The organism is Kitasatospora sp. NPDC058218 (assembly GCF_042882445.1).
Lineage (GTDB): Bacteria > Actinomycetota > Actinomycetes > Streptomycetales > Streptomycetaceae > Kitasatospora.
On sequence record NZ_JBHVWC010000013.1, the window covers coordinates 53612 to 168126 of the forward strand.

The following is a 114515-nucleotide window of genomic DNA, read 5'->3' on the forward strand; positions in this document are numbered from 1 at the left end:
CCCTGGTCGCGTCGCTGCCGGTGCCCATCGCCACGCCGATGTCGGCGTCCTTGAGTGCCAGCACGTCGTTGACGCCGTCGCCGGTCATCGCCACGGTGCGCCCGCGCGACTGCAGCGCCCCGACCAGCTCGCGCTTCTGCTGCGGGGTGACCCGGCCGAAGACGGTGGTCCGCTCGGCGGTGTCGGCGAACTCCTGCGGATCGGCGGGCAGGTGGCGGGCGTCCACCGGGTGGTCGGCACCGGGCAGGCCGAGGTGCGAGGCGACCGCGCCGACCGAGACGGCGGCGTCGCCGGAGATCACCTTGGCCTGGACGCGCTGCCCCTCGAAGTAGCGCAGGGTCTCGGCGGCGTCCCCGCGCAGCCGCTGCTGGAGCACCACCAGGGCGAGCGGCTGGAGGTCGGCGGCCGGATCGGGCGCGTCCAGCGGGACGGGGGTGCGCCCGAGCAGCAGCACCCGCAGACCCTTGGCGCCCAGCTCGTCCACCTCGGCGAGGGCCGGGTGGCCGGAGGGCAGCAGCACGTCCGGGGCGCCCAGCAGCCAGCTGGCCTCGCCGCCCTGCGGTTCGAGCAGCTGCACGCCGCTCCACTTGCGGGCGGAGGAGAACGGCATCGCCTCGATCACCCGCCAGCCGCCGGCGGGGCTCCCGGCGCCGGTGCCTGCTTCGTCCCTCCCGTACGCGTCGATGACGGCCTGCATGGAGGGGTTGGGGCGGGCGTCGGCGCCGGCCATCACCCCGAGCGCCTGCTTGACGACGTCCGGGTCGGCGAGGACGTGCCGGGCCAGGGGCGCGTCGGGCCGCAGGTGACCGTCGGCCTCCGGCACCTGCGGCAGGGTGCGCAGCTCGACGACGTCCATGCCGCCCTCGGTGAGGGTGCCGGTCTTGTCCAGGCAGACGGTGTCCACCCGGGCCAGCCCCTCGATCGCCGGCAGCTCCTGCACCAGGCACTGTTTGCGGCCCAGCCGGACGACACCGATCGCGAAGGCCACCGAGGTCAGCAGCACCAGCCCTTCCGGGACCATCGGCACGATGCCGGCGATCATCCGGCGGACGGCCTCCTTCCAGTCCCGGCCCTCCACGGCGAGCTGGCTGATGATCAACCCGATCGCGGTGGGGACGAGCAGCCAGGTGATGAACCGCAGGATGCTGTCGATGCCGGTGCGCAGCTCCGACTTCACCAGGGTGAACTTGCTGGCCTCCTCGGCCAGCTGCGCCGCGTACGCCTCGCGGCCGACCTTGGTGGCGGTGAACGCGCCCGCGCCGGCCACCACGAAGCTGCCGGACATCACCTGGTCGCCGGGCTGCTTGAGGACGGGGTCGGGCTCGCCGGTGAGCAGCGATTCGTCGATCTCCAGGCCGTCCGCCTCGGTGACCTCGCCGTCGACGATCACCTTGTCCCCGATGCCCAGCAGCACGGTGTCGTCCAGCACGATCTCGCCGGTGGCGATCTGCTGGACGGTGCCGTCCCGGCGGACCTCCGGTTTCGCCTCGCCGATCAGCGCGAGGCTGTCCAGGGTCTTCTTGGCGCGCATCTCCTGGATGATGCCGATCGCCGTGTTGGCGACGATGACCAGGCCGAACAGTCCGTCCTGGATGGGGCCGACGACCAGGATGATCCCGAACATCACGCCGATGATCGCGTTGAACCGGGTGAAGACGTTGGCCCGGACGATCTCCCGGGTGGAGCGGCTGGACCGCACCGGGACGTCGTTGACGTCGCCGCGGGAGACCCGCTCGGCCACCTCGGCGGCGGTCAGCCCGCCGCGCCTGCCGGGCAGCAGACCGAGCGGGTGGGCGCCGTCGTGCCGGTCGCCGGGCGTCTCTTCGCCGGGCTGCGCAGGGTGCGTCATGGCACCGACTCTACGGGCGCCTTATGTCCGATGCGTGCTACTAAAGGACTATTCAGTCCGACTGGGTGGCCGGGTCCGCGCCGTCACCGGCGGCGGCCTCCGACGCGGCCTCGGCGGCACGGTCGCGGGCGATGGCGTCCCGCCGGGCGCGGCAGTACCAGAGGCCGATCAGGCCGAGGCCCGCCCCGGACAGGCAGATCCACGGCCAGGTGCCGTGCCCGTGGTCGGAGAGGGTGCCCTGGAAGGGGAGCAGCACCAGGAAGGCGACGAACCACAGCACCGTGCCACCGCCGACGATGGCGACGTCGTTGGCCTCCAGCGGCGGGGGCGAGGGGTGCAGCGGGCTCTTCGGCATGACGCCTAGCGTACGGTGCGGGGTGCCGTTGTCCGCCACCGCGCGGGCCGGATCCGGGCGCCGTCGGCGGGCGGCCGCCGGTGGCGGCGGGGCGGTGCGGGACGGGCTCCGGCCGGCCGCGCGTTCTACGCGCGTTCTACGCGCGAAGATAGCGCGTGTGCGATCGGGGAACTCATACTTGTGATTCCGGTTGGCCGCGCCATGCCCAGGACGCCTGTGTTCGTGCCCGTCCCACCGGGCCCGCCCGGCCACCGTCGCTCCGGGCGTTCACCCTCTCCTCAGCCCCCACCAGAGGACGCACGCATGCCTGTGGCCCAGCCGACCACCGAGTCGCCCGAGCCCGCCTCCAGCGCACCGAAGCCCCCCGCCGGCGCACTGGACCGCTACTTCCGGATCTCCGAGCGCGGCTCCACCCTGTCGCGCGAGATCCGCGGTGGCACGGCCACCTTCTTCACCATGGCCTACATCCTGGTGCTCAACCCGATCATCCTGGCCAGCGCCACGGACATGACCGGCGCCCACCTGGACAGCGCCCAGCTGGTCACCGCGACCGCCCTCACCGCCGGCCTCACCACCCTGCTGATGGGCGTGATCGGCAACGTCCCGATCGGCCTCGCCGCCGGCCTCGGCGTCAACACCATCGTCGCGCTGCAGCTCGCACCCAAGATGACCTGGCCGGACGCCATGGGCATGGTGGTGCTGGCCGGCTTCGCGATCATGATCCTGGTCGCCACCGGCCTGCGCGAGCGCGTCATGAACGCCGTCCCGCTCGGCCTGCGCAAGGCGATCGCGATCGGCATCGGCCTCTTCATCGCCCTGGTCGGCCTGGTCGACTCCGGCTTCGTCAGCCGCATCCCGGACGCCGCCCACACCACCGTCCCGCTCCAGCTCGGCGGCAACGGGCACCTGCTCGGCTGGCCGGTGCTGGTCTTCGTGCTCGGCCTGCTGCTCACCCTGGTGCTGGTCGTCCGCAAGGTGCCCGGCGCGATCCTGGTCTCCATCGTCGTGATGACCGGCCTCGCCGTGGTGATCGACAAGATCGCCGACATCCCGGCGATGAACTGGGGCCTCACCGTCCCCAGCTGGCCCGGCAACCCGGTGGCCGCCCCCGACTTCGGCCTGGTCGGCAAGGTCAGCCTGTTCGGCGGCTTCGAGAAGGTCGGCGTCCTCACCGGCGTCCTCTTCGTCTTCACCGTCCTGATGTCCTGCTTCTTCGACGCGATGGGCACCATCCTCGGCGTCGCCGACGAGGCCCACCTGCTGGACGAGAAGGGCGACCTGCCCGGCATCAACAAGATCCTCATGGTGGACGGCATCGCCACCGCCGCCGGCGGCGCGACCTCCGCCTCCGCCAACACCTGCTTCGTGGAGTCCACGGCCGGCGTCGGCGAGGGCGCCCGCACCGGCTTCGCGTCGATCGTGACCGGCGCGTTCTTCGTGGTCGCCCTCTTCCTCACCCCGCTCGCCACCATGGTCCCCGCCCAGGCCGCCACCCCGGCCCTGGTCACCGTCGGCTTCCTGATCCTGGCCAACTCGATCAAGGACATCGACTGGGCCGACTACACGATCGCGATCCCGGCCTTCCTGACCATGGTGATGATGCCCTTCACCTACTCCATCACCAACGGCATCGGCTTCGGCTTCATCGCCTTCTGCGTCCTGCGCCTCGCCGCCGGCCGCGGCCGCGAGGTCCCGATAGCGATGTACGCGGTCTCGGCCGTCTTCGCCTTCTACTACCTGATGCCGGCCCTCGGTCTGCTCTGATCACTGCCCGGCACCGTCGAGCCCTCCCCGCCTCACGCGGGGAGGGCTCGATGCTTTCCCGGGCGCGGGAGGCTGCCGGCGGCTCCCGCGCCCGAAGGGTCGGCCGTTTCGGGAGACTCCGCCCCCGAATTCGGACGGGGCAATGCCGGGCTTCGCCTGCATGCCGAGTCCGGGCTGGGGCAGAATCGGCCACGCCGACGGTCGTCTCGCGGGTGACCGGCCGGGTCGGCGTCCGATCACGTGGGGGAGCAGTTGGTCGTCGGACCCATTCCGATTCCCGGGCATCTGAAGCTGCCGGCCGGGCGGCAGGGCGTTGCCAGGCGAATACGTCGGACCTGGCGCTCGCGGAAAGCCCTCACGGGCACCACGCAGTGGGTCATCGACTGGGGGATCCCGATGGCCACCGGCCTGGGCGTCCTCTACCTGTTCGCGGCGCGGGTCGGAGGCGCGAGCTCCGTCTACCGGACCTTCACCCTGATCGATCCGCCGAAGCACGTGCTCCTGTGGGTGGCGTCCCTGCTCGGCTGGCTCCTGGTGCCGGCCATCATCGGTGGTTTCGCCGGGCACATCATCGCCCAGCGCATCAGCAGCGTGAAGGCGATCTCGACCAACAGCATGTTCCGGCGCCGCCCGCTGAGCCGGCGGCTGAGGCCGCCGGGGCTGATCGACGACCTCGGGCCGTACTTCCACGGGACGTACGCGCGGCAGGAGTTCGTCGACTCCTGGGTCCGGGTGGTCCACCGCAACGACTGGACGATGGCCCAGGACCACTGGGAGGTCTACGTCCGGGACCTGATGTCGACCCAGCAGTACGCCCATCTCGACCGGCACGAGTGCCTGCGCCAGGCGCAGAACGCGGGCCGGATCGTCCTCAGGTTCACCGGCCGGACCGGGGACTGCATCGTGTGCGACAGGAGGCGGTGACCCGTGCGCTCCGAGGACGCGGTCGAGATCGTACGGGCCACCCTGGCCCTGGCCTTCCCGACCGCCAGTGCGGAAGGGCTGACCCGAGCGGCGGAGACGGTGATCCGGTGGGGGTCGGAGGAGGCCGCCCAGCAGCTCGACGAAGGGCTGACCACCCGCATGCTGCTCGACCTGCTGGGGGCGGCCGGGGTGTCGCCGGCCGACTTCCGACCCGCCGAACGCGACTGGCTGGCGCGGCGGTACGAAGAGGCCGCGCCGTACCGGACCTGGTCGCACTCCGAGGGAATGCCCCGATTGCCCTTCCTCCCCCGGCCACTGGACGAGCCGATCGAGCCGACCGATCCCGACAACCCGGACGATCCGAATGGTCGTGGCTTCGCGTCCGGGCGCTGATCGGCGGCGGGGCCACGGCGACACGGGGGAGGGCTCGTGGGACGTCGGACCCGCCGACTTCCCACTCCGGGGCGGCGGCCGGCTACTGGACGCAGAACTCGTTGCCCTCGGGGTCGGCCATCACGACGTGTTCGCCGCCGGGCTCCTTGACGTGGCGCAGGGCGGTGGCGCCGAGGGTCTCCAGCCGCTGCACGGTGGCGTCGCGGTCGGCGGGGCCGGGGTGGAGGTCGAGGTGGAGGCGGTTCTTGGTGGTCTTCTCCTCCGGGACCTGCTGGAAGAGCAGGCGGTGGCCGAGGCCGGTGTCGCTGACCGGGTCGAAGGGCTCGTCGGGGTGGCGGACGGCGGCGAGGGCGCGGAAGGCGTTGTGGCCGTCGACCTCGGTGAGGAGGTCGGGGGTGATCGCGCCGGCCGACAGCAGGCGCTCGATCAGGGCGCTGTGGTCCTCGATCCGGTACTCCAGGGCGGCGGCCCAGAAGGCGGCCTGGCGGTGCGGGTCGGTGCAGTCGATGACGAGCTTCCAGTGCAGAGGCATGTAACTGTTTGTAGCGGTTACCAGTGGCGCGATCAATCACCGACGTGAAGAATCTGTCAAAAATGGGTCTGTGTAGGGCAGTTGGTGGTGGGCATACTGCCTGGACGGGAGACGGGGAGGGGGCTCTACCGATGGTGCAACAGGATCCGCCCGGGGGAGACGAGGCGAAGCTGCTGCCGGAGCTGTTCCGGACGGCGGACCAGGCCTCGCTGGACGGTCAGCGCGAGACGCTGCGCTGGTACAGGGGGCTGATCGGCATGCTGGTGATCGCCGCGGTGGTCGGCTCGCTGCCGGGGCCGGAGCACCGGGGGGACAGCGACATCACACCGCTCTTCTCGGTGGTGGCGTTCCTGGTGGCCGGCTACTTCTGGTCACGGCTGCGCCGCAGCAACCCGCAGGGGCGGTGGTACGAGGCGCGGGCGGCAGCCGAGTCGGTCAAGACGCTCGCCTGGAAGTACTCGATGCGGGCCCGGCCGTTCGACGGCGAGGCGCAGTCGGCGGAGGTGGACCGCGGCTACCTGCTCCAACTGGAGGACGTGCTGCACGCCTTCGAGGACCCGGAGATCGTGCCGCCGGGCACCGTCCCGGAGATCACCCCGGAGATGCGCCGGGTGCGGGCCGAGAGCCTGGTCGCGCGCCGGACGCTCTACCTGCGCACCCGGGTGGAGGGGCAGCGCACCTGGTACCGCTCGCGGGCCGAATCATGCGAGTCGCAGGCGGTCTCCTGGGGGCTGGGGATCGCCGCGCTGATCATCATCGGTGCGGCGGCGGCGATCGCGCAGGCGGTCGGCGCGCTGCCGGTGCACGTCTTCGGCGCCAGTTCGGCGGCGGCCGCCGCGGTGATCGCCTGGACCCAGCTGAAGCAGCTGCGCCCGCTGGCCGCCGCGTACCAGCTGGCCGCGCGCGAGCTGGAGAACGTCGGCAACCAGCTCTCCGACCTCGACCTGAAGACCCCGGACGCCGAGGTGCGTTGGGCGCGGCTGGCGGCCGAGGCGGAGGACGCGGTCTCGCGCGAGCACACCACCTGGCGGGCCCGGCGGGCGTTCCCGAGGTGAGAACCGGCGAGGGTCGGTGAGCATCGGCCCGGGTGGTGAAACGCCGCGGCGCCCAGCGCCCGCCGCCCCGGCCGCGTCACGGGAGAAATCGGGAGGTCGTGGGGAGATCGGGCGAAGCCCGCGCACTGCTTGGCGCACAGGTGTGCAAGGTGGGTGAGGGTCGGCCGGGGAGGGCCCGTCCGTAATCGTTACGTGTCCATGCCCTGGTTTCATCGCCTCCGCGCACGACGTCAGTCACTGCCCGGAGGCCCCCCTTGCGCGTTCTTCTGATCGCCACCGCGTTCAACAGCCTGACCCAGCGCGTCCACACCGAACTCCGCGAGCGCGGCCACGAGGTGGCCGTGCAGCTCGCGCTCGGCGACGAGCCGGTCCGGGCCGCGGTGGCCCGCACCGACCCCGAGCTGATCATCTGCCCGATGCTGACCAAGGCGATCCCGGAGGACGTCTGGTCGACCAGGACGGTCCTGATCGTCCACCCCGGCCCCAAGGGCGACCGGGGCCCCTCCTCGCTCGACTGGGCGATCACCGAGGGCGCCGAGCGGTGGGGCGTGACCGTCCTGCAGGCGGTGGCGGAGATGGACGCCGGGGACATCTGGGCGTCCGTCGACTTCCCGGTGCGGGCCTGCGGCAAGAGCGAGCTCTACCGGGGCGAGGTCGCGGACGCCGCCGTGGAGGCGGTGCTGCTGGCGGTCAGCCGCTTCGAGGGCGGGCTGTTCACCCCCGAACCGCTCGACTACGACCGGCCGGACGTCCGCGGACAGCTGCGGCCCTTCCTCAAGCAGGAGGCCCGCCGGATCGACTGGTCCGCCGACGACACCGCCACCGTGCTGCGCAAGCTGCGCGCGGGCGACTCGCAGCCGGGCGTGCTCGACGAGCTGTACGGGCGCGAGTACTTCCTGCACGGCGGCCACCCCGAGGACGAACTGCGCGGCGCCCGGCCAGGTGCCGTGATCGCGACCCGGGACGGCGCCGTCTGCCGGGCCACCGTGGACGGCGCGGTCTGGATCCCGCAGCTGCGCCCGCGCCGGACCCCCGGCGGGCCGGCCACCTTCAAGCAGCCGGCCGCGACCGTGCTCGCCGACCACCTCCACCGGGTCCGCGAGGTGCCGGTCACCCCGGCCTCGGCGGCCGGGCGGGACACCTGGGCGGAGATCCGCTACCACGAGCGGGACGCCGTCGGCTTCCTCGAATTCGCCTTCGCCGGCGGGGCGATGAGCACCGAGCAGTGCCGCCGCCTGCTGGCCGCCTACCGCGAGGCGGCGGACCGGCCGACCTCGGTGCTGGTGCTGGGCGCGCCCCGGGACTTCTTCTCCAACGGCATCCACCTCAACGTGATCGAGGGGGCGTCGTTCCCGGCGCTGGAGTCCTGGGAGAACATCAACGCGATGGACGACCTGGTCGAGGCGATCCTGACCACCACCGACAAGCTCACCGTCTCGGCCCTGGCCGGGAACGCGGCGGCCGGCGGGCTGATGCTGGCGATCGCCGCCGACGAGGTCTGGTGCCGCGAGTCGGCGGTGCTCAACCCGCACTACCGGCTGATGGGCCTCTACGGCTCCGAGTACTGGACGTACACGCTGCCCCGGCGGGTCGGCGCCGAGCGGGCCGAGCTGCTGACCACGCAGACGCTGCCGGTGGGCTCGGCCCGGGCCGAGCGGCTGGGCCTGGTGGACCGGACGTCGGGCGGCAGCGCGGCCGAGTTCCGCCGCTGGGTGGAGCGGGAGGCGGACCGGCTGGCGGGCTCGCCGGAGCTGACCGGCCGGCTGGTGGAGAAGAAGCGCCGCCGGGCCGAGGACGAGGAGACCCGGCCGCTGGCCGACCACCGGGCGCAGGAGCTGCGGCGGATGCACCGCAACTTCTACCGGGACGGCGAGCCGTACCACGGGCTGCGGCGCGACTTCGTGCACAAGGTCTGCCCGGTGGCCACGCCGGAGCACCTGACGGGGCTGCTCGGCCGCTCGGAGTGAAGCGCGGTCCGGCGGGGGCGGCGCACCACGGGCGCCGCCCCCGCCGGCCGTGCGTTCGGCACCCGTCGGCAGGGGCGTTCGGCGCGGGGTGCGCGTTCGGCCCCCGCCGGGTGGGGCGTTCAGCGCCCGCGCGGGGCCAGCGGGGCGGCCCGGCCGACCAGGACCGGCTGCGCGTTGACGGTGCTGCGGCTCGGGGAGACCGCGAAGGCCAGCGAGCCGAAGAAGATGTAGCAGCCCAGCCCGACCACCAGCGGGAAGATGAACTGCAGCGCCATCACGCCGCCCTGGGTGCCCTGCGAGGCGTCGAGCCGGACGGAGACCGCCGCCATCCCGGTGTAGTGCATGGCGCACACCGCGACGCCCATCACCGGGGCCGCGGCCAGTACGGCGACGGTGCCCTTGATGTTCAGCGCGGCCCAGAGCGCGGCGGTCGCCGCGAAGATCGCGATGCCGACCGAGAGCGCCACCGTGGTGTGGTCGTAGCCGATGTGGCCGGGCAGGACCATCGCGGCCATGCCGAGGTAGTGCATCGCCGCCACCCCGAGCCCGGTGGTCAGCCCGCCCGCGAGCAGTGCGGTGCGGCGGTGCCGGCTGTAGCCGACGGTGAAGATACCGAGGCCGACCACCGCGATCGCGACGAGCAGGCTGAGTACGGTCAGCCCCGGGCGGTAGGTGATCTCGATCCCGGTGACGGAGAAGCCGAGCATCGCGATGAAGTGCATCGACCAGATGCCCGCGCCGAGCGACGTCGACGCGAACAGCAGCCAGTAGGTCCGGGTGCGGCCTGACGAGACCAGCGCCCAACGGGCGCTGCGCAGCGCCACGAAGGCGCCCAGACAGGCGACGAAGTACGAGACCGCCGGCGTCACCCAGCCGAGGTCGGCATGGTGGATCTCACCCACGAGGAACTCCCTGGACGGGTTGGGGGAGGACTGACGCCAGGACATCGGGCGGACTCGTCGGCCGGGAACGGCCGGTCATGGGTGGCGGCAGTGCCGGGACGCGGTGAGCGCGGCGTCGTGGTCCTGCCCGGGGGAGACCTGGCGTGTGGTGCCCCTGACAACGGGCGACAGTAACCACTACCGATGAGTCGCACAATGTTCGGTCATTTGGTGAAACCGCAGGTCAGAGGTGCTCTTCACGCCACCGGCAAGATCTCGCCACCAAGCCCTGACGCCGCCCGCGCATGAACACCCCGCCTGCGCATGTGCGGCCCGGGCCCGCCGTGACGTCGTGCCGCGACCGGCCGTGACGACGTGCCGTGACCCGCGCGGGGCCCGCCGCGACCGGGATCCGGCGCGGTCCGCCGTCACTCCAGGGGGGCTAGGCCGAACGGGTGGCCGGCCGGGTCGATCAGCACCTTGAGCGTGCGGCCGTGCTGGTACTGCGGCTCGGTGGCGCCGAGCGCGAGCGCCCTGGCTGTGGCCTCCTCCAGGTCGTCGACGTAGAAGTCCAGGTGGAAGTGCTTGCTGCCGTCGGGCTCGGTCCACGGCTCCGGCCGGTATCCCGTGACCCGCCCGAACCCGAGGGGGCTGCCGCCCTCGGGGTTGTCCAGGATGGCGAAGCGCTCGTCCACGTGCCTGGTCTCCCACCCGAGCAGCTCGCCGTAGAAGGCGGCCAGCGCGACCGGGTCGGCGCAGTCGATGGTGACCATGGCGAGGCGGGCGAAGCCGGTGTCGTTCTGCTCGGCGGCGACGTCGGTCATTTCTGGTCGGCCCTTTCACTGAGGGGTGGTGCTGGTCGGCCCTTTCGTCGGGGTGGCCTGGCGTCGGGGGCCCGTGCGGGTCAGGCCCCAGATCCAGCATCGCACCGAGAACCACGGAGAGCACGGCCAGTGGGCCGGGCCGGGCCGGGGCGGACCGGGCCGGGGCGGAGGCCGGGCTCGGCGACCGGGGGCGGTGCGACCGGTCGGCCGCGGCGGGGCGGAGTCATCCGGGTCGGTACGGATCAGTACAGAATCGGCACGTTTCGGGGATCTGTACCTGATGGTTCATTGGATAAAGTTTCGATCATATCAACGGATTGGTGTGTATAGGGGGATCTGGTGGCGATCGAGCTGCCCAGCGAGGTGGCGACGCTCCTCGACTTCATCGGCATTCACTGGCCCTCGGTCAACGAGGACAAGGTTCGCGAATTCGGGGAGCACGTCAAAGAGTTCGCGAAGGGGCTCGAAGACCTGCACGCGGACTCGACCGCGACGGTCCATCAGCTCGGCGGGGCGTACGAGGGCGAGTCGTACCAGGCGCTGATCGCCAAGTGGGCGCTGATGTCCGACAAGCACTTCAACGAGGTCGTCCAGGCGGCCCACGTGGTGGCGAAGGCACTGGACGTCGCCGCGGACGTGATCATCGCCATGAAGATGGAGGCGCTCGCCGAACTCATCGTGCTGGCCGCGTCCTTCGTCGCCGCGCAGGCCGCCGCCGTGGCGACCCTCGGCCTGGCGGAGGCCGCGGTGATCGCGATCCAGCAGGCCGGGCGCAAGCTGATGTCCTACCTGGCGCACCAGTTGGAGGACCACATCATCTCCGAGGTGATCGAGGCGGCGATCACCCCGCTGGTGGAGATCGTCTCGGGGGCGGTGGCCGGGTTGGTGTTCGAGGCGGCCGAGGCCGCGTTGAGCGGCGGCGGCGGTTCGGCGGGCACCCAGTTCAAGATCGACCCCGCGGTCGTGGAGACGCACGCCCGGGCCCTGCACGACCAGGCGGACAAGGTCGCCCAGCACGCGCAGCTCTTCGGTGCCCGGGTGTCGGGGTTGAGCTTCGAATGACCGATCCGATCGTCAAGGCACTGCAGAAGAGTGCCAAGCAGGTGGGCAAGGCCCTGGCCGACGACACCGGCAAGGCCGTCAAGAAGATGTACAAGCAGGCGGGCGACAACCTGGCCAAGACCGCCAAGCACCACAAGGAGAACGACTCCAGCACCGCCCACGGCTTCGACGAGAAGGGCAAGGAGAAGGCCGCGCCGCCGCCGAAGGCGGGCAGCGGCAGCGGGGGCGACGGCCCGAAGACGCCGCCCCGGAAGTACTTCATCCACGACGACGGCCGGGTCCAGGAGGTCAAGGACGGCAAGCTGGTCGACCTGGACGGGAGCGACAAGTCCCTCAAGACCCTGCTGGACGGGAACTCGGGCAAGGTCAAGGACGCGTCCCCGGACGACCTGAAGTCGACGTACAACGCGAAGAAGTACAAGAAGTCCGACAAGGACGACGACGGCAACCCCAAGCAGGACGAGAAGGTCGTCAGCCAGAAGATCGACAACCCGACGGAGCTGTCCCGGGCCGTGGAGGAGGCCCGGCGCGCCGAGGGCAACTACGGCGGCAAGAACTACGCCTCGCTCAGGTACCGGGACGAGCACGGCGAGTTCATCCTGGTCGGTCGGAGCGACTACGTCCGGAGCCACTCGGAACGGTCGATCGGCAAGCCGCTGCTGGGCGGCAAGGAAGGCAACGTCAGCGAGCTCTACACCGAACGGGCGCCCTGTCAGGCCGGCCCGAACTGCGAGCGCTGGCTGGCCCGGCACTTCGAGTCGGAGAATCCCGACCTGAAGGTCACCCACGGCGTCGACTACGACAACAAGGTCGCCACGAAGGACCGCGACTGGGGCCACAAGGCCTATCTGGACCAGCTCGAGGAGGACCACTCCACGGGCAAGCATGATGGCACGATGGGCACGAAGGACTTCGACGCGCAGGGGCAGCAGGACAAGGCGGCCTCCAGCGCGAAGCACCCCGCGAAGAAGCACAAGGGCCTGTGACGGGCGAGTACGAAGGATGGATGACAGGTGCTGGTACAGATTGACTGGCCCGTGGTCGTCGAACGGGCCGAACCCGGTGATCTGCTGAGGTTCCGGCCCGAGGCGGCGGCCCGGATCTGGCCGGACGGCGACGGTGCGCGCTTCGTGACGGAGGTCGGGATCCCGCACTCCAACGGGCTCTTCCGGATCCTGGAGGAGTTCGCCGACCGGGACCCGGCGAGCCCGGAGCGTGCCTTCGCGACCTGGCCGGGTTCCGAGCCGGTCGACACCCCGCACGGCAGGCTGCAGCCGCTGGGAATGCTCTACCAGGCGGTCGTCCTCGTGAACCTCGGCGACGGCACGATCTGGGCCTCCGACCCGGACGCCGAGATCGAGTACGAGCTGATCCACGGGGACGTCTCCTCGCTGGGCTACCTCGTCTACAAGTTCGAGGTGGAGCGGCCGGGGCCGGACGAGCGCCCGGACCCCAACGACTGGGCCGAGGTGGAGGAGCTCGTCCGCGAGGGGATGGAGCGGTGGGACTCGCTGCCGTTCAAGAGCGAGTTCTGGACGTCGTTCCTCGACTCCTACCCCATGCTGTGAGAGGGCGGGTCAGGACGTGAACGCGGACAGGGACGACGACGAGCTGACGGCGGCGCTGCTGGCGCACTTCGGGCCGCGGGGGCTGCGGGCGCTCCCGATCGCGCCCGCGGGGCCGTTGCGGCACCCGGGGCTGCCGCTCCAGGTGGGCCCGTACTTCCGGGCGGCCGAGGAGGCGGACCCGCTGTCGGTGGGTGAGTACGCGGCCGCGGCCGGGCTGGACGCGGGGCCGGTCGCGGGGCAGCTGCGGATCGGCACGGACGGCGGGGCCGAGCTGTACTTCGCGCCGGACCGGTCGGTGCGTGCGGTGCTGCTGGGCGAGGAGCCGGTCGACCTGCCGGTGGGCTCCGGCGTGGCGGCGTTCGTGGCCGGGCTGCTGCTGCTCGACCGACTGCTGCCGGCGGTCGCCGCGACGGACCGGCCGGAGGAGGCCTTCGCCGCCTACCGGGAGTTGCGCCAGGGGCTGCTGGCGGTCGACCCCGCCGCGTTCGAGGACCGCGAGGGCTGGTGGCCGCGGGTGCTGGACGACCTGCGGCGCCCCCTGAACGTCGACTCGTCGGCGGCCTTCGAGGTGGCCGACGAGCGGGGAGAGCGGCGGATCGTCACGCAGGTGGGCGGCCCCGGGCTGCTGCACCCCGAAGAGGTGCTGTGGCACCGCCTCCGGGCGGACGGCGTCGAGGCCGAGCAGGTGGTCCGGGTCCACTGCGAGCTGGAGCCCTGCATGATGCCCGGGCACTACTGCGCGCGCTGGATGGCGCGGGAGTTCCCGCAGGCGGAGTTCACGCACAGCTTCGAGTACGGGGAGACGGCCACGTCCCGCGAGACCGGGGTCAAGGCGCTGATGATCAGCCTGGCCGAGCGGCAGGGCTGAGCCCGAGCAGGGCCGAGCCCGAGCAGGGCCGAATCTGAACACAGGGCCGAATCTGAACAGGGCCGACCCCGGACGGGGCCGGTCCGAGCACGGTGGGAACTCGGGAGAGGGCAGCAGGGGAATGGTGCGGGACGGGCGACGGATGCCGCCGCTGGGGGCGGGGCGCAGGGCGGCCGGACTGGCACTGCTCGGTTGGCTGGACGACCTGCGGGCGCCGCGGCTGTGCCGGGTGGCGGGGCCGCCCGGGGCCGGCAAGTCGCACCTGTTGGCCTGGCTGGTCCGCGGCTGCACCGCGGACACGGTGCCGGGCGAGCGGCGGATCCACGCCGTGCTGCCCGCCGCGGGGGCCACCGTCCGGACGGCCGTCTGGTCGCTGGGGCGCCAGCTCGACCTGGTCGCGCACGCCCCGGGCCCGCTGATCGAGGCGATCGCGGCGGACGGCCGGCCGACCCTGATCTGTGTCCCCGAGCTGGACGCGGCCGAGGACCCGGCCGGCCTGGTGACCGGACTGCTCGACCCGCTGCTCCGACTGCCCGGCGTGCGACTGGTGATCGAGGCGAGCACCGGGGGCGCGGCGGCCGGGGCGCTCACCGCGGTGCCCGCGCCGGCGGTGCTGGACCTCGGCGATCCGCAGTGGACGGACCGGGCGCGGTTCGCGCGGTGGGCGGCGGCCCGGGGCGGCGACGCGGCCGCCTACCCGCTGCCCGGCCCGGCCCTCGGGACACCGGCCGCCCCGCCGGTGCCGTCGGCGCTCCCGTCCGGTGTCGACCTGCGGTCCGCCGGTGAGGAGGCGCTGTCCGCGCTCTGGACGGCCGCCGCGGCCGCCGGCGACCCCGGCCCGCTGGCCGCCGACCCGCTGCTCTACGCGCTGGCCCGCCCCGTCCCGGTGACGGCGGCCGTCGAGCGGCGGGACGACGCGGTCGGCCGGGCCTGGCGCGCCGCCGGCCCGGCCGTGATCGAGGAGCCCGACCCGGCCGTCCGGGTCGCCGTGCTCCGGACCAGGCTGCTGGGCGCGGACACCGCCGCCGCGGCCGTCCTCGCGCAGCTGCCCGCGCCCTGGTCCGGGCGCTGGGCGCGCTGGGAGGGCGCCGACCGGGACTGGCCGGGCCCGTCCGTCGCGATCACCGCAGGGACGGGGCCGTACCTGTCGCAGGTGCTGGTGGCCGATCCGACCGGCGTGGTGCGGACCTTCGACGCCGCCACCGGTCGCCGGGTCGGGGCCGTGGTGGTGCCGTCCCCGCGCCCGCTGCGGGGGCTGGCGGTGACGGCAGCCGGCACCGTGGTGCTGCTCGACGCCTGGGGCCGGGCGGAGCTGGTGGTCCCGGCCGAGCCGCGGCCCGGGTTGGACGCGTACGGGCTGGCGGCGGCGCTGGACGCGGTCCGCGCGGTGGCCGGCGGCCCGGGCGGCGCGCTGAGCGCGGTGGCGGCGATCGGCGGGCTGGCCGACTCCGCGCCGGCCTTCGGCGACGCGGCCGGATCCGTGCACTGGTACCAGGACGGCGGGGTGGTGACCGAGCGGCTGCACCACGGGCCGGTCACCGCGCTGGCCGGCGCCGCGCTGGGGGGCGGACCGCTGTCCGACCCGGAGATCCCGCTGCTGGTGAGCGGTGGTTTCGACGGCGCCGTCCGGCTCTGGGGTCCACGCTCGGCACCGATGCCCGAGCCGTCCGACCGGCGCGGCTGCCCCGTGACGGCGGTGGCCGCCGGGGCGACGGCGGCCGGTCCGGTGGTGGCCGCGGCCTGGTCCGACGGGCTGGTCCGGGTGCGCGACCTCGGCACCGGCGGGGTGCTGGACCTGCGGACGGGCTCGGAGGTCTGGTCGCTGGCCCTGGCCGGGACGCTCCTGGTGCTGGGGATGCCGGACGGCCTCGCCGCGGTGGACACCCGGCCCCGGACGCACGGGCTCGGGCATGGGCATGGGCACGGGCTCGGGGCGCCGGCCGTCGGGCTCCGGGCGGGCGCGGAAAGCAATTTTCCTTAGCGAGAGTAATGACATAGACTAAGGACATGCCCGAGATGTCCGAGCAGGACCTCGCAGCCGTCAACCAGCTGCGGTCGTCCACCATGCGCCTCTCCCGTCGCCTGCGTCACCAGCGGGTCGAGGAGTCGCTCAGCCCTACCGAGATGGGGGTGCTGGGCACCCTCGCACGCTGCGGGAAGGCCACGCCGGGTGAGCTCGCCCGCAAGGAGCACGTACAGCCGCCCTCGATGACCAGGATCGTCGCGATGCTGGAGGAGAAGGGCCTGGTGCGGCGGGAGCCGCACCCGGAGGACCGCCGGCAGGTGGTCGTCAGCAGTACCGAGCAGGCGGAGGTGATCCTCGCGGAGAGCCGCCGCCGGCGCAACGTCTGGCTCGCCGAACTCGCCGAGGGTCTCGACGAGGAGGAGTGGGCCGCCCTGCGGGCGGCCGCGCCGGTGCTCTACAAGCTCGCACACCTGTAAGACACGCTCTGGGCCCAGCCGTTCCGGTCAGCCGCCGGAGGACGAAGGAGAACCGCATCACCGCAGCACCGACCACCGACACCAGGAACGCGACGACCCCCCGACGGGTCGTCGCGTCGCGAGGGGAGAGCATCGTGACACCGCCGGCCGCAGCCAGCGCCGCCATCCGCACCGACGACCCGACCACCGAACCCGCCGCGGCCACCGCCGCGGCCGCCGACGCCCAGGCACCCGCCCCGACGGGGCTGCCGGGCAACGGCGACGACGACCCCGACGAACGCACCGCGGCGGTCACCCCCGCCGCTCAGGAATCCCCGACCGGAGCCCGCTTCACCCGGCCCGGAGGGATGTTCTCCTCGCTGCGCGTCCGCAACTACCGTTACTACTTCGCCGGCCAGGTGGTCTCCAACACCGGTACCTGGATGCAGCGGATCGCCCAGGACTGGCTGGTCCTCAGCCTCACCGGCAGCCCGCTCGCGGTCGGCATCACCACCGCCATGCAGTTCCTGCCGATGCTGCTGCTCGGCCTCTTCGGCGGCGTGCTCGCCGACCGGATGCCCAAGCGCCGGCTGCTGATCTACACCCAGGGCGCGATGGGCCTGCTCGCCGTGGGCCTGGCCGTGCTGACCATCGGCGGTGTGGTGACGCCGTACTACGTGTACGCGTTCGCGCTGCTGCTCGGCCTCGTCACGGTGGTGGACAACCCCACCCGGCAGGCCTTCGTCTCCGAGATGGTCGGTCCCAAGGACCTCGCCAACGCGGTCAGCCTGAACGCCGCCAACTTCCAGACCGCCCGGCTGGTCGGCCCCGCCGTCGCGGGTCTGCTGATCGCCGCGGTCGGCAGCGGCTGGGCCTTCGCGGTGAACGCGCTCTCCTTCGCCGCCGTGATCGGCGGGCTGCTCGCCATGCGGCCGGCCGAGCTGCGCCCGACCGCGCCGATCGCCCGTGAGAAGGGGCAGTTGAGGGAGGGGCTGCGGTACGTCAAGGAGCGCCCCGAGCTGCTCTGGCCGATGGTGCTGGCCGGCTTCATCGGCACCTTCGGGTTCAACTTCCCGACGCTGCTCTCCGGTTTCGCCCACGACACCTTCAAGGTGGGCGCCGGGCAGTACGGCCTGCTGAACACCGCGATGGCGGTCGGTTCGCTGGCCGGCGCGCTGCTCGCGGCACGTCGCGGCGCCCCCAGGCTGCGCCGACTGGTCGCCGCCGCGCTGGCGTTCGGCGCGCTGGAGGTGCTGGCCGCCTTCGCGCCCGACTACTGGTCCTTCGCGCTGCTGCTGACCCTGATCGGGGTGTTCGGGCTGAGCTTCAACACCTCGGTCAACTCGATGCTCCAGCTGGCCACCGACCCGGCGATGCGGGGCCGGGTGATGGGCCTGCTGGTGCTGGTGTTCACCGGCGGCACGCCGATCGGCGCACCGGTCGTGGGCTGGGTGACGGCCTCGTATGGGCCCCGACTCGGGCTGCTGGCCTGCGGGTTGGTCTCGGCGCTGGCGGCCGGCGTGGTCGGTCTGGTGCTGGCCCGCAGCGCGGACCTGCGGGTCCGGGTCGATCTGCACCCGGGTCGCGGCGGACGGGTGGTGGCCTTCGTGCCGCGCACCGCGACGCCCGCCAAGTCGGAGCTGGCCGCCGCCTGCTGACTGACCGTCGGCCCCGGGTGCGCCGCGCGGTGCACCCGGGGGGCGGGGTCAGAGCCGGATCTCCAGGATCTGGCCCCGCCAGGGCCTGCCCTTGTACTCGGACTCGAAGGACTCGGTCTCGGTGAAGCCGAGCGCGCGGTACTGGCCGACCAGGCGGCGGTCCTCGCTCGCGTAGCAGTCCACCCGGACCAGGCCGATGCCGCGCCGGCGGGCCTCGTCGAGGGCGTCGGCGACCAGTGCGGCGCCGATCCCGGAGCCCTTCAGCGAGCGGTCGGTGACCAGGTTGCGGATGTACAGCTCGCGCTCGTCGACGGGGGTGGCGTAGGCGTTGGCCTGCTCGGACACCACGCAGCAGCCGATGGTGCGGCCCTCGTCGTCCACCGCGAGCCGGATCAGGAACGGTTCGGCGGTGTACCCGTCGATCCGCTCGATCAGGGCCGGGATGCTGCTCCAGGGCTGGTCGCCCCACTGGTCGGCCCGGCCCAGGGCGGCGAGCCAGGCCACCGCGCCGTCGAGCAGCGAGAGGATGTCGGCGGCGTCGGTGGGTCCACCGGTACGGATCTTCATGGAAAAGGTTCTAGCCCAAACCGTGTGGCGGGGGAAGATGCTCCCATGAGGCTCTTTGTGGCGGTGTTGCCGCCGGTCGAGGCGTTGCAGGGGCTCGTCGACGCGGTGGCCCCGGTGCGCGCTCTGCCGGGGGCGGACCGGTTGCGCTGGACGTCCGTCGAGGGCTGGCACCTGACCCTGGCCTTCCTCGGCGAGGTGCCGGTGGAGCGGCTGCCGGAGCTGGAGGCCGCCCTGGCGGCGGTGGTCCAGGTGCACGCCGTGCACCGGCTGCGGCTCGCGGGTGCCGGGCGGTTCGGCGACCGGGTGCTCTGGGCCGGCGTGGAGGGCCAGGCGTGGGCGCTGCGGCGGCTCGCCGAGGCCGTGAACGAGGCCACCGCGGACGTGGTCGGCGAGGTGGACGCGTTCAGCTTCCACCCGCATCTGACCCTGGCCCGGGCCGGCTCCTCCCGGGGGCACCGGCGGGCGGTGCAGCGGGTGGCGGCGGCCGAACTGGACTCCCTGGCGCTGGCGCTCGGCGAGTACCGCGGGCCGGAGTGGGAGGCCGCCGAGCTGCACTTGATGAAGAGCGAGCTGGACGGCGGCTTCGCGCACTACGAGACGGTCCGTTCCTGGCCGCTGGCCCGCTGGAGCTGAGGCCCGTCGGCGCCCGCCCGCCCGGGCCGTATCGCGGCGGTGGCGGTGACGGTCGCGGTCAGGGCCAGACTCGCATGGCGTCGGCGGCCACCCGCTCCAGCTCGGCCCGCCCGGCGCCGTCGCGGGCCCGCTGGGACATCCCCTGCAGCACGGTGGCGGTGAACTGCGCCAGCGCCGCCGGGTCGGCCTCGGCCGGCTCGTGACCGGCGGCGACGTCCGCCCGGATCAGTGACTCCAGCGCACGGACGTTGGCGGTGCGGATCGCCCGGACCGCCTGTTCGACCTCGGGCGAGGTGCAGTTCACCGTCGAGCTGATCAGCAGGCAGCCCCAGGGGTGGTCCGGGTCGGTGGCCTGGGCGGCCGACTCGCGCAGCATCCGGGCGATGCCCGCCCGGGCGGTGGGCTCCTCGGCCAGCGCACGGGTCGCGTACGCGCCGTGGCTCTCCCGGTAGCGGGCGACGACCTCCTCGAAGAGCGCCCGCTTGTCGCCGAAGGCCGCGTACAGGCTCGGCGGGCGGATGCCCATGGCGGCGGTGAGGTCGGCGACGGAGGTCGCCTCCCAGCCGCGCTCCCAGAACAGCCGCAGGGCCTGCTCCAGGGCGGCCTCGCGGTCGAAGGAGCGGGGGCGTCCGCGCGGCGGGGTGCGGGTGCCCCCGCCGGCGAGGGGCGGCGTGCCGGCGGCTGGAGTGGTGGCCATGCCGGTCATTCTATATCGACCACTACAGAAGCTCTGGTACGGTTCCTTTCATTAGCGACCGCTACAGAAATGAGGGGGCGTGGCCATGGGCACGCTTGCGGGCAGGACGGCACTGGTGACGGGCGGCAGCCGGGGGATCGGGCGGGGCATCGCCGAGCGGCTGGGGCGGGACGGTGCGCTGGTCGCCGTCCACTACGGTCATGACGCGGCCGCGGCGGAGCAGGTCGTCAAGACGATCGGGGCGGCCGGCGGACGGGCCTTCGCGGTCGGCGCCGAGCTGGGGGTGCCCGGTGACGCCCGGGCGCTCTGGGCGGCCTTCGACGAGGGCCTGGCGGCACACGGCGGCGGCGAGGGCCTGGACATCCTGGTGAACAACGCCGGGATCGGCCAGTACGGGCGGATCCACGAGGTGGCCGAGGCGGACTTCGACCGGGTCTTCGCGGTGAACGCCAAGGCCCCGTTCTTCGTCGTCCAGCACGGCCTGGGCCGGCTGCGGGACGGCGGCCGGATCGTCAACGTCTCGTCCGGGGTCACCCGGGTCGCGTTCCCGACGGCCGTCTCCTACGCGATGACCAAGGGGGCGCTGAACACCCTCACGCTGACGCTCGCCCAGGAGCTCGGCCCGCGCGGGATCACCGTCAACGCGGTGCTGCCGGGCGTCGTCGACACCGACATCAACCCCTGGCTGGCCGACCAGCAGGCACGGGCCGCGGCGGCCGGCTACTCGGCCTTCGACCGGGTCGGGGAGGCGGCCGACGTGGCGGACATCGTGGCCTTCCTGGCCTCCGACGACGCCCGCTGGATCACGGGCCAGAACCTGGACGCCAGCGGCGGATCGAACCTCGGCGTCTGACCGGCGGCGGGCCGGAGGTACGCTCGATGACCGTGGATCCCAAGACTCGCATGCGTATCGTGACCGGCGCCCTGCTGCTGCTGCTGGTGGTCGTGCTGATCAGCTCGCTCGTCGACAAGTAGCGCGACAGGCAGAAGGGCCACCGCCCGCAGGCGGTGGCCCTCACGCGTGTGCCGGCCGCTCAGGGCCGCGCGGCCGCGGCGACGCTCAGAGCTGCTCGACCACGTAGTCGATGCAGGCGGTGAGCGCCTCGACGTCCGCCGGCTCGATGGCCGGGAACATCGCGACGCGCAGCTGGTTGCGGCCGAGCTTGCGGTACGGCTCGGTGTCGACGATGCCGTTGGCGCGCAGTGCCTTGGCGACGGCCGCGGCGTCCACCGCGTCGTCGAAGTCGATCGTGCCGACCACCTGCGAGCGCTCGGCCGGGTTCGCCACGAACGGGTTGGCGAACGACGACTTCTCGGCCCAGCCGTACAGCCGGGACGACGAGTCGGCCGTGCGGGCGACCGCCCAGTCCAGCCCGCCGTTGCCGTTCAGCCACTCCAGCTGGTCGGCCAGCAGGAACAGGGTGGCGATCGACGGGGTGTTGTACGTCTGGTCCTTCGACGAGTTGTCGATGGCCGTCGGCAGGTCGAAGAACGGCGGGATGTAGCGGCCGGAGCCGGCGATCTCGGCGGCGCGCTCCAGGGCGGCCGGGGAGAACGTCGCCAGCCAGAGGCCGCCCTCGGCGGCGAAGGACTTCTGCGGGGCGAAGTAGTAGACGTCGGTCTCGGTGATGTCGACCGGCAGGCCGCCGGCGCCCGAGGTGGCGTCCACCAGGACCAGCGAGCCCTGGTCGGCGCCGGCCGGGCGCCCGATCGGCATCGCGACGCCGGTGGAGGTCTCGTTGTGGGTGAGCGCGTAGACGTCCACGCCCGCCTCGGCGACCGGCAGCGGGTGGGTGCCCGGAGCGGTCTTGATCACGGTCGGCTCGCCCAGCCAGGGGGCCGCCTTGACCGAGGAGGCGAACTTGGAGGAGAACTCACCGAAGTCGAGGTGCTGGGACTTCTCCCGCACCAGGCCGAAGGCCGCGATGTCCCAGAAGGCGGTGGAGCCGCCGTTGCCGAGGACCACCTCGTATCCCTCGGGGAGGGAGAAGAGGCTGCTCACGCCCTCGCGCACGCGCTTGACCAGGTTCTTCACCGGGGCCTGGCGGTGCGAGGTGCCGAGCAGGGAGGTCTCGGTGGCGGCGAGGGCACTCAGGGCCTCGGGGCGCACCTTGGACGGGCCGCAGCCGAAACGGCCGTCTGCGGGCTTGATGTCAGCGGGGATCTGGATCTGAGCCACGGGCGGCAGCCTACCGGCCGCGATCGCCGCCGCGGTACGGCAGTCCGCCCGCTGAGATGCGATCTCCACCGCTGCGAGCTGCGGAAACAGCGGGTCCGACGGAGTGTCGGACCCGCTGCTCACCAGGGGTTTCTCAGTGCGCGATGGCCTCGTAGCCCTCGATGTCGCGCGGGCTGCGCGAGGCGGGGCCGATGTAGCGCGCGGCGGGGCGGACGAGCCGTCCCGTGCGCTTCTGCTCCAGGATGTGCGCCGACCAGCCGGCGGTGCGCGCACAGGTGAACATCGAGGTGAACATGTGCGCCGGGACCTCGGCGAAGTCCAGCATGATGGCCGCCCAGAACTCGACGTTGGTGGCCAGCACGCGGTCGGGGCGGCGGTTGTGCAGCTCCTCCAGCGCGGCCTTCTCCAGCGCCTCGGCGACCTCGAAGCGCGGCGCGCCGAGCTCCTTGGCGGTGCGGCGCAGCACGCGGGCGCGCGGGTCCTCGGCGCGGTAGACGCGGTGGCCGAAGCCCATCAGGCGCTCGCCCTTGTCCAGCGCGTTCTTCACCCAGGCCGTCGCGTCGCCGGTGCGCTCGATCTCCTCGATCATGCCGAGCACCCGGGACGGCGCACCGCCGTGCAGCGGGCCGGACATCGCGCCGACCGCGCCGGAGAGCGCGGCCGCGACGTCGGCGCCGGTGGAGGCGATGACGCGGGCGGTGAAGGTGGAGGCGTTCATCCCGTGCTCGGCGGCGGACGTCCAGTAGGCGTCGATGGCCTTGACGTGCTTCGGGTCCGGCTCGCCGCGCCAGCGGATCATGAAGCGCTCGACGACCGTCTCGGCCTTGTCGATCTCGCTCTGCGGGACCATCGGCAGGCCCTGGCCGCGGGCGGACTGCGCCACGTAGGAGAGGGCCATCACGGCCGCGCGGGCGAGGTCGTCACGGGCCTGCTCGGCGGAGATGTCGAGCAGCGGCTTCAGGCCCCAGACCGGGGCGAGCATGGCGAGGGCGGACTGCACGTCCACCCGGATGTCGCCGGAGTGGACCGGGATCGGGAAGGGCTCGGCGGCCGGCAGGCCCGGGTTGAACTTGCCGTCGACCAGCAGGCCCCAGACGTGGCCGAAGGAGACGTGGCCGACCAGGTCGTCGATGTCGACTCCGCGGTACCGCAGGGCGCCGCCTTCACGGTCGGGTTCGGCGATCTCGCTCTCGAAAGCGACGACTCCCTCAAGCCCGGGTACGAAGTCGGACATGCGACGGCTCCTTCAGCTCTGTGATCGGCGGTCCGCCGTGGTGGGGCGGTTCGCCAGTGACCGAATGGTGGTTGGCACTGGGTGCCAGCGTGACAGGCACGGGGTGCATTGCGCCATACACCACAGCGGTGATGTTTCCCGCAGGACCGCTCGACCTTCACCTGAAGGCCGGTCGCGCCCGGCAAATCTCCGGAATCAATCACAGGTTTCCGGACAATTGCCCGTAGCTCGGACGGTCGAGCGGTGGCGAGACACCTTATCTCCCACCGGGGTTTGTCCGGAGGTAGCGGTGCCGGTTGCTTGTCGTACGGGATGATGTTGGCGTGCAGACCCCGGAACGCGCCCAGTCGACGCCCCCGAGCCCCGCCACCCGGACCCTGGCCGAGGAGGCCCGGCCCGGGCCGGACCTCACCGTGATGCGCGAGCACTACGCCCACGAGGGCCTGGTCGAGGAGCGGCTCGCCGCCGACCCGATCGCCCAGTTCACCCGCTGGTTCCACGAGGCGGACGACGCCGGGGTGGTGGAGCCCAACGCGATGGTGCTCTCCACCGCCGACGCCGAGGGGCGGCCGAGCTCGCGGACGGTCCTGCTGAAGGGCTTCGACCGGCGCGGCTTCGTGTTCTTCACCAACTACGGCTCCCGCAAGGGCACCGAGCTGGCCGCCAACCCGCACGCGGCGCTGCTCTTCCCGTGGATCGCGCTGGCCCGCCAGGTGATCGTGCGGGGCCGGGTGGAGAAGGTCGGCCGGGACGAGACCGCCGCCTACTTCCGCACCCGCCCGCACGGCTCCCAGCTCGGCGCCTGGGCCAGCGAGCAGTCCAGCCCGGTCGGCAGCCGGGAGGTGCTGGAGCAGCGGTACGCGGAGCTGGAGCGCCGCTATCCGGAGGGCGAAGGGGTGCCGGTGCCGCCGTTCTGGGGCGGGTACCGGGTGGTCCCGGAGAGCGTCGAGTTCTGGCAGGGCCGCGCGAACCGGCTGCACGACCGGCTCTGCTTCCTCGCCGACCCGTCGGCGCCGACGGGCTGGCAGGTGGAGCGGCTCTGCCCGTGAGCGCGGTCGGCGCGGGTGCGGTGCCCCCGGGTGGTCCCGGCCCGGGCGCGGCCGTGCGCCCCGCCGTGCGCCCCCGCATGGAACCTCCGCCCTCCGAGGCGAGCTGACCCGGCGTCAACTGCTGCGCCGGCGTGGGGCGAAGGCCCCGGTCGCGGGCCGGGGTCGACACTCCTCCCCCGAGGATGAGGCGGCCGATGAGTGACACCGCCGCCCCCGCCGATCCGCCGCCCCCGCCGATCCGGCGCCCGGGCCGGCCGACGCCCCCGGGTCGGGTCGGGCGGCTGGCGGCGAGGGGCGAGGCCCGTTCGGCAGCGGCGGCGATCAGGGCCGGGCGGTGGCCGGAGAGCGACGTCGAGACGCGGTCGGTGCGGGTCCGCGGGCCGCCGCCGGGGGGCAGTGCGCCGTGCAGGTGCCGCTACGCGACCGCCGACTGGGTGAACTTTCGGCGAGACTTCGCTGGATGGCGGGGTAGAGGGCGCGGAGGGTTGCGCAGCAGTACGGTGTTGCCCCCGCGCTGCCACTACATTTGGTCGAAGAGGCCCGGGGATATACCCGGAGTCTGCTCTCTCTAACCCCCATCGTGGAAGAGAATCGAACATGACACCCGCACTGGACACCAAGCCCAACCAGGATCTGACGGTTCATCACCAGGCTTCCCGGCCGACCCTGGCCGATCTTGCGTCGCTCGGGGCCGACGAGCTGGCCGCGCAGCTCCGACGTGCCCTGCCCGGCTCCGATACCGGTCTGGTGCCGGTCGCGGCCTTCAACTCCTCCATCTGACCAGCCGATCGACCATCGGCTCCGGCTGAAAACGACTGACCATGACGCGATCCCTGCTTCCGATCACGCAGTTCGTTGTGAAGGTCCACAGCCGGTGCGATCTCGCCTGTGACCACTGCTACGTCTACGAGCACGCCGACACCAGTTGGCGCGCCCGGCCCAAGGTCATCGGCGACGAGGTCCTGGCCAGGGCCGCCGAGCGGATCGGCGAGCACGCCGCCGCCCACGGCCTGGCCGTCGTCCGGGTCGTCCTGCACGGGGGAGAGCCCCTGCTGGCCGGCCCGGAACGACTGCGCCGAGCGGCCGAGGAGTTCCGGGCGGCGCTCCCGCCCGGCTGCGCGCTCGACCTGCGGATCCACACCAACGGGGTGCTGCTCAGCCCCGCCTTCTGCGAGCTCTTCGACGAGGTGCAGATCAAGGTCGGCATCTCACTGGACGGCGACCGCGCGGCCAACGACCGGCACCGGCGGTTCGCCGACGGCCGCAGCAGCCACCCGCAGGTGCTGCGGGCGGTGGGCCTGCTCCGCCGGCCCGAGTACCGCCACCTCTACGCCGGCCTGCTCTGCACCGTCGACGTCGACAACGACCCGGTCGCTGTCCATGACGCGCTGGCCGAACTCGACCCCCCGGCCGTCGACTTCCTGCTCCCGCACGCCACCTGGGAGCAGCCGCCGAAACGTCCCGCCGAGCAGGGGGCGAACCCCTACGCCACCTGGCTGCTGGCCGTCTACGACCGCTGGGAGGCGGCCGGCCGGCCCTTCGCCGTCCGCACCTTCGACTCCGTGCACCGCACGCTGCACGGGCTCTCCAGCCTCACCGAGTCGCTCGGCCTGGAGCCGGCCGCCCTGGTGGTGCTGGAGACCGACGGCAGCTTCGAACAGGCCGACAGCCTGAAGACCGCGTACGACGGCGCGCCCGCCACCGGCCTCGACGTCTTCACGCACAGCCTGGACGAGGTCGCCCGGCACTCCGGCATCGCCGCCCGGCAGTCCGGTCTGGCAGGCCTGAGCGCCACCTGCCGCGCCTGTCCCGTCGTCCGCTCCTGCGGGGGCGGTCTGTACGCCCACCGCTACCGGGCCGATGGTGGTTTCGACAACCCCTCCGTCTACTGCGGGGATCTCATGACGCTCATCAACGGCATCGCCGACCGCGGCGGGCGGCCCCCCGGGCCCGGCGCGACCGCTCACGTCGTCCCCGCGCAGGCCGGTGAGCCGGCCGTGCCCGCCGGCCTCACCGACCCGCAGCTCGACGAGCTGGCCGGCGGCCACGGCGGCGCGGACACCGTCCGGGCCCTCGTCCGCTCCCAGCTCGCGCTCACCCGGGCCATGCTGGCCGCCGTCCGGGGCGCCTCCGGCCTGCGCACCTCGGCCGCCTGGGAGCTGCTCGCCGAGCTCGACTCCGCCGCGCCGTCCGCCCTGGACGCGGTGCTCGGCCACCCGTACGCCCGGGCCTGGGCGGCCCGGCGGCTCGGCGGCGACCCCGGTGCCGGCATCGGCCCGCTGGCCGAGCTGGCCGCCGCCGCGGCCGTCCGGGCCGGTCGGGGCGACACCGTGGCCGTGCCGGTCCGCGCCGGCGCCCTGCACCTGCCCACGCTCGGCCGGCTCGACGTCGCGGCACGGACCGGCGAGGTGCTGGTCACCGGTGCCCGCGAGGGCTTCACCGTGCGGACCGCCGACGGCGAGGCGGTGACCGTCGCCGCCGAGGGCCGGGCGGACCCGCGCTGGCAGCCCGTCCGGCGGATCCGGCTCGCCGGCGGCTGGACCGTCGCGCTGGAGGACACCGACCCGCAGCGCGACAGCCACCAGTGGCCGGTCGAGGACCGCCTCGGCGAGGCCGAACTGCAGGCCTGGACCGGGGCGTTGCGGGAGGCGACGGAGCTGCTCGACCGTGACCTGCCCGGCTACGCGCAGGGCCTGCGGGCGGGGCTGAGCACCGTCACCCCGCTGCGCCCGGGCCCGCCCGGACGTGACGTCAGCGCCGCCGCCCGGCAGGCGTTCGGGGCGGTCGGGATCGCCCGCCCGGCCACCGCGCCGACCCTCGCGCTGCTGCTGGCGCACGAGTTCCAGCACGTCAAGCTGGGTGCGGTGCTGGACCTGGTCGATCTCTACGACCCCGCCGACACCGCGCTCTACGACGCCCCCTGGCGGCCCGACCCGCGCCCGTTCGAAGGCCTGTTCCAGGGCACCTACGCCCATCTCGCGGTGACCGCCTTCTGGGGCGCCCGGGTCCGCGGCTACGACGGCCTGCCGGGGGAGGCCGCCGACCACGCCCGGGCGCAGTTCGCACTCTGGCGCGGGTACACCGCCGAGGCGGTCGAACGACTCGCCGGCTCGGGTTCGCTGACCGCCCTCGGATCGCGCTTCGCCGACGGCATGCGGGCGAACGTCCGCCCCTGGCTGGAGGTCCCGCTGCCGGGGGCGGCCGAGGACGGCGCCCGGCGGGCCCGCCGGGCCCGGCAGCCGACCGCGGGAACCACCGGGACCGGCTGACCGGCCGGCCCCCTCCGTCCGGCCGCCCGTACGGCCGACCGAACCGTTCGGCCGGTTGATCGAGTGCTGCTCCCGCCCGGACCGCCCGACCGCCCGTCACGGGGGCGGTCGGGAGCCGGTCACCCGCCCGGTCGTTTCCGCTGTACTCTCGCCCCCGCCCCGGCACCGCGGACCCCCTGCGGAGCCACACACCCCCCGGGAACCGCCATCCTCACCCACACGCGCACCGAGGGCGCCGCGACCGCCACCGAGCGTGCCGTGCCGCCCGGGCAGGACATAGCGCAAAATGTCATGACCAGGCGTCAGCTCACCGACCGGCTCGCGGAGTTCGGCGTGCGCCCGGGCGAGGTGCTGCTCGTGCAGGCCTCGCTGCGCGCCCTCGGTCCGGTGGCCGGCGGGGGCGACACGGTGGTCGCGGCGCTGCTGGAGGTGCTCGGCCCCCGGGGCACCCTGGTGGCCTACACCTCGACCCCGGAGAACTCCTCCACCTCCCGGCTGGTCACCACCATGATGCGGGGCTGGACACCCGAGCAGGTCAGCGCCTGGCGGGCGGCAATGCCTCCGTTCGACCCGGACGAGACGCCGGCCTCACCGACCGTGGGCCGGCTCTCCGAGCTGGTCCGCACCCACCCGGGCGCGCTGCGCAGCAGTCACCCGCAGTCCTCCTTCGCGGCGGTCGGCGCCCGTGCCAAGGAGATCACCGAGCTGCACGAACTGACCTGCCACCTCGGTGAGCGCTCCCCGCTCGGACGGCTGTACGAGATCGGCGCGCGCGTTCTGACCATCGGTGTGCCGATGGCCAAGTTCACCGCGTTCCACCTGGCCGACCTGCGGGTGCCGGACGGGCGCGTGCGCCACTACGGCTGTGTGGTCAGGGACGGCGAGGGCAGCCGCTGGATCCACTTCGACGGCCCGCACCTGGACGACCTGCACTTCCAGGAACTGGGCGACGAAGTCCTGCGGGTGGCCACCGGGGTGGTGGAGGCGCGCATCGGCGGCGCCGACTGCCGGCTGATCCCGATGCGCGAGGCGGTCGACCTCGCCGTCCCCGTCCTGCTGCGCCGCCGCGGCACGACCCCGCCGGAGTAGCGGGCCGGGTCGTGCGGGGGCGTTCGTTTCGGTCATGTCAATCCGTGCCACCCGTTGTGCTATTCCATTGGGGCGGCAGTCGTTCCTACACTGAAGCCCCGCGTACGGGGACTCGCGGTGAAGAGGTTGCCGGCGAGCCAGGGGGAGGCGCGTGTGAACGACCATGGCTGGGACGAGGACGCCGCCCGGCCGTACTTCTTCCTCAGCTACGCCCACACCCCGAGAGCGGGGGCGCGCGGCGCGGGTGACCCCAACCACTGGGTGCGGCAGCTGTACCGGGACCTCTGCGAGGCGGTGCTCCAACTCACCACCGTGCCCGCGGGAGTGCCGGTCGGGTTCATGGACGAGTCCATGCACCAGGGGGAGTTGTGGGCCGAGCGGCTCTCCGAGGAGCTGGCCACCTGCCGGGTCTTCGTGCCGCTGTACTCGCCGCGCTACTTCAACAGCGTGCCGTGCGGGCAGGAGTGGCACTCCTTCACCCGGCGCCCGGTCTACCCGGCGAACCTCGACTCGGAGCGGACCAGCGGGATCGTACCGGTGCTCTGGGCGCCGATGAGCCGCTACAAGCTGCCCCGGGTGGCGAGCGAACTCCAGTTCAACCACACCAGTTTCGGGCCGGACTACGCCACCGAGGGCCTGTACGCGCTGATGAAGCTCAGCTACTTCCGCGCCGCCTACGAACTCGCCGTGCACCGGCTGGCCCGGCGGATCGTCGAGGTCGCCGAGGAGACGGTGATCCCGGTCGGGCGCCGGCTGGACTTCAACGCCCAGCCCAGCGCCTTCGACGTCACCGCGCCCACCAAGCAGCTGCGGATCTCCGTCCTCGCCTACCACCAGGGCGAGCTGCCGGCGGACCGCAACCCCGACTACTACGGTGCCAAGCGCACCGACTGGCACCCCTACCGGCCCGCGGCCGCCCGCCCGCTGGCCGAGCACGCGGTGCGACTGGCCCGGCAGCTGGGGTTCCAGGCCACCGTGCACGAGTTCGACGACGAGGCCGAGGCGATCATCGCGGGCAGCGAACCCAGCGCGCCCGGCCTGCTGCTGCTGGACCGCTGGGCGCTCCAGGACGAGCGGCGGCGCGAGCTGGTCCGGCGCTTCGACCGCTCGGACTCCACCTGGGTGAGCGTCCTGGAGCCGTGGAACCTGGACGACCCGGACTGCGTCGAGCGGCACCGGGAGATGGGCGAACTCAGCGACCAGATCCTGAGGATCACCCACCGGTCGGCCCGGCCCAGCTTCCTCGGCGCCGCCGGCGGGACGCCCGGGCTGGGCAGTCTGGAGGAGTTCGACGACGCGCTGCCGCGGGCCGCGATGAAGGCCAAGTACGCGTTCGAGGGCCGGACCAGGACCGAGCCCGACGAACCGGCGCCACCGCGGCCCAATCTGCGCGACGCCTTCCGGCCGGGGCGCGGGCGGGACGGGCCGGGCTCCGCTCCCTTCGGCCACGACGACCACCCAGCCAGCGACTCAGGCGACCGCCCGGACGACGGGACGCCGCCCGGGGGAGGAACCGCATGAGCGAGCGAAGCGAGCGAATCATCGAGGGGCGCGTGTCTCGCGAAGCGACCGCCGAGTGCAGCGAGGTGGGCGCAATGAGTGAGCGAAGCGAGCGAATCATCCAGGGGTGCGCGTCTCGCGAAGCGACCGCCGAGTGCAGCGAGGTGGGCGCATGAGCGAGAACCGCACCAGGAACCTCCGCATCGGCGGGCTGACCGCGGCCGAACTCGCCGCCCAGCGCGAGGCGGAGCAGGACCGGCAGGGTCGGGTCATCACCTTCTACTCCTACAAGGGCGGCACCGGGCGCACCATGGCGCTGGCCAACACCGCCTGGATCCTGGCGGCCAACGGCTTCCGGGTGCTCACCGTGGACTGGGACCTGGAGGCGCCGGGCCTGGCCAAGTTCTTCCACCCGTTCCTCGACCCGGCGGTGCTGGCCGGCACCACCGGGATGATGGACCTGATCGCCGAGTACCGGGAGGAGGCGCTGCGGCCGGTCGAGCACGAGGAGGGCTGGCACCTCGACTTCGCCCGGGTGCACCCGCACGCGCTCTCGCTCTCCTGGCCGCTGTTCCCCGGCGGCGGGAGCCTGGACTTCCTCTCCGCCGGCCAGTTCAACCGGGACTACTCCGAGGCCGTCACCCACCTGGACTGGGACATCTTCTACGACCGCTTCGACGGCGGGCAGTTCTTCGACGCGCTCAAGGCCGACATGAGCAAGCGCTACGACTACGTGCTGATCGACTCCCGCACCGGCCTCTCCGACATCGCCGAGATCTGCACCGTCCAGATGCCCGACGACCTGGTGGTCTGCTTCACCCTGAGCGACCAGTCGATCGACGGCGCCTCCCGGATCGCCCAGCACATCCACGACCGCTACCGCGAGCGCGGCATCCGCATCCTGCCGGTGCCGATGCGCATCGACGAGGGCGAGAAGGAGAAGGCGGACGCCGGCCGGGCACTGGCCCGGATCCGCTTCGACGGCCTGCCGGCCGGCCTCTCGGGCGAGGAACTGGCCCACTACTGGGGCTCGGTGGAGATCCCGTACCGGCCGTTCTACGCCTACGAGGAGATCCTGGCGACCTTCGGCGACCAGGGGGGCGCCCAGACCTCGATGCTGGCCGCCTGCGAGCGGCTGACCGGTGTGATCACCAACGGCCGGGTCGCCTCGCTGCCGACGGTCGACGAGGAGGTGCGGCTGCGCTACGTCGACGCCTTCACCCGGCGCCGCCCGTCCGTCCCGGCCGACCTCTACCTCTCCTACGTCCCCGAGGACCGGATGTGGGCGGACTGGATCGAGTCGGTGCTGACCAGGGCCGGCTTCCGGGTGCTGCCCCGGGACCTCAGCGCCGGCTCCGACCCGCGCCACGAGACCGAACGCGGCATCGACGCCGCCTACCGGACGGTCGCCGTGCTCTCGCCCGCCTACCAGCGCTCGCCGCAGGCCCGTGCGCTCTGGGAGTCCGTGGTCAGCTCCGACCCGTCCGGCACCCGCCGCCAGCTGGTCCCGGTCCGGGTCGGCGACGTCCGGCTCACCGCGCCGTTCAGCAACCGCAACCCGGTCGACCTGGTCGGCCGGGACGAGACGGCGTCCGTGCAGACCCTGCTGCGCGCCCTCGGCCGGGCCGACGTGCCGCTCGCCGAGACCACCGGCACCGGCCCGCGCTTCCCCGGCAGCAAGCCGCAGGTCTGGGACGTGCCGCCGCGCAACCCCTCCTTCACCGGGCGGGCCGCCGTCCTGGAGCAGCTGCGCAACCAGCTGCGCGGCGGGATGGCCGCCGTCCTGCCCACCCCGCAGACGCTGTACGGGCTCGGCGGCGTCGGCAAGACCCAGGTGGCGCTGGAGTACGCGCACCGCTTCATGTCCGACTACGACCTGGTCTGGTGGATCGACGCGGAGCAGACCGAGCTGGTCGCCCCGGCGCTGGCCGACCTGGCCCGCCGGCTCGGCCTGCGGGTGGGCGACTCCGTCACCGAGGCGGCCGAGGCGGCCCGGGAGGCGCTGCGCCGCGGCGTGCCCACCGCCCGCTGGCTGCTCATCTTCGACAACGCCGACGAACCGGCCGAGATCCGCCGGTTCTTCCCCGGCGGCTCCGGCCACATCCTGGTCACCTCCCGCAACCAGGCCTGGTCCGGGCACGCGGAGGCGCTGGAGGTGGACGTCTTCACCCGCGGCGAGAGCGTCGAGCACCTGTGCCGCCGCGCCCGCGGGCTCTCCCGCTCCGACGCCGACCGGGTCGCCGAGGCGGTCGGCGACCTGCCGCTGGCCGTCGAGGTCGCCGCCGCCTGGCTGGACACCACCGGCACGCCGGTGGACACCTACGTCGCCCAGCTGCAGGCCGAGGCCGCCCGCGCGCTGGCCGGCGCCCGCCCGGCCGACTACCCGACGCCGGTCGGCGCGACCTGGAACGTCTCGATCGGCCGGCTGCGCACGCAGTCCCCGGCGGCGGTGCGGCTGCTCCAGCTCTGCGCCTTCTTCGCGCCGGAGCCGATCTCGATGAACCTGTTCTACAGCGACCAGATGATCCGCGCGCTGGTGCAGTACGACGCCGACCTCAGCGACAAGTTCATGCTGGGCAAGGTGATCCAGGCGATCGGCCGGTACGCGCTCGCCAAGGTCGACGCCGGCACCAACAGCTTCCAGGTGCACCGGCTGGTCCAGGCCGTGATCCGGGCCGAGATGACCGAGGACGAGCAGGAGATCGCCGTCCACGAGGTGCACCGCATCCTCACCGGCGCCCGGCCCGTCCTCGGCGACACCGACGACCCGGCCAACTGGCCCGCCTTCGACGAGATCTGGCCGCACCTGTCGCCCTCCAAGGCGCACAACTGCGACGAGGCGGACACCCGGCAGCTCCTCATCGACCGCGTCCGCTACCTGTGGAAGCGCGGTGAGCTGGACCGCGCCCGGGACCTCGGCCACGCGCTGGACGCGGAGTGGACCGGCAAGCTCGGCGAGGACGACCGGCAGACCCTGCTGCTGCGCTTCCAGCTCGCCAACGTGCTCCGCTCGCAGGGCAACTACGCCGAGGCGCTGGCCCTGGACGAGTCCACCCTGGAGCGCCAGCGGGCCCTGCTGGGCGAGCACCACCCGTACACCCTGATGACCGCGGGCTCGCTCGGCGCCGACCGCCGGGCCCTCGGCCGGTTCCAGGAGGCGCTCGACCTGGACCGCGAAATCCTGGACCAGTTCCGGGAGTTGTTCGGCGACGACAACCCGCGCACGCTCTCCATGGCGAACAACCTGGCCATCGACTACCGGCTGGTCGGCGACAGCGAGGCCGCCCGCGAACTCGACCAGGAGACCCTGGACCGGCGCACCGCGGTGCTCGGCCCGCGCCACCCGTACACCCTCTCCACCAAGTCCAACCTGGCCCGTGACCTGCGCGAACTCGGTGACTACCGGGGCTCGGTGGAGCTGCTGCAGGAGGTCACCAACGACCTCGGCGACGTGCTGGACCCGGACCTGCCGGAGAACCTGCGCAACGCCAAGTCGCTGGCCGTCTCGCTGCGCCGCACCGGCCAGCTGGCCGAGGCCCGCCGGATCACCAAGGAGACCTACGAGCGCTACCTGGAGCGGTACGGCGCCGACGCCCCCGACGCACTGGCCTGCGCGCTCAACCTGGCCGCCGACCACAGCGCCTCCGGCGACAAGGAGGCCGCCCGCGACCTCTGCACCACCGTGTACGAGGGCCACCGCCGGCTGTTCGGCGAGGAGCACCCCTTCACCCTGGCCTGCGCCAACAACCTCGGCATCTACCTGCGGGGCAGCGGCGACATCCCGGGGGCCATCGAGCGCGGCCGGGACACCGTGGACGGGCTCACCCGTTCGGTCGGCCCGGAGCACCCGTACACCCTCAACGCGATGATCAACCTGGCCAACGCCCACGGGGACGCCGGCCAGGTCGGCCTCGCCGAGGAGTTGGGCCGCCGCGCGTACTCGGGCCTGTGCGAGCGCTACACGCCCCGCCACCCGGACGCGGTGGCCTGCGAGGCCAACCTGGCCGTCACCCTGCGCGCCGCCGGGCGGCACAGCCAGGCCGCCGAGCTGCGCGCCCGGGCGATCGCCGAGCTGATCCGCCAGTTCGGCGAGGAGCACCCCAACACCGTGGCGGCCCGCGGCTGGAAGCGGATCAACCGCGACCTGGAGCCGCAGCCGGTGTGACGTCGGGGCGTCACCGGGAGGACAGGACGCGGACGGCCGCCCGCAGGGCCCGGAGCGTATGCTTCGGGCCCTATGAGCGAGCAGCCCCTGCCCCCGGTCCTGGTCACCCGCCGCCTCGCCCCCGGGGTGATCGAACGGCTCACCGCGCGGCACGCCGTGACGCAGCACGACTCGGACCTGCCGATGGCGCGCGGAGAACTGCTGGCGGCCGTCCGCGGCCGGTCGGCGGTGATCACCACCCTGGACGACGTGGTGGACGGCGCGTTCCTGGACGCGGCCGGCCCCGGCCTGCGCATCGTGGCCAACCACGCGGTCGGGCACCACAACGTCGACCTCGCGGCCTGCGCCGAGCGCGGCGTGCTGGTCAGCAACACCCCCGGGGTGCTCACCGCCGCCACCGCCGACATGGCCTGGGCACTGCTGCTGGCCGCCACCCGCCGGCTCGGCGAGGGCGAGCGGCTGCTGCGCTCCGGGCAGCCCTGGGCCTGGGCGCCGAACTTCCTGCTCGGCCTGGAGCTCACCGGCACCCCGCTGGGCGTCCTCGGCATGGGCCGGATCGGGCAGGCGGTGGCCCGCCGGGCCCGCGGCTTCGACATGCCGGTGAGCTACCACAACCGCCGCGAGCTGCCCCCGGAGCAGGCCGAGGGCGCCGAGTGGCTGCCGCTGGAGGAACTGCTCGCGCGGTCCACCGTGCTGGTGGTCACCTGCCCGCTCGGCCCCGGCACCCGGCACCTGCTGGACGCCCGCCGGCTGGCCCTGCTGCCGCCCGGCGCGGTCGTGGTGTCGATGACCGCCGGGGTGGTGGACGAGCAGGCGCTGGCCGCCGCGCTGGAGTCGGGCGCGCTGTTCGCCGCCGCGGTGGACAACTTCGAGCGCGAGCCGGCGGTGCCGTCCGCGCTGCTCGCCCAGGAGCGGGCGGTGCTGGCGCCGCATCTTGGCAGCGCCACCGTGCGGACCAGGCAGGCGATGGGCGGCCTGGCGGTGGAGAACGTCCTGGCGGTACTGGCGGGCGGCGCGCCGGTCACCCCGGTCGCCCCGGTCACGGCCTGAACGGCCCTGCGGGTAGGTCCTGCGGGTGAGTCCGGCCGGGCCCGTCACGGCCCGGCCGGTCGGGCCGGACGGCCCGAGCGGTCAGGCCGTCCGAGCCCGAGCGGGCACGCGGTCAGGGCCTGAGCGGGCCACCCGGCGGCAGGCCGGCCGAGGTGTGGCCGGCCGCCCAGGCCAGGGCGGTCGTCATCACCCGGAAGGCGCCGAAGTGCGCGGCGCCGGGCTCCAGGAAGAGCGCGGCCCCGGGGATGTGGTCGCCCAGCCAGCGCGAGTGCTCGACCGGGGAGAACTGGTCGTCCGCGCCGTGCCAGAGCCAGGTCGGCACGGTGATGTCGTGGACCTTGAAGCCCCAGTCGGCGGTGAACGCCAGCACGTCGTCGATCCAGCCGTCGGCGCCGTGCCGGAACGCCTCGCGGTAGTTGCTCTGCAGCATCCTGCGCAGCCCGGTGTCGGCGACCACCTCCCGGTCGGTGGGCGGCAATTCCGGCCGCAAGCCCTTCAGCAGCCGGCCCGGGTCGGCCCTGATCTGCTCGGACCGGAACCGCATCGAGTCGGCGATCCGGCCGTGCCCGCGCTCGGCCTCCCGGTACGCCCGGATGTTGGAGGGGGTCATCCCGCCGTACCAGTCCAGGCCGACCGCGTTCCGGGGCGCCAGGCCGACCAGGACGGCCACCCGACCGACCCGGTCGGGCAGCAGCGCCGCGCAGGCCAGCGCGTGCGGGCCGCCGCCGGAGCGGCCCAGCACCGCGAAGTCGGTGAGCCCGAGCTCGTCCGCGATGGTCCGCACGTCGGCGGCGGCCGCGCTCACCCGGCGGCCGGGCAGTCGGGTGGAGTCGCCGTAGCCCGGCCGGTCGAAGGAGATCAGCCGGACGCCCAGGCGGTAGAGCACGGTGCTGCGGGGGTGCGGGCCGACCCGGCTGCCGGGCGTGCCGTGCATCAGGAACACCGGCCGGCCGCGCGGGTCGCCCACGATCTCGACGGCGAGGGCGCGGCCGTCGGCCGTCTTGACCATCCGTAATGACACGCGCGGCCTCCTCAGGCTCCGGTCCGGTCTCCGGTCAGGCTCTGTCAGTGGTCCCGGTCGGTCGTGCCGCGGACCTCGCGGCGGGCCTGCCAGGTGGTGTGCTCCCGGGAGACCGCGTCCTCGGCGTCGCGGGCCAGCCGGGCCCAGATCTCCTCGGCGTCGGCCGACCCGACGTCCAGTCCGGTCAGCTGGCGGCGGATCAGCTCCAGCTCCTCGGCGGCCAGGGCGTAGGCGGCGGCCAGCGGCCGGTACTGGCGCAGCTGGGCCCAGGCGGTGACCGAGGCGGCCACCGCGGAGACCGTGCCGAGCGCGTCGTAGCGGAACCAGCCCATCGCCCGCAGGACCGCCAGCACCAGGCCGAGCAGCGGCAGCACCACGCCCAGCACGCCGGTCCAGAAGCCGGCCCGGGCGCAGTACCGGGCCTTGGCCCGGTACCAGCCGTGCTGCACCTGGATCCGCTCCCGCAGGTACACCTCGCGGCGCACCGCCAGCGGCTGGGCGCGCAGTCCGCGCATCGCCTCGGTGACCCCGGCGCCGGCGTCCGGGCCGCCGCTCCCGGGGTCCGCCGCGGTGCCGGTCGCCGCGTCCCCGGCGGCCGGGCCGAGCGCGCGGCTGCCCCGGAAGGCGTTCAGCACCCGGCCGAGCTGGAAGCGGTACAGGCCCTCGGCGTCCGGCAGGCTGCGCGGCGGCGGTTGGTACGCGTCGGCCCGGACGGCGAACTTCCAGGCCAGCGTCTTCACCGACTCGGCGGCCGCCCGGCCCTCGTACCAGAGGCCCTGCGGGTTCTGCCGGCTGATCACCAGGGCGAGGACGATCGCGCCGAGGTAGGCGACGGCGGCCGGCCAGGCCCAGGGCTCGCCGTCGGCGGAGCCGGCCGCGGCGGCGACCACGAGCAGCGCCAGCTCCCAGGCGGAGAGCAGCACGGACCGGCGCTGCCCCTGCAGCGAGGCGGAGTCGGCGACCCGGAACAGCTCGGGCAGCAGCTCCTGCTCGTGCACCCATCCCCTCGGACCCGCACCCGACGCCATCCTCGGCCCCCACCCGTCGCTCCGGTCGCACCGCTCTCCTGCCCCGGTCGCCCGGCCGGTACGCCCGGCCGGGGCCCGGCCCCGCCGCATTGGCCGGGATACCGCCGGAGGTTGTCCCATACCGTGACACTCCGGCGGGCCGCAGGGGCGGCTCAGTAGGTGTAGAAGATCCGCTCCGCGTTGTCGGCCATCTGCTTGGCGTTCCACTCGGTGCCGCCGGGCACGTTGCCGGAGCGGAACAGCGGCGGGGCGGTGCCGTTGCCGTCGGCCGCCGCGTCGGCCAGCCGGCCGACCGCCGAGGCGACCACGGCCTGCATCAGCGCGCTGGTGACGATGGTGGAGACCGGGCCGAAGGTGGTCTCGGCGGCCGGGTGGGTCAGCTCGCCGTCGCCGACCGCGATCTTGTTGTCCAGGACGACGTCGCAGTGGTCCTTCAGATAGGTGCCGGACGGGTGCGCCGAGGGGACCTCTGCCGGGTACGCCAGCGAGGTCACCCCCACCACCTTCAGGCCGCGGGCCCGGGCGTACTGGGCCAGCTCGACCGGCATGATCTGGCGGCCGGAGAGCGAGATGACGAAGAGCAGGTCCCCGGCGGTGGCCGGGGTGAGGTCGAGGGTGGTGGTGGCCAGGCCGGAGACCCGCTCCAGCGCGCTGGCGAGCGGGGCCGGCATCACCGTCACCCCGGCCATCCCGGGGACGTCCAGCAGGTTGACCGGGACGAGCCCGCCGGCCCGGTAGACCACGTCCTGGGCGGCGAGCGAGGAGTGGCCGGAGCCGAAGGTGAAGACCCGGCGCCCCTCGCTGATCGCCTCGGCCAGCAGTGCGGCGGCCGCCTCGATGCTCCCGGCCTCCTCGGCGTGGACCCGCCGCAGGTGCTCGATCGCGGCGTCGAAGTACCGGCCGACCAGGTCGCTCATCTGTTGCCTTCGCTCTCTGCCGGTGGGGGAGCCGGCCGGATGGGACGGTCCGGTGGTCCGGACCGCCGATGGAGAAAGCTACGGCGAGCACGGTGCTGCCTCACCGGTGTCGCTGTCAACAGGAACGAAAACCCGCCCCCGAAGCCCCTGCGCGGACCCGGTTGCCCGCCCGGTACGTCAGAATTGGCGTTGAGGACACCGAGGAACGGAGCCAGCGGCGATGTCTGGGCTGATCGACACCACTGAGATGTACCTTCGCACCATCCTGGAGCTGGAGGAGGAGGGCATCACCCCGATGCGCGCCCGGATCGCCGAGCGTCTGGAGCAGAGCGGCCCCACGGTCAGCCAGACGGTCGGGCGAATGGAGCGGGACGGGCTGCTGCAGGTCGCGGGCGACCGTCACCTCGAACTCACCGAGGAGGGCCGCCGGCTCGCGGTGCGGGTGATGCGCAAGCACCGCATCGCCGAGTGCCTGCTGGTCGACGTGATCGGGCTGGAGTGGGAGCAGGTGCACGAGGAGGCCTGCCGCTGGGAGCACGTGATGAGCGAGACGGTCGAGCGCAAGGTGCTCGCCATGCTCGGTCACCCCACCCAGTCCCCGTACGGGAACCCGATCCCCGGTCTGGACGAGCTGGGGGACGCCAAGGCGGAGGGCGAGGGCTTCGACGCCGCGCTCGTCCCGCTGGACACGGTGCGGCCGGGCGACGGCGGCGCCAACGTGGTGGTCCGCCGGATCGGCGAGCCGATCCAGACCGACGGCGAGCTGATGCGCACGCTGCGCCGGGCCGGGATCCGGCCGGGGTCGACGGTGCGGGTCTCCGCCGGGGTCGGCGGGGTGCTGGTGGGCACCGGCGACAACACGGCCGAGCTGGGCAAGGAGATCGCCGCGCACGTCTTCGTCGCGCAGGCCTGACCGGCGCGGGGGCGGCGCGCCCGCGGGCGCGGTGCCACCCGGTGGCCAGGGGCCGTGACGGCCCGGTGCCGTGACGACACGAGGCAATGAGCAGGGCCCGGTGCTCCCGCGCACCGGGCCCTGCTCGTCCTCCCCGTCCCTCCCGCTCCCGCAGCACCGGCCTCCCCGAACCCGGCCGGTGCCACGGCCCCCCGCGCTCCCCTCCTGTTCCCTCCCGTCCCCTCCGTTCCCCCCTGGTTCCCCTCCGGCCCCTCCCGCTCCCTCCCGTTTCCCCTCCGACCGCCTCACCCGGCTTCCCCGTCCGAGCGACCCTTCCGGCGTCCCCTCTCGGTGGAATTCCTCCCCTCGGCAGATCATGGCAATCCTTGAGCGTTGTCACTCGTACGAGGGGCTTGTGCCGTTGACCAGCGGGTACATCGAAGCCTTATCCGCACATGCGTCTGACGGGCCCCGTCTCCGGTGGGAGGCAAGGCCCGTCAGTCGCGCGCGGGGTGTCGCGCATCGCACGCCCTCACCCGATAGGCGTAGGGCGGCCGTTCACGGGGTGGTGAATCATTCGGCTGAACCCGGCCGGACCCTCGCTCCGGGGCGGCGCGGCCCCGGAGCGGCCGGCCTCAGCGCACCGCCGCCGGCTGGGCCGGCTGGGGGCGGGCCGAGGGCGCCTCGCGGCCGCACGCGTACGCCAGCGGGCTGATCAGCTCGGCGGCGTCGGGCAGCCAGCGGTTCAGCGCGGAGGGCGAGCGGGCCCACTGGGCGAAGCCGCTCGGGCCGACCCGGGAGGGCGGGGCCACCGTCCAGTCGCCCTCGCCGCGGGCCACCAGGTCCAGCCGGCCCGCCGGCCAGCCGAGCCTGCGCAGCATCTCCGGCAGCTTGGCCGCCACTCCGGGCAGGACCAGGAAGTGCAGCCGCCGCCCGGACCGCCCGGGCGCGGCCGGGACGGCGACCACCGGGCCGAGCTGGAGGTCCATCCGCTCCATCCGGGCCAGCGCCAGACAGCCGGCCACCTCCGGCACGTCCAGGACGTCGAAGGACCGGCCGGTGGGCAGCAGGATCGAGGCGTCGGGCCGCTCGGTCCACCAGCGCCGCACCGCTCCCGGACCGGCGCTCGCCTTGCGGGCCCAGTCCGCGTCGATCGGGTGCGCACCGGGCAGCGGGCAGCGCTCGTCGCCGCAGGAGCAGCGGGCCGGCCCGTCGCCGTCGATCAGCCAGGCGCCCGGGGCGACCTCCCAGTGGCGGTTCTCGGCATAGCTGACGGCTTCGATGAGCAGCGGGGGGAGTCCGGCGTTGCCGCCCTGGTCGGGGGAGTCTGGGATGTCTTCCACGCGCTGCTCAACTACCGTGCGTGAGGCTGGTTACGGCCCGGCGGGAGCGGGTCTGTCGCGCGGCACCAATTGTCACCCGAACCGGTGAGGCAACCGAGTTGGGTTGGGCAGAGGTGGGCGCAGTGGGGGCGCACGGGAGCATTAACCAGGGCGCGTGGGGGGTGGGGATCGTCACCGTGGGTATCCCGGTGGCGTTGCTGATCGCTAACCTGGTGTCAGATTCCTTGGACGGTCGGACAGTCGGCAACAGATCAGCAGAATCGTCGCCCGCCGGCCGGGACCGGAGGGTGTGGGGAGGCGAAGCCAATGGCCGCGAGACCACTTGTCGCACGACAGCCCAACGAGCGTCTGCAGCAGCTGATCCAGGAGGCCAGCTGCTCGAACGCCGGCCTGGCGCGGAGGGTCAACCTCTGCGGGGCCGAGCACGGCCTGGACCTGCGGTACGACAAGACCTCCGTCGCGCGCTGGCTCCGTGGCCAGCAGCCGCGCGGGCAGGCGCCGGCGGTCATCGCCGAGGCGCTCGGGCGCAAACTGGGGCGAGGTGTGTCGGTCGAGGAGATCGGCATGGCCGACGGCAAGAACCTCAGCTCCGGGATCGGGCTGCAGTTCGCGCCGACGCTGAACGCCGCGCTGGAGCAGGTCTGCGAGCTCTGGCGCAGCGACGTCGGCCGGCGGGACTTCCTGACCGGGGCGACGGTGGCGGCCTCCGCCCTGGTCGAGCCCAGCCGGGACTGGCTGATCACCCCGCCCGACCCGGTGGTGGCGCGCACCGGCGGACCGCGGGTCGGCCCGACGGACGTCGCGGCCATCAAGGCCACCACGGCGATGCTGGTCGACCTGGACCACCGCTTCGGCAGCGGGCACGTCCGCCCGGTGGTCGTCCACTACCTCAACAGCGTGGTCTCCGGGCTGCTCGGCGGCGCCTACCGGGAGGAGACCGGGCGGCAACTCTTCGCGGCGGTCGCCCGGTTGACCGAGCTGGCCGGCTACATGGCGGTGGACACCGGGCAGCCGGGGCTGGCCCAGCGCTACTACATCCAGGCGCTCCGGCTCGCCCAGGCGGCCGACGACCGCGGCTACGGCGGGTACGTGCTGGCGGCCTCGATGAGCCACCTGGCGGCGACGCTCGGCAACCCGCGCGAGATCGCCCAACTCGCCCGCGCCGCACAGGAGGGCGCCCGTTCGGTGGCCACCCCGACGGCGATGGCGATGTTCTACGCGGCCGAGGCGCGCGGTCACGCCCTGCTCGGCGACGCCCGCTCCTGCGAGGCGGTGGCCGCCAAGGCGCTGGAGGCCATGGAGAAGCGCCGCCCGGAGGACGACCCGGACTGGATCGTCCACTTCGACGACGCCTACCTGGCGGACGAGCTGGCCCACTGCCACCGGGACTTGGAGCAGGCCGGCCAGGCCGAGCACTACGCCCGGCGGGCGCTCGACCTGCACCCGCCGACCAGGGTCCGGCGCCGTGCGGTGGACTTGGTGCTGCTGGCGACGGCCCAACTCCAGCAACGGGACCTGGAGCGGGCCTGCGAGACGGGCGCGCAGGCGGTCCGGCTGCTGAGCGGGCTGCGGTCCAATCGGGGCGTCGAGTACCTGGACGAGTTCCGGCGCCGGCTGGAGCCGTTCCGGGAGCAGCGGGTGGTCCGCGAGTTCCAGGCCCGGGCCGAGGCGGAGGCCGCCTGACCGGGGGCGCCGCGCGGCGCGTGAGGGGCCGGTGAGGGATGGACCGCCCACGTGGTCACCCGGTTCGGTGAACCGGTAGCGTGGGCGCGACGTCCAAGGAACTGTGATGCCCCCAAGAACCGACGAGATGTGGTCCGCCGTCAGCGCGCGGTCGTGCACAGGTGAGGAATCGCGTTGAGCCAGCGCCGCTCGTACCCCAACTCGGGTGACTTCAACCTGGACGACCTGTTCCGCCCCGAGCCCGGTCAGCCACCGGGTCCGGGTGCCCAGGGCCAGCAGCCGCCCCAGCAGCCCGGCCAGCCCGGTGCGCAGCCGCCGGCCGGCCAGCCGCACTTCCCGCCGGCCGGGCAGCCCTCCGGGCAGCCCGAGTACCTCGGCGAGGGCGCGCACGCGCTGCCGACGCAGGCCCTCCCGGCCCAGGGCGCTCCCTGGGGCGGCGCACCGCAGCGCGGGTACGGCGCGCCGCAGCCCGGCCAGGCGCCGGAGACGCAGTACCTGCCGCCCTACCCCTCGGGGGACCCGCAGGCGGCCGGCTACCCGGCGCAGCCCGGCTACCAGCAGCCCGCCCCGGGCTATCCGCAGCAGCCGGACCACGGCTACCCGGCCTACCAGCAGACCCCGCAGGAGTACCCGGCCCCGCAGGAGTACGGCGGGCAGGACTACGCGACCGCCCAGGTCACGGTCCGCGGCGGCGGCAACGGCGGACGCTCCTCCGGCAAGCTGATCATCGGCGGTGTGGTGGCCGGTTGCGTGGCCGCCGGCATCCTGGTCGCCGTCCTGATGAGCGGCGGCGACGACGACAAGGCCGGCCAGGAGAAGAAGGCCGCCCCGGTGGTCACCGGCAGCAGCACGGCCGGCGGCTCGCCGGCCGCGAGCGCTTCGGCGGCGGGTGTCAGCCCGGAGGTCAAGGCCCAGGCCCAGGCCCTCTCCGACCTGCTGGGCACCGCCAACGACAGCCGCCAGGCGGTGATCGGTGCGGTCGCCTCGGTCCAGAAGTGCGACAAGCTGCCGGAGTCCCAGCAGGCGCTGACCGACGCCGCGGGCAAGCGCCGGGAGCTGCAGACCAAGCTCGCCGCCCTCAAGACGGACAAGCTGCCCAGCGGCCCGCAACTGGTCGAGCAGCTCAACGCGGCCTGGCAGGCCTCGGCGACCGCCGACGACGAGTACGCGGCCTGGGCCGCCGACGCGCAGAGCGCCTGCGATCCCAAGAAGATCGACAACCAGCACTACAAGAACGCGGTCCAGGCCAGCGGAACCGCCACCAACGCGAAGAAGCAGGCCTCCGGCCTCTGGAACGCCATCGCCGGCCAGACCGGCCTGCCGAACCGCGGCGACGGGGACCTGTAGCTCGCCCGCTCGCCTCCGGGGCGCTTGACCCGGTGCCGACGGTCGGCGCTCCGTCGCTCTCCCCCAGCCTCCGGCCGGGGATGCCCCCAACGTCGCTCCGTCCCTTGCCCTCCTTGCCCGGCATCGGGCAGGAGGGGCCCACCCTTTCGGCACCGGCGCGGCCCTTCGGCTCGGGGCGGGGACTCGCCCGCTCGCCGCCGGGCGGGCAGGGGCGGGCAGGGACGGGAAGGGGCCGTCGCCGGTCGCCCGGGACGGCCCCTCACACCGCCGGCAGCCGTCAGGCCGGCGGCCGGCCTCCGGTGAGCACCCAGCGGACGTCCACGAAGCCCGGCTGCTGCAGGGTCATCCGTCCGCCCTTGACCACCTGGTAGGTCACCCAGGTGTTGACCAGCCGCGGCGACTCGGTGCTGGGCAGCATGTTGGTGGTGCCCCAGTTCAGCGGCGGGGTGAGCCCGACGTCGATCTGCTCGCCGCCGTCCAGCAGCGAGGTCACCGTCTTGGTGGTGAGCGGCCGCCCGGCGGCGGTCAGCCGCTCGGACACCTGGCGGAAGACCTCGTAGGCGACCCAGGTGGTCTGCACCCCGGGGTCGGAGACGTCGACGTCCCGGCCGCCGGAGGAGTCACCGCGCACCACCGAACGCAGTGCGTCCCAGATCTTGGCGGACTCCGGCGGGTACCAGCTGGTGACGTAGGCGCCGGCCAGCGGGCCGCTGTCGCCGCCGGTGGAGTCGACCACCGACTGCTGGACGCTGCCGATCACCGAGGCGATCCGGGTGTTCTTCGGGCCCAGCCGGCGGTAGGAGTCCAGCAGGTTGCCGGTCGGCTCGGCGCCGAGGGCGGAGGTGATGCAGTTCGCCGGCTCGTCCTTGCCGATCGCCTTGCGGGCGACCGGCGTGTAGTCGCTGGACTGCTCCGGCGCCTTGACGTCCAGCAGCTTGATCCCGGCCGGCTTGAGCGCGTTGGCCAGGTAGCCGAGCAGGCTGTCGCCGGCCGGGGTGTCCGGCCGGACCAGTGCGACGGCCTTGCAGCCGGCCTCCACCAACTGCCGGCCGCTGCCGCCGATCAGGGCCGGCAGGCCACCGCCCACCGGGTACGACAGCGGGCTGCTGAACTCGGGCTGGGAGAGCCCGTACCCGCCGATCAGCGGAATGCCGGCGCGCTCCAGGACGGGCATGAAGTTGTCCCCGTACTGGCTGTAGGAGCCGAGCACGGCGACCGCCTTGGCGTCCACCGCCTGCTGGGCGCAGGCCGCGGCGCCGTCCGCGGTGTTGTGCTCGTTGCAGGTCAGGACCCGGATCGGGCGGCCGTTGAGACCGCCCTTGGCGTTGAGGTCCCGGCCGATGGCCTCGGCGAGGGTCGTCATGCCGGGCCGGTCGGCGGAGCCGGTGCCGGACGGGGCCCAGGTCATCACGGTCAGCTCGCCACTGCCGGTGGCGGCGTCGGCCGGTCCGCCGCACGCGGAGGCCGAGAAGAGGGTTGGGAGCAGCGCCGCGGTGATGGCGGCTGCGGCGATCGGGCGGCGGCTGCGCCGTGCCGCGATCGGCTTCTGAGCCTGGGACGAGGCCCTTCGGCTGGTCATCGGTCTTCCCTCCCGGGGCGCTCTACTGCGCACCGGCACCAGCCAAGCCCGGGCGTCGCAAGCCGAGAGGGCCGAAAAGGGAACGGACGGCAAACGACACCCGAACTCCGGGCGGGGACGCGTGTAGATCGGGAGGAGGAGCACGAACCGTCCGAGGAACGTACGATCGTTCTCCATGTCCGCCAGCACAGATTCTTCGTATCGGTCTTCCCGAAACCCTTCTCGTCCGGGCCACCGCTCCAGCACGATGGGCGGCATGCCGCTCAACGACCTGCCCTGGTGGCGCTGGCGAGCCCGACTGCGCTCGGCGTTGCACATGCTGTCCGACCCCGGGTTCCAGCAGGAGACCTGGCTCTCCGGCCGGGAGGGCTTCGGCGATGTGACCGACGCCGTCTACCGGCTGGTCGAGGACACCTGGCTGGACCGCTGGTCCGCCGAGAAGTACGTCGGCACGATCTTCCGGGACTCGGCCGAGGCCGCGGTGGTGGACGTCGCGGTGCTGCGGGTGGTCCGGATCCTGCACCAGGTCGGCGCGGACGCCCCGGCCTCCGCCTACCTGGGCCACCACGGCTGGCCGGAGGCGGTCCGGGCGGCCCGCGAGGCCCACGTCAAGCTGGCGGTCAACGACGGCGAGGACCCGGACGCCCCGCCGCGCTCGCTGGACGTGCTGCGCATCCTGACCTCCTCCTGACCTCCTCCCGACCCGCGCCGGGCCCGTCCCGGCGCCCTTCCGTGCTGCCCCGCTCCGGCTCCCGGCGCCCGCCGGCGGGCCGGGCCGTCCCGCAGTACGGGCATCGGAACGGCCGCTGTCCAGGATGTGACACGCTGGACCACTCACCAACAGCACGACCTCAGGACGGGATGTCCCCACCGTGGAACAGCAGACGGCCAGCGCCCAGTACGTCCTCACGCTGTCCTGCCCCGACAAGCAGGGCATCGTCCACGCGGTCTCCAGCTACCTCTTCATGACCGGCTGCAACATCATCGACAGCCAGCAGTTCGGGGACGGGGACAGCGGACTGTTCTTCATGCGGGTGCACTTCTCCGCCGCGGAGCCGGTGACCGTGGACAAGCTGCGGGCCAGCTTCGCCGCGATCGGTGCCTCCTTCGGGATGGAGTGGCAGATCCACCCGTCCGAGGAGCGGATGCGGATCGTCCTGATGGTCAGCAAGTTCGGACACTGCCTGAACGACCTGCTGTTCCGCACCCGGATCGGCGCGCTGCCGGTGGAGATCGCCGCGGTGGTCTCCAACCACACCGAGTTCCGCGACCTCACCGAGGGCTACGGCATCCCGTTCCACCACATCCCGGTCACCCGGGACAACAAGGCCGAGGCCGAGCAGCAGCTGCTGGACCTGGTGGCCAAGGAGAACGTCGAACTGGTCGTGCTGGCCCGCTACATGCAGGTGCTCTCGGACGGGCTCTGCACCGCGCTGTCCGGCAAGGTGATCAACATCCACCACTCCTTCCTGCCGAGCTTCAAGGGCGCCAAGCCCTACCACCAGGCCCACACCCGGGGCGTGAAGCTGATCGGCGCCACCGCGCACTACGTCACCGCCGACCTCGACGAGGGCCCGATCATCGAGCAGGAGGTGGCCCGGGTGACCCACGACGTCACCCCGGACCAGCTGGTCGCGCTCGGCCGGGACGTCGAGTGCCAGGCGCTGGCCCGCGCGGTGAAGTGGCACAGCGAGCACCGGGTGCTGCTCAACGGCACCCGTACGGTGGTCTTCGCGTAGCTCCGGCCCTGCCCCGCCCCGTCCGGCGGTTACGGGCGGGACAGCAGCGGTGCCGCCCGGAGCACCTCGCGGATCGCTACCCGGTCGCCGTGCTCGCCGACCGGCACCCGGTCCGGGTCGCGGTGCGCGGCCGCCAACTGGCAGAACTCCAGCCCGTCCAGGACCATCGAGGCCACCGGCTCGCCGGGCGGTCCGCACTCCGGACCGTCCAGCGGTATCAGCCACTCGCCGGCGGCCGGTCCGTCGATCACCAGCCGCACCTGCCGGCCGGGCCGGACCCCGCCGTCGGGCGACCCGCCCGCGGGAGCCGCGGCGAGTTCGGGCCGGGCGGCCCGCAACCCCGCCAGCGCCGCCGGGAGCATCCGTACGGCCAGGTCGACCATCTGCCGCAGGTGCTGCGGCGCCGGCGGCGCGTACGGGTAGGCGACCGCGCGGGCCACGTCCTCACCGTGGACGTAGCACTCGAAGGCCCGGTCGACGAAGGCGTCGCGCAGCGGGACGGTGACCAGGCCGAAGTCCACCGGCGTGTTGCCCTGCGGGGCCAACGCGGCGGTGCGGACCAGCTCGTGGCAGTGCCGCCGCCACCGGGCCCGGACCCGCTGCGGCGGCTGCCCGGCCTGCTCGGCGGTCAACCGGGCGGTGCGCTCGGTGATCCCGGCCCACGGCGGACCGCTCTGCCGGGGCACCCGGGGGAGCGCCGGAGCAGGCTCCTGCGGCGGCACCCGGCGGTCGGCCGCCGGTGCGGCGCCGCCCGGAACGGGGTCGGGCAGGCCGAGGGCCAGCGCCACGTAGCCGTCCACGGCGGCGAGGTGGCAGAGCACCTCGGCCGGGCGCAGGTACTCGGTGCCGCCGTGCCACGGGAGTTCGGCGACCTCCTGCCACTCCTCCGGGCCGAGGTCGCGCAGCAGCGCGTCGAGCTTGGCGGTCTCCGCGGTGTAGGGCACGCCCCAGGCGGGGACGGGCAGTTCGGCCGGGCGCCGGGCGAGGCACCAGTCGAGCACCTGCTGGCGCAGCGAGCCGGGCTGGTCGAGCGGTTCGTCGGCGGAGAGCCAGCCGGCGGCGTCCCGCAGCCGGGCGGCCTCCTCGGCGCAGGCCGGGCAGCTGCGCAGGTGCTGCTCCAACTCGGCGGCCTCGGGGCGCGGGCAGGCGCCCAGGGCCCAGGCGCCGAGCAGCGAGCGCAGGGCCTCGTGCTGCTCCTCGGTGATCGTCACGTGCCCCCGCCCTCGTTCCCGTGGCGCTGTCCGCCGTGCTGCCGCCCGTCGTGCGGCTGGTCCTCGTGGTGCTGTCCTTCGTACTGCCGTCCTTCGTGCTGCTGTCCTTGGTGGAGGCGCCCGTCGTGGTGCGGGGCGTCCTGCCGCGCTCCGCCGTCGCACCCGTCGTGCCGGCGGCGGTCGGGGCGGCCCGCCTGCCGCTGGCGGGCGTGCTCCTCGGCGAGTTCGGTGGCCAGCAGCTCCAGGCCGAGCCGCATCCGCTGCTTGGCGGTCTGCTCGCTGATCCCGAGCCGGCGGGCCGTCTCCTGGTAGGTGCGGCCGTCGTAGTACGACACCGCGATCGTCTCACGCAGGCTCTGCGGCAGGGACTCGACCACGTACTGGACGCGGGCGGCGGTGGCCACGGCCCGGATCTCCTCCTCGGCGGGCCCGGCGAGCACGCCCGCGCCGCCGCTGCCGTCCGCGCCCTCGGCGCCGGGCGGGGCCTCGGCGGCGCGCCGGACCCGCAGGCGGTCGACCGCGCGGCTGTGCGTCAGGGCGCCGAGCCAGGAGCGGAGCGAGCCCTGGGCGGGGTCGAAGGCCTCGGGGTGCTCCCAGACGTGGGCGAATATCTCGCGGGTGAGCTGGGCGGCGGCGGCCTGGTCGGCGAGTATCCGCCCGGCCAGCCCGTGCACCATCGGCGCGAGCTGGTCGTACAGTTCGCCCAGGGCCGTCTCCTCGCCCCGGGCGAGGCGCCGCTGGAGTTGCTCGTCCCAGCGCGGGGCGCTGCCGGGGGCGGCCATCGGTAACCACCCTCCTGCCGTGGGGTTCGCTGCCGCGCCCAACGCTATCCTGCGGCCTTCCGGGAGCGGGCGGATTCGGTGCGGAATGGAACGCGTAGTTTCGGATCGTCACATCGTGGGATGTGCCGTCGATCCCGTTGTTCGAAGGCCGTTGGACATATGTCGCACGGGTGGTTCGCGAGTGGCGGGCGCTGCGTCCGGGGTGTCCGGCGGTAGGTTCGCCACTGCATGTCCGGCCGGTCGGCCCGGGCCGGACGATCGCCGGTGCGAGGCTCGCGAGAGTGAACGGGACAGTATGCACTGCCCTGTCCCCCGATCGCTGGAATATGCCCGAAGCGCTTGCTGCGGTCCGCCCGTCGAACCATCCTGAGGCGTATTCGTGTCGCAGCCGGAGCGCGACGGACGAGATGGCGCGGGCACGACGTACCGGGTGTGACGTACCGGGTGTGACGTACCGGGTGTGACGTACGGCGGCCCGGCCTGCGGCGGCCCGGCGAGTGCCGGGACCAGCCGGCTGGACGATCCGGCCCGATCGAGACGATGGCCGAACTGCGAGTGCGGGTGGTGGAGCGGTGCAGGTTCTTCAGGTACAGCTTGCGGTGCAGGCGGACCCCGCCGAGGTCGGTCGGGCCCGCCGCTGGGTGCGCTCCCGGCTGCTCAACCACGGTGTGGATCCGGACGCGCCGATCGCCGAGACGGTCGTCCTGGTGGTCTCCGAGCTGGTGACCAACGCCGTGGTGCACACCGGCTGTCCGGCCGTCCTGAGGCTCTGCTTCCCGGTCGACGGCTCCCCGGTGCACGGCGGCCCGGTGGACGGTACGGGCTGCGGCGCGCTGCGCGAGGCGGCCGCCATCGGCCCGCTCCGGGTCGAGGTCGCGGACGCCAGCCAGGCCGCCCCGGCCCCCCGGCACGCGGGCCCGGACGCCGATGCCACCAACGGGCGCGGCCTGGAGCTGGTCGAGCTGCTCTGCGACCGCTGGGGCTGGTATCCGGACGGTTCGGGCAAGCGGGTCTGGTGCGAGATCGGTGCCGACGCCCGGCCGGTGGACCCGCTGACCGCCGTGGACTGGGCCGCGCTGGCCCAGTGACGACCCGACGATCAACGGGCCGAAACCTGACGCAACCATTCCGAATTTCGGACTACCCATTGACGTGACGTATCCGACTGATCACTCTTGGGAGCAGCTCTCCGTTGCGAGGGGACGCCGAGGGAACACCCGAACGCCACTGCGGTGCTGCTGTCCAGGGGGATCATGTCAGCAGGGGGGCCGTGGTACGCCGATCGCGCGGTGGCTCCTTGGCGAGTGCGGTGGGCTGCGCGCGGGTTCAGGGCCCGTGCTTCACGATTGGATGGCGGCGGGCCGTGCCGTGCTCGGGGTGCGTGCGGCCTGCCGCCGTCCAATTCGTCCACTCCGAGGGGCCGGTTTCGGTCACTCGTCGGCTGAGCCGCCCGCCGGTCCGGCCGCCTGGCGGTGCGGTTGCTCCGCCGACCGGAAGGTGCGCCGGTACGCGCTCGGCGCGACGTCCAGGCGCCCCCGCAGCCGCAGCCGGAGCGAGGCCGCCGTGCCGAAGCCGGACTCCCGGGCGACCTGATCGATCGTCATGTCCGTGCTCTCCAGCAGCAGGCGGGCGCGCTCGGTGCGCTGCACCGTCAGCCACCGGCCCGGGCTGCTGCCCGTCTCCTCGCGGAACCGTCGGGTGAAGGTCCGCACGCTCATGCCCGCCCGGTCGGCGAGTCGCCGCAGCGGGAGCGGTTGGTCCAGGTGTTCCAGTGCCCAGGCGCGGACGGCGGCGGCGCCTGGGCCGGCGTCGACGGCGGGGCGGGGGAGTTCCACGTACTGCTTCTGGCCGCCCTCGCGCCAGGGCGGCACCAGGCAGGTGCGGGCCACCGCGTTGGCCACCGCGCTGCCGTGGTCGCGGCGCACGATGTGCAGGCAGAGGTCGATGCCGGCCGCCACCCCGCCCGAGGTGAGCACGGTGCCGTCGTCGGTGAACAGGACGTCCGGATCGAGCCGGACCTTCGGGTACAGGGCGGCGAAGAGCTCGGTGTAGCGCCAGTGGGTGGTGGCCGGGCGGCCGTCCAGCAGCCCGGCGGCCGCCAGGACGAAGGAGCCGGTGCAGATCGACACCAGCCGGGTACCGGGCCGGATCCGGGCCAGTGCGGCGGTCAGGGCGGGGCCGAGATCGGCGTCGAGCTGCTTCGGGCCCGGGTCCGTGGAGGCCGGTATTACCACGGTGTCGGCCCACTCCAGGAGTTCGGGGCCGTGGTCGACGGCGATCCGGAAGTCCGTGCTGGTGGGGACGGGTCGGCCGTCCACGGTGCAGGTGGCCACCCGGTAGTACGGGACGCCGTCGGCGTCCTTCGCCGACTCGAAGATCCTTGCGGGGATGCCCAGTTCGAAGGCGATCACCCCGTCGAGTGCCAGTACCGCGACCTTGTGCGCCATCGTGCCCGCCCTTCCGCTCCCCGTCGGTGCCCGCTGCCGGGCCGTCGTTTCCGAGCCACCGTCGCCCGGCTCCCTCGCCCTGGGCCCGGCTTCTCGGCGGTTCTCGGTTCCCGGGCCCCGCCTATCCGGTCGCCGATCAGCGTACGCCGGGCCGCTGGCCCGATCCTTACGAAAGCTGGCAGTCAGGCCACTCGTGGTGGTTCGTCCGGTTCGGGAGACTCGGCCGGGTGAACGAACGCAACGCCCCCACGCCGGGCCCCGCCCCCACACCGGGCCCGACCGTCACGCAGGACTCCGCCACGCAGGACCCCGCCCCGGGGGCTCTCCCGAAGCCGGGCAGGGCCGCCGGCCGGCCCCGGCTGCACTACGCCTGGGTGGTCGCCGCCGTCTCGCTGCTGGTGCTGCTCGGATCGGCCGGATTCCGCTCCGCGCCCAGCCTGATGATGGACGCGCTGCACAACGAGTTCGGCTGGTCGATGGGGACGATCTCCAGCGCCACCTCGGTCAACCTCGCCCTCTACGGCCTCACCGCGCCCTTCGCCGCCGCCCTGATGGACCGTTTCGGCGTCCGGCTGGTGGTGGTCTGCGCCCTGCTGACCATCTCGGTCGGCGCCGGGCTCACCATGCTGATGCGCGAGCCCTGGCAACTGGTGCTCTGCTGGGGTGTGTTGGTGGGCCTCGGCAGCGGCTCGATGGCCGGGGCCTTCGCCACCACCGTCACCGGCCGCTGGTTCCGCGCCCGTCAGGGGCTGGTCACCGGCGTGCTCACGGCGGCCGGCGCGGCGGGCAACCTGATCTTCCTGCCGGTCGGCGCCTGGCTGGTCGAGCAGCACGGCTGGCGCTCGGCGGTCGTCGTCGTCTCGCTGGCGGCCAGCGCCGTCGCCGTCCCGGTGCTGCTGCTGATGCGCGAGCGGCCCGCCGATCTCGGCCTGCTCCCGTACGGCGCGACCGAGGCTCCGCCCGCACCGGCCACCGACAACCGGGCGCTGGCCCGCTCGCTGCGGGTGCTCCGCGAGGCGTCCCGCAGCCGCGCCTTCTGGCTGCTCGCGGCCTCCTTCGCGATCTGCGGCGCGACCACCAACGGCCTGGTCGGCACCCACTTCATCCCCGCCGCCCACGACCACGGACTGCCCGTGACCACGGCGGCGAGCCTGCTGGCGCTGATCGGGATCTTCGACGTGGTCGGCACGATCGCCAGCGGCTGGTTCACCGACCGCTTCGACTCCCGGACGCTGCTGGTCGCCTACTACGCGCTGCGCGGGCTCTCGCTGCTCCTGCTGCCGCAGCTGTTCGCCGGCTCGCTGGAGCCGCCGATCCTGGCCTTCGTGATCTTCTACGGCCTGGACTGGGTGGCCACCGTGCCGCCGACCGTCGCGCTCTGCCGCCGGCACTTCGGTGACGACGCGCCGATCGTCTTCGGCTGGGTGCTGGCCTGTCACCAGATCGGGGCGGCCGCGGTGGCCGGGCTGGCCGGTCTCGCCCGGGACGCGCTCGGCACCTACGACCTCGCCTGGTACGCGGCCGGCGGGCTCTGCGCGGTCGCCGTCCTGCTCTGCCTGGCGTTGCGGGGGACGGCGCCGGTCCGGCCGGCCGCGGCACTCCCGCGATGAGCCTGTCGTGACCGGCGGCTAGGCTCGGCAGCCATGACGCTTGCCTTCACCCTCGATCCCGAGCCCGATCCCGACCTGCGCTCCGACATCGTCCGGCTCTGGACCGACGTCACCAACGCCGGCGGCGCGGTCGGCTTCGTGGCACCGGTGACGGAGGACGAGGTCTGGAAGACCGCGGACGCACAGTTCGTCGGCATCGCGCCGGCCGGGCCGGACCGGCTGCTGATCGCCCACGAGCGCGAGAGCGGCCGGCTCGCCGCCCTGCTGTTCTTCGACTCCATGCGGTTCGGCCCGATGGACCACTGGCGGATGCTCAAGCGCGTCATGGTCCACCCCGACTTCCAGGGGCGCGGCTACGGCGCCGACCTGATGGCCGAGGCCGAGCGGGTGGCCCGGGCCTGGGGGTTGGAGGGGCTGCGGCTGACCCTGCGCGGCGGTCTCGGGCTGGAGGCCTTCTACGGCCGCTGCGGCTACACCGAGGTCGGCCGGGTCCCCGCCGCGATCCGGGTGGCTCCCGGGGACGACCGCGACGACGTCACGATGTGGCTCGACCTGCGCTGACGGCACGGGCCGCGCGGCGGCCGGGCGCGGGGACGGGCGACCCGTTCCCCGCGCGGTCCGTCGGGCATGCTTCACTGGGAGACCGGCCCAGACCCCGCGCAGAGAAGGATGTGTCCTCCGTGAGCAGCAATGTGAGCAACAAGTCCCACGCCACGCTCCGTTACACCTCCATGCGGGTCAGCATCTTCCTCGGCTGCCTGCTGGTCGCCCTGCTGCTGGGCCACTTCCAGGTCATCCCGGTGAAGGGCCAGACCGGCGCGATCTTCCTGTTCCTGGTGGCCGCGGTGGTCTCGGCGCCGCTGAGCTACGTCCTGCTGAGCCGCCAGCGCGACGAGATGTCGGCCCAGATCTCCGGCAAGGTCGACGGCGTCCGCAGCCGGACGGCCGAGCGGATCGCCAGCCAGAACGCCGAGGAGGACGCGGCCGACGACGCCGCGCGCGCGACCGCCCTGCAGGGCTGATCCGCGCCGCCGCCGTGCCCGCTCCCGATCCCGATCCGCCGGCCGACCCGCTGCCCGAGCCCGCGTCACCGCAGGGCGAGCACGTCAGCGGCACCTGGCCGGCTCCGGTCCGCAAGCCCACCGGGCGGGACGTGGCACGGCTCGCCGGGGTCTCGCAGGCCACCGTCTCGCTGGTGTTCTCCGGCTCCGAGGCCGGCCGCCGGGTCTCGGACGCCACCCGTGAACGCGTCCGGGAGGCGGCCCGCGGCCTCGGCTACCGCCCGCAGGCGGCCGGTCGGCAACTGCGCCTCGGCCGCAGCGGCATGATCCTGCTGGCCGTGCCGAACATCCTCGGCCCGTTCTTCGGCCGGGTGCTGGAGGGCGTCCACGAGGAGGCCGGCCGGCACGGCCTGGCCGTCGTGGTCAGCTCCGGCTGGGGGAGTGCCACCCTCGCCGACGCGGCCACCACCAGCCGGTTCGACGGCCTGCTGATCTGCTCGCCGGACGACAGCCAGCTCGGTGAGCTGCCCTCCGACACCCCCGTCGTCTTCCTGGACGCCGACCCCGGCACCGACCGGGCCCGCCCGACCGTCGAGCTGGACGTGGCCGGCGGCATGCGCGCCGCCGTCGAGCACCTGGCCGGGCTGGGCCACCGGCGGATCGGCCGGTTGCGCTCCACCCACTCCGCCTACACCTTCCGGGTCCGCCAGGCCGCGTTCGAGCAGGCCGCCGCGGCGTTCGGCCTGGAGGTGGTCGAGCTGGGCGTCAGCCTCAACGAGGGTCAGCCCGCCGCCCGCAGCGCCGCCCGCCGGCTGTTGGAGGGCCCCGACCGCCCGCACGCGGTGATCTGCGACGACGACGTGGTGGCGTCCGGGGTCTACCAGGCGGCCGCCGAACTGGGCCTGCGGGTGCCCGCGGACCTCTCGGTGGTCGGGATCGACAACATCCCGGTGGCCGAGCTGCTCACCCCGCCGCTCACCACCGTCGACCTCCCCGGCGAGGAACTGGGCCGGGCCGGGGTCGCGGCCCTCGCCGACCTGCTCCGCGGCGAGCCGGTCGTGCCGGTGGCGCCGCTGGCGACCTCGCTGGTGCTGCGCTCCTCGACCGCGGCCGACGCCTGAGCCGGTACCTCTTCCGGCACCGTCGCCGGTCCTCCTCCGGTGCCGCCGCCGACACCTCGGCCACCGGGAAGGGCCGTTCGGATTCGTACGAACAGGTGAAATTCCGTCAGGACGTCTCGCGCCGCAGCGCCGGGCGAATAAGCGGACGATGAGATTTCGTCATGCGGACGCTCCGATCCAGACCTCCACGCCTGCCACGCCTGGCACGGCTGGCCGCCGCCCTCGGGCTGCTAGGCGGCACCTTGCTCACCGGCACCCTGGGTGCCCCGCCCGCCGAGGCCGCCGTCACCTTCACCAAGACGGTCGACGAGGCCACCCCGGTACCGGGCGAGAACGTCACCTACACCCTGCGCTACACCTGCTCGGTGACCGACTGCACCAACGGCCTGATCACCGACACGCTGCCGGCCGGGATGGAGTTCGTCGGCTGGACCCCGGACCCGTCGACGGTCGACGTCGCCGGGTCGACCGTGCCCGCCGCCGGCGCAGTCGGCGCCACCATGGCGATCAAGCTCAAGGCCCTCACTCCGGGCACCACCGCCACCATCACGGTCGTGCTGAAGTACCCCAACTTCTCCACGGCGAACGGGACGAAGAGCACCAACTCCGCCACCCTCACCGCCGACGGCGAGCCGCCGCTGACCGGTACCGCCGACACCACCGCCGTCGTCCAGCCCAGCTACAACGTCACCAAGGGCGTGCAGGGCAGCAGCCAGGACGGCCGCCTGGTGACGTACCAGTTCAGCGCCTGCTCCAGCGCGGGGGTGCCCAACGTCGACCTGGACGCCAGCCGGCTGGTGGACACCCTGCCGCCGGGCGCCGTCGTCGACACCGGCCGCTCGCCCGGCTGGGTCCAGGACCCGCCCGGCTCCACCACCTGGGTGTACGACAACGGGGCCTTCCGGGCCGGCAACGGCCAGGCCGGCTGCCGGATTCCCGGTGTGCTGGTCGTCTACTACCCGGAGGACACCTTCCCCAGCGGCACCAGCGCGCCCAACGGCGTGGTGCTCAAGGGCGACCCGCTCGGCGCCGAGCCCGAGCGCGACCTCTCCACCGCCGACACCACCACCCCGGTCTTCCAGCCGCCCGTCACTGGGGTCCAGGTCTCCGCGTCCAAGGTCTGGCAGAACGCGGTCTCCGGCGACATCGCCTCCTTCAGCCTGCGCCCCGGCAACGTGGCCGCCCCCGTCACCAGCCTGGTGATGACCGACCCCGGCAGCGGCACCACCGCGGACCTCTACAACTGGCTCGCCCCGCAGTCCATCCAGCTGGAGGCGTGGAACCCGACCTCGATCGGCCTGCTGCTGGAGTACCGCCTCGACGGTGACGCCGGCTGGCTGCCGTTCACCCCGGGCAGCCCCTTCAACGGCTCCTCCGCCCGCCGCGTCACCTTCGCCCAGGGGGCCGGGGACCCGGCCAACGACGTCCTCGGCATCCCGGCCGGCCGCCGTCTGGACGGGCTGAGGTTCACCTGGACCGGCCCGATCCCCACCGGCTGGAGCCCCGGCAGCGGTGTCCAGGTGCTCGCCCAGGTGATCACCCCCGGCCTCGACGGCCGGCCCGCGCCGGTGCCGCTGCACAACTGCGTCGACGTCCTCGGCACCGACGCCGGCGGCGCGACCTCGGCGGCCGGCGCCTGTGCGGACTCCACCGTCACCGCCGCCACCAACCTGGGCGCCGCCAAGACCACCGTCTCCGGCGCCGTCCTCTCGCCCGGCGGGACCGCGACCTTCCAGGTGATCCCGTACAACCACACCGGCCGCACCCTGGACCGCCCGCTCGTCCTCTACGACCTGCTGCCGCCCGGCATGGTGTACGTCGAGGGCTCCGCCCGCCGCGACACCTCCTGGCCGGACTCGGTGGCACCCTCGGAGGTCACCGTCCTGCCCGGCCCCGACGGCCGCCAGCTGCTGAGGATGACCTGGCCCGCCGGCAGCCCGGACATGACGTACCTGCACGACAACCTCGCCTACCGCACCCTGATCGACGTCCAGGTGGCCGGCAGCGCCCGGCCCGGTGACCTCACCAACGACATCTACGTGACGGCGGACGGCGCCGGTCCGCCGGTGGCCTGCTTCTACTACGGCAACGACACCGGTGTCCCGGACACCCAGGACCTCGACCGCGACGGTGACACCGCCGAGCAGCTCTGCCACGCGTCCTCCCAGGTGGAGGTGCAGGTGCCGGCCGTGCTGCGGGCCTTCAAGGAGGTCAAGGGCGACCGGGACGCCGACTACGGCAGCACCGGCACGGCCACCCCGGGCGGGCAGATCTCCTACCGGATGACCGTCCGCAACGACTCGCCGGACCCGGTGACCGACTTCGTCGCCTACGACAAGCTGCCGGTGCCCGGCGACGGCTACGTGCTGCGCCCGGACACCCCGCGCGGCTCCGCCTGGACGCCGTCGCTGGTGCAGCCGCTGGTCGCGAGCGACCCGACCGTGGTGATCGAGTACACCACCTCCGCCGACCCCTGCCTGCCCGGCGAGTTCGCCGTGGCCGGGCCGTGCGACGCCGGTGCGCAGTGGAGCACGACGTTCCCCGGGCCCGGCGCGGCGACCTGGTTCCGGGTGCGGCGGCCCGGTGCGCTGGAGTCCGGCGGCCAGTTCACGCTCACCTGGTCGATGGCCGCCTCGATCGACGCCGGGGAGTCCGACTTCGCCTGGAACAGCTTCGCCTACACCGCGACCGACGCCGACGGCCGCCCGCTGCTGCCCGCCGAGCCCGCCAAGGTCGGCGTCGGCGTGGAGTGGCCGACCCCGCCGAACAACGCGCTCGGCGACTTCGTCTGGAACGACCTGAACAAGGACGGGGTGCAGCAGCCCGGCGAACCCGGTCTGCCCGGCGTGCGGGTCGAACTGCTGGACGGCGCCGGCCGGGTCCTGCGGGACAAGGACGGCAGGCCGGTCGCGACGGTGACCGACGCGAGCGGGCACTACCTGTTCGAGCGGCTGCCGGACGGCGACTACGCGGTCCGCTTCGACCTGGCGACCCTGCCGAAGGACGCCACGGTGACGCAGCGGGCGGCCGGGAGCGACCGTGCCCTGGACTCCGACGCGGACCCGGCGACCGGCATCACCCAGACGGTGCGGCTGACCGGCGGGGCACGGGATCTCGACCTCGACCTGGGCGTGGTGGTGCCGGTGCCGCCGTCCCCGTCGCCCTCCCCCACGGTGAGCCCTTCGCCGACGCCCACGCCGTCGCCCACGCCGACCCCGACCCCGTCGCCGACGCCCACGCCGTCACCGACGGTGAGCCCGTCGCCGTCGTGGTCCCCGTCGTGGTCGCCCTCGCCGTCCGCGTCCACGGGTGAGCCCTGGTCACCGACGCACTCGCCGCACCCGCCGCAGCCGACGCCGAGCCACGGCGGCGAGCTGCCCGGCACCGGTGGCGGCGTCGGCGCCCTCGCGGGCATGCTCGGCGCGGCCGTCCTCGGCGCCGGCCTGCTGCTCGCCCTGATCGCCTGGGGAGGCCGCGGCCGCCACAGCTGATCGATGCCGGGTCGCCCTGACGGGTGACCTCGGCGAAAAGTGACCGCGCCCGTCGGCCAGACCACCCGGTCCGACGGGCGCGGTCACGTCCTGGGGTGGCTCAGCCCACCGGTACCGGCTGCGCCACCGGGGCCGCCGGCAGGGGCTGGAACCAGCGGCGGGCGCCGAAGAGCAGCAGCCCGCCCAGCGCGATCCCGCCGGCCGCGCAGAGCGCCACCGGGCGCAGCGAGTCCTCCGCGAGGTTGCCGGAGACGGCGTAGCCGAGCGAGTTGCCGGTCGCGAACAGCGTCACCAGCCAGGCGAACGCCTCGGTCACCGTGCCGACCGGTGCCAATTCGGCGACCAGCACGAACGCGGCCGCCAGCAGCGGCGCCAGCCCGATCCCGGAGAGGAATGCCAGCGCGGCCATCGGGTACGGCCCGGGCAACAGCACCAGCGGCAGGTAGGTGACGGCCATCCCGAGCGCCATCACCCAGGTGCGGGTCGCCGTGCTGCTGCGCCACCGCACCGCCCCGTACCCGAGCGCGCCGAGCAGTCCGCCCAGCGCGGCCAGCGCCAGCAGCGTTCCCGCGCCGCCCGGCAGGCCGCCCTCGTGCGCCTCCGCGTAGGCGATGAACAGGACGTTCTGGGCGCCGACCGCCCAGCCGGCGCCGGCCAGACCGATCAGCAGCAGCACCAGGCCCGGCGAGCGGAGCGGTCCGAGCAGGCCGGCCGAGTGCGCGCGCGGCGGTGCCTGCCAGGCCCGGGCCGGTCCGGCGGTGGCCACGACCAGCGCCCCGGCCAGCCCCAGTCCGGCCGCCACCCAGAGCGCCGCGACCGGACTGAACACGCCCGCGATCCCGGCCACCGCGAGCGGGCCGGCCACGTAGAGGATCTGCTGCGAGGCGGAGTCGAAGGCGTACGCGGTGTCGAGCTGCTCCTCCTCGACGACATCCGGCCAGAGCGAGCGCAGGCAGGGTTCGAGCGGCGGCATCGCCAGCCCGGCGATGGCGGCGCCGACCGGCGCGGCCAGCGCCGATCCCGGTGCGAGCGCCAGCAGCGCGTACCCGCCGCCCGCGACCACGGCGGAGGCGAGCAGGACCCGCGGCTGCCCGGTGCGGTCCACGATCCGGCCCAGGACCGGCCCGCCCACGGCGGCCGAGATCGCGTAGGCGGCGGTGGCCAGTCCGATCCGGCTGTACGGGGTGCCGGCCTCGCGCAGGGCCAGCGCGATCACCAGGGCGGTCATCCCGGCGGGCAGGCGGCCGAGCAGGGTGCCGAGGAGCAGGCGGCTGACGTGCGGGGCACGGAGCAGGGCGAGATAGCCCATGGACGGTTCTCCGGGTCTGGGCAGGGGTGGGTGGGGGCTGCCCTCCAAGTTATACGTATAACCGCTGAGCGGTCAATCGGCCCGGGTGTGCGATCTGATGCTGCGTCAGCCTCGTTCGTGTCCGGATTTCGCCTTACGCGGTCCACATCTCAAACAAGTACTTTGAACATCTCAAACCTTTACTGCTAACGTATCGGCCATGACCACCTCAGGAGCAGCGCGGATGCACGGCTTGGGCGCGATGCCCACGGCCGCCCGCGCGTGCTGCCTGACGGGTGCCGTGGACAGCCCGCGACGTTGTCGTGCCATGAGCTGTATTCAGGCGGCACGCCCCTGACGGGGCCGAGTCCTCCCCGTCCGGCCCACCCGCCGTGCCGCCTTCCTCGCCTCACCTCATCGTCAGCAACGCCCTCCCCGGAGCCGCACCGTCATGTCCACAGCGCCTGAGGCGACCTCGTCGCCGTCCGTGCTCGCCAGAATCCGCAAGACCCCGTTCTGGGTCCAGATCGTCGCCGGCCTCGTGCTCGGCGTCGGCCTCGGCTACCTGGCCCGCGCCGCCGACATCTCCTGGCTGGCCACCACCCTGGAGACCATCGGCAAGATCTTCGTCCAGCTGCTGAAGCTGGCCGTCCCGCCGCTGGTCTTCACCGCGATCGTGGTGTCCGTCGCCAACCTGCGCAACGTCACCAACGCGGCCCGGCTGGCCGTCCGGACGCTGCTCTGGTTCCTGATCACCTCGCTGATCGCCGTCGCGATCGGCCTGGGCCTGGGCCTGCTGACCAACCCGGGCGAGGGTACGAACCTCAAGACCGAGGGCCTCAAGGCGCCGAAGTCCACCGGTAGCTGGATCGACTTCCTGACCGGCATCTTCCCGACCAACATCGTCACCGCGTTCACCGAGGTCGAGGTCCTGCAGATCGTCTTCCTGGCGGTCGTGACCGGCGCGGCGATCATCAAGCTGGGCAGCAAGGCCGAGCCCGTCCTCAAGCTCAGCGAGTCCGTCCTGGAGCTCGTCCAGACCGCCCTCTGGTGGGTCATCCGGCTCTCCCCGCTCGGCACCCTCGGCCTGATCGGCAAGTCCGTCGCCAAGTACGGCTGGGACCTGCTGAAGCCCTTCGCCACGCTGACCATCGACGTCTACGTCGGCTGCGCGCTGGTGCTGTTCGTGGTCTACTCCCTGCTGCTGAAGTTCGTCGGCGGTCTCAACCCGCTGAACTTCTTCAAGGGCGCCTGGCCCGCCATCCAGCTGGCCTTCGTCTCCCGCTCCTCGGTCGGCACCCTGCCGGTCACCCGCCGCGTCACCGAGCGCCTCGGCGTCCCGAGCGAGTACGCCTCGTTCGCCGTGCCGTTCGGCGCGACCACCAAGATGGACGGCTGCGCCGCGATCTACCCGTCGCTGGCCGCGATCTTCGTCGCCCAGGTCTACGGCATCGACCTCGGCATCAAGGACTACCTGCTGATCGCCTTCGTCTCGGTCATCGGCTCGGCCGCGACCGCGGGCCTCACCGGCGCGATCGTGATGCTGACCCTGACCCTCTCCACCCTGGGCCTGCCCCTGGAGGGCGTCGGCCTCCTCCTCGCGATCGACCCGATCCTCGACATGGTCCGCACCGCGACCAACGTCGCCGGTCAGGCCGTCGTGCCGATCCTGGTGGCGGCCCGCGAGAAGACCCTCGACCTGGTCGCCTACAACAACCCGCACGGTGACCTGTACGAGGACGCCCCCTCGGTCACCGTCCCGGCGCAGGCCACCGCGAAGGCCACCGCCGCGGCCTGACGACCGCGGACCACGGCAACGGGCCCTCTCCCCACACCGGGGAGAGGGCCCGTTGCCGTCGTTGAGGCGGCTCAGCGGCTCGGCGGGTCCGGCCGCTCAGCGGTCGCCGGCCGCCCGGTCACCAGCGACCGGTGAGCGGGACGTCGCCGGCCTCGCCGAACCGGAGGCTGTAGAGCGGCGCGCCGAAGTCCTGGAACGCGCCGTAGAAGCTCGCCGCGCTCGGCCGGAAGACGCCGACCTTGTCCGTTCCGCTGCCGTTCCAGTCACCCTTGACCGGGACGTCGCCGGTGTCGCCGAACGGGACGGCGTGGTCGATGGCGATCGACGTGTTGGAGTTGCTCAGGTAGAAGCCGTGCGCGCTCGGCCGGTAGATCCCGACGGTGTCCTTGCCCGTACCGCTCCAGTTGCCGACCATCGGAATGTCCCCGAAGTCGCCGAACGGGATCGCGAGCGCGACGTTCGCGTTGTCGTTGGTCAGGTAGAACGCCCCGTCACGAGGCCGGTAGACGCCGATGGTGTCCCGGCCCTGGCCGGTCCAGTCCCCGACCAGGGGGATGTCGCCGGTGTCGCCGAACGGGATCGCGAGGGCGATGTTCGCGTTGTCGTTGGTCAGGTAGAACGCCGCGTCGCTCGGCCGGTAGATGCCGATGGTGTCCCGGCCCGGTCCGCTCCAGTGCCCGGTGAGCGGAACGTCGTTCGCGGAACCGAAGGGCACGGCGCGGGTGAGGTTCCCGAGGCTGTCGGCCACCGCGAAGGTCTGGCCGGCCGGGCGGTAGATGCCCGTCTGGGTGGGCCTGCCGTTCGGCGTGGTGGTGATCTGGACGTCGAGGTAGTCGCGGTCGATGCCGATCGTGACACCGCCCCAGCTCTCGGTGGCGTTGCCGTCGTACTGGTGGACCCGCTGGTGACCGGCCCAGGCGGCGCTCGGGATCACCGGGTCGCCGGTGTCCGCCACGCCGTTCCACCGCGCGGTGAACAGCGCGTCGGGCATGGCGTAGCCCTTGCCGCTCGTGCCGGCGCCGACCAGGTCCGCGATGCCGGTCGAGGCGCTGCTGTAGATGCCCGAGTTGTAGCCCAGCGCGTGGAGTTCGGTGGTCCAGGCGGACAGGAACGGCTGGACCGCCCCGGAGTACGTCGCGACGTTGTAGGACTCGATGTCGTAGTACAGGACGTTCCCCGGGCCGAGCCCGAGGGCCGAGGCCTGCGCCACGGCGTCGTCGGCCGCGGCGGTGCCCTGAGCGACCGGCGAGGTGATCTTCGAGGCCTGGGCACCGACGTAGACCGGCATGAAGCGCCAGCCGGCGGTGTACTGCTGCTGCATCCAGGCGGCCGTCAGGTTGGGCTGGCTGCAGGCCCGGGCGGCTCCGCCGATGTAGATGCCGATGGCCTGGTAGGGGGAGGCGGCCCGCCAGGCGGCCATCGCGGCGGGGTCGGGCGCGGTGCAGGCGTCGAAGCCCTTGCCCGTGTACCTGGTCGCGTCGGCCGGCAGCGCGGGCGGGGTCGCCGCGGCCGAGGCGGGTGCTGCGGCGGCGGACTCGGCGGCCGGGGCTCCGGCGATCGGGGACGAGGGCTTGGCGGTCCCGCCCGGGGCCGGCTTCTTCGCCGTGCCGCCGGGGAAGCCGGCCGAGGCGAGGACGGTCCGGACCAGCGTCAGGTCGTCGCCGTAGACGCCGGTGGCCGTGACGCCGGGAGCGGTGGCGCGGACCTCGCGCTCGATCTCCGAGACGGTCGTGGCGGACGCGGCGCCGTCGGGACCGGGCTCCACCAGCAGTGCCTCGGTCCGGCCCACCAGGTGCGCGGGGCAGTCCTGGCGGGTCCCGGGGGTGCCCAGGTAGACGGCGTGCTGGTCGAAGCGGACACAGGCCGTCGGATCGGCCGTCAGGTCGATCACCGGCCAGTCGGCCGGCACCGTGAACGTGTGGCCGAGGTAGGAGACGTTCTTGGTGGGGGCCGGCGACGGGCCGGGGGCGGCCTGCGCCGATCCCAGACTCCCGACGGACAGGACGGCCGTCGCGCCGAGGGCGGTGAGTATTCGGCGACGGGCGCCGGATCGCATGGTGATGACGTTCTCCCTGTGGGAAGCGGCCCGGGCGGTGCCGGGGCTCACGGTTGGTCCGCGCCCGGGCACCGACGGTCGGGCCGGGGGTGCGGCAGCACAGCATAGGGACCATGGCTGACGGATCGACAACAGCTTTTGCGACTGGTGTTCGTATTGCGAGGTCAGGTGGCCGGTGGGCGACTGGCGGCCTCTGCCGGGCCCGGGGCGGTAGGGCTCCTCGGACGCGTGGGAGCCCGTACGGGAGCGTGCCGGATGATCGGAGACCGCTCCTGCAGGGCCGGCGACGGGAGCGGCCCGAATTCGGGTCCGGCCCGAGCCGGGTGGGCGGGGTCAGTCGGCCGGTCGGTCGGTTGCCCGGAGGATCTGCCTCGCCCTCGTCAGGTACCCGGCCTGGAAGCGGCTCTCGGCCCCGAGCAGCCCGAAGATCTCGGCGATGTACTTGCGGCAGGTCCGCAGGGAGACGCCGAGCCTGCGGGCGATGGTCTCGTCCCGCAGGCCTTCGCTGAGCATGGCGAGGATCGCGCTCTGCACCTCGTCGCGGACCTCGGCGTGCGGGTCGCAGGGGTTGTAGGGGGAGGCCAGGTTCCAGCTGCGGTCGAAGGTGTCGCAGAGGTACGCCACCGTGGACGGGTCGCGTACCGCCACGGCGCCGTCGGTGGCGTGCGGGACGAGAACGAGACGCCGGTCGAAGGCGATCATCCGGCCGCCGAGTTCGGCCAGGGTCCGGGCGGCGGCCCCGGCCCCGACCAGCTCGGCCACCCGCTCCTGCGTCGGGGAGTGGTAGCGGGCGGTGTGGTGGTGGAGGAGGCGAACGCGGACACCGCGCCGGGCGAGGGCGAGTTCGTCGAAGGGCCAGGCCCCGTCCGGCTGGGTGATCAGCACCTCGGTGCGTGCGGCCGCCGCGGCCTCCTCGATCAGGGCGAGGACGGCCGCGATCGAGGCGACCGGTTCGAGCGGCGCCTCGGGTGTCCGGGCCGCGTACAGCTCGCTGAGCGCGGCCACCGCGGCCCGGGCGTCGCCGAGTTCGGCCAGGTCGCGGCGGAGCCGGGCTTCGGCGGTGACCACGGTGGCGCCGGCCGAACGCGGGTCGACCGCCTCCCAGCGGCCGTTCGCGCCCGCGCGCAGCAGACCGGCGGCGGCCAGGGCCCGGACCCGCCCGGCCGCTCCGCCCACCTCGGCCGTTTCGACGCCACCGCGCTCGACGGCGTGGCGGTAGAGGTCGAGGTCCTCCGGGCCGAGGGCGCTCAGCTTCTCCGTGATGTCCGATTCCGTCATAGTTCGTCCCCCGTGCAGCTTGCTGTGGCTCACCATCATGCGATCGAGGGGTCATCGACCACGAGCCCGCTCCGACGCGATGCTGATCACGGTTCGCGAGGCGCCTCCCCGAGCCGCGACCGACCGCTCCGACCGCTCCGCGCGACCACACCTCCCAGGGGACACCCATGCCCGGAACCACCATCACCACCGGTACCACCGAAGGTGTCGGTACCACCGCCACCACCCCGCTCCTGAGCCGCCCCGACTTCGCCCGGCTCTGGACGGCCCAGACCGCCTCCCTGTTCGCCGCCCAGATCGGCGACCTCGCGCTCCCGCTCACCGCGGTGCTCGTCCTCGCCGCCGGCTCCGAACAGGTCGGCCTGCTCGCCTCGGTGGCCCGGCTGCCGTACCTGCTGCTCGCCCTGGCCGCCGGGGTGCTGGCGGACCGTCTCCGCCGCCGTCGGCTGATGATCGTGGCCGACCTCGGCCGGGCACTCCTCCTCGCCGCCGTGCCGTTGCTGTACTGGGCCGACGCGTTGGGCATCGGCGTGCTCTACGCGACCGCCTTCCTGGTCGGCTGCGGCACGGTGCTGTTCGACGTGGCCGCGCAGGCGTACCTGCCCCGGCTGCTGCCCCGGGAGGACCTGGCGCGCGGCAACGCACTGCTCGGCTCCAGCCAGTCGGCGGCGACGATCGGCGGCCCGGCGCTCGGCGGACTGCTGGTGCAGTGGCTGACCGCGCCGGTGGCGGTCTGCGCGGCGGCGCTCTCCTACGCCGGCTCGGTGGTGAGCCTGCTGTCGATCCGCCACCGGGAGGAACGCCGGCCGGAGCGGACGGCCGGGAAGCCGCTGCGGGAGATCCGGGAGGGGCTGGCGCTGCTGCTGCGCAGTGAGCGGCTGCGGACGATGGCGGTCATGGCCGCCGTCTTCAACCTCTTCTTCACCGCCTTCGAGGTGGCCTACCTCCAGTACCTCCCGCGCACCCTGGGCCTGTCGCCCGGCGCGATCGGCTTGGTGCTGGCGGCGCTCGGCCCGGGCTTCCTGCTGGGTGCGGTGTTCGCGGCCCGGCTGCCGGTCCGGCTCGGCTACGGGCGGACGCTGGTGCTGACCGCCCTGGTGGCCAACCTGGTGATGCCGTTGACCGCACTGGTGCACGGCGGGACGGTGCTCTCCGTCGGCGCGCTGATGGTGATCAACCTGCTCTTCGCGGCCTTCGGCACCGCCAACAACGTGACGGTGCTGACCATCCGCCAGTCGATCACCCCGGACGGGCTCCAGGGGCGGGTGGCGGCGACGAACCGCTTCGTCGCGATGGGAGCGGCCCCGCTGGGCGCGCTGCTCGGCGGCGGGCTGGGCGCCGGCCTCGGCCTGCGCGGCACGGTGCTGGTGACGGCGCTCGGGCTCTGCGTGGCGCTGGTGCCGCTCGGGCTCTCCTCGCTGGCCCGGATCGGGGGCGAGCTGCCGATCGCGCCCTGAGCGGGCCGGAGGGTGAGCGGAAAGGCAGGGGGCCCGGCAGAGAAATGGCCGGGCCCCCTTGGGTACTGCTCTTGTGCTCATGATGACGGCCACGGGGGCCGTCTGCGGACCCGAGGGGTCCCGAGCGATCAGGTCATCAGAGGATGATCAGATAGCGGTAACGTTCTCCGCCTGCGGGCCCTTCGGGCCCTGGGTGACGTCGAAGCTGACCGCCTGGTTCTCCTCCAGCGAGCGGAAACCGTTCGCGTTGATGGCGGAGTAGTGGACGAAGACGTCGGGGCCGCCGCCCTCCTGGGCGATGAAGCCGAAGCCCTTCTCAGCGTTGAACCACTTGACGGTTCCCTGAGCCATGCCGTTCTCCTTGCGAGGGACGTATTGGGGGCCACACCGTGTGGCACCCGGTCCGCTGCGCTGATCGCCCTGCCTCCGGACGGGTCCGGAGTTTTTCGATATTGCTGAAAAACTACAAAAAGCCTGCGGTTACATGCTCCGCAGGCTTCAAGTACTGCAAGGGGAATCAAACTGCAACTGAGGGCAACGCTAGCATGCGGCCGCTGTGACGACCAGAGGTGACTTGCGGGCCGGACAGGGCGTGTCGTAAGGCCGGTGCGAGGCTTCCGGAACGGCGGGCATACCCTGCGGGGAGGCGCACGAACAGCAAGGGAGCGGCGCAGTGGCGGTACCGGATGCGGAAACGCAGGAGCCCCAGGAGAACCCCCCGGTCAGGCCGCGGGTCGGGCATATTCAGTTCCTGAACTGCGTACCCCTCTACTGGGGTCTGGCCAGGACGGGCAATCTGCTCGACCTGGACCTCACCAAGGACACTCCGGAGAAGCTCAGCGACCTGTTGGTCGGCGGCTCCCTGGACATCGGCCCGATCACCTGCGTCGAGTACCTGCGGCACGCGGACGAACTGCTGGTGCTGCCCGACATCGCGGTCGGCAGCGACGGCCCGGTGATGTCCTGCGTGATCGTCAGCAAGGTCCCGCTGGCCGAACTGGACGGACGCCGGGTCGCCCTCGGCTCCACCAGCCGGACGTCGGTGCGGCTGGCCCGGTTGCTGCTGGAGGAGCGCGAGGGCGTGCGGCCGGAGTACTTCAGCTGCCCTCCCGACCTGGACGCGATGCTCGCCGAGGCCGACGCCGCCGTGCTGATCGGCGACCCGGCCCTGCGGGCCTACCTCGGACAGGCGGCCGCGCAGGGTCTGGCCGTGCACGACCTCGGAGCGATGTGGAAGGAGTGGACCGGGCTGCCGTTCGTCTTCGCCGTCTGGGCCGCCCGCCGCGACTTCGCCGAGCGCAGCCCCGAGCTGACGGCGGCGGTGCACCGGGCCTTCCTGGAGTCCCGCGACCTCTCGCTGGTGGAGGCCCGTGCGGTCGCCGAGCACGCGGCCCGCTGGGAGCAGTTCGACGCCGAGGTGCTGGAGCGCTACTTCAGCGAGGCGCTGGACTTCTCGCTCGGCGAGCGGCAGCTGGCGGGCATGGCCGAGTTCGCCGGCCGGGTCGCCCACGACAGCGGCTTCGCCCCGGACGTCATGGTCCGGCTGCTGGAGCCGGTGCCGGTGGTGGTCTGACCGCGGGTCTGTTCGAACGCTCGGACCGAGCGGCGGGGGGCGGACCACGCGGGGCAGGGGCGGAGCGAAGAGGCGGAGGAGCGGAGGAGCGAGGAAGGGGCGGGCGGTACCCGGGGGAGGGGTACCGCTTGCCCCCGTCGGTACGGGGTGCGGTTGTCCCCTCGGTTGTCCCCTCGGTTGTCCCCCTCGTCTGTCCCGCCGCGTTTGTCCCCGCGCCCGCCCCGCGCGGCCCGGTAGCGTCTGCACGCGAGATCCGTGGCATCGGCGGCGCCCGAAGGCGGCGGCGACGGCCGGGCGGCTGAGGGGAGCGTGCGCGATGCAGGCACTGGGGGCGGACGACCCGCGCCAGGTGGGCGGGTACCGGTTGCTGCGGCGGCTCGGCTCGGGAGGGATGGGCCGGGTCTACCTCGGCCGGACGGCCGGTGGCCGCACGGTGGCCGTCAAGGTGGTCCGCGGCGAGCTCGCGGAGGACGCCGAGTTCCGGGCACGGTTCCGGCAGGAGGTCGCGGCCGCCCGCCGGGTCGGCGGAGCCTGGACGGCGCCCGTGCTGGACGCGGACACCGAGGGCGAGCACCCCTGGGTGGCCACCGGCTACGTCGCCGGCCCCGCGCTCGGCACCGCCGTCCGCGACTTCGGGCCGCTGCCCGAGCAGGCCGTACGGACCCTCGGTGTCGGGCTCGCCGAGGCGCTGGCCCATGTGCACGGCCTCGGGCTGGTGCACCGGGACGTCAAGCCGTCCAACGTCCTGCTGACCCTGGACGGGCCGCGCCTGATCGACTTCGGCATCGCCCGCGCGCTGGACGCGACCAGCGGCTTCACCCGGTCCGGCTACGTGGTCGGCTCACCCGGCTTCATGTCGCCGGAGCAGGCGAACGGGCAGCCGGCCGGTCCGCCGAGCGACGTCTTCTCACTCGGCGCGGTGCTCGCCTTCGCGGCCACCGGTGTGCAGCCCTTCGGCGAGGGGGTGAGCGTGGCGGTGCTGCTCTACCGGGTGCTGCACGAGGAGCCGGACCTCTCCGGGCTCGCCGGGCCGCTGCGCCCGGTCGTGCTGGACTGCCTGGCCAAGGACCCGGCCGCCCGCCCGACCCCGCTGCAGCTGCGGGACCGGTTGGACGCCGACGGCGCGGCCACCGTCCGGCTGGGGCGGGGCGGCTGGCTGCCGCCCGCGCTGGCCTCGGGGGTCGGCCGCAGCGCCGTCGAACTGCTCGACCTGGAGGGCGAGGTGGAGGCGGGGGGAGCAGGCGTCCCGCGGGGCCCCGCTTCGGCGCCGGGTGATTGGGCGGCGGGTGGTTCGAGCGCGGGTGGTTCGAGCGCGGGTGCTTCGGGCGCGGGTGGTTGGGCGGCGGGCGCTTCGGGCGCAGGTGCTTCGGAGGGCCGGACGCCGACCGATCGCGTGCCGGTCGACCGGGTGCCGCAGGACCGGACGCCGACCGAGGCGGTGGAGCGGACGGCGGCGCGTCGGACCCGGACGGGGGTGGTGGTCGCGATGGCGGTCGTCGTGCTGCTCTCGGCCGGCGGCTACGGCCTCTACCGCGGGTTCCGGGGCGAGGCGACCCCGGAGTACACGCCCACCGCGGGGACGACCGTCTCCTCCTCGTTCAGCTGGTCGGCCACCGCGACCTCCACCACCTCCTCGTCCACCACCTCCTCGTCCACCACGCCGACCGCCAGCCCGGCGCCCCCGCCGGGCACCGCCTCCGGCCCGAGCGTCGTACCCGCCGGCTTCCTCGGCACCTGGCGCGGGGAGATGACCACCGATAAGGGGCTGCCCGCCGGCACCACCACACTGGTGATCGGCCCGGCCGCGATCGGACAGGAGAACACCACCAGCCGCAACGCCGTCACCGGGCTGATCTCCGTCAGCTGCGAGGGTGCCTGGACGCTGGACTCGGCGTCGGAGGGGAAGCTGGTGTTCACCTCCCGGTTGGTCCGCTCCTCGCTCCCGGGGGCGTGCAGCAGCGGCTCCAACGCGGAGACGCTCACCCTGCAGAAGGACGGCACCATCCGGTTCAGCTCCGCCGATCCGGCGGCCGGGAACCCGACCGGGACGATGCGGAAAGCGGCCTGACGGCAGAGTGCGAAAGCGCTGGCGTAGGCTGGTTCGGCCGTACCCGGAAGCACTGAAACACGCAGCAGTACCCGAGAGAGAGAAGGCCGCCAGGTGTCCGAGCTCGCAGCGACCACCCTCGATGCGCCCAGCACCGACCTGCAGGCCGTGCTCGACCGGGCGGCCGGCGGTGGCCGGATCAGCCCGGAAGAGGCCCTGGAGCTGTACCGCTCGGCGCCGCTGCACGCGCTCGGCTCGGCGGCCGACGCGGTGCGCCGCCGCCGCTACGCCGGTACCGAGCACATCGCGACGTACATCATCGAGCGGAACATCAACTACACCAACGTCTGTGTGACGGCGTGCAAGTTCTGCGCGTTCTACGTGCCGCCGAAGAGCGACAAGGGCTGGTCCCGCGACCTCGACGAGATCCTGCGCCGCTGCGCGGAGACGGTCGAGCTGGGCGGCACCCAGATCATGTTCCAGGGCGGGCACCATCCGGACTACGGCGTGGAGTACTACGAGCGCGCCTTCTCGGCGATCAAGGCGGAGTTCCCGCAGCTGGTGATCCACTCGCTGGGCGCCTCCGAGGTCGACCACATGGCCCGGATCTCGGGAGTGTCGATCGAGGAGGCCATCACCCGGATCCACAAGGCGGGCCTGGACTCCTTCGCGGGCGCCGGCGCCGAGTTGCTGCCGGCGCGACCGCGCAAGGCGATCGCACCGCTCAAGGAGTCCGGCGAGCGCTGGCTGGAGATCATGGAGGCGGCGCACGGCCTGGGCGTCGAGTCCACCTCCACCATGCTGATGGGCACCGGCGAGACCAACGCCGAGCGCATCGAGCACCTGCGGATGATCCGCGAGGTGCAGGACCGCACCGGCGGGTTCCGCGCCTTCATCCCGTACACGTACCAGCCGCAGAACAACCACCTCAAGGGCTCGACCCAGGCGACCGTCTTCGAGTACCTGCGGATGATCGCGATCGCCCGCCTCTTCCTCGACAACGTCGCCCACATCCAGGGCTCCTGGCTGACCACCGGCAAGGAGGCCGGCCAGCTGTCGCTGCACTACGGCGCGGACGACCTCGGCTCGGTCATGCTGGAGGAGAACGTGGTCTCGGCGGCCGGCGCCAAGCACCGGTCCAACCTCACCGAGCTGATCCACCTGATCCGGGCCGCCGACCGCGTCCCGGCCCAGCGCTCGACCACCTACGAGCACCTGCGGGTGCTGGACGACCCGGCCAACGACCCGGTCGACCCGCGGGTCGCCTCCCACATCGCCTCCACGGCGATCGCGGGCGGCACCGCGCACCCCGAGCTGAAGATCCTCGACAACGGCTGACGCCGGCTGACGCGGACGCAGCAGCGGTTGCCGGGGCGGCTGCCGCTGCTGCTTGTCTGCTGTGCCTGGGCCGTCAGTCGTCGGGACGACCTTGGGACGACCCAGCCGTTCCCACCTGATCGGTGCCGACCCCGCCCTGGTGACCTCGCCATGCTGACGCTGCACCGGGCCGCCCTCGTGCTGCCCGACCCGGCCGACCCCACCGCCCCGTCCATCGTCGACGGGGCGGTGCTGGTGCACGGCGAGCTGATCGCCGCCCTCGGTCCGTACGGGGAGCTGACCGCCGCCCATCCCCGGGCCCGGCTGCGGGACTGGGGCGACGGCCTGCTCACCCCCGGCCTGCTCAACCCGTACGGGCACTGGCTGCTGGAGTACGCGTACCACCCGGACCCGCGCGAGGAGATCGGGGACGCGCCGGTTCCCGGGGGCTTGGCGGCCCTTTCGGGCCTGACGGGCCTGACGGGGTCGGTGGGTCCGGTGGGTCCGGTGGGTCCGGTGGGTCCGGTTGACGAGGCGCGTTGCGGCGCGAGTGCCCGGCGTGGGCTTCAACGGATGCTCGGCTTCGGGGTGACGGCGGTGGCCGGCCCGTTCGAGCGGGCGGCGGTGCGTACGGCGGTGGCCCGTTCGGGGCTGACCGCGCTGCCCGGTGTGGACGGGCTCCCCGGTGCGGAGGGGCCGTTGGACCCGCTCGCCGTGCTGCCGTTCGCGGCGGCGGTGCAGGGGCGGCTGGCCGTTGGTGGGCGGGCCGACTTCGCCGTGTTCCGGTCCGGCGTGAGTGCCGAGGCGCGGGACGACGTGGAGGTCGAGGCGGGGGACGAGGCGGGGGACGAGCTGGGGCCCGAGGCGGAGGTCGAGGTGGGCTCCGAGATGGGCCCGCAGCCCGGGGGCTGTCTGGCGACCGTGCTGGCCGGGCGGTTGGTGTACCGCCGACGCTGAGTCCCGCCTACTCGCGGGTAGCCTGACTCCCGTATCAAGCGCGGGAGTTCCTTCGTGTGCCGCCGAACTGCACTGTTGGCCATATTGTCTGATTCACCCTTCGCCGTGACCTGAGGGCCCGCCAGCGGATACGATCCCGGTCAGCTCAGTCCGTACCCTCACCACACACCGCCCGTCCCCACGGGTGGCGGGGCCCCGTCCCAGGCCCCGAAGGCTAGCCAGGACAGGAACCATGCGATCCGCGACCGTCCCCCCGCCGCGCTTCCCGCGGTTGGGCCGTGGTTGGTACCTCACCGCCGTGCTCAGCGCCGTGCTGGCCGTCGGCATGTGCCTGCTCGGTTGGCGTCAGGCCGAACAGGCCGACCGGATCGGCGCGCACCCGGTGAGAGTGGACGGCGTCGTCACCCAGATGCCCACCGGCGGCGGCTCCTACAGCACCGTCAGCTACCGGGCCGCCGGTCAGCAGCACACCGCCGCGGCGCTGCCGCTGGCGGACGGCGCCAAGGTCGGTGACGCGGTCTGCCTGGAGCACGCCGCCGACGACCCCGGCGCGGTGCGGATCTGCGGCGCCACCTATCCGCAGCCGGTCGGCGTCGGGCTGGCACGGTTCAGCGTGCCGGTGGCCGTGCTGCTCTTCCTGATCTGCGTGCTGCGGATCCATCGGCATCGCCGGGCGGTCGCCATTCGCAGCGGCAACGGGCGGTTCGCCACCACCGTCGCCCTGGCGACCGGCGCGCTGGCCGAGGGAATGCCCGCGATAACGCAGGGCAAGCGCTCGCGCCGGAAGCGGCGCTCGGGCGGGCGGCGCGGCCTGCACTGAGGTCGCGCGCCCCACTTGCGCGCCCCGGCCGGGGCAGTCGCCGTCGGGGGCGTCAGCAGAGCGTCGGGGGCCCGCGGAGAGCCCGCGACGGGCGGGCGGCGTGCCCCCTTGCGGAACTCGTCGGCGCCAGGGTGAACAATGGGGGGCGTGACCCGAGCCTCTCTGGACAAGCAGCCGCACGAAGTCGCCGCCATGTTCGACGACGTCGCGGCCAAGTACGACCGCACCAACGACGTGCTCTCCCTCGGTCAGGCCCGCGCCTGGCGTCGGGCGGTGGCCGAGGCGGTGGCCGCCGGGCCGGGCGACGTCGTGCTCGACCTCGGGGCCGGCACCGGCACCTCCTCGCTGCCCTTCGCCGAGGCGGGCGCCACGGTCGTCCCGTGCGACTTCTCGGTCGGCATGCTCGCGGAGGGCAAGCGCCGCCACCCCGAGCTGCCGCTCACCGCCGGGGACGCGACCAGGCTGCCGTTCGCCGACAACACCTTCGACTCGGTGACGATCTCCTTCGCGCTGCGCAACGTGCAGGACACCGACGCCGGGCTGAGCGAGATGTTCCGCGTCACCAAGCCCGGCGGCAAGCTGGTGATCTGCGAGTTCTCGACGCCGACCTGGACGCCGTTCCGCACGGTCTACACCGAGTACCTGATGCGCGCGCTGCCGCCGGTCGCCACCGCCGTCAGCAGCAACCCGGACGCCTACGTCTACCTCGCCGAGTCCATCCGCGAGTGGCCGGACCAGCCCGCGCTGGCCGCCAAGCTGCAGGACGCCGGCTGGTCCAAGGTCGCCTGGCGCAACCTCACCGGCGGGATCGTCGCCCTGCACCGGGCCTACAAGGTCTCGTAGCGCGCGCCTGGCCCACGCGCGGGTGCTGGCCCACGCGCGGGTGGGCGGTCGGTGGTGTGCGGCGGGGGTCGGAGCCGGTCGGGGCGTTCGGGCGTGGCCGCCTGTGCGGTGCGCGCGGTCGGTTCAGCCGCGTGGCCAGACCACGCCCTGCAGGTCCTCGATCGAGCGGTTGAGCCGGGTCAGCGCCGTCGCCAGCCCGGCCACCTCGGCCTCCGACCAGCCCTTCAGGACCCGGTCGAGCCCCTCCTGGTGGCGGCGGCGATCCTCCGTGAGGGCCTCGCCGCCGACGACGGTGATGGCGAACTTGCGGGCCACCCCGCCGTCCGGGTCCGGGATGCGCTCCACCACACCCGCCCGGAGCATCGCGGCCGCCTGCCGGTTCACGGTGGAGGCGTCCAGCTGGAACGCCTCGGCGAGCTGTCCGATCGACATGGGCCCCTGTGCCTCGATCCGGGAGAGCAGCAGATAGGCGGAGCGCTCCAGGGCGCCGGTACTGCGCCCGCCGGCCATCGCGTGGTGACGCCCGATGAGCATCAGCTCCCGTTCGATGTCGTTCAGGTGGTCCCTCACGCGTGCCTCCGGGCGGCCGTACTCCCTGCGTCGTTCGCGTTCATGGTAACCATCGGAGCTTGATGTGCATGGTGCATGCAATATGTATAGTGCACATGACGAAGGGGATGTGCCCATGAAGAGTGCCGAGAACAACGCCGTGGGCGGCGCCGTGCCACCGACCGGCCGGACCGCCCGCCGTTCGGCCGGCGCGGGGACGGGCGGTGACGGGCAGGCCAGGGTGGGGGCGGCCGGTGTCGAGGTGGCCGGTGCCGAGGTGGCCGGTACGGGGGCGGCCGGGGACCGGAGCGGCGCCGTCGTCGCGGTCCTGGCCTTCGCCGGCATCACGGTCGCCGTGATGCAGACGATCGTCATTCCGATCGTCCCCGCGTTGCCCGGACTGCTTCACACCTCAGCGTCCAACGCCTCCTGGGCCCTCACCGCGACCCTGCTCGCGGGCGCCGTCGCGACCCCGGTCAGCGGGCGGCTCGGCGACCTCTTCGGCAAGCGCCGGATGCTGCTCGCCAGCCTGCTGTTGATGATCGTCGGCTCGGTGGTCGCGGCGCTCGGCTCCTCGTTGGTCCCGGTCGTCGTCGGTCGCGCGCTCCAGGGCGCCGCAGCCGGAGTCATCCCGCTGGGCATCAGCATCATGCGGGACGTCCTGCCGCGGGAGCGGCTCGGCTCCGCGATGGGCCTGATGAGCTCCTCGCTCGGCATCGGCGGCGCACTCGGCCTGCCCGCCGCAGCCGTCGTCGCCCAGCGCGCGGACTGGCACTGGCTGTTCTGGGGCTCGGCCGGCCTCGGCGCGGTCGCGGTCACCCTGGTGCTGCTGGTCGTTCCGGAGTCGCCCGACCGCAGTGGAGGCCGCTTCGACGCGATCGGCGCCGCCGGGCTCTCGGCGGGGCTGGTCTGCCTGCTGCTCGCCATCTCCAAGGGCAGTGACTGGGGCTGGCTCGATGGCCTCACCCTCGGCCTGTTCGCCGCCGCCGTGGTGATCCTGCTGCTCTGGGGCCTGTTCGAACTGCGCAGTGACCAGCCGCTGGTCGACCTCCGGGCCACCGCCCGTCGGCAGGTGCTGCTCACCAACGGCGCCTCGGTGGCGCTCGGCTTCGCGATGTACGCGCAGTCGCTAGCGCTGCCCCAGCTGCTGCAACTGCCCGAGGCGACCGGCTACGGCCTCGGCCGCTCGATGGTGGTGGCCGGGCTCTGCATGGCCCCCGGTGGTCTGATCATGATGCTGGTCTCCCCCTTCTCGGCGAAGCTCTCCGCCGCCAAGGGCCCGCGGACCTCGCTGCTGGTCGGCGCGGTCGTGCTCGCCGTCGGGTATCTGCTGGGCCTCGCGCTGCTGCACGAGGTCTGGCAACTGGTGCTGGTCGGCTGCGTCATCGGCACCGGCATCGCCTTCGCCTACGCGGCCATCCCGGCGCTCATCATGGGCGCCGTCCCGCCCGGCGAGACCGCCGCGGCCAACGGGTTCAACGCGCTGATGCGCTCGATCGGCACCTCCTTCGCCAGTGCGGTGATCGGCGCGGTGCTCGCGCAGACCGCCGTCTCCTTCGGACCGGCGCAGGTGCCCTCGCTGGGCGGCTTCCGGGCGACCTTCGCGATCGGCGCCGGAGCGGCGGCGCTCGGGGTGCTGATCACCGCCTTCATCCCGCGCCGGCGGCGGGAGGCGGCCCCCGTCGCACTCGTGGTGGTGCCGGGCGGTGCCGGGGTCGAGGGCGGAAGTGACGCTGCCGGGGTCGGGAGCGGGAGCGGGAGTGACGCTGCCGGGGCAGGGGCAGGGGCAGGGGCAGGGGCCGGGGCCGGGAGTGGGAGTGGGAGCAGGGCCGAGGCCGAGGTCGGGGGCGGAGCCGGGGCCGAGGCCGGGGCCCGTACCTAGATTCGGGGGTGCGTCGCAGGAGCCGCCCTCGGATTCGGGCCCGGGGGCGGCAACTAGACTGCCGGGGACAACGCCTCCGTCCCCCAGCCGTAGCTCCAGGAGAGTGCCCACCGTGTCCGAGACCGCAGCCGACCTGACGAAGCCGGACAGCCCCGTGGAGAGCACCGCGGACGTCATCGTGGTCGGTGCGGGCCCGGCCGGCGCCACCACCGCGTACTACCTCGCCCAGGCCGGCCTGGACGTGCTGCTGCTGGAGAAGACCTCGTTCCCCCGCGAGAAGGTCTGCGGCGACGGCCTGACGCCCCGTGCCACCAAGCAACTGGTCGACATGGGGATCGACGTGTCGCTGGAGAACGGCTGGCTGCACAACAAGGGCCTGCGGATCATCGGCGGCGGCGTCCGGCTGGAGCTGGACTGGCCGGAGCTGTCCGCGTTCCCCGACTACGGACTGGTCCGCAAGCGCGCCGACTTCGACGAGCTGCTCGCCCGTCAGGCGGAGAAGGCCGGCGCCCGCCTGTACGAGCGGTGCAACGTCAGCGGCCCGGTGCTGGACGACCGGACCGGTCGGATCGTCGGCGTCACCGCCCGGCTCGGCGACGAGAAGCGCGCGGTGACCTTCCGCGCCCCGCTGGTCGTCGCGGCCGACGGCAACTCCACCCGGCTCTCGCTGGCCATGGGCCTGCACCGCCGCGAGGACCGTCCGATGGGTGTCGCCTACCGGACGTACTTCACCTCCCCGCGCCATGACGACGACTACCTGGAGTCCTGGCTGGAGCTGTGGGACACCCGCGCCGGGGACCGCAAGCTGCTGCCCGGCTACGGCTGGATCTTCGGCATGGGCGACGGCACCTCCAACGTCGGGCTCGGCATCCTCAACTCCTCGCCCGCCTTCGGCGAGCTGGACTGGCGCGACGTGCTCAAGGCCTGGTGCGCCAGCATGCCGGCGGAGTGGGGCTACACCCCCGAGAACATGACCGACCCGATCCGCGGCGCCGCCCTGCCGATGGCCTTCAACCGGCAGCCGCACTACACCCGAGGCCTGCTGCTCGTCGGCGACGCCGGCGGCATGGTCAACCCGTTCAACGGCGAGGGCATCGCCTATGCGATGGAATCCGGCCAGATCGCTGCCGGCGTCATCGTCCAGGCCAACGCCCGGGTGACAGAGGCCGGTCGCGAGCGGGCCCTCCAGGCGTACCCGCGCATTCTCAAGGACGTCTACGGGGGCTACTACACCCTCGGTCGCGCCTTCGTGAAGCTCATCGGCAACCCCAAGGTGATGCAGCTCGCCACCCAGCGCGGCCTGACCCACCCGATGTTGATGAAGTTCGTCCTCAAGATGCTCGCCAACCTGACGGACCCGCAGGGCGGCGACGCCATGGACCGCATCATCAACGGTCTCGCCCGCGTCGCCCCGAACGCCTGACGCCAGCTCCCCGGCCCGGTGCCGCTCCCGCTCCCGGCGGGACGGCCCGGGTCGTTGCTGTTCCCGGCCGTTGCCGTTTCGGGCCCGTTACTGCTCCCGGCGGCTGGCGGTGGAGCGCTGCTCGACGTAGGCGAGGCGCTCGGCGAAGACCCGGGCGGCGTCCGGGGTGAGCGTGCGCAGGGCGACCAGGGCTGTGAAGACGACATCGCAGAGCTCGTGCTGGACGTCCTCCCAGGTGTGGGTGACACCCTTGCGAGGGTTCTGGCCGGTGACGCCGACCACCGCGGCGCCGACCTCGCCCACCTCCTCCGAGAGTTTGAGAATGCGGAGCAGGCGCTCCTCCTGCGGGGAGAGCACGCTCTCCCGGTCCAGCCAGGCGACCAACTGGTCGACGCTCTCCCAGATCCTGCTGTCCATCGGCGCTGCTCCCGTACGGCTTCGGTGACGTCGACCACCGTACGGGAGCGGGCACGGGGCTCAGCGGGAGCTGATCTTCACGTTCCGGATGTTCACCGGGAGGGTCGGGAAGCCGTCGCCGGGGCTGTTCTGGTCGTCCTCGCCACCGGCGGCGATCTTCTGCAGGACGTCCAGGCCGGCGGTGATCCGGCCGAACGGGGTGTAGGCGGGGGAGAGCTTGGTGTCCTTCCAGACGAAGAAGAACTGGCTGCCGTTGGTGTTCGGCCCGGCGTTGGCCATGGCCACGGTGCCGGCGGGGTAGGTGGCGCCGGAGAGGTTCTCGTCGGGGAAGGAGTAGCCCGGGCCGCCGCTGCCGGTGCCGGTCGGGTCGCCGCACTGCAGGACGAAGATCCGCTGGGTGGTGAGCCGGTGGCAGTGGCTCCGGTCGAAGTAGTCGTGCTCGGCGAGGAAGCGGAACGAGAACGTGGTGCAGGGCGCCTCGGCGGTCAGGGCCTGGAAGGTGATCGAGCCCTGGCTGGTCTTCAAGGTCGCGCTGTACGGCTTGGCCGCCTTCTTGGCATTGAAGACCGGGATGCCCTTGAAGTTGTCGGCGGGCACCGCCGGGGTGTACGTGCAGGTGGAGTCAGTGGTCGCGGCGGGTGCGGTTGACGCGGTTTCCGCGGCAGCGGTGCCGGTGGTCGCGGCGAGCAGGAGGACGCTGGCGGCGGCGGGCAACGCCCAGTGCTTGCGCTTCATGTGACGGGCCTTCCGGGGGGTGGTGGACGGCTGGATTGTCATGGCGACATCATCCATGCCCGGGCGGGGATCCGGTAGACGCCGGGGGCGGGAGGTGTGCGGTGTGCGGCAGTGGCTGGCGGGTGTCGTGCGGAGGTTCTAGCCTCCACGGTTCGGAGCCAGGCCGTGGCGGGCGACGGGCGTGGGTGGTGTGGGTGGGCGTTCAGTCGTCGACAGGTGCGGCGAACAGGCCGGCGCGGGCGGCCAGGGCGGCGGCGTCGGCGGCCTGTTCGGCGGTGCGGGCGTCCAGGGGTTCGCCGGTGACGAACAGGCGGTAGTAGAGCGGAGCCGTCGCCGCCCGGACCACTTCGGCGCCGTCCGTTCCTTCGGGCAGCTCGCCCCGCTCGACGGCCCGTGCGGCCACCGTGGCGGCCTGGCGGTGGCGGGCCGCGAAGAAGGCGCGCAGGGCGGTGGCACCGATGTCGGAGCGTTGGGCGGCGGCGATCAGTGCGGTCGGGGTCTGGCCGAGTTCGGGGTCGGTGAAGACGGCGTACACCTGGTGGGTGATCTCGCGCAGGTCGGTGGTGAGGTCGCCGGTGTCGGGGAGTGGCCAGGGCTGGTCGGCGGAGGCGGTGAGCGCGTCCGCGATCAGCCCGTCCACCCCGCCCCAGCGGCGGTACAGGGTGGCCTTGTGCGCGCCCGAGCGAGCCGCGACCGCTTCGACGGTCAGTCCGACGTATGCCTTCTCGGTCACCTCGGCGAGCGTCGCGGCCACCACGTCCGCACGCACCCGGGCGCTGCGTCCGCCGGGGCGTGGCGTGGGGGTTCGAGACTCGCTCACGGTCGACTCCAGTCGCTTCGGTGTGTGTGGCAGTCGCAGCACCATGCCATCCCTCGATGTTAATGCGACACCAGTCGCCTTTCGATGCCCGGACGGGGCGGTCGAAGCCGAAAGCCGTTGATCGCGGGTGGTCCGGTGCGCGAAGATGGCGGGTCCTTGGTGCAGGCCCCTCGAGAAGGCCTGCGATGCTCCGAGATCCGTCCGATGTCGTACGGGAATCTCCTCGTCGGTTCCGTTCGCTTCGGAGAGGCCCTGCCCATGCGCACGTCGTCGTCCTTCCTTCGTGATGTACCGGTGCTGCTGGTGGCGGTGGTGTGGGGGTCGAGCTTTCTCGCGGTCCAGCAGGTGGCCGAGCCGGAGACGGTGGTGGCGATGCTGGTGCTGCGGTTCGGTCTGGTGCTGCCGCTGCTGGGGGTGCTCGCACGGCGGGCACTGCGGGGGATGAGCCGGGCCGAGTGGCTGGGCGGGGCCCTGCTGGGACTGGTGCTCGGTGGGGTTTTTCTGCTGGAGACGTACGGTGCGGTGCACACCTCCGCGACCAATGCCGGCCTGATCATCAGCCTCACGATGGTGTTCACTCCGCTCGCCGAGAGCGCGCTCGCCCGAACCCCGTTGCCGCGGGCGTTTCTTGCCGCGGCCGGGCTGGCGGTGGTGGGTGTCGCTCTGCTCACTGGCGGCGGCGGCCTGAAGGCGCCGACAGTGGGCGATCTGCTGGTACTCGGTGCCGCTGTGGTGCGGACCGTGCACGTGCTCGCCATGGCTCGCGTCCGGGCCATCGAGGAGACCGACACGCTGGCCCTCACCTGGGTCCAACTCGCGACCGCCACGGTGGTGTTCGCCGCCGTCTCGCCGATCGCCGGACCGCTGCCGTGGACGGTCGCGGCCTCGTACGGGCCCGCCGAGTGGGCCTGGCTGTTGCATCTGACGCTGCTCTGCACGCTGTTCGCCTTCTTCGTTCAGATGTGGGCCGTCCGCGCCACCTCGCCGTCCCGGGTCAGCCTGCTGCTCGGCACCGAGCCGCTCTGGGCAGCCGTCTTCGGGATCACCCTCGCCGGCAACCACTTGGGTCCGCTCGCCCTCCTCGGGGGTGCTCTCGTCCTGCTCGCCACCGAGTGGGGGCGCCGCACTGCCGTCGGGAAGGGGCGGGACGAACCGCGGCCGACGGAGGCCGAGACGGAGCCGGTTCCGGTCTGACCGTGCGCGGTCGTCATCGGCGCCCCAGGGTGCGGCGGGCGTAGGCAACGGTGACGGCGGCGACCAGCGGACCCCAGGCGACCAGCGGGAGGTAGCAGAGGGTCATGATCAGACCCGCGGTGCCGTGGGGGGCTTCCGGGCTGCTCATCGCGGATGCCCAGCCGCCGAACAGGGACGACATGCCGACCCAGGTGAGAGCGGCGGAGCCCAGCGCGGCCGGGACGATCGCGGCGAGCGGGTGGACGGTGCGGCCACCGATCAGGGGGACCCAGCGGGGTACCACCTCGCCCCAGGGGCGGACCAGGCCGAGGGTGAGGAGGGCCACCGCTTCGGCCAGAGCGCTCAGCAGGACGACGTAGACGGTGCCCCAGCCCGGGGTGTACCGGTCGGTCGTCGCGGCGAGCTCGCCGCTGAAGCCGACCGGGAGGCCCAGCCCGAGGACGACCCGCCAGAGACCGGACGGCACGGTGGTCCAGACGGTGGCCCTGGCGGCAAGGTCGGCCCAGCGGGGAACGCCGGATACGGCGTTGCGCCGGCCGCGGGCCGTGCCGACGGCCGGCGCGGCGGCTGCGGGACCACCGAGGTTGATGGGGTGAGTGGGCACTGGAACGGTGGTGGTCGCGGTGTCCGTCATGACGGTGAACTCCCTTCGCGGTCGGCCCCGGTGGCCGATCCGATGGGTCAAGCCTGGCGGCCGGACGAGGGCGGCAACAGATGCCGATCGGGCTGTTCCGGCTGCTCAGAAGGCATGCGGAAATGTGCCGATCGGCACAGGCAGGAGGCGCCGGCGGTCCATAAGCTGATCGTCGAGAGGAGGCGATGATGAGTCAGATCCTGGCGTTGGTTGTTCCCGCCGCTGTGCTGCTCGGTTGGGCGGCGCGGAAGCGGTGCGGGGTTGCCGTCGTGGCCGGTGCGGCCGGGGCGGGTTCGGTAGCGGTCACGGCGGGAGTCTGGGTTGCCGGCCGCTGGGCCGAGTCGGACCGGTGGTGCGGGCTGGTCGGGTTGCTCGAAGTCGCCTTTCTGCTCGTGCTGTTGGTCTCGACGCTGCGGGCCGAGGGCGGGCGGCGGTCAGCCGTGGTGGCCTGGACGATCGCAGGCGCCGTGGCACTCCAGCCGTCCCGCTTCCTCGGGATCGCCGGGCCGCAGGACGCGTTGACGCTCTTCGGCTTCGGTTCGGTGTTCTCGGTGCCCGCGGTGCTGATGGGGTTGTACCTGCGCGGGCTGGACGACACCCGGCGCCGCTCGGTGGCTGCCGCCCGTCGCACTCAGCGGCTCGAACTGGCCCATGATCTGCATGACTTCGTTGCGCACGACGTCAGCGGCATGGTCGCTCAGGCTCAGGCGGGCATGGTGCTGGCCGCCTCGGATCCGGCCAGGGCGGTGGCGCTGTTCGAGCGGATAGAGCGGGCCGGGCAGCAGGCGCTGGCCTCGCTCGACCGGACCGTCCACCTGCTGCGCAGTGAGGAGACGGAGACACCGGAGCGTGGTCCGCAGCCGGGCCTGGCCGAGCTCGTAGAGCTGACCGATCGATTCGCGGAGTCCGGCGGCGTCACCGTGCGGTTGGATGCCCCTGCCGACCAGCCCGGGGTGCCCAGGGAGGTGGCGGCAACGGCGTACCGCGTCGTGGTGGAGGCGTTGACCAACGTGCGCCGGCACGCGCCCGCCGCGCGCGTCGTCGACATCCGGGTGCGGCGCGAGGGGCGGTGGCTGGAGGTCGCGGTCCAGGACGACGGCGGTGCTCCGCAGCAGTCCGGTACGCGCTTCGGCGAGGTCTTCCGCGGAGGCAGCGGGCTTGCTGGGCTGGCAGCCCGCGTGGAGGCGCTGGGTGGGGCGCTCGCTTCGGGCCGGGAGGGCTCCGACGGCTGGCTGGTCACGGCGACGATGCCGCTGGAGGGGCGATGAGTATCAGGGTTCTTCTCGCGGACGACGATGAGGCGATCCGTAGTGCGTACCGGATCATTCTGGACGCCCAGCCCGACATCGAGGTGGTGGGTGAGGCCGAGGACGGCGAGGCGGCGGTGGAGCAGGCCGACCGGTTGCGGCCGGACGTGATCCTCGCGGACATCAGGATGCCGAGGCTGGACGGACTGGAGCTGACCCGGCGGTTGGGCGAGGAGTACCGGGTCGTCGTGGTAACGACCTTCGACCTCGACGAGTACGTGCACGCGGCGATCCGCGCCGGGGCCGCCGGTTTCCTGTTGAAGCGCTCTGGGCCGGCACTGCTCGCCGAGGCGGTGCGGGCAGCGGTCGCCGGGGACGCGTTGATCAGCCCGCAGGTCACCGTGCGTCTCCTGCGTCAGCTGTCGCAGCAGGATCACGCGCCGTATCAGCCGCAGCCGGTACGGCAGGCGGCGCATCGGGCGCGGCAGTCACAGGAGCAAGGGAGGAAGGGCGGAGCGGCGAACCAGGAGGCGCAGGGCAGGAGGGAGCGCCCGAGCGCGGAGTTCGTCGAGGAACTCACTGCGCGGGAGAGGGAGATCGCCCAGCTTGTCGCCGGCGGATCGACCAACGCGGAGATCGGATCGCAGCTGTTCATCACCGCCGGGACGGTGAAGAACCACCTGGCCACGATCCAGCGCAAGATCGGCGCCCGCAACCGCGTCGGTGTCGCGGCCTGGGTGTGGGAGAGCGGTTACTGAACGACGCGGCCCCGGGTGGCCGCCTGACACCCGGGTGACGCCAGGCCGGGCCTGCCCCCAGTGGCCTCGACTCAACGGTGCCCCAGCCCAACAGTCCCCAACCCAACAGCAGCTGCCCCAGTCCGACCGGGATGGCTCGCTCCGCCGCGACCGACCCACCCCGAGTCCCCGAACGCAGCCCCGGACGAGCTCCGACCGCGACTCCTAGCCGCCCCCGAGTCGCCCCCGAAACCACCCCCCGAAACGGCCCCCCGAGGGCGACAGGGCAGCGGCCGGCGGGCCGCGAAAAACGGACGCTCGCGCGCTTGTGAACGAAGGGTCAAGCGGGTGTTCGGAGGGCCGCCACCCCTGCGGGTGAGGCGCTATAACACGTCAACATGACGCCCAGAAATTTGCTCTGGGCGGCGCATAGTTGATATAGGAGCGACGCCCTGACCTGCCGCTTCGCAGATGAATACGACTTATTGTGACCATTTGACTGCTTTGCGTTGACAATTCTGGGCATGTTCACTTTCACCACCATTCCAAGGGTGGCGTAGATCACAAAGATCGCCATGAACTGCGTGTCGCAGATCACAAGCCGACGGGCATAGGATGCGCTCGTTCCAGGCTTTGTGAACTGCCTCACATGAGGTGGATCTCGGGAACTGGAACGCGGGTCCACCACAGCGTGACCCGTCGGTTCCGATCTGCAGTCAAGGACGACTGGACGGAGGGAGCGGGGGCTATGAATGCCTACGCGCCGATCCTCGTACTCGGTGCCATCGCGGCGGCGTTCGCGGTCGGCTCCGTCGTGATGGCCTCAATGACCGGCCCCAAGCGCTACAACCGGGCCAAGTTGGAGGCGTACGAGTGCGGCATCGAGCCGACCCCGCAGCCCGTGGGCGGCGGTCGGTTCCCGATCAAGTACTACCTGACGGCGATGCTCTTCATCGTCTTCGACATCGAGATCGTCTTCCTTTACCCGTGGGCGGTGAGCTTCGACGCCCTGGGGATCTTCGGGCTGGTCGAGATGCTCCTGTTCATCGCCACCGTCTTCGTCGCGTACGCCTACGTCTGGCGCCGCGGCGGCCTGGAGTGGGACTGAGTGCGGGGCGGCCGCTGACTTTGTGAACGGGCGGACAAGCCCGGACGGGTGCAGAGGCCCGAACCAGCGTACGGACCACAGGACTTGAGGGCACTGAGGGTATTGAGAGGGATCTGATGGGAATCGAGGAGAAGCTGCCGAGCGGCTTTCTGCTCACGAGTGTGGAGACGGCCGCGGGCTGGGTGCGCAAGGCGTCGCTCTTCCCGGCCACCTTCGGACTCGCCTGCTGCGCGATCGAGATGATGACCACCGGAGCCGGCCGCTACGACCTGGCCCGGTTCGGGATGGAGGTCTTCCGGGGCTCCCCCCGGCAGGCCGATCTGATGATCGTGGCAGGTCGGGTGAGCCAGAAGATGGCGCCGGTCCTGCGCCAGGTGTACGACCAGATGGCGAACCCGAAGTGGGTCATCTCGATGGGGGTCTGCGCCTCCTCGGGCGGGATGTTCAACAACTACGCCATCGTGCAGGGCGTCGACCACATCGTCCCGGTGGACATCTACCTTCCCGGCTGTCCGCCCCGCCCGGAGATGCTGATGGACGCCATCCTGAAGCTGCACGACAAGATCCAGCACGAGCCGCTGGGTGCGAACCGGCGCCGGGCCGAGGAGTTGGGCGAGGCGTTGGCCCTGCAGGCCACCCCGGTGAGTGAGATGCGGGGGCAGCTGCGATGAACGACCAGGTACCCGAGACCCGCCGCGACCAGGAGCAGCCACGCCGAGAGATCCCCGTCGAGGTGGTCGGTCGGCGCCAGGGCATGTTCGGCTCCCAGGGCAGTGGCGACACCTCCGGTTTCGGCGGGCTCGACACCCCGATCGCCCTGCCGTCCGCCACCGAACGCCCCTACGGCGGCTGGTTCGACGAGGTCGCGGACGAGTTGGAGGGCGCACTGGAGGAGCAGGGCCTCGAACCGGTGGACGTGATCGAGAAGACCGTCGTCGACCGCGCCGAGCTCACCTTCCACATCGCCCGTGAACACCTGCTCAAGACCGTGCGCATCCTGCGTGACGACCCCGCGCTCCGCTTCGAGCTCTGTCTCGGTGTGAGCGGTGTGCACTACCCGGGCGACCAGGGCCGTGAGCTGCACGCGGTCTACCACCTGCGCTCGATCACCCACGGCCGGCTGATCAGGCTGGAGGTCACGGCGCCGGACGCCGACCCGCGCATCCCGTCGGTGGTCAGCGTCTACCCGACCAACGACTGGCACGAGCGCGAGACCTACGACTTCTTCGGTCTGGTCTTCGAGGGCCACCCGGCCCTCACCCGGATCATGATGCCGGACGACTGGTTGGGCCACCCGCAGCGCAAGGACTACCCGCTCGGCGGCATCCCCGTCGAGTACAAGGGCGCTCAGATCCCGGCACCCGACCAGCGGAGGTCGTACAGCTGATGAGTACTCAGCACTACGAAGAGGCGGCGGCCGGGGAGGCCGCGGCGGCCGGAGCCCGGGACACCACCGAGGGTCGCGTCTTCACCGTCACCGGGGGCGACTGGGGCGAGGTGGTCGAAGCCGTCGGCCGGGCCGACGACGAGCGCATCATCGTCAACATGGGCCCCCAGCACCCGTCCACCCACGGTGTGCTGCGCCTGATCCTGGAGATCGACGGCGAGACGGTGAAGCAGGCCCGCTGCGGCATCGGCTACCTCCACACCGGCATCGAGAAGAACATGGAGTTCCGCAACTGGGTCCAGGGCACCACCTTCGTGACCCGGATGGACTACCTGACTCCGCTGTTCAACGAGACCGCCTACTGCCTCGCGGTCGAGAAGCTGCTCGGCATCACCGACGACATCCCGGACCGGGCGAACGTCATCCGCGTCATGATGATGGAGCTCAACCGGGTCTCCTCGCACCTGGTCTGCCTGGCCACCGGCGGCATGGAGATCGGCGGCATCACGCTGATGACCTACGGGTTCCGTGACCGCGAGACCGTCCTGGACGTCTTCGAGCTGGTCACCGGCCTGCGGATGAACCACGCGTACGTCCGCCCCGGCGGCCTCGCCCAGGATCTCCCGCCCGGTGCGGTCGACCAGATCCACGAGGCGGTGAAGACCCTCCGCTCCCGGATGCACGAGTACGACAAACTCGCCACCGGCAACCCGGTGTTCAAGGCGCGCCTGGTCGATGTCGGCTTCCTCGACCTGCCCGGCTGCCTGGCCCTCGGTGCCACCGGACCGGTCCTGCGCTCCACCGGCCTGCCGCACGACCTGCGCAAGACGGACCCGTACTGCGGCTACGAGAACTACGACTTCGAGGTCGCGATCGCCGACAGCGCCGACTCCTACGGCCGCTTCCTGATCCGCCTGGAGGAGATGAAGCAGTCGCTGCGGATCGTCGAGCAGTGCCTGGAGCGGCTCCGTCCCGGCCCGGTCATGGTGGCCGACAGGAAGATCGCCTGGCCCGCCCAACTGGCCGTCGGCCCGGACGGCATGGGCAACTCGCTCGACCACATCCGCAAGATCATGGGCACCTCGATGGAGGCCCTGATCCACCACTTCAAGCTGGTCACCGAGGGCTTCCGGGTCCCGGTCGGCCAGGCGTACGCGGCGGTCGAGTCGCCCAAGGGCGAGCTGGGCGTGCACGTGGTCAGCGACGGCGGGACGCGCCCGTACCGGGTCCACTTCCGGGATCCGTCGTTCACCAATCTGCAGTCGATGGCGGCGATGTGCGAGGGCGGCCAGGTCGCCGACGTGATCGTCGCGGTGGCCGGGCTCGACCCGGTGATGGGAGGCGTGGACCGGTGACAGACGTCCAGTTGGGGATGCCGGCGCTGCCGGCCAAGCCGTACCCCGAGGAGGTGCACGCCCGTCTGGTCGACGACGCGAAGGAGCTGATCGGCCGCTATCCGGTGGCCCGCTCCGCACTGCTTCCGCTGCTGCACCTGGTGCAGGCGGAGGAGGGCTTCGTCAGCCCGACCGGTATCCGCTTCTGCGCCGAGCAGTTGGACCTCACCACCGCCGAGGTCACCGCCGTCGCCACCTTCTACACCATGTACCGGCGGCGGCCGGCCGGGAAGTACCACGTCGGGGTCTGCACCAACACCCTCTGTGCGGTGCTCGGCGGCGACCAGATCTTCGACGAGCTCCAGCAGCACCTCGGGATCAAGAACAACGAGACCACCGAGGACGGCGAGATCTCGATCGAGCACATCGAGTGCAACGCCGCCTGCGACTACGCCCCCGTCGTGATGGTCAACTGGGAGTTCTTCGACGACCAGACCCCGGAGAGCGCCAGGCGGCTGGTCGACGACCTGCGGGCGGGCCGCGAGGTCCACCCCACCCGCGGCGCCCGGCTCTGCAGCTTCAAGGAGTCCGCCCGGATCCTGGCCGGCTTCCCCGACGAGCGCCCCGGCGCCGTCGACGAGTCCGGTGCCGGGGGCGCACCCTCGCTGGCCGGCCTGCGGCTGGCCAAGGGCGAGGCCCTGCCCGGCACCGGTGGCACCCGGGTCGTCTCGCCCCGTCACGAAGGGACCGAAGCGTGATGACCTCCGCCGAGCCGGCCGAGAAGCTGCTCACCCCCGTGCTCTCCGCCTCCTGGGACGACAGCCGCCCCTGGACGCTGGCCACCTATCGCCGCCACGCCGGGTACGAGGGCCTGAAGGCGGCCCTCGCGATGCCCCCGGACGACGTGATCGCGCTGGTCAAGGACTCCGGCCTGCGCGGCCGCGGCGGAGCCGGCTTCCCCACCGGGATGAAGTGGCAGTTCATCCCGCAGAACGACGGCAAGCCGCACTACCTGGTGGTGAACGCGGACGAGTCCGAGCCGGGCACCTGCAAGGACATCCCGCTGCTGTTCGCCAACCCGCACGCGCTGATCGAGGGCATGATCATCGCCTCCTACGCGATCCGCTGCGACCACGCGTTCATCTACCTGCGCGGCGAGGTCGTCCCGGTGCTGCGCCGCCTCCAGGCCGCCGTCGCCGAGGCCTACCGGGCCGGGCTGCTCGGCAAGAACATCCTGGGCTCCGGCACCGATCTCGACATCACCGTGCACGCCGGCGCCGGCGCCTACATCTGCGGTGAGGAGACGGCGCTGCTGGACTCGTTGGAGGGGCGCCGCGGCCAGCCCCGGCTGCGCCCGCCGTTCCCGGCGATCGCCGGCCTCTACGCCTGCCCGACGGTGGTCAACAACGTCGAGTCGATCGCCTCGGTGCCGCCGATCCTGGCCCGCGGCAAGGAGTGGTTCAAGGGCCTGGGCACGGAGAAGTCCCCCGGCTTCACGCTCTACTCGCTCTCCGGTCATGTCACCAACCCCGGCCAGTACGAGGCCCCGCTCGGTGTCACGCTGCGCCAGTTGCTGGACATCAGCGGCGGCGTCCGGGCCGGGCACCGGCTCAAGTTCTGGACGCCGGGCGGCTCGTCCACCCCGATGTTCACCGACGAGCACCTCGACGTCCCGCTCGACTACGAGGGCGTCGGCGCGGCCGGTTCGATGCTCGGCACCAAGGCCCTGCAGGTCTTCGACGAGACCACCTGTGTGGTCCGGGCGGTCACCCGCTGGACGGAGTTCTACGCCCACGAGTCCTGCGGCAAGTGCACGCCCTGCCGCGAGGGGACGTACTGGCTCGTCCAGCTGCTCAAGCGGATCGAGGCCGGCGAGGGGGTCGAGGGCGACCTGGAGAAGCTGCTCGACATCGCCGACAACATCAACGGCAAGTCCTTCTGCGCGCTGGGCGACGGCGCGGCCAGCCCGATCGTCTCCTCGCTCCAGCACTTCCGGGCCGAATACGAGCAGCACCTTGCCGAGCGCCGCTGCCCGTTCGACCCGGCCGCCTCCACCGTCTGGGCCGACGGCCCCCGCCCCGGCCACCAGTCCGCCACCGAAAGGGAGGTGCACGCGTGACGATCACAGAACCAGCCACCTCCAAGGCCGCGGTCGACCTGGTCACGCTCACCATCGACGGCGTCGAAGTGCAGGTCCCCAAGGGGACGTTGGTGATCCGGGCCGCCGAGCAGATCGGCACCCAGATCCCGCGCTTCTGCGATCACCCGCTGCTCGACCCGGCCGGCGCCTGCCGGCAGTGCATCGTCGAGATCGAGGGGCAGCGCAAGCCCGTCGCCTCGTGCACGATCCCGGTCGCCGAGGGCATGGTGGTCCGGACGCAGGTCAGCTCGCCGGTCGCCGAGAAGGCCCAGCGCGGCGTGATGGAACTGCTGCTGATCAACCACCCGCTGGACTGCCCGGTCTGCGACAAGGGCGGTGAGTGCCCGCTGCAGAACCAGGCGATGTCCACCGGGGACACCGACTCCCGCTTCGAGGGGATGAAGCGGACCTACGAGAAGCCGGTGCCGATCAGCACCCAGGTGCTGCTGGACCGCGAGCGCTGCGTGCTCTGCGCCCGCTGCACCCGCTTCTCCCAGCAGATCGCCGGGGACCCGTTCATCGACCTGGTCGAGCGCGGCGCCCTCCAGCAGGTCGGCACCGGCCAGGGCGACGACTTCGAGTCGTACTTCTCCGGCAACACCATCCAGATTTGCCCGGTCGGTGCGCTCACCTCGGCGGCTTATCGTTTCCGCTCCCGCCCGTTCGACCTGGTCTCCTCACCGAGTGTCTGCGAGCACTGTTCCTCCGGCTGCGCGCAGCGCACCGACCACCGGCGCGGCAAGGTGCTGCGGCGCCTCGCGGGCGAGGATCCGGCGGTCAACGAGGAGTGGAACTGCGACAAGGGCCGGTTCGCCTTCCGCTACGCGCAGCAGCGCGACCGGCTCGCCACCCCGCTGGTCCGGGACTCCGCGTCGGGTGAACTCGTCGCCGCCTCCTGGCCGGAGGCGCTGGTCCGGGCCGCCGAGGGGCTGCGCGGTGCCCGCGCCGGCGTGCTCACCGGTGGCCGCGTCACCGTCGAGGACGCCTACGCCTACGCCAAGTTCGCCCGGGTGGTGCTCGGCACCAACGACGTGGACTTCCGGGCCCGCCCGCACAGCGGCGAGGAGGCGGACTTCCTGGCCGCCGCCGTCGCCGGCCGCGGCACCGACCTGGACGGCAACGGCGTCGACTACGAGGCACTGGAGGCCGCCCCGGTCGTGCTGCTCGCGGGCTTCGAGCCCGAGGAGGAGTCGCCGATCGTCTTCCTGCGGCTGCGCAAGGCCACCCGGGCGAGCGGCCTCAAGGTGTTCTCGATCGCCGCCTACGGCTCCCGGGGCCTGAACAAGCTGCGCGGCGCCCTGCTGCCCGCGGCCCCCGGCACCGAGGCCGAGTGGCTCTCCGCCCTCGCCGCCGACGAGCCGCTGAACGACGATGCCGGCCGCGCCGCCGAACTGCTCCGCACACCCGGCGCCGTCATCCTGGCCGGCGAGCGGCTGGCCGCCGCTCCCGGTGCGCTGACCGCCGCGCTGCGTCTCGCGCACGCCACCGGTGCCCGGCTCGCCTGGATCCCGCGCCGGGCCGGTGAGCGCGGCGCCGTCGAGGCGGGAGCGCTGCCCGGCCTGTTGCCCGGTGGCCGGCCGGTCACGGCCCCGGCCGCCCGGGCCGAGGCCGCCGCCGCCTGGGGAGTGGCCGAACTCCCGGCCCGGCTCGGCCGGGACACCGACCAGATCCTCGCGGCCGCCGCCCACGGCGACCTGGACGCGCTGCTGGTCGGCGGCGTCGACCCGGACGACCTGCCGGATCCGGCGCTCGCCGAGGAGGCACTGGCCACCGTGCCGTTCGTGGTGTCGCTGGAGCTGCGCCCGTCCGCCGTCACCGCGCGGGCCGACGTGGTGCTGCCGGTCGCCGCGGTGGCCGAGAAGGCCGGGACCTTCCTGGACTGGGAGGGCCGGGTGCGGATGTTCGAGGCCGCGCTCAAGCCCGACCAGCAGATGAGCCGGCACCTGTACCCGGACGTCCGGGTGCTGAACATGCTGGCGGACGCGCTGGGTCACCGGCTGGGCCTGCCCGACGTCCGGGCCGCCCGGCTGGAGCTGGACCGGTTCGAGCCGTGGACCGGCGACCACCCGGCCGCACCCGCCGCGCACCCCGCTCTGCTGCCCAGGCCGGCCACCGGCCAGGCGGTGGTCGCAGGGTGGCGCCAGCTACTGGACAACGGCTCGCTCCAGCAGGGCGATCCGCACCTGGCCGGCACCCGGCACCCGGCCGTCGCCCGGATCTCACCGGCCACCGCCGAGGAGATCGGGGCCACCGAGGTGCCCGCCGCGACCTCCACCGGGGCGCCCGCCGCGACGCTCGTTCCGGCGCTGCGGCTGACCGGCCCGGCCGGGTCGCTCACCCTGCCGCTGGAGATCACCAAGGACATCCCGGACCGGACGGTCTGGATCCCGCTCAACTCCACCCCGGGCGGCGCCTACCGCACCCTGGGCACCACCGTGGGCCACTTGGTGACGATCGCCGCCGACACCATCGCCGTCGACACGACCGGCGCCGAGACCGCCGCCGAGACCGGAGCGGAGCCCGCCGGAGAAGGCGCCGCCGCAGCGGTCGCCCCGGCCGCCGCCCCGACCGCCGAGGGGGAGGACCGATGAACCTCGCCGCATACGAGACCCTGGGTTTCTTCGGCCGCGACCCCTGGTGGCTGGTCCTGCTCAAGGCCGTCTTCTGCTTCGTGTTCCTGGTCGGCACCGTGCTGATCTCGATCGTCTGGGAGCGCAAGGTGGTGGCCTGGATGCAGCTGCGCATCGGCCCCAACCGGAACGGCCCGTGGGGCATGCTGCAGTCGCTCGCGGACGGCGTGAAGCTGGCGCTCAAGGAAGACCTGGTGGTCAAGGGCGCTGACAAGGCGGTCTACATCCTGGCCCCGATCGTCTGTGCCGTCCCCGCCTTCATGGCCTTCGCGGTGATCCCCTTCGGCCCGGCCGGCGACGAGGTGTCGATCTTCGGCACCCGGACCCCGCTCCAGCTGACGGACTTCCCGGTGGCGCTGCTGTACATCCTGGCCACCGCCTCGGTCGGGATCTACGGCATCGTGCTGGCCGGCTGGTCGTCCGGCTCGACCTATCCGCTGCTCGGCGGGCTGCGCTCCTCGGCGCAGATGATCAGCTACGAGATCGCGATGGGCCTGTCCTTCGCGGCGGTGTTCATCTACTCCGGCTCGATGTCCACCTCGGAGATCGTCTCCTCGCAGCAACCGACCTGGTTCGCGGTGCTGCTGCCGGTCTCCTTCATCGTCTACATCATCGCCATGGTCGGCGAGACCAACCGGGCGCCGTTCGACCTCCCGGAGGCCGAGGGCGAGCTGGTCGGCGGCTTCAACACCGAGTACTCCTCGCTGAAGTTCGCGATGTTCATGCTGGCCGAGTACGTCAACATGGTCACCGTCTCGGCCGTCGCCTCCACGCTCTTCCTGGGCGGCTGGCGGGCGCCCTGGCCGGTCTCCACCTTCTGGGAGGGGGCCAACCACGGCTGGTGGCCGATGCTCTGGATCACGCTGAAGATCCAGCTGCTGATCTTCTTCTTCATCTGGCTGCGCGGCACCCTGCCCCGGCTGCGCTACGACCAGTTCATGAAGCTCGGCTGGAAGGTCCTGATCCCGGTCTCGCTGGTCTGGCTGGTCATGGTGGCCAGCGTCCGGGCCCTGCGGAACGAGGGCTACGACTTCGGCGAGGTGGTGCTGTACGTCGGTGCGCCGGCCGGCGCGATCCTGCTGCTGGCTCTGCTGAGGGACGCCCTGAAGCGCAAGCCCGGACCGGCCGGGCCGGAAGGCGAAGGCGCGCCACCCGGTGACGAGTTCGACCCGATGGCCGGCGGCTACCCGGTACCCCCGCTGCCCGGTCAGCAGCTCCCGCCGGTCCCGCGCCGGCGCAGCCGCGCCCCGAAGCAACTCCAGGACGCCCTCAACGGCGCCGACCATTCCGAAGGGAGCTGACCGAGATGTCGTCCGACCAGAACGACGGGACCGACAAGCCGTCCATGCTCGGGCCGGCCGCCGGCTTCGGCGTGACCTTCAAGGCCATGTTCAAGAAGCGGATCACCGAGCAGTACCCGGAGCTGAAGAAGCCCACCGCTCCGCGCTTCCACGGCCGCCACCAGCTGAACCGGCACCCGGACGGCCTGGAGAAGTGCGTCGGCTGCGAGCTCTGCGCCTGGGCCTGCCCGGCCGACGCGATCTACGTGGAGGGTGCCGACAACCAGGAGGAGGAGCGCTACTCCCCGGGTGAGCGGTACGGCGTGGTCTACCAGATCAACTACGCCCGCTGCATCCTCTGCGGCCTCTGCATCGAGGCCTGCCCGACCCGGGCGCTCACCATGACCAACGAGTACGAACTCGCGGACTCCTCGCGCCAGGACCTCATCTTCACCAAGGACCAGCTGCTGGTCGGCCTCTCCGAAGGCATGGTCGACACCCCGCACTCGATCTTCCCGGGCGCCGACGAGGGCGCCTACTACCGGGGCGAGATCACCGCGGCGGCGCCCGGGACGGTCCAGCAGGAGCGCACCGACCGGGAGAAGGAGGCCCAGCAGTGACCGCCCTGAACCTCGCCGAGCACGGTGCGGCGCTCGCCGCCACCGGGACGACCTCCACCGGCGAGGCCGTCCAGTTCTGGGTGCTCGCGGTGATCGCCGTGGGCGGAGCGCTCGGCATGCTGCTGATGAGGAAGGCCGTGCACAGCGCGCTCTGCCTCGCCGCCACCATGCTCGCTCTGGCGGTCTGTTACATGGCCCAGGGCGCGGTCTTCCTGGGCGTGGTGCAGATCGTCGTCTACACCGGCGCCATCATGATGCTGTTCCTGTTCGTGGTGATGCTGGTCGGTGTCACCAGTGCGGACTCGCTGAAGGAGCAGCTGAAGGGCCAGCGGTTCGCCGCCGTCCTCTGCGGGATCGGGTTCGGCGTGCTGCTGATCGCCGGCATCGCCAACGCCAAGCTGGACACCTTCACCGGCCTCGCCGAGGCCAACGCCGAGGGCAACGTCCAGGGCCTGGCCCGGCTGATCTTCACCAAGTACGTCTGGGCCTTCGAGGTCACCGGCGCGCTGCTGATCACTGCCGCGATCGGCGCGATGGTGCTGACCCACCGTGAGCACGTGAAGGCGCCGAAGACGCAGCGCGAGCTGGCCGCCCAGCGGGTCAAGGACAACATCCAGCTGCCGCCGCTGCCCGCGCCCGGCGTCTACGCCCGGCACAACGCGGTCGACATCCCGGCCCTGCTGCCGGACGGCACCGTCGCCGAGGACTCGGTGATGGAGACCCTGCGCGAGCGCGGCCAGATCCGTGACGTCAGCCAGGAGATGCTGCAGCGGATGGCCGAGCTGGAGTCCACCACCGCCGACTGGCTGGGCCGTCCGCCGTCCGCGCGCCCGCCGGTCGCCGGCCCGCGCAAGGCGCTGGAGCCGGTGCCGAACAACCGGCCGGCATCGGCCGGCCACGACGAGGAGGGCGCGGAGTGAATCCGGTCAACTACCTCTATCTCTCCGCACTGTTGTTCACCATCGGCGCCTCCGGTGTGCTGATCCGGCGGAACGCGATCGTGCTGTTCATGTGCGTGGAGCTGATGCTCAACGCCTCGAACCTGGCACTCGTCACGTTCTCCCGGTTGCACGGCAATCTGGACGGCCAGATCATCGCGTTCTTCACCATGGTGGTCGCGGCGGCCGAGGTCGTGGTCGGCCTCGCCATCATCGTGTCCATCTTCCGGACCAGGCACTCGGCTTCGGTCGATGACAGCAACCTGATGAAGCTGTAGGCGGAGGGCCTTCGGTGAACTCTCTCATTCCGCTGCTCGTGGCGGCTCCGCTGGCCGGTGCCGTCCTGCTGCTCCTCGGCGGCCGCCGCTTCGACCGGTTCGGCCACTGGCTGGCCACCGGGCTGGCCGCGCTCTCGTTCGGCTTCGGGCTCACGCTCTTCTCGGACCTGCTGGGCCGCGAGGCCGAGGAACGCTCGATCACCGAGCACCTGTACAGCTGGATCCCGGTGAACGGGTTCCAGGCCGACGTCTCTTTCCAACTCGACCAGCTCTCGATCACCTTCGTCCTGCTGATCACCGGCGTGGGCACGCTGATCCACCTCTACTCGGTGGGTTACATGGCGCACGACGAGCGCCGGCGCCGCTTCTTCGCGTACCTGAACCTCTTCCTGGCGGCCATGCTGCTGCTGGTGCTCGCCGACAACTACCTGCTGCTGTACGTCGGCTGGGAGGGCGTCGGCCTCGCCTCGTACCTGCTGATCGGCTTCTGGCAGCACAAGCCGAGCGCCGCGACGGCCGCCAAGAAGGCGTTCATCGTCAACCGGGTCGGCGACATGGGCCTCTCCATCGCCATCATGCTGATGTTCGTGGAGTTCGGCTCCTTCGCCTTCGGGCCGATCCTCGGCGAGGAGGGGACGGTCGGCGCGGCCGGCCAGGCCAGTGAGGGCAAGCTGACCGCCATCGGCCTGATGCTGCTGCTGGCGGCCTGCGGCAAGTCCGCCCAGGTGCCGCTGCAGTCCTGGCTCGGGGACGCCATGGAGGGCCCGACCCCGGTCTCGGCCCTGATCCACGCGGCCACCATGGTGACCGCCGGCGTCTACCTGATCACCCGCTCCGGGGCCATCTTCAACCTGGCGCCGGACGCCCAGACCGCCGTGGTGGTGGTCGGCGCGGTCACCCTGCTGTTCGGGGCGATCGTCGGTTGCGCCAAGGACGACATCAAGAAGGCGCTGGCCGGCTCGACCATGTCGCAGATCGGCTACATGATCCTGGCAGCGGGCCTCGGTCCGATCGGCTACGCCTTCGCGATCATGCACCTGGTGACCCACGGCTTCTTCAAGGCCGGGCTCTTCCTCGGCGCCGGTTCGGTCATGCACGGCATGAACGACGAGGTGAACATGCGTCACTACGGCGGCCTGCGGAAGTACATGCCGATCACCTTCGTCACCTTCGGCCTCGGTTACCTGGCCATCATCGGGTTCCCCGGCCTGTCCGGCTTCTTCTCCAAGGACAAGATCATCGAAGCGGCCTTCGCCAAGGGCGGCACGGAGGGCTGGATCCTCGGCCTCTGCACCCTGGTCGGCGCCGCGATCACCGCGTTCTACATGACCCGGGTGATGATCCTGACCTTCTTCGGCGAGAAGCGCTGGCAGCCGGACGCGGACGGCAACGACCCGCACCCGCACGAGTCGCCGAGCACCATGACCATCCCGATGATCGTGCTCGCCTTCGGCTCGGTCTTCGCCGGCGGGCTCTTCGTCCTGAACAACTCCTTCGTCACCTGGCTGGAGCCGGTCACCGGTCACTCGGAGGGGAACTCACCGCTCAGCCCGCTGGTGGTCACCCTGCTCACCATGGTCTGCATGCTGGTCGGGGTCGCGCTCTCCTACCTGATGTACGGCCGCTCCACCATTCCCGTGGTGCCGCCGGTCGGCTCCCCGCTCACCCGGGCCGCCCGCCGGGACCTCCTCCAGGACGACTTCAACCACGCCGTCCTGGTCCGACCCGGCTCGGCGCTCACCGCGGCGCTGGTCTACTTCGACAGCCGCGGCCTGGACGGCTTCGTCAACGGCCTGGCCGCCACCATCGGCGGGATCTCCAGCCGGCTGCGGCGGATCCAGAACGGCTACGTCCGCTCGTACGCGCTCTCCATGTTCGGCGGCACGCTGGTGCTGGTCGCCACGACTCTCCTGATGAGGTCCGTCTGATGGATAGGGATTACACAGACCGTCGGGGAGGCGTGGCATGAGTGCCCTGCTGACCGCCACCTGCGCCGTCCCGGCGGCCGGCGCGGTGCTCACCGCCGCGCTGCCCGCCGGGACGACCGGGCCCCGGCGGCGGACCACCAAGATCGTTGCCCTGGGCGTCTCGGCCGTCACCCTGGCCCTGGCGGCCACCGCGGTCGCCCGGTTCGATCCCGACGGCGCCCGCTACCAGCTGACCGAGTCCTACAGCTGGATCCGTTCCTTCGGCATCACCTTCTCGCTCGGCGTGGACGGCATCGGAGCCGTGCTGGCCCTGCTCACCGCCGTCCTCGTGCCGATCGTGATGCTGGCCTCCTGGCACGACGCCGACCCGCCCTCCTTGCCCGCCGGCGGGCAGGAGGGGCCCACCTCCTCGCTCGCCAACGGGCAGGAGGGGCCCACCTCCTCGCTCGCCAATGGGCAGGAGGGGCCCACCTCCTTGCCCGTCGGCGGGCGGGCCGGGGCCGCCGCGCCGGACGGGACGTTCGAGAACAGGCGCCGCACCCAGGGCTTCTTCGCCCTGATCCTCGCGGTGGAGGCGATGGTGATCGTCTCCTTCTACGCCACCGACGTCTTCCTCTTCTACGTGTTCTTCGAAGCCATGCTGATCCCGATGTACTTCCTCATCGGCGGCTTCGGCGACAAGGCGGGCGGCCCCGAGTCGGCCCGTCAGCGGTCCTACGCCGCAGTGAAGTTCCTGCTGTACAACCTGCTCGGCGGCCTGGTCATGCTGGCCGCCGTGATCGGGCTGTACGTGATCGCGCAGGACCAGGGGTTCGGCACCTTCGACCTCCGGACGCTGACCACCGCGATCGCCGACGGCCAGCTGGTGCTCAGCGGCACCGCCGAGAAGGCGCTGTTCCTCGGCTTCTTCTTCGCCTTCGCCGTCAAGGCCCCGCTCTGGCCGCTGCACACCTGGCTGCCCAACGCGATGGGCGAGTCCACCGCCGGAACGGCCGTGCTGATCACCGCGGTGGTCGACAAGGTCGGCACCTTCGCGATGCTCCGCTTCTGCCTCGGGCTCTTCCCGGACGCCTCGAAGACCTTCGCCCCGGCGATCATGGTGCTCTCGGTGATCGGGATCATCTACGGCGCACTGCTGGCCATCGGCCAGAAGGACATCAAGCGGCTGGTCGCGTACGCCTCCATCTCGCACTTCGGCTTCATCATCATGGGCATCTTCGCGCTGACCAGCCAGGGCCAGAGCGGGGCGACCCTCTACATGGTCAACCACGGCATCTCCACCGCCGCGTGGATGCTGGTGGCCGGCTTCCTGATCTCCCGCCGCGGCTCGCGCCTGATCGCCGACTACGGCGGTGTGCAGAAGGTCGCCCCGGTGCTCGCCGGGACGTTCCTGATCGGCGGCCTGGCCACGCTGTCGTTGCCCGGGCTGGCACCCTTCGTCAGCGAGTTCCTGGTGCTGGTCGGCACGTTCACCCGGTACCCGGCGATCGGCATCGTCGCCACCTTCGGCATCGTGCTCGCCGCGCTCTACGCGCTGCTGCTCTACCAGCGCACCATGACCGGCCCGGTCAAGGCCGAGGTGCGGGGCATGCCCGACCTCAAGGCGCGCGAGCTCGCCGTCGTCGCCCCGCTGGTGGCCCTGACCATCCTGCTCGGTGTCTACCCGAAGCCGCTCACCGACATCGTCAACCCGTCGGTGGACGCGACACTCTCGCAGGTCCACGAGACCGACCCGGCGCCGGCCCACCCGGTCGCCGCCACCTCAGGAGGTGAGCACAAGTGAGCACCACCGGTTGGCTCGCCGCCGCCGGCGGCAACACGTCGAGCATCCCGGCGCCGCACGTCGAGTACGGCCAGCTCTCCCCGATGCTGGTGGTGTTCGGCGCCGCCGTGACCGGCATCCTGCTGGAGGCCTTCCTGCCCCGCCGTCACCGGCACTGGGCGCAGGTCTCGGTGGCCCTGCTCGGCCTGGTCGGCGCGTTCACCGCCGTGGTGGTGCTCGCCGCCCAGGGGTACGGCTCCACCAAGGTCGACCTGCTCGCCATGGGTTCGGTCGCGCTCGACGGCCCCGCGCTGTTCCTGCAGGGCGTGATCCTGCTGGCCTCCGTGGTCGCCGTGCTCACCTACGCCGAGCGGAAGCTGGAGCCCAAGGCCGGCGGTGAGCCGGCCGACGCGTTCGCCGCGCAGGCCGCCGCCACGCCCGGCGGTGAGCAGGAGCGCGCCGCGATCCGGGCCGGCTTCGCCACCAGCGAGGTCTTCCCGCTCACCATGTTCGCGGTCGGCGGCATGCTGCTGTTCCCCGCCGCCAACGACCTGCTGACCATGTTCGTGGCGCTGGAGGTCTTCTCCCTCCCGCTCTACCTGCTCTGCGCGCTGGCCCGGCGCCGCCGGCTGCTCTCCCAGGAGGCGGCGGTCAAGTATTTCCTGCTCGGCGCCTTCGCCTCGGCGTTCTTCCTGTTCGGCACCGCGCTGCTGTACGGGTACGCGGGCAGTGTCCGACTCGGCGAGATCTCGGACGTCATCTCCGGCAAGGCCCTGGCCACTCCGGCGCTGCTCTCCACCACCCAGAACGACGCCCTGCTCCTGGTGGGTCTGGCGCTGCTCGGGGTCGGCCTGCTCTTCAAGGTCGGCGCGGTGCCCTTCCACTCCTGGACCCCGGACGTCTACCAGGGCGCCCCGACCCCGGTGACCGGGTTCATGGCGGCGGCGACCAAGGTGGCCGCCTTCGGCGCCATGCTGCGGCTGTTCTACGTCGCCTTCCCCGGCCTGCGGATGGACTGGCGGCCGGTGATGTGGGGCGTGGCGATCCTGACCATGGTGGTCGGTGCGATCCTGGCCGTCACCCAGCAGGACGTGAAGCGGCTCCTCGCCTACTCCTCCATCGCGCACGCCGGGTTCATCCTCACCGGCGTGATCGCCACCAACAAGCAGGGGCTCGGCTCCGTGCTGTTCTACCTGCTGGCGTACTCCTTCGTGACGCTCGGCGCCTTCGCCGTGGTCACCCTGGTGCGCGACTCCAAGGGCGAGGCCACCCACCTGTCCAGCTGGGCGGGGCTGGGCCGGAGGTCCCCGCTGGTCGCGGCGGTCTTCGCGCTCTTCCTGCTGGCCTTCGCCGGCATCCCGCTCACCTCGGGCTTCACCGGGAAGTTCGCGGTCTTCCAGGCCGCGGCGGCCGGCGGTGCGACCCCGCTGGTGATCGTGGGTGTGCTCAGCTCGGCGGTGGCCGCGTTCTTCTACATCAGGGTCATCGTGCTGATGTTCTTCTCGGACCCGCAGCCCGGCGGCCCGACCGTGGCCATCCCGAGCGCCTTCACGGCCACCGCGATCGGCATCGGCGTCGTGGTCACCATCGGCCTCGGGGTGCTGCCGCAGTACTTCCTGGACCTGGCGTCGAAGGCCTCGCTCTTCGTGCGCTGAGTTCCGCCGCTCCGGCATCCGCTCCACCGTCCGGGCGTTGCTCCACCGCTCCACCGTCCGGGCCGCGCGCTTCGTCCGCGCGGTCCGGACGTGTCGTCTCCGGACCGGCTCCCACCAGCGAGTCCGGCCCGATCATGACAGGATCCGCACGCCCGTGCAGTGATCCACTCGCGACCGGATACCCTGCCTGTATGGCCAGCGGCGGCACTCAGGGACCAGGCCGCTAGATCGACCAGGGACAGAGGAGTGGTCTTCGTGACCGTCGTGGGACCCTTTGGGCTCAGCGTGCAGGACCGCGATCTGACCCGCGATGTCCAGTCCGGGATGGACGCGGTGGAGATCGCGCTCACCGAGGCCGTGAAGAGTGACGTCCCGTTCATCACCGTGACCGCCAGCCACCTGATGGAGGCCGGTGGCAAGCGCTTCCGCCCCCTGCTGGTGATGCTCGCCGCGCAGTTCGGTGACACCAACGCGCCGGGCGTGGTCCCGGCCGCCGTGGTGGTCGAGCTGACCCACCTCGCGACGCTCTATCACGATGACGTCATGGACGACGCCCCCGTGCGCCGCGGCGCCCCCAGCGCCAACTCGCGCTGGGACAACTCGGTCGCCATCCTCACCGGCGACTTCCTCTTCTCCCGTGCCTCCCAGGTGCTCGCCGACCTCGGCCCGGAGGCCGTCCGGCTGCAGGCCGACGCGTTCGAGCGACTGGTCACCGGTCAGATCCTGGAGACCGCCGGCCCCGGCCCGGAGGACGACCCGCTCCGTCACTACCTCGACGTGCTGGCCGGCAAGACCGGCTCCCTGATCGCCGTCTCCTGCCGGATCGGTGCCCTCATGGCCGGCGCCGAGCCGTGGGTGACCGACATCCTCAGCGCGTACGGCGAGCGGATCGGCATCGCCTTCCAGCTGGCCGACGACGTGCTCGACATCGCCAGCGACGGCCACGAGTCCGGCAAGACCCCCGGCACCGACCTGCGCGAGGGCGTGCCGACCCTGCCCACCCTGCTGCTCCAGCAGATGCCGGTGGACGAGTCCGACCCGGCCGACCTGCGGCTGCGTGAGCTGCTCGACACCGACCTCAGCGACGACGAGCCGCACGCCGAGGCGCTGCGCCTGCTGCGCCGTCACCCGGCGCTGGAGCACGCCCGCCGGGAGACCCTGCGGCACGCCGAGGAGGCCCGCGCGCTGCTCGACCCGCTGCCGGACGGCGCGGCCAAGGCGGCTCTTCAGGGTCTGTGTGACGCGGTGGCCATCCGCACCATGTGACCGGCCCGCCCGGAGGTGCCGCCGGGGAGCGCCGCCCGGCGGCGGTCCACCGGCGAGCCAACCGGTGGAGCAGATCGGTGGCCGTGTGGTGGCCCTGCGGTGACTGGACGACGGCCGGTTGACGGCGGTCCGGAGTCGGTCGCAGGCCCGTCGGCGGCGGCCGGTGGGATTTACCGCCCGTCGGTCCGGGGCGTCCGCGCATAGGGAAGACTGACACTCGTCGCACCATCCGTCAGTACCGCCCGCAGCGCCGCCAACCCGGAAGGCCACCATGCTTCGCGTCGTCATCGCCGAGGACTCCGTCCTGCTTCGGGAGGGCCTGACCAGGCTGCTGACCGATCGTGGTCTGGAGGTCGTGGCGGGTGTCGGCGACGGCGAGGCCTTGCTGAAGGCCGTCCATGACCTGGCCGCCGCCGACTCCCTGCCCGATGTGGTCGTCGCTGACGTGCGGATGCCCCCGACCCACACCGACGAAGGCGTGCGCGCCTGCGTCACGCTGCGCGGCCTCTACCCCGCGGTCGGTGTCCTGGTGCTGTCGCAGTACGTGGAGGAGCGCTACGCGTCCGAGCTGCTGGCGGGTTCCACCCGGGGTGTGGGGTACCTGCTGAAGGACCGGGTCGCCGAGGTCCGTGAGTTCGTCGACGCCGTGGTCCGGGTCGCCGAGGGCGGCACCGCGCTGGATCCCGAGGTCGTCCAGCAGCTGCTCAGCCGCAGCCGCAAGAGCGACGTGCTGGCCGGACTGACGCCGCGCGAGCGGGAGGTGCTGGGGCTGATGGCGGAGGGCCGGACCAACGCCGCGGTGGCCAAGCAGCTGGTGGTCTCGGACGGCGCGGTGGAGAAGCACGTCAGCAACATCTTCCTCAAGCTGGGCCTGGCCCAGAGCTCCGAGGACCACCGCCGGGTGCTCGCGGTGCTCACCTATCTGAACTCGTAGCGGGTCGACGGCAGGCCCGCCACGGGTCGACGGCGGACGTACCGCGGGTCGACGGCAGGCGTACGCGGGGCGCGCGCACCCTACGGCGCGCCCGAACGAGCCTGTTCCCGCCCGGCGCGGGCCCTGTCACGCACCGTGTCACGCGGACATCCGATGGTGATTTCCCGCCGCATTGGGTAGTTCCGTCCAAGGCAATCCTTACCCGCATAGGATGCGAGAGGTGCACCAGGCGGACGGGGCACACGGCTCACGCCCGCGGCTGGTGCCCACGAGGAGGTCCGCGGCAGTGACCAGTCAGGTCGATCAGTCAGAAGCGGTGGACGGCCCGGACGGCGACGGGGGTCGTTCCGAGCCCGGTGAGGGTCGCTCCGGCCCCGCCGTGCCGGCCAGTCCGCAGCCCAGGCGAGCCAAGCCGATTCGCAGATTGGACCGGGTGATCATCCGATTTGCCGGAGACTCCGGCGACGGTATGCAGCTCACCGGTGACCGCTTCACCTCGGAGACGGCGTCCTTCGGCAACGACCTCTCCACTCTGCCCAACTTCCCGGCCGAGATCCGTGCCCCCGCCGGAACGCTGCCGGGTGTCTCGTCCTTCCAGCTCCACTTCGCCGACCACGACATCCTCACTCCCGGTGACGCGCCGAACGTCCTGGTGGCGATGAACCCGGCCGCCCTGAAGGCCAATGTGCCGGACCTACCGCGCGGCGCGGAGATCATCGTCAATACCGACGAGTTCACCAAGCGCGCGCTGGCCAAGGTCGGCTACCCGGCCGACCCGCTGGCCGACGGCTCGCTGGAGGCCTACCACCTGCACAAGGTGCCGCTGACCACGCTGACCCTGGAGGCGCTCAAGGACAGCGGGCTGGCCCGCAAGGACGCCGAGCGCGCCAAGAACATGTTCGCGCTGGGCCTGCTGTCCTGGATGTACCACCGGCCCACCCACGGCACCGAGTCCTTCCTGCGCAGCAAGTTCGCCAAGAAGCCACTGATCGCCGAGGCCAACATCAACGCCTTCCGGGCGGGCTGGAACTTCGGCGAGACCACCGAGACCTTCGCGGTCTCCTACGAGGTGCCGCCGGCCAAGCTGCCGCCCGGCCGCTACCGCAACATCTCCGGCAACCTGGCCCTGTCGTACGGCCTGATCGCCGCCGCCGAGCGCTCCGGGCTGCCGCTGTACCTCGGCTCCTACCCGATCACCCCCGCCTCGGACATCCTGCACGAGCTGAGCAGGCACAAGAACTTCGACGTGCGCACCTTCCAGGCGGAGGACGAGATCGCCGGGATCGGCGCGGCGCTCGGTGCCGCTTTCGGTGGTGCGCTCGGGGTGACCACGACCTCCGGTCCGGGCGTGGCGCTGAAGAGCGAGACCATCGGCCTGGCAGTCTCGCTCGAACTGCCGCTTCTGGTGGTCGACATCCAGCGCGGCGGCCCGTCCACCGGTCTGCCGACCAAGACCGAGCAGGCGGACCTGCTGCAGGCGATGTTCGGCCGCAACGGCGAGGCGCCGGTGCCGATCGTCGCCCCGGCGACCCCGGCCGAGTGCTTCGACGCGGCCCTGGAGGCGGCCCGGATCGCCGTCACCTACCGCACCCCGGTGTTCCTGCTGTCGGACGGCTACCTGGCGAACGGCTCCGAGCCCTGGCGGATCCCCGAGGTCGGCGAACTGCCCGAGATCACCCCGGACTTCGCGACCGGCCCGAACCGCGAGGACGGCGCGTTCTGGCCCTACCAGCGCGACCCGCAGACACTGGCCCGCCCCTGGGCGGTGCCGGGCACGCCGGGTCTGGAGCACCGCATCGGCGGGATCGAGAAGCAGGACGGCACGGGGAACATCTCCTATGACCCGGCCAACCACGACTTCATGGTCCGCACCCGTCAGGCGAAGGTGGACGGTGTCGTCGTCTCCGCGCTGGAGGTCGACGACCCGGACGGCGCGGCGCGGGTCCTGGTGCTCGGCTGGGGTTCGACGTACGGGCCGATCACCGCGGCCGTGCGCCGCGTCCGGGCCGACGGCGGGCACATCGCCCAGGCGCACCTGCGGAATTTGAATCCCTTTCCGGCCAACCTCGGTGCGGTGCTCAAGAGTTACGACAAGGTCATCGTGCCCGAGATGAACCTCGGGCAGTTGGCACTGCTGCTGCGCGCCAAGTATCTGGTGGATGCGCAGTCCTACAACCAGGTGCGTGGACTGCCCTTCAAGGCGGCCCAGTTGGCGGACGTCCTGTGGGCGGCGATCGGCAACCTGGACGATTCGGCGGGCGGATCGACAGGCGGTCCGGCAGGCGGTCCGGCGGACGGCTCGGCGGACGGCTCGGTGAGTGGGTCGGCGGGCGGTCCGGTGAGTGGTTCGGCGAGCGAGGAGGACAACCGATGAGTGAGCAGTTCCCCTCCTTGAAGCTGGTGCCCAAGGCCGACGCGCCGCAGAGCGCCAAGGAGTTCAAGACCGACCAGGAGGTGCGCTGGTGCCCCGGCTGCGGGGACTACGCGATCCTGGCGGCCGTGCAGTCCTTCATGCCGGAGTTGGGGATCAAGCGGGAGAACACCGTCTTCGTCTCCGGTATCGGGTGTTCCTCGCGCTTCCCGTACTACATGAATACCTATGGCGTGCACTCGATCCACGGTCGCGCACCGGCCATCGCCACCGGGCTGGCCTCCTCCCGGCAGGACCTGAGCGTCTGGGTCGTGACGGGTGACGGCGACGCCCTGTCGATCGGTGGCAACCACCTGATCCACGCGCTGCGGCGGAACGTCAATCTGAAGATCCTGCTGTTCAACAACCGGATCTACGGCCTCACCAAGGGCCAGTACTCGCCGACCAGCGAGGTTGGCAAGATCACCAAGTCCACGCCGATGGGCTCCCTGGACGCGCCGTTCAACCCGCTCTCGCTGGCCATCGGGGCGGAGGCATCGTTCGTCGCCAGGACCATCGACTCCGACCGTCAGCACCTCCAGTCCGTGCTGCGGGCGGCGGCGGAGCACGAGGGCACGGCGCTGGTGGAGATCTACCAGAACTGCAACATCTTCAATGACGGAGCCTTCGAGATCCTGAAGGATGCGGGCACCCGCGACGAGGCCCTGATCCGGCTGGAGCACGGGCAGCCGATCCGCTTCGGCGCCGACCGTTCGCAGGGCGTCTTCCGGGCCGCCGACGGCGAGTTGTACGTCGGCGGCGTCACCGCCGACAACGAGGCCTCGGTGGTCGTCCACGACGCCCATGCCGCCGGCCCCGCGGCAGCGTTCGCGCTCTCGCGCATCGCCGATGCCGACACGCTTCACCACACCCCGATCGGCGTGCTGCGCAGCGTTCGACGTCCGGTGTACGACGAGCTGATGGCAAGTCAACTGACTGCGGCGACCGCGCAGCACGGCCGGGGGGATCTCGGTGCGCTGCTCGCGGGCAGTGACACCTGGACCGTGGACTGACCCGACCCGACGGCAGTAACGACGGTGCCCCCGGCCGAGCCGGGGGCACCGTTCTGTCATCACTGCTCGTTCATGCCCGCCGGCGCTTCGCCACTTCCCGCTCGCTGCTTGTCGCCGCCTGCCGTTCTGCTACTGCTGGGCCCATTCGACCAGCTGGATTACCACTCCGTTCGGGTCGGTGACCTGGAACAGCGTCTCGCCCCAGGGCTCCTCGCGCAGCGGCATGGTGATCGTGACGCCTTCGCTCCGGAGCCGCGCCTCCTCGCCGGCCACGTCGGTGACGACGAAGGCCAGGATCAGTCCGGCCGCATGCTGGTCCCGGACGTCCTCGGGGAGCACCTCGATGCCGCGTCGCAGGTAGACGACGTTCATCCCGGCGTCCTCGCGGCTGAGCGAGACGAAGCCGTCGGCCGCCATCTGCTCGGTGAATCCGAAGTGCTTCTGCAGGAAGTCGGCGGAGGCGGTGACGTCCTCGACGGTGAGCGAAACAGCGGAACCGGTGATCTGCATCAGGCAGTGTCCTCTCGTCGGCGATTACCCTGTACGCAGTACACTGTACATCGTACAGAGTATTGCGTCAGGGCTGTTTCAGGTCATGCCGATGGCTGGAAATCGTCGAGGGGTGCTGAGGCTGCGAGCCTGCCGCGCTCCGGCCGCAGCTCGGGAGGCTCGCGGCTCGGGGGTCGGGAGGTCTCAGTCCAATCCGGGCAGTGGGTCCTGGTCGACCTCGTGGCGGGGGACGCGCTCGGCGGGGTCGCGGCACTCCGGGCCGAGTCGGAGGATGCGGGACTCGGGGTCATGGAGCGGCCGGTGACAGCGGCGGCAGGTGACCCGGGGGCGGACCGCCTCCGGTGCGGCGGTGCCGGGGAGGGGGTCGGGGGCGGCGCTGGTCATGGGGCAGAGGGTAGTCGGGCGGGTGGCGTGAAAGGATCGACCCATGCCCAGCGACCGCACCAGCGCAGGAGATCCGGCGCGTACCCTCGCCCTGCTCTGGGGGCTGACGGCGGAGGAGAAGCCGGGCCGACGCGGGCCCAGGCAGGCGCGGTCCACGGCGGAGATCGCCATGGCGGCGATCTCGCTCGCGGACGCCGAGGGCGTGGACGCCGTGACGATGCGGCGGGTCGCCCAGGAGATCGGGCTCTCCCCGATGGCGCTCTACACCTACGTCCCCGGCAAGGCCGAGCTGCTCGACCTGATGCTGGACACCGTCTACGCGACGATGCCGCGCAGTGCCCCCGTCGACGAGGGCTGGCGGGCCAGGGCCGCTGCGGTCGCCGACGACAATCGCGCGCTCTATCGCGCCCACCCCTGGGTGGCGAGCGTCTCCACCAGCCGTCCGCCGTTGGGGCCGGGGCTGATGGCCAAGTACGAATACGAGTTGCGCGCCCTGGAGGGCGCCGGCCTGTCGGACGTGGACCTGGATGCCGCACTCACCCACCTGCTGGGCTTCGTCCAGACCTGCGCCCGGATGGGGGCCGACGGGCGCGCCGCCCAGCAGGACAGTGCGATGACCGACGCGCAGTGGTGGGCCGCCAACGCGGACCTGCTGGCCCGGGTCTTCGACGCCGAGCGGTACCCGGTCGCCGCGCGGGTCGGTGCTGCGGCCGGCGAGGTGTACGGCGGCGCGTACAGCGCGGATCACGCCTACGCCTTCGGCCTGGCCCGGGTGCTGGACGGGTTCGCGGCGCTGATCGGGGAGAACTCGCGCTGACGGGGCGGCGAATCTGTAGACCGGTCGGTCTGTTTCGGGTGCCCTAAGTAGACCGGTCTGCATAGTGGACGCCGCCCTTCGCAGGCAGGGGTCTGTAGACCGGTCGGTATATACAGACCGGTCTACATATGTAGACCGACCGACATAAAAAGCAGCCCCAAGCCTCGCCGGCTCAGCGCGGGCGGGCGTCGTACCCGGCGCGGGCCGACTGGACGGCGGGGACGCGGGCCTCGGACCAGTGGGCGAGGGCCGCCACCAACTCGGCGGCCTCCCGGCCGAGCGGGGTGAGGCTGTAGTCGACCCGGGGCGGGATCACCGGGTAGGCCTCGCGCAGGACGAAGCCGTCGCGCTCCAGGGTCTGCAGGGTTTGCGCGAGCATCTTCTCGCTCACCCCCGAGACCCGGCGGCGCAGCTCGCTGAAGCGGTAGCCGCGTTCGTTCAGCGCCGCCAGCACCAGGACGCCCCAGCGGCTGGTGACGTGCTCCAGCACGCCGCGGGACGGGCACATGCGGTCGTAGACGTCCGGCGGGGGCAGTTCGCCGAGGGGTGTGGCCGGAGGGGGTGTGGGTGCGGCGGCTTCGTCCTGGGTCATTACCTGCATGTCAGTACCCTACTTTGAAGTGCGTACTTTCGATAGGTTAGTGCCACCCCTAGGGTGAGTGTCGAAGCGAAGTTCGACGGGCAACGGCCCGACCTGACTCGACCCGACCCGACCCAGGGAGCAACAACATGTACGTCGTCACCGGTGCCACTGGACAGCTCGGCCGGCTGGTCGTCGAGGGCCTGCTGGCCAAGGTTCCCGCCGGCGAGGTCGCGGTCGCCGTCCGTTCCGCCGAGAAGGCCGCCGACCTCGCCGCTCGCGGCGTGACCGTCCACGTGGTCGACTACGACCGGCCGGAGAGCCTGGCGGGCGCCTTCGCGGCCGGTGACCGGGTGCTGCTGATCTCCGGCAGCGAGGTCGGCCGCCGGATCCCGCAGCACACCGCGGTGATCGAGGCGGCGCGCGCCGCCGGCGTCGCGCTGCTCGCGTACACCAGTGCGCCTGGTGCGGCCACCTTCCGGCTGGCGGACGAGCACAAGGCCACCGAGGCGGCGATCCGCGAGTCCGGTCTGACCTTCTCCTTCCTCCGCAATGGCTGGTACACCGAGAACTACCTGGGAGACGCGGCCGGCACGGTGGCGCGCGGCGTGGTGGTCGGCAGCGCCGGGCAGGGCCGGGTGGCCAGCGCCCCGCGCCGGGACTACGCCGACGCGGCGGTCGCGGTGCTGGTGGGCGACGGCGGCGGGAACGGGCACGAGGACACGGTGTACGAGCTCAGCGGCGACGTCGCATGGAGCCTGCCGGAGCTGGCCGCCGAGCTGGCGCAGGTCTCGGGCAGGCCCGTCGAGCACCGTGAGGTGACCCCGGCCGAGCACCGCGCGGTCCTGGTCGGTGCGGGCCTGCCGGAAGGCTTCGCCGAGGTCCTGGTGGACGTCGACGCCGGCATCGCGCGCGGCGAGCTGGCCGGCACCCCGGGCGACCTGGCCGGGCTGATCGGCCGTCCGACCGTCCCGCTGGCGCAGAGCGTGCGCACGGCCCTCGGCGCCTGAATCCCCGGGGAGCCCGTCGGGAGCGCCGCCGGGAGGGCCCCATCGGGAGCGCCCCGGCGGCGTCCGTGGTGAGCCGTCCGTCGAAGGGGTCGCCGAAGCGCCTGCTCGATCGGCCGACAATCCCATGTCATGAGCAAAAAGCGAATACGGAGATGACAGCCTGCCCCCGTGCCCGCTACCGTCGGCTCGACACACGTGCGCGCGGAGGGCAGGCCGTCCATGGCAGAGACAGCTCAGCAGGAGGCCGGCCGAGGCCTTTGGTACGGACTGGCCGCCTACGGGATGTGGGGGCTCTTCCCGTTGTTCTGGCCGCTGCTGGAGCCCGGCGCCGCCGACGACATCCTGGCCAACCGGATGGTCTGGTCGCTGGTCGCGGTCGTCCTGTTGCTGCTCGCACAGCGGCACTGGAGCTGGATACGCCCGCTGCTGCGCCAGCCCCGTCGGCTCGCCATGCTGGGCGGTGCCGCCGCCGTGATATCGGTCAACTGGGGCGTCTACATCTGGGCGGTCAACGCCGGCCACGTCGTCGAGACCAGCCTCGGCTACTTCATCAACCCGCTGGTCACCATCGCCTTCGGGGTGCTGGTGCTCAAGGAGCGGTTGCGGGTGGCGCAGTGGGCGGCCGTCGGCATCGGCGCCCTCGCGGTGGCGGTACTGGCCATCGGCTACGGGCGGCTGCCCTGGATCGCGCTGACCCTGGCGCTCTCCTTCGCCACCTACGGGCTGCTCAAGAAGAAGGTCGGGCTGAGCGGGCTGGAGAGCCTGGCGGCCGAGAGCGCCTTCATGTTCCCGTTCGCCCTGGGCTACCTGGTCTACCTGGAGATCTCCGGTCGCGGCACCTTCGGGCACACCGTGCCCGGTTCGTACGGCTGGGGGCACTCGGGGCTGCTGCTGCTCAGCGGGGTGATCACCGCGATCCCGCTGCTCTGCTTCGGGGCGGCGGCGGTCCGGGTGCCGCTCACCGTGCTCGGACTGCTGCAGTACCTGGCGCCGGTGTTCCAGTTCCTGATCGGTGTCGCGGTCTTCCACGAGTCCATGCCGCCCGCCCGCTGGGCCGGCTTCTCCCTGGTCTGGGCCGCGCTGGCGGTACTGACCTGGGACGCGCTGCGCCGGGTGCGGGCCGACCGGGTGGCGCGGGCGGCCGCCCTGGCCCGGAGCGGCGCCGGCACCCCGGTCACCGATGCCCCGGTCGCCGACGCCGCCGGCGTCGAGCCCACCCCGGCACCGGCGGCCACCCGCTGACCCGGGCCCTGCCCACCACTCGTCGACCCACTGCTCGCCAGCCCGGAACCGGCCGACCCGCGCCGCCGGCCCGGGTCGAGCCCGGTCCAGGCCGGCCGCCGGCCCGGGCCCGCTACGCGGTGATGTCCCGGCTGGTGAAGCGGGACCACGCGGCCGCGCCGAAGACGGCGACGTACGCGGCCTGCAACCCGAGGTTGTCCAGGACGCCGTCCCAGTACATCGGTTCGCGCAGCAAGTCCCCGAAACTCAGCCAGTGATGGGTGAAGAGGAACGGCTGGATCGCGTGCAGCTGGGGGAAGCTGTCGAGGATCTGGACGGTGATCACCAGGCCGACGGTGGCGGCCATCGCCGCGATGCCGCTGCCGGTGAGCGTCGAGATGAAGAGCCCGATCGCGACCAGCCCGGCCAGCGAGGCGGCCACGACCATCGCGACCAGCACCGCCCGTAGCAGTGCGGGTCCGAGGCCGATCGTCTCCCCGGAGATCAGCGTGACCTCGCCGAGCGGGAACAGCGCGGCGCCGGTGGCGAGGGCCGCCAGTGCGACCGTCGCCGTCGCCGCCAGGCAGAACGCCAGACCGGCCGTGAACTTGGCGGCCAGCAGCCTGGTCCGCCCGGCCGGCGCGACCAGCAGATAGCGCAGGGTGCCGCCGGCCGCTTCGCCGGCCACCGAGTCGCCGGCGACCACACCGACCGTCATCGGCAGGAAGATCGGCAGGGCCACGGCGAGTGCGGTGAAGACCAGGAAGAGGCCGTTCTGCGTCACCTGTGCGATGAAGGCGGGGCCCTCGCCGCCGCGCGGGCCGTCCGTCTCGATCCGGACCACCACGCCGATCAGGACCGGCAGCACCGCCAGGATCCCGAGCAGCACCATCGTCCGCACCCGGCGGAAGGTCAGCAGCAGCTCGCTGCGGAACAGGGCCAGGAACCCGGCCGCGGTCTGCGGCCGTCGTCCGCCCACGCGTGCCGTCGTCGCCTCAAAGGCGCCCAGCCCGCTCCCTGCGCCCAGCCCGCTCCCTGCACGCGGCTCGCTCGGCGCGCCCGCTGCCTTCAGCGTCTCCGGTGCACCCGGAGCCTCAGCCCGCGACATCGAAGCCCTCCCCGGTCAGCGCCACGAAGGCGTCCTCCAATGTGCCCCGCTCCACTCCGAAGCCGCGCACCCGTACGCCGGCCGTGACCAGTGCCGCACAGAGCTCCGGCAGGCTGTCGTCGGCCAGCGCGCCCAACTCGCCGTCCACCCGGTCCTCGGCCAGCAGCAGGTCGCAGACCCGGTGCGCCGTCAGCACCTCGGAGGCCAGGGCCACGTCGGGGGTGCGGACCACCAGCCGGCCCTGGGCCCGGGCGGCCAGCTCGGCGACGGTGCCCTGCACCACCAGCCGGCCGCGCGACATCACCGCGGCGTGCGTGCAGACCTGCTCGATCTCGTCCAGCAGGTGAGAGGAGAGGAACACCGTCGTGCCCTCGGCCGCGACCTCCCGGATCAGTGCCCGGATCTCCCGCATGCCCTGCGGGTCGAGGCCGTTGGTCGGCTCGTCCAGGACCAGCAGCTCGCGCGGCTGGAGCAGGGCCGAGGCCAGACCGAGCCGCTGCTTCATGCCCAGCGAGTACGCGCGGGCCTTCTTCCCGGCTGCGGCGGTCAGGCCCACCCGGTCCAGGGCTTCGGTGACCCGCTGCCGACGGGTGCGCGGGTCGGCGGTCGGGTCGGCCGCGTCGAACCGGGCCAGGTTGTCCCGGCCGGAGAGGAAGCCGTACAGCGCCGGGCCCTCGATCAGTGCGCCGACCCGCGGCAGCACCGTGGCGACGGACCGCGGCATCGGCGCACCGAGCACGGTGGCCACGCCCGCGGTGGGTGCGATCAGGCCCATCAGCATTCGGATGGTGGTGGTCTTGCCGGAGCCGTTGGGCCCGAGGAAGCCGAAGACCGAGCCGCGGGGGACGGCCAGGTCCAGCCCGTCGACGGCGAGCTGACCGCCTCGGAAGCGCTTGGTCAGGCCCTGAGTCCTGATCACATCATCGGTCGCGACCACGCCCGGGAGGCCGGTGTGACCAGTGTGACCGATGAGGCCGGAGACACCGACAGCTCCGACCGCAGGAGCACCAGGAGCACCCGGCACAGCAGGAACAACAGAAGGAGCAGGAGGAGCAGGAACGGCCCTGGGGGCCGGGTGCGCTGCGGCGCCCCGGCCCCCGGCCGGCTCCGTAACGTCCCCCGTTACGGGAGCCCGGGTCACTTACTTCACCCCGGCCGCACTCTGCAGCACCGGCAGCGTCACCGCGCCCGCGAAGACCCGTCCGTCATCGGTGACCAGCACGTTCAGCACCTTGGTGCTGATCAGCGAGCCGCCCGCGACCGGCTTGCCGAGCGCCTTCGCCAGCGCCACGGGGCTCTGCAGCGCGGCCGGGCCGCCCTTGCCGTGCCGGCCCTCGCTCGGCACCGCGACGTCGTCGGTGGGCAGCTTGGCGGTCAGCACCGCCGTCCATCCCTCGCCGACGACGTTCAGACCCTCGACGGAGCCCGCCGCGTCCTTCGCGGCCTGCTCCGACGGGGCCGTCGCCGGGCCGGCCTCGGCCTTGCGCTCCGTCACCTTGGCGCCCTTGGGCACCGCGAAGTCGAAGGTCTTGGCGGCCGGCTTCGCGAACGACACCTCGGTGAAGTGGACGTCCAGCACGGTGCCCCCGTCGGAGCCCTTGACCACGACCGCGAGCGGCACGCCGTTGTCGGCGGCCACCGCGATCCGCACCTCCCCGATGGTCGAGCCGGACTGGGTGGGCTTCACGCTGAGCCGGTACGCCTTCTGCCCGGCCACGCTCGTCGTGCCGTCCACGGTGACGGCCGTGGTGCCCGCGCCCGCCGCCAGGAACTGTCGTGCGGCCTCCTGCGGGGTGGTCGGCACCCCGGTCAGCGGGGCCTTGCCGGGGTGCCCCCCGGGCCGTGCGCCCCGCTGGCCGGTCAGGTGGAGCGCCTCGTTGGTGGAGCTGTCCCAGGCCCAGGCCTGGTCACCGTTGTGGACCAGCTCGTACCCGGCCAGGTTCTCGATCAGGCCGATCCGCTGGCGGTCCGGGCCGTCCACCGCGACCCGCAGGGTGTGCTCGCCGTCGAGCAGCCCGGCCAGCTTGGCCTCCGGTGCGGCGGCGGACGACTTGCCGGACTCAGAGCCCGCGCCGCCCGAACCCGAACCCGCACCCGACCCCGAACCGACGGCGCCGCCGATCCCGCCGCCGGCCGCGAGCAGCTGGCTCGGCACCCCGAGGTCGGCGGAGACCGAGACGGTGCCGGACAGCGTCTGCGCCTGCGAGCCGAGCGCCTTCGCCACGAGCTGCTCCGCCGTCAGCGTCGGAAGATTGGGCGGGGAGTCGTCGGCGAGCGCCGGCACCAGGCCCACCCCGGCGGCGATCACCGCCGCCACCGCCACCGGTACCGCCACCCGTACCGCGGTGCGCCGCCCCGAGCGGTA

General features: G+C 72.7%; 97 protein-coding genes and 1 pseudogene (2 of these 98 running past the window's edge). 66 read left to right on the forward strand and 32 right to left on the reverse strand.

What is annotated here, in order from left to right; genetic code table 11:
* Positions 1-1849: the 5' portion of an HAD-IC family P-type ATPase gene (locus ACFVYI_RS10455; RefSeq protein WP_387883125.1), read on the reverse strand. Its footprint begins 653 nt before the window's first position; the window shows 1849 of its 2502 coding nt (coding positions 1-1849); it begins with the start codon at positions 1847-1849; the stop codon falls past the left edge of the window.
* A gap of 52 nt (positions 1850-1901) precedes the next feature.
* Positions 1902-2204: a DUF2530 domain-containing protein gene (locus tag ACFVYI_RS10460; RefSeq protein ID WP_387883127.1), complete on the reverse strand. Its 303-nt coding sequence runs from the start codon at positions 2202-2204 to the stop codon at positions 1902-1904.
* Between the two features lie 303 nt (positions 2205-2507).
* Between ACFVYI_RS10460 and ACFVYI_RS10465 the strand changes: the two genes are divergently transcribed.
* The 3 genes from ACFVYI_RS10465 (at position 2508) to ACFVYI_RS10475 (ending at position 5285) form a co-directional block, all read left to right on the forward strand.
* The gene (locus ACFVYI_RS10465; RefSeq protein WP_387883129.1) at positions 2508-3968 is read left to right on the forward strand and encodes an NCS2 family permease; all 1461 of its coding nucleotides are present in this window, start codon (positions 2508-2510) and stop codon (positions 3966-3968) included.
* 396 nt (positions 3969-4364) lie between these two features.
* Positions 4365-4892 carry a DUF6313 family protein gene (locus ACFVYI_RS10470; RefSeq protein WP_387883131.1) on the forward strand — a complete coding sequence of 176 codons (528 nt, stop codon included), beginning with the start codon at positions 4365-4367 and terminating at the stop codon, positions 4890-4892.
* A gap of 3 nt (positions 4893-4895) precedes the next feature.
* Positions 4896-5285: a hypothetical protein gene (locus tag ACFVYI_RS10475; RefSeq protein ID WP_387883133.1), complete on the forward strand. Its 390-nt coding sequence runs from the start codon at positions 4896-4898 to the stop codon at positions 5283-5285.
* An 82-nt stretch (positions 5286-5367) separates the two neighbouring features.
* Here ACFVYI_RS10475 and ACFVYI_RS10480 read toward each other — a convergent pair whose 3' ends face one another.
* On the reverse strand, positions 5368-5817 hold the full coding sequence (locus ACFVYI_RS10480) for a VOC family protein (protein WP_387883135.1): 450 nt from the start codon (positions 5815-5817) through the stop codon (positions 5368-5370).
* Positions 5818-5948: 131 nt separating this feature from the next.
* Between ACFVYI_RS10480 and ACFVYI_RS10485 the strand changes: the two genes are divergently transcribed.
* The gene (locus ACFVYI_RS10485) at positions 5949-6872 is read left to right on the forward strand and encodes a DUF4231 domain-containing protein (RefSeq protein WP_387883138.1); all 924 of its coding nucleotides are present in this window, start codon (positions 5949-5951) and stop codon (positions 6870-6872) included.
* 254 nt (positions 6873-7126) lie between these two features.
* Positions 7127-8839, forward strand: coding sequence for a hydrogenase maturation protein (locus ACFVYI_RS10490; RefSeq protein WP_387883140.1), 1713 nt, complete (start codon positions 7127-7129; stop codon positions 8837-8839).
* Between the two features lie 119 nt (positions 8840-8958).
* Here ACFVYI_RS10490 and ACFVYI_RS10495 read toward each other — a convergent pair whose 3' ends face one another.
* Both ACFVYI_RS10495 and ACFVYI_RS10500 read right to left on the reverse strand, forming a co-directional pair.
* The gene (locus ACFVYI_RS10495) at positions 8959-9786 is read right to left on the reverse strand and encodes an MHYT domain-containing protein (protein ID WP_387883143.1); all 828 of its coding nucleotides are present in this window, start codon (positions 9784-9786) and stop codon (positions 8959-8961) included.
* 362 nt (positions 9787-10148) lie between these two features.
* The gene (locus tag ACFVYI_RS10500) at positions 10149-10544 is read right to left on the reverse strand and encodes a VOC family protein (RefSeq protein WP_387883145.1); all 396 of its coding nucleotides are present in this window, start codon (positions 10542-10544) and stop codon (positions 10149-10151) included.
* Positions 10545-10883: 339 nt separating this feature from the next.
* On the opposite strand from ACFVYI_RS10500, the gene ACFVYI_RS10505 reads away from it, so the two are divergent.
* The 7 genes from ACFVYI_RS10505 to ACFVYI_RS10535 all read left to right on the forward strand — a co-directional run bounded on the left by ACFVYI_RS10505 (position 10884) and on the right by ACFVYI_RS10535 (position 18121).
* Positions 10884-11606, forward strand: coding sequence for a WXG100 family type VII secretion target (locus tag ACFVYI_RS10505; RefSeq protein ID WP_387883148.1), 723 nt, complete (start codon positions 10884-10886; stop codon positions 11604-11606).
* Positions 11603-12592, forward strand: a complete 990-nt coding sequence (locus tag ACFVYI_RS10510; protein ID WP_387883151.1) for a nucleic acid/nucleotide deaminase domain-containing protein — start codon at positions 11603-11605, stop codon at positions 12590-12592. Before ACFVYI_RS10505 ends, ACFVYI_RS10510 begins: the two co-directional genes overlap by 4 nt.
* Positions 12593-12619: 27 nt before the next feature.
* Positions 12620-13174 (forward strand): SUKH-4 family immunity protein, encoded by a 555-nt coding sequence (locus ACFVYI_RS10515; protein ID WP_387883154.1) that lies wholly within the window; start codon positions 12620-12622, stop codon positions 13172-13174.
* Positions 13175-13190: 16 nt separating this feature from the next.
* Entirely contained in the window at positions 13191-14042 is an 852-nt protein-coding gene (locus ACFVYI_RS10520) for a nucleic acid/nucleotide deaminase domain-containing protein (protein ID WP_387883157.1), read from the forward strand.
* A 142-nt stretch (positions 14043-14184) separates the two neighbouring features.
* The gene (locus tag ACFVYI_RS10525) at positions 14185-16023 is read left to right on the forward strand and encodes a hypothetical protein (protein WP_387883159.1); all 1839 of its coding nucleotides are present in this window, start codon (positions 14185-14187) and stop codon (positions 16021-16023) included.
* Between the two features lie 26 nt (positions 16024-16049).
* The gene (locus tag ACFVYI_RS10530; RefSeq protein ID WP_360624765.1) at positions 16050-16484 is read left to right on the forward strand and encodes a MarR family transcriptional regulator; all 435 of its coding nucleotides are present in this window, start codon (positions 16050-16052) and stop codon (positions 16482-16484) included.
* A 134-nt stretch (positions 16485-16618) separates the two neighbouring features.
* Positions 16619-18121, forward strand: a complete 1503-nt coding sequence (locus ACFVYI_RS10535) for an MFS transporter (RefSeq protein ID WP_387883162.1) — start codon at positions 16619-16621, stop codon at positions 18119-18121.
* A 48-nt stretch (positions 18122-18169) separates the two neighbouring features.
* Here the strand turns inward: ACFVYI_RS10535 and ACFVYI_RS10540 are convergent, their stop codons facing one another.
* Entirely contained in the window at positions 18170-18688 is a 519-nt protein-coding gene (locus tag ACFVYI_RS10540; RefSeq protein WP_387883165.1) for a GNAT family N-acetyltransferase, read from the reverse strand.
* 45 nt (positions 18689-18733) lie between these two features.
* Between ACFVYI_RS10540 and thpR the strand changes: the two genes are divergently transcribed.
* The gene (gene thpR / locus ACFVYI_RS10545; RefSeq protein ID WP_387883168.1) at positions 18734-19321 is read left to right on the forward strand and encodes an RNA 2',3'-cyclic phosphodiesterase; all 588 of its coding nucleotides are present in this window, start codon (positions 18734-18736) and stop codon (positions 19319-19321) included.
* Between the two features lie 58 nt (positions 19322-19379).
* On the opposite strand, the gene ACFVYI_RS10550 is transcribed toward thpR, so the two are convergent.
* Positions 19380-20018 carry a TetR/AcrR family transcriptional regulator gene (locus ACFVYI_RS10550; RefSeq protein ID WP_387883170.1) on the reverse strand — a complete coding sequence of 213 codons (639 nt, stop codon included), beginning with the start codon at positions 20016-20018 and terminating at the stop codon, positions 19380-19382.
* 85 nt (positions 20019-20103) lie between these two features.
* Here ACFVYI_RS10550 and ACFVYI_RS10555 point away from each other — a divergent pair, with 85 nt between their 5' ends.
* Positions 20104-20871, forward strand: coding sequence for an SDR family oxidoreductase (locus ACFVYI_RS10555; RefSeq protein ID WP_387883172.1), 768 nt, complete (start codon positions 20104-20106; stop codon positions 20869-20871).
* Between the two features lie 207 nt (positions 20872-21078).
* On the opposite strand, the gene serC is transcribed toward ACFVYI_RS10555, so the two are convergent.
* Together serC and ACFVYI_RS10565 are read right to left on the reverse strand one after the other, a co-directional pair.
* Entirely contained in the window at positions 21079-22197 is a 1119-nt protein-coding gene (gene serC / locus ACFVYI_RS10560; RefSeq protein ID WP_387883174.1) for a phosphoserine transaminase, read from the reverse strand.
* Positions 22198-22330: 133 nt separating this feature from the next.
* Positions 22331-23431 (reverse strand): citrate synthase 2, encoded by a 1101-nt coding sequence (locus tag ACFVYI_RS10565; protein ID WP_387883177.1) that lies wholly within the window; start codon positions 23429-23431, stop codon positions 22331-22333.
* A gap of 416 nt (positions 23432-23847) precedes the next feature.
* Here ACFVYI_RS10565 and pdxH point away from each other — a divergent pair, with 416 nt between their 5' ends.
* The 7 genes from pdxH (at position 23848) to ACFVYI_RS10600 (ending at position 35553) form a co-directional block, all read left to right on the forward strand.
* Positions 23848-24480 carry a pyridoxamine 5'-phosphate oxidase gene (pdxH, locus tag ACFVYI_RS10570; RefSeq protein WP_387883356.1) on the forward strand — a complete coding sequence of 211 codons (633 nt, stop codon included), beginning with the start codon at positions 23848-23850 and terminating at the stop codon, positions 24478-24480.
* Between the two features lie 597 nt (positions 24481-25077).
* A complete protein-coding gene (locus ACFVYI_RS10575) occupies positions 25078-25260 on the forward strand; it encodes a hypothetical protein (RefSeq protein WP_387883180.1) in 183 nt (60 codons plus the stop codon).
* 41 nt (positions 25261-25301) lie between these two features.
* A complete protein-coding gene (locus tag ACFVYI_RS10580) occupies positions 25302-27749 on the forward strand; it encodes an FxsB family cyclophane-forming radical SAM/SPASM peptide maturase (RefSeq protein WP_387883182.1) in 2448 nt (815 codons plus the stop codon).
* A gap of 291 nt (positions 27750-28040) precedes the next feature.
* The gene (locus tag ACFVYI_RS10585; RefSeq protein WP_387883184.1) at positions 28041-28838 is read left to right on the forward strand and encodes an aminoglycoside N(3)-acetyltransferase; all 798 of its coding nucleotides are present in this window, start codon (positions 28041-28043) and stop codon (positions 28836-28838) included.
* A gap of 153 nt (positions 28839-28991) precedes the next feature.
* Positions 28992-30359, forward strand: a complete 1368-nt coding sequence (locus ACFVYI_RS10590) for a TIR-like protein FxsC (protein ID WP_387883187.1) — start codon at positions 28992-28994, stop codon at positions 30357-30359.
* A 151-nt stretch (positions 30360-30510) separates the two neighbouring features.
* Positions 30511-34503, forward strand: a complete 3993-nt coding sequence (fxsT, locus tag ACFVYI_RS10595) for an FxSxx-COOH system tetratricopeptide repeat protein (protein ID WP_387883190.1) — start codon at positions 30511-30513, stop codon at positions 34501-34503.
* A gap of 72 nt (positions 34504-34575) precedes the next feature.
* A complete protein-coding gene (locus tag ACFVYI_RS10600; RefSeq protein ID WP_387883193.1) occupies positions 34576-35553 on the forward strand; it encodes a 2-hydroxyacid dehydrogenase in 978 nt (325 codons plus the stop codon).
* 112 nt (positions 35554-35665) lie between these two features.
* On the opposite strand, the gene ACFVYI_RS10605 is transcribed toward ACFVYI_RS10600, so the two are convergent.
* The 3 genes from ACFVYI_RS10605 to ACFVYI_RS10615 form a co-directional block, all read right to left on the reverse strand.
* Positions 35666-36562, reverse strand: coding sequence for an alpha/beta fold hydrolase (locus ACFVYI_RS10605; RefSeq protein WP_387883358.1), 897 nt, complete (start codon positions 36560-36562; stop codon positions 35666-35668).
* 56 nt (positions 36563-36618) lie between these two features.
* Positions 36619-37572 carry a DUF4231 domain-containing protein gene (locus ACFVYI_RS10610; protein ID WP_387883196.1) on the reverse strand — a complete coding sequence of 318 codons (954 nt, stop codon included), beginning with the start codon at positions 37570-37572 and terminating at the stop codon, positions 36619-36621.
* 182 nt (positions 37573-37754) lie between these two features.
* On the reverse strand, positions 37755-38519 hold the full coding sequence (locus ACFVYI_RS10615; protein ID WP_387883199.1) for a sugar isomerase domain-containing protein: 765 nt from the start codon (positions 38517-38519) through the stop codon (positions 37755-37757).
* A gap of 220 nt (positions 38520-38739) precedes the next feature.
* On the opposite strand from ACFVYI_RS10615, the gene ACFVYI_RS10620 reads away from it, so the two are divergent.
* Complete coding sequence (locus tag ACFVYI_RS10620) at positions 38740-39432, forward strand: metal-dependent transcriptional regulator (protein ID WP_387883202.1); 693 nt, start codon at positions 38740-38742, stop codon at positions 39430-39432.
* A gap of 614 nt (positions 39433-40046) precedes the next feature.
* On the opposite strand, the gene ACFVYI_RS10625 is transcribed toward ACFVYI_RS10620, so the two are convergent.
* Positions 40047-40745 carry a bifunctional DNA primase/polymerase gene (locus ACFVYI_RS10625; protein ID WP_387883360.1) on the reverse strand — a complete coding sequence of 233 codons (699 nt, stop codon included), beginning with the start codon at positions 40743-40745 and terminating at the stop codon, positions 40047-40049.
* Positions 40746-41060: 315 nt separating this feature from the next.
* Between ACFVYI_RS10625 and ACFVYI_RS10630 the strand changes: the two genes are divergently transcribed.
* Together ACFVYI_RS10630 and ACFVYI_RS10635 are read left to right on the forward strand one after the other, a co-directional pair.
* Entirely contained in the window at positions 41061-42437 is a 1377-nt protein-coding gene (locus ACFVYI_RS10630) for a transcriptional regulator (protein WP_387883204.1), read from the forward strand.
* Between the two features lie 174 nt (positions 42438-42611).
* Positions 42612-43784 carry a hypothetical protein gene (locus tag ACFVYI_RS10635; protein WP_387883207.1) on the forward strand — a complete coding sequence of 391 codons (1173 nt, stop codon included), beginning with the start codon at positions 42612-42614 and terminating at the stop codon, positions 43782-43784.
* 277 nt (positions 43785-44061) lie between these two features.
* Here ACFVYI_RS10635 and ACFVYI_RS10640 read toward each other — a convergent pair whose 3' ends face one another.
* Entirely contained in the window at positions 44062-45363 is a 1302-nt protein-coding gene (locus ACFVYI_RS10640; protein ID WP_387883210.1) for an ABC transporter substrate-binding protein, read from the reverse strand.
* Between the two features lie 175 nt (positions 45364-45538).
* Here ACFVYI_RS10640 and ACFVYI_RS10645 point away from each other — a divergent pair, with 175 nt between their 5' ends.
* Positions 45539-46054 carry a hypothetical protein gene (locus ACFVYI_RS10645; protein ID WP_387883212.1) on the forward strand — a complete coding sequence of 172 codons (516 nt, stop codon included), beginning with the start codon at positions 45539-45541 and terminating at the stop codon, positions 46052-46054.
* 181 nt (positions 46055-46235) lie between these two features.
* The gene (gene purU / locus ACFVYI_RS10650) at positions 46236-47102 is read left to right on the forward strand and encodes a formyltetrahydrofolate deformylase (protein ID WP_387883215.1); all 867 of its coding nucleotides are present in this window, start codon (positions 46236-46238) and stop codon (positions 47100-47102) included.
* 29 nt (positions 47103-47131) lie between these two features.
* On the opposite strand, the gene ACFVYI_RS10655 is transcribed toward purU, so the two are convergent.
* Together ACFVYI_RS10655 and ACFVYI_RS10660 are read right to left on the reverse strand one after the other, a co-directional pair.
* Positions 47132-48313: a zf-HC2 domain-containing protein gene (locus ACFVYI_RS10655; protein ID WP_387883217.1), complete on the reverse strand. Its 1182-nt coding sequence runs from the start codon at positions 48311-48313 to the stop codon at positions 47132-47134.
* Positions 48310-49095 (reverse strand): sigma-70 family RNA polymerase sigma factor, encoded by a 786-nt coding sequence (locus ACFVYI_RS10660; protein WP_387883220.1) that lies wholly within the window; start codon positions 49093-49095, stop codon positions 48310-48312. The genes ACFVYI_RS10655 and ACFVYI_RS10660 overlap by 4 nt, the downstream gene beginning before the upstream one ends.
* A gap of 572 nt (positions 49096-49667) precedes the next feature.
* Here ACFVYI_RS10660 and ACFVYI_RS10665 point away from each other — a divergent pair.
* Entirely contained in the window at positions 49668-50183 is a 516-nt protein-coding gene (locus ACFVYI_RS10665; protein ID WP_387883223.1) for an ATP-binding protein, read from the forward strand.
* 342 nt (positions 50184-50525) lie between these two features.
* Here ACFVYI_RS10665 and ACFVYI_RS10670 read toward each other — a convergent pair whose 3' ends face one another.
* Positions 50526-51542 (reverse strand): GlxA family transcriptional regulator, encoded by a 1017-nt coding sequence (locus ACFVYI_RS10670; protein WP_387883226.1) that lies wholly within the window; start codon positions 51540-51542, stop codon positions 50526-50528.
* A 227-nt stretch (positions 51543-51769) separates the two neighbouring features.
* Here ACFVYI_RS10670 and ACFVYI_RS10675 point away from each other — a divergent pair, with 227 nt between their 5' ends.
* The 5 genes from ACFVYI_RS10675 (at position 51770) to ACFVYI_RS10695 (ending at position 58765) form a co-directional block, all read left to right on the forward strand.
* The gene (locus ACFVYI_RS10675; protein ID WP_387883228.1) at positions 51770-53152 is read left to right on the forward strand and encodes an MFS transporter; all 1383 of its coding nucleotides are present in this window, start codon (positions 51770-51772) and stop codon (positions 53150-53152) included.
* Between the two features lie 33 nt (positions 53153-53185).
* On the forward strand, positions 53186-53713 hold the full coding sequence (locus ACFVYI_RS10680; protein ID WP_387883230.1) for a GNAT family N-acetyltransferase: 528 nt from the start codon (positions 53186-53188) through the stop codon (positions 53711-53713).
* A 119-nt stretch (positions 53714-53832) separates the two neighbouring features.
* Positions 53833-54174 (forward strand): DUF4229 domain-containing protein, encoded by a 342-nt coding sequence (locus ACFVYI_RS10685; RefSeq protein WP_387883232.1) that lies wholly within the window; start codon positions 53833-53835, stop codon positions 54172-54174.
* A 14-nt stretch (positions 54175-54188) separates the two neighbouring features.
* Complete coding sequence (locus ACFVYI_RS10690; RefSeq protein WP_387883235.1) at positions 54189-55274, forward strand: LacI family DNA-binding transcriptional regulator; 1086 nt, start codon at positions 54189-54191, stop codon at positions 55272-55274.
* A gap of 161 nt (positions 55275-55435) precedes the next feature.
* Entirely contained in the window at positions 55436-58765 is a 3330-nt protein-coding gene (locus tag ACFVYI_RS10695) for an SdrD B-like domain-containing protein (protein ID WP_387883237.1), read from the forward strand.
* Between the two features lie 100 nt (positions 58766-58865).
* On the opposite strand, the gene ACFVYI_RS10700 is transcribed toward ACFVYI_RS10695, so the two are convergent.
* Positions 58866-60074 carry an MFS transporter gene (locus tag ACFVYI_RS10700; RefSeq protein WP_387883240.1) on the reverse strand — a complete coding sequence of 403 codons (1209 nt, stop codon included), beginning with the start codon at positions 60072-60074 and terminating at the stop codon, positions 58866-58868.
* A gap of 430 nt (positions 60075-60504) precedes the next feature.
* On the opposite strand from ACFVYI_RS10700, the gene ACFVYI_RS10705 reads away from it, so the two are divergent.
* On the forward strand, positions 60505-61851 hold the full coding sequence (locus tag ACFVYI_RS10705) for a dicarboxylate/amino acid:cation symporter (protein ID WP_387883242.1): 1347 nt from the start codon (positions 60505-60507) through the stop codon (positions 61849-61851).
* A 118-nt stretch (positions 61852-61969) separates the two neighbouring features.
* Here the strand turns inward: ACFVYI_RS10705 and ACFVYI_RS10710 are convergent, their stop codons facing one another.
* Positions 61970-63907 (reverse strand): DUF1906 domain-containing protein, encoded by a 1938-nt coding sequence (locus ACFVYI_RS10710; protein WP_387883245.1) that lies wholly within the window; start codon positions 63905-63907, stop codon positions 61970-61972.
* Positions 63908-64240: 333 nt separating this feature from the next.
* On the reverse strand, positions 64241-65185 hold the full coding sequence (locus ACFVYI_RS10715) for a LuxR C-terminal-related transcriptional regulator (protein ID WP_387883247.1): 945 nt from the start codon (positions 65183-65185) through the stop codon (positions 64241-64243).
* A gap of 167 nt (positions 65186-65352) precedes the next feature.
* On the opposite strand from ACFVYI_RS10715, the gene ACFVYI_RS10720 reads away from it, so the two are divergent.
* Positions 65353-66642, forward strand: coding sequence for an MFS transporter (locus ACFVYI_RS10720; protein ID WP_387883249.1), 1290 nt, complete (start codon positions 65353-65355; stop codon positions 66640-66642).
* A 147-nt stretch (positions 66643-66789) separates the two neighbouring features.
* Here the strand turns inward: ACFVYI_RS10720 and ACFVYI_RS10725 are convergent, their stop codons facing one another.
* On the reverse strand, positions 66790-66993 hold the full coding sequence (locus tag ACFVYI_RS10725) for a cold-shock protein (protein ID WP_057227626.1): 204 nt from the start codon (positions 66991-66993) through the stop codon (positions 66790-66792).
* 322 nt (positions 66994-67315) lie between these two features.
* Here ACFVYI_RS10725 and ACFVYI_RS10730 point away from each other — a divergent pair, with 322 nt between their 5' ends.
* The 6 genes from ACFVYI_RS10730 (at position 67316) to ACFVYI_RS10755 (ending at position 74199) form a co-directional block, all read left to right on the forward strand.
* Positions 67316-68215 carry a menaquinone biosynthetic enzyme MqnA/MqnD family protein gene (locus ACFVYI_RS10730; RefSeq protein WP_387883251.1) on the forward strand — a complete coding sequence of 300 codons (900 nt, stop codon included), beginning with the start codon at positions 67316-67318 and terminating at the stop codon, positions 68213-68215.
* Positions 68216-68531: 316 nt separating this feature from the next.
* Complete coding sequence (locus tag ACFVYI_RS10735) at positions 68532-70283, forward strand: serine/threonine-protein kinase (protein ID WP_387883253.1); 1752 nt, start codon at positions 68532-68534, stop codon at positions 70281-70283.
* Between the two features lie 93 nt (positions 70284-70376).
* The gene (gene mqnC, locus ACFVYI_RS10740) at positions 70377-71600 is read left to right on the forward strand and encodes a cyclic dehypoxanthinyl futalosine synthase (protein ID WP_360624661.1); all 1224 of its coding nucleotides are present in this window, start codon (positions 70377-70379) and stop codon (positions 71598-71600) included.
* 150 nt (positions 71601-71750) lie between these two features.
* Positions 71751-72536, forward strand: a complete 786-nt coding sequence (locus ACFVYI_RS10745; RefSeq protein WP_387883255.1) for a hypothetical protein — start codon at positions 71751-71753, stop codon at positions 72534-72536.
* A gap of 232 nt (positions 72537-72768) precedes the next feature.
* Entirely contained in the window at positions 72769-73356 is a 588-nt protein-coding gene (locus tag ACFVYI_RS10750) for a hypothetical protein (protein ID WP_387883257.1), read from the forward strand.
* Between the two features lie 147 nt (positions 73357-73503).
* Positions 73504-74199 carry a demethylmenaquinone methyltransferase gene (locus ACFVYI_RS10755; RefSeq protein ID WP_387883259.1) on the forward strand — a complete coding sequence of 232 codons (696 nt, stop codon included), beginning with the start codon at positions 73504-73506 and terminating at the stop codon, positions 74197-74199.
* Between the two features lie 123 nt (positions 74200-74322).
* On the opposite strand, the gene ACFVYI_RS10760 is transcribed toward ACFVYI_RS10755, so the two are convergent.
* The gene (locus tag ACFVYI_RS10760; protein WP_387883362.1) at positions 74323-74733 is read right to left on the reverse strand and encodes a MarR family winged helix-turn-helix transcriptional regulator; all 411 of its coding nucleotides are present in this window, start codon (positions 74731-74733) and stop codon (positions 74323-74325) included.
* Between the two features lie 151 nt (positions 74734-74884).
* On the opposite strand from ACFVYI_RS10760, the gene ACFVYI_RS10765 reads away from it, so the two are divergent.
* Positions 74885-76630: an MFS transporter gene (locus tag ACFVYI_RS10765; RefSeq protein WP_387883261.1), complete on the forward strand. Its 1746-nt coding sequence runs from the start codon at positions 74885-74887 to the stop codon at positions 76628-76630.
* A 133-nt stretch (positions 76631-76763) separates the two neighbouring features.
* Complete coding sequence (locus ACFVYI_RS10770; RefSeq protein ID WP_387883364.1) at positions 76764-78053, forward strand: geranylgeranyl reductase family protein; 1290 nt, start codon at positions 76764-76766, stop codon at positions 78051-78053.
* Positions 78054-78140: 87 nt separating this feature from the next.
* Here the strand turns inward: ACFVYI_RS10770 and ACFVYI_RS10775 are convergent, their stop codons facing one another.
* The 3 genes from ACFVYI_RS10775 to ACFVYI_RS10785 form a co-directional block, all read right to left on the reverse strand.
* Complete coding sequence (locus ACFVYI_RS10775; RefSeq protein ID WP_387883264.1) at positions 78141-78470, reverse strand: MazG-like family protein; 330 nt, start codon at positions 78468-78470, stop codon at positions 78141-78143.
* A gap of 60 nt (positions 78471-78530) precedes the next feature.
* Positions 78531-79247 (reverse strand): peptidylprolyl isomerase, encoded by a 717-nt coding sequence (locus ACFVYI_RS10780; protein WP_387883266.1) that lies wholly within the window; start codon positions 79245-79247, stop codon positions 78531-78533.
* A 160-nt stretch (positions 79248-79407) separates the two neighbouring features.
* Positions 79408-80025: a TetR-like C-terminal domain-containing protein gene (locus ACFVYI_RS10785; RefSeq protein WP_387883270.1), complete on the reverse strand. Its 618-nt coding sequence runs from the start codon at positions 80023-80025 to the stop codon at positions 79408-79410.
* 258 nt (positions 80026-80283) lie between these two features.
* Here ACFVYI_RS10785 and ACFVYI_RS10790 point away from each other — a divergent pair, with 258 nt between their 5' ends.
* Positions 80284-81219 carry a DMT family transporter gene (locus tag ACFVYI_RS10790; protein WP_387883272.1) on the forward strand — a complete coding sequence of 312 codons (936 nt, stop codon included), beginning with the start codon at positions 80284-80286 and terminating at the stop codon, positions 81217-81219.
* 13 nt (positions 81220-81232) lie between these two features.
* Here the strand turns inward: ACFVYI_RS10790 and ACFVYI_RS10795 are convergent, their stop codons facing one another.
* Positions 81233-81853 carry a hypothetical protein gene (locus tag ACFVYI_RS10795; RefSeq protein WP_387883275.1) on the reverse strand — a complete coding sequence of 207 codons (621 nt, stop codon included), beginning with the start codon at positions 81851-81853 and terminating at the stop codon, positions 81233-81235.
* A gap of 188 nt (positions 81854-82041) precedes the next feature.
* Between ACFVYI_RS10795 and ACFVYI_RS10800 the strand changes: the two genes are divergently transcribed.
* The 20 genes and pseudogenes from ACFVYI_RS10800 to ACFVYI_RS10895 all read left to right on the forward strand — a co-directional run bounded on the left by ACFVYI_RS10800 (position 82042) and on the right by ACFVYI_RS10895 (position 106520).
* Positions 82042-83121 (forward strand): sensor histidine kinase, encoded by a 1080-nt coding sequence (locus ACFVYI_RS10800; protein ID WP_387883278.1) that lies wholly within the window; start codon positions 82042-82044, stop codon positions 83119-83121.
* Positions 83118-83858: a response regulator gene (locus ACFVYI_RS10805; RefSeq protein ID WP_387883281.1), complete on the forward strand. Its 741-nt coding sequence runs from the start codon at positions 83118-83120 to the stop codon at positions 83856-83858. Before ACFVYI_RS10800 ends, ACFVYI_RS10805 begins: the two co-directional genes overlap by 4 nt.
* 727 nt (positions 83859-84585) lie before the next feature.
* Positions 84586-84945: an NADH-quinone oxidoreductase subunit A gene (locus ACFVYI_RS10810; RefSeq protein WP_387883284.1), complete on the forward strand. Its 360-nt coding sequence runs from the start codon at positions 84586-84588 to the stop codon at positions 84943-84945.
* 116 nt (positions 84946-85061) lie between these two features.
* On the forward strand, positions 85062-85616 hold the full coding sequence (locus tag ACFVYI_RS10815; RefSeq protein ID WP_360624626.1) for an NADH-quinone oxidoreductase subunit B family protein: 555 nt from the start codon (positions 85062-85064) through the stop codon (positions 85614-85616).
* Positions 85613-86332, forward strand: a complete 720-nt coding sequence (locus ACFVYI_RS10820; RefSeq protein ID WP_387883288.1) for an NADH-quinone oxidoreductase subunit C — start codon at positions 85613-85615, stop codon at positions 86330-86332. The genes ACFVYI_RS10815 and ACFVYI_RS10820 overlap by 4 nt, the downstream gene beginning before the upstream one ends.
* Complete coding sequence (locus ACFVYI_RS10825; protein ID WP_387883290.1) at positions 86332-87687, forward strand: NADH-quinone oxidoreductase subunit D; 1356 nt, start codon at positions 86332-86334, stop codon at positions 87685-87687. Before ACFVYI_RS10820 ends, ACFVYI_RS10825 begins: the two co-directional genes overlap by 1 nt.
* Positions 87684-88424 carry an NADH-quinone oxidoreductase subunit NuoE gene (gene nuoE, locus ACFVYI_RS10830; protein ID WP_360624617.1) on the forward strand — a complete coding sequence of 247 codons (741 nt, stop codon included), beginning with the start codon at positions 87684-87686 and terminating at the stop codon, positions 88422-88424. The genes ACFVYI_RS10825 and nuoE overlap by 4 nt, the downstream gene beginning before the upstream one ends.
* Positions 88424-89785, forward strand: coding sequence for an NADH-quinone oxidoreductase subunit NuoF (gene nuoF, locus ACFVYI_RS10835; RefSeq protein ID WP_387883294.1), 1362 nt, complete (start codon positions 88424-88426; stop codon positions 89783-89785). Before nuoE ends, nuoF begins: the two co-directional genes overlap by 1 nt.
* The gene (locus ACFVYI_RS10840; RefSeq protein WP_387883297.1) at positions 89782-92397 is read left to right on the forward strand and encodes an NADH-quinone oxidoreductase subunit G; all 2616 of its coding nucleotides are present in this window, start codon (positions 89782-89784) and stop codon (positions 92395-92397) included. The genes nuoF and ACFVYI_RS10840 overlap by 4 nt, the downstream gene beginning before the upstream one ends.
* Positions 92394-93737 (forward strand): NADH-quinone oxidoreductase subunit NuoH, encoded by a 1344-nt coding sequence (nuoH, locus tag ACFVYI_RS10845; RefSeq protein WP_387883300.1) that lies wholly within the window; start codon positions 92394-92396, stop codon positions 93735-93737. Before ACFVYI_RS10840 ends, nuoH begins: the two co-directional genes overlap by 4 nt.
* A gap of 5 nt (positions 93738-93742) precedes the next feature.
* Positions 93743-94336, forward strand: coding sequence for an NADH-quinone oxidoreductase subunit NuoI (gene nuoI, locus ACFVYI_RS10850; RefSeq protein WP_387883302.1), 594 nt, complete (start codon positions 93743-93745; stop codon positions 94334-94336).
* Positions 94333-95256, forward strand: a complete 924-nt coding sequence (locus ACFVYI_RS10855; protein ID WP_387883305.1) for an NADH-quinone oxidoreductase subunit J — start codon at positions 94333-94335, stop codon at positions 95254-95256. Before nuoI ends, ACFVYI_RS10855 begins: the two co-directional genes overlap by 4 nt.
* Positions 95253-95552, forward strand: a complete 300-nt coding sequence (gene nuoK, locus ACFVYI_RS10860) for an NADH-quinone oxidoreductase subunit NuoK (protein WP_209412994.1) — start codon at positions 95253-95255, stop codon at positions 95550-95552. The genes ACFVYI_RS10855 and nuoK overlap by 4 nt, the downstream gene beginning before the upstream one ends.
* A gap of 14 nt (positions 95553-95566) precedes the next feature.
* On the forward strand, positions 95567-97480 hold the full coding sequence (gene nuoL / locus ACFVYI_RS10865; protein ID WP_387883309.1) for an NADH-quinone oxidoreductase subunit L: 1914 nt from the start codon (positions 95567-95569) through the stop codon (positions 97478-97480).
* Positions 97481-97517: 37 nt separating this feature from the next.
* A complete protein-coding gene (locus ACFVYI_RS10870) occupies positions 97518-99263 on the forward strand; it encodes an NADH-quinone oxidoreductase subunit M (RefSeq protein ID WP_387883312.1) in 1746 nt (581 codons plus the stop codon).
* On the forward strand, positions 99260-100897 hold the full coding sequence (gene nuoN, locus ACFVYI_RS10875; protein ID WP_387883315.1) for an NADH-quinone oxidoreductase subunit NuoN: 1638 nt from the start codon (positions 99260-99262) through the stop codon (positions 100895-100897). The genes ACFVYI_RS10870 and nuoN overlap by 4 nt, the downstream gene beginning before the upstream one ends.
* Positions 100898-101152: 255 nt before the next feature.
* Entirely contained in the window at positions 101153-102163 is a 1011-nt protein-coding gene (locus tag ACFVYI_RS10880) for a polyprenyl synthetase family protein (protein WP_387883318.1), read from the forward strand.
* 271 nt (positions 102164-102434) lie between these two features.
* Positions 102435-103097 carry a LuxR C-terminal-related transcriptional regulator gene (locus tag ACFVYI_RS10885; RefSeq protein WP_387883321.1) on the forward strand — a complete coding sequence of 221 codons (663 nt, stop codon included), beginning with the start codon at positions 102435-102437 and terminating at the stop codon, positions 103095-103097.
* 286 nt (positions 103098-103383) lie between these two features.
* A pseudogene (locus tag ACFVYI_RS10890) lies at positions 103384-105339 on the forward strand (2-oxoacid:acceptor oxidoreductase subunit alpha); the annotation flags it as partial.
* A 128-nt stretch (positions 105340-105467) separates the two neighbouring features.
* Complete coding sequence (locus ACFVYI_RS10895) at positions 105468-106520, forward strand: 2-oxoacid:ferredoxin oxidoreductase subunit beta (protein ID WP_387883324.1); 1053 nt, start codon at positions 105468-105470, stop codon at positions 106518-106520.
* Between the two features lie 129 nt (positions 106521-106649).
* Here the strand turns inward: ACFVYI_RS10895 and ACFVYI_RS10900 are convergent, their stop codons facing one another.
* Both ACFVYI_RS10900 and ACFVYI_RS10905 read right to left on the reverse strand, forming a co-directional pair.
* Positions 106650-107030, reverse strand: a complete 381-nt coding sequence (locus tag ACFVYI_RS10900; RefSeq protein WP_387883327.1) for a VOC family protein — start codon at positions 107028-107030, stop codon at positions 106650-106652.
* 183 nt (positions 107031-107213) lie between these two features.
* Positions 107214-107414: a DUF6011 domain-containing protein gene (locus ACFVYI_RS10905; protein ID WP_387883329.1), complete on the reverse strand. Its 201-nt coding sequence runs from the start codon at positions 107412-107414 to the stop codon at positions 107214-107216.
* Positions 107415-107457: 43 nt separating this feature from the next.
* On the opposite strand from ACFVYI_RS10905, the gene ACFVYI_RS10910 reads away from it, so the two are divergent.
* Positions 107458-108231, forward strand: coding sequence for a TetR/AcrR family transcriptional regulator (locus ACFVYI_RS10910; RefSeq protein WP_387883332.1), 774 nt, complete (start codon positions 107458-107460; stop codon positions 108229-108231).
* Positions 108232-108403: 172 nt separating this feature from the next.
* Here the strand turns inward: ACFVYI_RS10910 and ACFVYI_RS10915 are convergent, their stop codons facing one another.
* Positions 108404-108739: a winged helix-turn-helix transcriptional regulator gene (locus ACFVYI_RS10915; RefSeq protein WP_387883366.1), complete on the reverse strand. Its 336-nt coding sequence runs from the start codon at positions 108737-108739 to the stop codon at positions 108404-108406.
* A gap of 221 nt (positions 108740-108960) precedes the next feature.
* Here ACFVYI_RS10915 and ACFVYI_RS10920 point away from each other — a divergent pair, with 221 nt between their 5' ends.
* Both ACFVYI_RS10920 and rarD read left to right on the forward strand, forming a co-directional pair.
* Entirely contained in the window at positions 108961-109821 is an 861-nt protein-coding gene (locus tag ACFVYI_RS10920) for an SDR family oxidoreductase (protein ID WP_387883334.1), read from the forward strand.
* Between the two features lie 219 nt (positions 109822-110040).
* Complete coding sequence (rarD, locus tag ACFVYI_RS10925) at positions 110041-111063, forward strand: EamA family transporter RarD (protein WP_387883337.1); 1023 nt, start codon at positions 110041-110043, stop codon at positions 111061-111063.
* A 112-nt stretch (positions 111064-111175) separates the two neighbouring features.
* Here rarD and ACFVYI_RS10930 read toward each other — a convergent pair whose 3' ends face one another.
* From ACFVYI_RS10930 to ACFVYI_RS10940, 3 genes are all read right to left on the reverse strand, one after another.
* Positions 111176-112150 carry an ABC transporter permease gene (locus ACFVYI_RS10930; RefSeq protein WP_387883340.1) on the reverse strand — a complete coding sequence of 325 codons (975 nt, stop codon included), beginning with the start codon at positions 112148-112150 and terminating at the stop codon, positions 111176-111178.
* Entirely contained in the window at positions 112137-113087 is a 951-nt protein-coding gene (locus ACFVYI_RS10935; RefSeq protein WP_387883343.1) for an ABC transporter ATP-binding protein, read from the reverse strand. The genes ACFVYI_RS10930 and ACFVYI_RS10935 overlap by 14 nt, the downstream gene beginning before the upstream one ends.
* Positions 113088-113291: 204 nt before the next feature.
* On the reverse strand, positions 113292-114515 hold the 3' portion of the coding sequence (locus ACFVYI_RS10940; RefSeq protein ID WP_387883345.1) for an outer membrane lipoprotein carrier protein LolA. The gene runs 48 nt beyond the window's last position; the window shows 1224 of its 1272 coding nt (coding positions 49-1272); its start codon lies beyond the right edge, outside the window; the stop codon is at positions 113292-113294.

Bases quoted from the DNA above. Each gene is read 5' to 3' on its own strand.
- ACFVYI_RS10460 (WP_387883127.1), bottom strand. From the start codon at position 2,204: ATGCCGAAGAGCCCGCTGCACCCCTCGCCCCCGCCGCTGGAGGCCAAC.
- ACFVYI_RS10465 (WP_387883129.1), top strand. From the start codon at position 2,508: ATGCCTGTGGCCCAGCCGACCACCGAGTCGCCCGAGCCCGCCTCCAGC.
- ACFVYI_RS10470 (WP_387883131.1), top strand. From the start codon at position 4,365: ATGGCCACCGGCCTGGGCGTCCTCTACCTGTTCGCGGCGCGGGTCGGA.
- ACFVYI_RS10480 (WP_387883135.1), bottom strand. From the start codon at position 5,817: ATGCCTCTGCACTGGAAGCTCGTCATCGACTGCACCGACCCGCACCGC.
- ACFVYI_RS10485 (WP_387883138.1), top strand. From the start codon at position 5,949: ATGGTGCAACAGGATCCGCCCGGGGGAGACGAGGCGAAGCTGCTGCCG.
- ACFVYI_RS10495 (WP_387883143.1), bottom strand. From the start codon at position 9,786: ATGTCCTGGCGTCAGTCCTCCCCCAACCCGTCCAGGGAGTTCCTCGTG.
- ACFVYI_RS10500 (WP_387883145.1), bottom strand. From the start codon at position 10,544: ATGACCGACGTCGCCGCCGAGCAGAACGACACCGGCTTCGCCCGCCTC.
- ACFVYI_RS10510 (WP_387883151.1), top strand. From the start codon at position 11,603: ATGACCGATCCGATCGTCAAGGCACTGCAGAAGAGTGCCAAGCAGGTG.
- ACFVYI_RS10525 (WP_387883159.1), top strand. From the start codon at position 14,185: ATGCCGCCGCTGGGGGCGGGGCGCAGGGCGGCCGGACTGGCACTGCTC.
- ACFVYI_RS10530 (WP_360624765.1), top strand. From the start codon at position 16,050: ATGCCCGAGATGTCCGAGCAGGACCTCGCAGCCGTCAACCAGCTGCGG.
- ACFVYI_RS10540 (WP_387883165.1), bottom strand. From the start codon at position 18,688: ATGAAGATCCGTACCGGTGGACCCACCGACGCCGCCGACATCCTCTCG.
- thpR (WP_387883168.1), top strand. From the start codon at position 18,734: ATGAGGCTCTTTGTGGCGGTGTTGCCGCCGGTCGAGGCGTTGCAGGGG.
- ACFVYI_RS10550 (WP_387883170.1), bottom strand. From the start codon at position 20,018: ATGGCCACCACTCCAGCCGCCGGCACGCCGCCCCTCGCCGGCGGGGGC.
- ACFVYI_RS10555 (WP_387883172.1), top strand. From the start codon at position 20,104: ATGGGCACGCTTGCGGGCAGGACGGCACTGGTGACGGGCGGCAGCCGG.
- ACFVYI_RS10565 (WP_387883177.1), bottom strand. From the start codon at position 23,431: ATGTCCGACTTCGTACCCGGGCTTGAGGGAGTCGTCGCTTTCGAGAGC.
- pdxH (WP_387883356.1), top strand. From the start codon at position 23,848: ATGCGCGAGCACTACGCCCACGAGGGCCTGGTCGAGGAGCGGCTCGCC.
- ACFVYI_RS10575 (WP_387883180.1), top strand. From the start codon at position 25,078: ATGACACCCGCACTGGACACCAAGCCCAACCAGGATCTGACGGTTCAT.
- ACFVYI_RS10580 (WP_387883182.1), top strand. From the start codon at position 25,302: ATGACGCGATCCCTGCTTCCGATCACGCAGTTCGTTGTGAAGGTCCAC.
- ACFVYI_RS10585 (WP_387883184.1), top strand. From the start codon at position 28,041: ATGACCAGGCGTCAGCTCACCGACCGGCTCGCGGAGTTCGGCGTGCGC.
- fxsT (WP_387883190.1), top strand. From the start codon at position 30,511: ATGAGCGAGAACCGCACCAGGAACCTCCGCATCGGCGGGCTGACCGCG.
- ACFVYI_RS10600 (WP_387883193.1), top strand. From the start codon at position 34,576: ATGAGCGAGCAGCCCCTGCCCCCGGTCCTGGTCACCCGCCGCCTCGCC.
- ACFVYI_RS10605 (WP_387883358.1), bottom strand. From the start codon at position 36,562: ATGGTCAAGACGGCCGACGGCCGCGCCCTCGCCGTCGAGATCGTGGGC.
- ACFVYI_RS10615 (WP_387883199.1), bottom strand. From the start codon at position 38,519: ATGAGCGACCTGGTCGGCCGGTACTTCGACGCCGCGATCGAGCACCTG.
- ACFVYI_RS10620 (WP_387883202.1), top strand. From the start codon at position 38,740: ATGTCTGGGCTGATCGACACCACTGAGATGTACCTTCGCACCATCCTG.
- ACFVYI_RS10630 (WP_387883204.1), top strand. From the start codon at position 41,061: ATGGCCGCGAGACCACTTGTCGCACGACAGCCCAACGAGCGTCTGCAG.
- ACFVYI_RS10640 (WP_387883210.1), bottom strand. From the start codon at position 45,363: ATGACCAGCCGAAGGGCCTCGTCCCAGGCTCAGAAGCCGATCGCGGCA.
- ACFVYI_RS10645 (WP_387883212.1), top strand. From the start codon at position 45,539: ATGTCCGCCAGCACAGATTCTTCGTATCGGTCTTCCCGAAACCCTTCT.
- ACFVYI_RS10660 (WP_387883220.1), bottom strand. From the start codon at position 49,095: ATGGCCGCCCCCGGCAGCGCCCCGCGCTGGGACGAGCAACTCCAGCGG.
- ACFVYI_RS10670 (WP_387883226.1), bottom strand. From the start codon at position 51,542: ATGGCGCACAAGGTCGCGGTACTGGCACTCGACGGGGTGATCGCCTTC.
- ACFVYI_RS10680 (WP_387883230.1), top strand. From the start codon at position 53,186: ATGACGCTTGCCTTCACCCTCGATCCCGAGCCCGATCCCGACCTGCGC.
- ACFVYI_RS10695 (WP_387883237.1), top strand. From the start codon at position 55,436: ATGCGGACGCTCCGATCCAGACCTCCACGCCTGCCACGCCTGGCACGG.
- ACFVYI_RS10700 (WP_387883240.1), bottom strand. From the start codon at position 60,074: ATGGGCTATCTCGCCCTGCTCCGTGCCCCGCACGTCAGCCGCCTGCTC.
- ACFVYI_RS10705 (WP_387883242.1), top strand. From the start codon at position 60,505: ATGTCCACAGCGCCTGAGGCGACCTCGTCGCCGTCCGTGCTCGCCAGA.
- ACFVYI_RS10710 (WP_387883245.1), bottom strand. From the start codon at position 63,907: ATGCGATCCGGCGCCCGTCGCCGAATACTCACCGCCCTCGGCGCGACG.
- ACFVYI_RS10715 (WP_387883247.1), bottom strand. From the start codon at position 65,185: ATGACGGAATCGGACATCACGGAGAAGCTGAGCGCCCTCGGCCCGGAG.
- ACFVYI_RS10720 (WP_387883249.1), top strand. From the start codon at position 65,353: ATGCCCGGAACCACCATCACCACCGGTACCACCGAAGGTGTCGGTACC.
- ACFVYI_RS10725 (WP_057227626.1), bottom strand. From the start codon at position 66,993: ATGGCTCAGGGAACCGTCAAGTGGTTCAACGCTGAGAAGGGCTTCGGC.
- ACFVYI_RS10735 (WP_387883253.1), top strand. From the start codon at position 68,532: ATGCAGGCACTGGGGGCGGACGACCCGCGCCAGGTGGGCGGGTACCGG.
- ACFVYI_RS10745 (WP_387883255.1), top strand. From the start codon at position 71,751: ATGCTGACGCTGCACCGGGCCGCCCTCGTGCTGCCCGACCCGGCCGAC.
- ACFVYI_RS10750 (WP_387883257.1), top strand. From the start codon at position 72,769: ATGCGATCCGCGACCGTCCCCCCGCCGCGCTTCCCGCGGTTGGGCCGT.
- ACFVYI_RS10760 (WP_387883362.1), bottom strand. From the start codon at position 74,733: ATGCTCATCGGGCGTCACCACGCGATGGCCGGCGGGCGCAGTACCGGC.
- ACFVYI_RS10765 (WP_387883261.1), top strand. From the start codon at position 74,885: ATGAAGAGTGCCGAGAACAACGCCGTGGGCGGCGCCGTGCCACCGACC.
- ACFVYI_RS10775 (WP_387883264.1), bottom strand. From the start codon at position 78,470: ATGGACAGCAGGATCTGGGAGAGCGTCGACCAGTTGGTCGCCTGGCTG.
- ACFVYI_RS10780 (WP_387883266.1), bottom strand. From the start codon at position 79,247: ATGACAATCCAGCCGTCCACCACCCCCCGGAAGGCCCGTCACATGAAG.
- ACFVYI_RS10790 (WP_387883272.1), top strand. From the start codon at position 80,284: ATGCGCACGTCGTCGTCCTTCCTTCGTGATGTACCGGTGCTGCTGGTG.
- ACFVYI_RS10795 (WP_387883275.1), bottom strand. From the start codon at position 81,853: ATGACGGACACCGCGACCACCACCGTTCCAGTGCCCACTCACCCCATC.
- ACFVYI_RS10800 (WP_387883278.1), top strand. From the start codon at position 82,042: ATGAGTCAGATCCTGGCGTTGGTTGTTCCCGCCGCTGTGCTGCTCGGT.
- ACFVYI_RS10805 (WP_387883281.1), top strand. From the start codon at position 83,118: ATGAGTATCAGGGTTCTTCTCGCGGACGACGATGAGGCGATCCGTAGT.
- ACFVYI_RS10810 (WP_387883284.1), top strand. From the start codon at position 84,586: ATGAATGCCTACGCGCCGATCCTCGTACTCGGTGCCATCGCGGCGGCG.
- ACFVYI_RS10815 (WP_360624626.1), top strand. From the start codon at position 85,062: ATGGGAATCGAGGAGAAGCTGCCGAGCGGCTTTCTGCTCACGAGTGTG.
- ACFVYI_RS10820 (WP_387883288.1), top strand. From the start codon at position 85,613: ATGAACGACCAGGTACCCGAGACCCGCCGCGACCAGGAGCAGCCACGC.
- ACFVYI_RS10825 (WP_387883290.1), top strand. From the start codon at position 86,332: ATGAGTACTCAGCACTACGAAGAGGCGGCGGCCGGGGAGGCCGCGGCG.
- nuoF (WP_387883294.1), top strand. From the start codon at position 88,424: ATGACCTCCGCCGAGCCGGCCGAGAAGCTGCTCACCCCCGTGCTCTCC.
- nuoH (WP_387883300.1), top strand. From the start codon at position 92,394: ATGAACCTCGCCGCATACGAGACCCTGGGTTTCTTCGGCCGCGACCCC.
- nuoI (WP_387883302.1), top strand. From the start codon at position 93,743: ATGTCGTCCGACCAGAACGACGGGACCGACAAGCCGTCCATGCTCGGG.
- ACFVYI_RS10870 (WP_387883312.1), top strand. From the start codon at position 97,518: ATGAGTGCCCTGCTGACCGCCACCTGCGCCGTCCCGGCGGCCGGCGCG.
- ACFVYI_RS10885 (WP_387883321.1), top strand. From the start codon at position 102,435: ATGCTTCGCGTCGTCATCGCCGAGGACTCCGTCCTGCTTCGGGAGGGC.
- ACFVYI_RS10895 (WP_387883324.1), top strand. From the start codon at position 105,468: ATGAGTGAGCAGTTCCCCTCCTTGAAGCTGGTGCCCAAGGCCGACGCG.
- ACFVYI_RS10900 (WP_387883327.1), bottom strand. From the start codon at position 107,030: ATGCAGATCACCGGTTCCGCTGTTTCGCTCACCGTCGAGGACGTCACC.
- ACFVYI_RS10905 (WP_387883329.1), bottom strand. From the start codon at position 107,414: ATGACCAGCGCCGCCCCCGACCCCCTCCCCGGCACCGCCGCACCGGAG.
- ACFVYI_RS10910 (WP_387883332.1), top strand. From the start codon at position 107,458: ATGCCCAGCGACCGCACCAGCGCAGGAGATCCGGCGCGTACCCTCGCC.
- ACFVYI_RS10915 (WP_387883366.1), bottom strand. From the start codon at position 108,739: ATGTGCCCGTCCCGCGGCGTGCTGGAGCACGTCACCAGCCGCTGGGGC.
- ACFVYI_RS10920 (WP_387883334.1), top strand. From the start codon at position 108,961: ATGTACGTCGTCACCGGTGCCACTGGACAGCTCGGCCGGCTGGTCGTC.
- rarD (WP_387883337.1), top strand. From the start codon at position 110,041: ATGGCAGAGACAGCTCAGCAGGAGGCCGGCCGAGGCCTTTGGTACGGA.
- ACFVYI_RS10930 (WP_387883340.1), bottom strand. From the start codon at position 112,150: ATGTCGCGGGCTGAGGCTCCGGGTGCACCGGAGACGCTGAAGGCAGCG.